This window comes from Pseudomonas sp. CLCA07 (assembly GCF_053615335.1).
Genome location: NZ_CM132131.1, coordinates 4864840 through 4977951, shown reverse-complemented (window position 1 = coordinate 4977951; position 113112 = coordinate 4864840). Strand labels below are relative to the sequence as shown.

The 113112-nt window shown below is 56.7% G+C and carries 109 protein-coding genes and 1 pseudogene (2 of these 110 cut by a window edge); 45 read left to right on the top strand and 65 right to left on the bottom strand.

Annotated elements, in window-relative coordinates:
- The 3 genes from ACWGZX_RS22945 to ACWGZX_RS22935 form a co-directional block, all read left to right on the top strand.
- Nucleotides 1-145, top strand: partial view of a hypothetical protein gene (locus ACWGZX_RS22945; RefSeq protein WP_452625536.1) — the 3' portion only. It extends 326 nt beyond the left edge of the window; only the last 145 of its 471 coding nucleotides appear in the window; its start codon lies beyond the left edge, outside the window; it ends in the stop codon at nucleotides 143-145.
- A gap of 411 nt (nucleotides 146-556) precedes the next feature.
- Entirely contained in the window at nucleotides 557-1450 is an 894-nt protein-coding gene (locus tag ACWGZX_RS22940) for a sensor histidine kinase (RefSeq protein ID WP_452629056.1), read from the top strand.
- The gene (locus tag ACWGZX_RS22935; RefSeq protein ID WP_452625535.1) at nucleotides 1447-2106 is read left to right on the top strand and encodes a response regulator; all 660 of its coding nucleotides are present in this window, start codon (nucleotides 1447-1449) and stop codon (nucleotides 2104-2106) included. Before ACWGZX_RS22940 ends, ACWGZX_RS22935 begins: the two co-directional genes overlap by 4 nt.
- Here the strand turns inward: ACWGZX_RS22935 and yegS are convergent.
- Entirely contained in the window at nucleotides 2090-3007 is a 918-nt protein-coding gene (gene yegS / locus ACWGZX_RS22930) for a lipid kinase YegS (RefSeq protein WP_452625534.1), read from the bottom strand. The genes ACWGZX_RS22935 and yegS overlap by 17 nt on opposite strands.
- Before the next feature lie 322 nt (nucleotides 3008-3329).
- Between yegS and ACWGZX_RS22925 the strand changes: the two genes are divergently transcribed.
- A complete protein-coding gene (locus tag ACWGZX_RS22925) occupies nucleotides 3330-3638 on the top strand; it encodes a hypothetical protein (RefSeq protein ID WP_223519253.1) in 309 nt (102 codons plus the stop codon).
- A 63-nt stretch (nucleotides 3639-3701) separates the two neighbouring features.
- Here ACWGZX_RS22925 and ACWGZX_RS22920 read toward each other — a convergent pair whose 3' ends face one another.
- Nucleotides 3702-4928 (bottom strand): molybdopterin molybdotransferase MoeA, encoded by a 1227-nt coding sequence (locus ACWGZX_RS22920; protein WP_452625533.1) that lies wholly within the window; start codon nucleotides 4926-4928, stop codon nucleotides 3702-3704.
- Nucleotides 4912-5451, bottom strand: coding sequence for a molybdenum cofactor biosynthesis protein B (gene moaB / locus ACWGZX_RS22915; RefSeq protein WP_223519249.1), 540 nt, complete (start codon nucleotides 5449-5451; stop codon nucleotides 4912-4914). The genes ACWGZX_RS22920 and moaB overlap by 17 nt, the downstream gene beginning before the upstream one ends.
- Before the next feature lie 81 nt (nucleotides 5452-5532).
- Here moaB and mobA point away from each other — a divergent pair, with 81 nt between their 5' ends.
- Nucleotides 5533-6138 (top strand): molybdenum cofactor guanylyltransferase MobA, encoded by a 606-nt coding sequence (mobA, locus tag ACWGZX_RS22910; RefSeq protein ID WP_452625532.1) that lies wholly within the window; start codon nucleotides 5533-5535, stop codon nucleotides 6136-6138.
- Between the two features lie 71 nt (nucleotides 6139-6209).
- Nucleotides 6210-6431 carry a YgdI/YgdR family lipoprotein gene (locus ACWGZX_RS22905; RefSeq protein ID WP_223519245.1) on the top strand — a complete coding sequence of 74 codons (222 nt, stop codon included), beginning with the start codon at nucleotides 6210-6212 and terminating at the stop codon, nucleotides 6429-6431.
- Nucleotides 6432-6497: 66 nt separating this feature from the next.
- On the opposite strand, the gene ACWGZX_RS22900 is transcribed toward ACWGZX_RS22905, so the two are convergent.
- The 3 genes from ACWGZX_RS22900 to ACWGZX_RS22890 form a co-directional block, all read right to left on the bottom strand.
- Entirely contained in the window at nucleotides 6498-7388 is an 891-nt protein-coding gene (locus ACWGZX_RS22900; RefSeq protein ID WP_452625531.1) for a pseudouridine synthase, read from the bottom strand.
- 71 nt (nucleotides 7389-7459) lie between these two features.
- Nucleotides 7460-7777: a transcriptional regulator gene (locus ACWGZX_RS22895; RefSeq protein ID WP_223519241.1), complete on the bottom strand. Its 318-nt coding sequence runs from the start codon at nucleotides 7775-7777 to the stop codon at nucleotides 7460-7462.
- 170 nt (nucleotides 7778-7947) lie between these two features.
- Nucleotides 7948-8184, bottom strand: coding sequence for a glutaredoxin family protein (locus ACWGZX_RS22890; protein ID WP_452625530.1), 237 nt, complete (start codon nucleotides 8182-8184; stop codon nucleotides 7948-7950).
- A 209-nt stretch (nucleotides 8185-8393) separates the two neighbouring features.
- Here ACWGZX_RS22890 and ACWGZX_RS22885 point away from each other — a divergent pair, with 209 nt between their 5' ends.
- Nucleotides 8394-10106 carry a cation:proton antiporter gene (locus ACWGZX_RS22885; RefSeq protein ID WP_452625529.1) on the top strand — a complete coding sequence of 571 codons (1713 nt, stop codon included), beginning with the start codon at nucleotides 8394-8396 and terminating at the stop codon, nucleotides 10104-10106.
- A gap of 1 nt (nucleotide 10107) precedes the next feature.
- Here the strand turns inward: ACWGZX_RS22885 and ACWGZX_RS22880 are convergent, their stop codons facing one another.
- Nucleotides 10108-11316 carry an ammonium transporter gene (locus tag ACWGZX_RS22880; RefSeq protein ID WP_223519235.1) on the bottom strand — a complete coding sequence of 403 codons (1209 nt, stop codon included), beginning with the start codon at nucleotides 11314-11316 and terminating at the stop codon, nucleotides 10108-10110.
- A gap of 304 nt (nucleotides 11317-11620) precedes the next feature.
- Between ACWGZX_RS22880 and ACWGZX_RS22875 the strand changes: the two genes are divergently transcribed.
- The 8 genes from ACWGZX_RS22875 to ACWGZX_RS22840 all read left to right on the top strand — a co-directional run bounded on the left by ACWGZX_RS22875 (nucleotide 11621) and on the right by ACWGZX_RS22840 (nucleotide 21904).
- A complete protein-coding gene (locus tag ACWGZX_RS22875; protein ID WP_140670943.1) occupies nucleotides 11621-11935 on the top strand; it encodes a DUF883 family protein in 315 nt (104 codons plus the stop codon).
- A gap of 1 nt (nucleotide 11936) precedes the next feature.
- On the top strand, nucleotides 11937-12326 hold the full coding sequence (locus tag ACWGZX_RS22870; protein WP_452625528.1) for a phage holin family protein: 390 nt from the start codon (nucleotides 11937-11939) through the stop codon (nucleotides 12324-12326).
- Nucleotides 12323-12664 (top strand): hypothetical protein, encoded by a 342-nt coding sequence (locus ACWGZX_RS22865; protein ID WP_452625527.1) that lies wholly within the window; start codon nucleotides 12323-12325, stop codon nucleotides 12662-12664. Before ACWGZX_RS22870 ends, ACWGZX_RS22865 begins: the two co-directional genes overlap by 4 nt.
- Nucleotides 12665-12885: 221 nt before the next feature.
- The gene (locus tag ACWGZX_RS22860; RefSeq protein WP_452625526.1) at nucleotides 12886-14217 is read left to right on the top strand and encodes a deoxyguanosinetriphosphate triphosphohydrolase; all 1332 of its coding nucleotides are present in this window, start codon (nucleotides 12886-12888) and stop codon (nucleotides 14215-14217) included.
- A gap of 161 nt (nucleotides 14218-14378) precedes the next feature.
- Nucleotides 14379-14783, top strand: coding sequence for a response regulator (locus ACWGZX_RS22855; RefSeq protein WP_452625525.1), 405 nt, complete (start codon nucleotides 14379-14381; stop codon nucleotides 14781-14783).
- A gap of 245 nt (nucleotides 14784-15028) precedes the next feature.
- Entirely contained in the window at nucleotides 15029-15655 is a 627-nt protein-coding gene (locus ACWGZX_RS22850) for a response regulator transcription factor (RefSeq protein WP_223519226.1), read from the top strand.
- Nucleotides 15656-15663: 8 nt separating this feature from the next.
- Nucleotides 15664-18906 (top strand): transporter substrate-binding domain-containing protein, encoded by a 3243-nt coding sequence (locus tag ACWGZX_RS22845; protein ID WP_452625524.1) that lies wholly within the window; start codon nucleotides 15664-15666, stop codon nucleotides 18904-18906.
- Nucleotides 18907-18955: 49 nt separating this feature from the next.
- Nucleotides 18956-21904: an HD domain-containing phosphohydrolase gene (locus tag ACWGZX_RS22840; RefSeq protein ID WP_452625523.1), complete on the top strand. Its 2949-nt coding sequence runs from the start codon at nucleotides 18956-18958 to the stop codon at nucleotides 21902-21904.
- On the opposite strand, the gene ACWGZX_RS22835 is transcribed toward ACWGZX_RS22840, so the two are convergent.
- Both ACWGZX_RS22835 and ACWGZX_RS22830 read right to left on the bottom strand, forming a co-directional pair.
- Nucleotides 21905-22387: a GAF domain-containing protein gene (locus tag ACWGZX_RS22835; RefSeq protein ID WP_452625522.1), complete on the bottom strand. Its 483-nt coding sequence runs from the start codon at nucleotides 22385-22387 to the stop codon at nucleotides 21905-21907.
- Nucleotides 22384-23274, bottom strand: coding sequence for an ATP-binding protein (locus ACWGZX_RS22830; protein WP_452629055.1), 891 nt, complete (start codon nucleotides 23272-23274; stop codon nucleotides 22384-22386). Before ACWGZX_RS22830 ends, ACWGZX_RS22835 begins: the two co-directional genes overlap by 4 nt.
- Nucleotides 23275-23440: 166 nt before the next feature.
- On the opposite strand from ACWGZX_RS22830, the gene ACWGZX_RS22825 reads away from it, so the two are divergent.
- Nucleotides 23441-25762 carry a response regulator gene (locus ACWGZX_RS22825; RefSeq protein ID WP_452625521.1) on the top strand — a complete coding sequence of 774 codons (2322 nt, stop codon included), beginning with the start codon at nucleotides 23441-23443 and terminating at the stop codon, nucleotides 25760-25762.
- Here ACWGZX_RS22825 and ACWGZX_RS22820 read toward each other — a convergent pair.
- The 3 genes from ACWGZX_RS22820 to msrB form a co-directional block, all read right to left on the bottom strand.
- The gene (locus tag ACWGZX_RS22820; RefSeq protein WP_452625520.1) at nucleotides 25746-26207 is read right to left on the bottom strand and encodes a MarR family winged helix-turn-helix transcriptional regulator; all 462 of its coding nucleotides are present in this window, start codon (nucleotides 26205-26207) and stop codon (nucleotides 25746-25748) included. The genes ACWGZX_RS22825 and ACWGZX_RS22820 overlap by 17 nt on opposite strands.
- Nucleotides 26204-26689: a glutathione peroxidase gene (locus ACWGZX_RS22815; RefSeq protein ID WP_452625519.1), complete on the bottom strand. Its 486-nt coding sequence runs from the start codon at nucleotides 26687-26689 to the stop codon at nucleotides 26204-26206. Before ACWGZX_RS22815 ends, ACWGZX_RS22820 begins: the two co-directional genes overlap by 4 nt.
- A 179-nt stretch (nucleotides 26690-26868) precedes the next feature.
- A complete protein-coding gene (msrB, locus tag ACWGZX_RS22810; protein ID WP_223519212.1) occupies nucleotides 26869-27264 on the bottom strand; it encodes a peptide-methionine (R)-S-oxide reductase MsrB in 396 nt (131 codons plus the stop codon).
- Between the two features lie 226 nt (nucleotides 27265-27490).
- Between msrB and ACWGZX_RS22805 the strand changes: the two genes are divergently transcribed.
- Together ACWGZX_RS22805 and htpX are read left to right on the top strand one after the other, a co-directional pair.
- On the top strand, nucleotides 27491-28702 hold the full coding sequence (locus ACWGZX_RS22805) for a pyridoxal phosphate-dependent aminotransferase (protein ID WP_007943708.1): 1212 nt from the start codon (nucleotides 27491-27493) through the stop codon (nucleotides 28700-28702).
- 318 nt (nucleotides 28703-29020) lie between these two features.
- Nucleotides 29021-29911, top strand: coding sequence for a protease HtpX (htpX, locus tag ACWGZX_RS22800; RefSeq protein WP_027925729.1), 891 nt, complete (start codon nucleotides 29021-29023; stop codon nucleotides 29909-29911).
- Between the two features lie 184 nt (nucleotides 29912-30095).
- Here the strand turns inward: htpX and ACWGZX_RS22795 are convergent, their stop codons facing one another.
- Complete coding sequence (locus ACWGZX_RS22795) at nucleotides 30096-30752, bottom strand: thiopurine S-methyltransferase (protein ID WP_452625518.1); 657 nt, start codon at nucleotides 30750-30752, stop codon at nucleotides 30096-30098.
- Between the two features lie 103 nt (nucleotides 30753-30855).
- Here ACWGZX_RS22795 and ACWGZX_RS22790 point away from each other — a divergent pair, with 103 nt between their 5' ends.
- Entirely contained in the window at nucleotides 30856-31623 is a 768-nt protein-coding gene (locus ACWGZX_RS22790; RefSeq protein ID WP_452625517.1) for a DODA-type extradiol aromatic ring-opening family dioxygenase, read from the top strand.
- Between the two features lie 187 nt (nucleotides 31624-31810).
- Here ACWGZX_RS22790 and ACWGZX_RS22785 read toward each other — a convergent pair whose 3' ends face one another.
- Nucleotides 31811-33484 (bottom strand): DEAD/DEAH box helicase, encoded by a 1674-nt coding sequence (locus tag ACWGZX_RS22785; RefSeq protein WP_247291554.1) that lies wholly within the window; start codon nucleotides 33482-33484, stop codon nucleotides 31811-31813.
- Nucleotides 33485-33905: 421 nt separating this feature from the next.
- Between ACWGZX_RS22785 and ACWGZX_RS22780 the strand changes: the two genes are divergently transcribed.
- Nucleotides 33906-34697: a crotonase/enoyl-CoA hydratase family protein gene (locus tag ACWGZX_RS22780; protein WP_452625516.1), complete on the top strand. Its 792-nt coding sequence runs from the start codon at nucleotides 33906-33908 to the stop codon at nucleotides 34695-34697.
- Nucleotides 34698-34805: 108 nt separating this feature from the next.
- Here the strand turns inward: ACWGZX_RS22780 and ACWGZX_RS22775 are convergent, their stop codons facing one another.
- Complete coding sequence (locus tag ACWGZX_RS22775; RefSeq protein WP_123432631.1) at nucleotides 34806-35561, bottom strand: spermidine synthase; 756 nt, start codon at nucleotides 35559-35561, stop codon at nucleotides 34806-34808.
- A 166-nt stretch (nucleotides 35562-35727) separates the two neighbouring features.
- Here ACWGZX_RS22775 and ACWGZX_RS22770 point away from each other — a divergent pair, with 166 nt between their 5' ends.
- The gene (locus ACWGZX_RS22770; protein WP_452625515.1) at nucleotides 35728-37074 is read left to right on the top strand and encodes a class II 3-deoxy-7-phosphoheptulonate synthase; all 1347 of its coding nucleotides are present in this window, start codon (nucleotides 35728-35730) and stop codon (nucleotides 37072-37074) included.
- A gap of 104 nt (nucleotides 37075-37178) precedes the next feature.
- Here ACWGZX_RS22770 and ACWGZX_RS22765 read toward each other — a convergent pair whose 3' ends face one another.
- Nucleotides 37179-38408: a winged helix-turn-helix domain-containing protein gene (locus ACWGZX_RS22765; RefSeq protein ID WP_452625514.1), complete on the bottom strand. Its 1230-nt coding sequence runs from the start codon at nucleotides 38406-38408 to the stop codon at nucleotides 37179-37181.
- Nucleotides 38409-38472: 64 nt separating this feature from the next.
- Entirely contained in the window at nucleotides 38473-38688 is a 216-nt protein-coding gene (locus ACWGZX_RS22760) for a DUF1127 domain-containing protein (protein ID WP_223519196.1), read from the bottom strand.
- 96 nt (nucleotides 38689-38784) lie between these two features.
- Here ACWGZX_RS22760 and ACWGZX_RS22755 point away from each other — a divergent pair, with 96 nt between their 5' ends.
- The gene (locus ACWGZX_RS22755; RefSeq protein WP_223519194.1) at nucleotides 38785-39639 is read left to right on the top strand and encodes a LysR substrate-binding domain-containing protein; all 855 of its coding nucleotides are present in this window, start codon (nucleotides 38785-38787) and stop codon (nucleotides 39637-39639) included.
- Here the strand turns inward: ACWGZX_RS22755 and ACWGZX_RS22750 are convergent.
- Nucleotides 39629-40378 (bottom strand): sulfite exporter TauE/SafE family protein, encoded by a 750-nt coding sequence (locus ACWGZX_RS22750; RefSeq protein WP_452625513.1) that lies wholly within the window; start codon nucleotides 40376-40378, stop codon nucleotides 39629-39631. The two genes, ACWGZX_RS22755 and ACWGZX_RS22750, sit on opposite strands and share 11 nt — an antisense overlap.
- Nucleotides 40379-40487: 109 nt before the next feature.
- Between ACWGZX_RS22750 and ACWGZX_RS22745 the strand changes: the two genes are divergently transcribed.
- The 4 genes from ACWGZX_RS22745 (at nucleotide 40488) to ACWGZX_RS22730 (ending at nucleotide 43744) form a co-directional block, all read left to right on the top strand.
- A complete protein-coding gene (locus ACWGZX_RS22745; protein WP_452625512.1) occupies nucleotides 40488-41444 on the top strand; it encodes a LysR family transcriptional regulator in 957 nt (318 codons plus the stop codon).
- A 69-nt stretch (nucleotides 41445-41513) separates the two neighbouring features.
- Complete coding sequence (locus tag ACWGZX_RS22740; protein ID WP_452625511.1) at nucleotides 41514-41975, top strand: MarR family winged helix-turn-helix transcriptional regulator; 462 nt, start codon at nucleotides 41514-41516, stop codon at nucleotides 41973-41975.
- A gap of 302 nt (nucleotides 41976-42277) precedes the next feature.
- Nucleotides 42278-42697, top strand: coding sequence for an organic hydroperoxide resistance protein (locus tag ACWGZX_RS22735; protein WP_452625510.1), 420 nt, complete (start codon nucleotides 42278-42280; stop codon nucleotides 42695-42697).
- 33 nt (nucleotides 42698-42730) lie between these two features.
- Nucleotides 42731-43744: an alpha/beta hydrolase gene (locus ACWGZX_RS22730; protein ID WP_452625509.1), complete on the top strand. Its 1014-nt coding sequence runs from the start codon at nucleotides 42731-42733 to the stop codon at nucleotides 43742-43744.
- A gap of 153 nt (nucleotides 43745-43897) precedes the next feature.
- Here the strand turns inward: ACWGZX_RS22730 and ACWGZX_RS22725 are convergent, their stop codons facing one another.
- Both ACWGZX_RS22725 and earP read right to left on the bottom strand, forming a co-directional pair.
- Nucleotides 43898-44467, bottom strand: coding sequence for an elongation factor P (locus ACWGZX_RS22725; protein ID WP_007943632.1), 570 nt, complete (start codon nucleotides 44465-44467; stop codon nucleotides 43898-43900).
- Nucleotides 44468-44515: 48 nt separating this feature from the next.
- Entirely contained in the window at nucleotides 44516-45658 is a 1143-nt protein-coding gene (gene earP, locus ACWGZX_RS22720) for an elongation factor P maturation arginine rhamnosyltransferase EarP (RefSeq protein WP_452625508.1), read from the bottom strand.
- Nucleotides 45659-45782: 124 nt separating this feature from the next.
- Between earP and ACWGZX_RS22715 the strand changes: the two genes are divergently transcribed.
- Nucleotides 45783-46196 carry a hypothetical protein gene (locus ACWGZX_RS22715; protein ID WP_452625507.1) on the top strand — a complete coding sequence of 138 codons (414 nt, stop codon included), beginning with the start codon at nucleotides 45783-45785 and terminating at the stop codon, nucleotides 46194-46196.
- Nucleotides 46197-46198: 2 nt separating this feature from the next.
- A complete protein-coding gene (locus tag ACWGZX_RS22710; protein ID WP_452625506.1) occupies nucleotides 46199-46681 on the top strand; it encodes a GreA/GreB family elongation factor in 483 nt (160 codons plus the stop codon).
- A gap of 166 nt (nucleotides 46682-46847) precedes the next feature.
- Here the strand turns inward: ACWGZX_RS22710 and cysB are convergent, their stop codons facing one another.
- The 5 genes from cysB to ACWGZX_RS22685 form a co-directional block, all read right to left on the bottom strand.
- Entirely contained in the window at nucleotides 46848-47822 is a 975-nt protein-coding gene (gene cysB / locus ACWGZX_RS22705) for an HTH-type transcriptional regulator CysB (protein WP_007943628.1), read from the bottom strand.
- Nucleotides 47823-47935: 113 nt separating this feature from the next.
- The gene (locus ACWGZX_RS22700; protein WP_223519180.1) at nucleotides 47936-48439 is read right to left on the bottom strand and encodes a universal stress protein; all 504 of its coding nucleotides are present in this window, start codon (nucleotides 48437-48439) and stop codon (nucleotides 47936-47938) included.
- Nucleotides 48440-48534: 95 nt separating this feature from the next.
- Nucleotides 48535-49440, bottom strand: a complete 906-nt coding sequence (locus tag ACWGZX_RS22695) for a 5'-nucleotidase (RefSeq protein ID WP_452625505.1) — start codon at nucleotides 49438-49440, stop codon at nucleotides 48535-48537.
- Between the two features lie 25 nt (nucleotides 49441-49465).
- On the bottom strand, nucleotides 49466-50422 hold the full coding sequence (locus ACWGZX_RS22690; protein ID WP_452625504.1) for a putative 2-dehydropantoate 2-reductase: 957 nt from the start codon (nucleotides 50420-50422) through the stop codon (nucleotides 49466-49468).
- Nucleotides 50419-50805 (bottom strand): thioredoxin family protein, encoded by a 387-nt coding sequence (locus ACWGZX_RS22685; RefSeq protein WP_452625503.1) that lies wholly within the window; start codon nucleotides 50803-50805, stop codon nucleotides 50419-50421. Before ACWGZX_RS22685 ends, ACWGZX_RS22690 begins: the two co-directional genes overlap by 4 nt.
- Here ACWGZX_RS22685 and ACWGZX_RS22680 point away from each other — a divergent pair.
- The gene (locus ACWGZX_RS22680) at nucleotides 50804-51247 is read left to right on the top strand and encodes a PilZ domain-containing protein (RefSeq protein ID WP_452625502.1); all 444 of its coding nucleotides are present in this window, start codon (nucleotides 50804-50806) and stop codon (nucleotides 51245-51247) included. The two genes, ACWGZX_RS22685 and ACWGZX_RS22680, sit on opposite strands and share 2 nt — an antisense overlap.
- 118 nt (nucleotides 51248-51365) lie before the next feature.
- Entirely contained in the window at nucleotides 51366-52442 is a 1077-nt protein-coding gene (locus ACWGZX_RS22675; RefSeq protein ID WP_452625501.1) for a 3-deoxy-7-phosphoheptulonate synthase, read from the top strand.
- A gap of 65 nt (nucleotides 52443-52507) precedes the next feature.
- On the opposite strand, the gene ACWGZX_RS22670 is transcribed toward ACWGZX_RS22675, so the two are convergent.
- Nucleotides 52508-52789 carry a GNAT family N-acetyltransferase gene (locus ACWGZX_RS22670; RefSeq protein ID WP_223519168.1) on the bottom strand — a complete coding sequence of 94 codons (282 nt, stop codon included), beginning with the start codon at nucleotides 52787-52789 and terminating at the stop codon, nucleotides 52508-52510.
- 640 nt (nucleotides 52790-53429) lie between these two features.
- Here ACWGZX_RS22670 and oprI point away from each other — a divergent pair.
- Nucleotides 53430-53681: an outer membrane lipoprotei OprI gene (gene oprI, locus ACWGZX_RS22665; RefSeq protein ID WP_007943620.1), complete on the top strand. Its 252-nt coding sequence runs from the start codon at nucleotides 53430-53432 to the stop codon at nucleotides 53679-53681.
- Between the two features lie 125 nt (nucleotides 53682-53806).
- Here the strand turns inward: oprI and ACWGZX_RS22660 are convergent, their stop codons facing one another.
- The 3 genes from ACWGZX_RS22660 to ACWGZX_RS22650 all read right to left on the bottom strand — a co-directional run bounded on the left by ACWGZX_RS22660 (nucleotide 53807) and on the right by ACWGZX_RS22650 (nucleotide 55833).
- Nucleotides 53807-54778 carry a L,D-transpeptidase family protein gene (locus ACWGZX_RS22660; RefSeq protein WP_223519166.1) on the bottom strand — a complete coding sequence of 324 codons (972 nt, stop codon included), beginning with the start codon at nucleotides 54776-54778 and terminating at the stop codon, nucleotides 53807-53809.
- 99 nt (nucleotides 54779-54877) lie between these two features.
- Nucleotides 54878-55171 (bottom strand): hypothetical protein, encoded by a 294-nt coding sequence (locus ACWGZX_RS22655; protein WP_003226812.1) that lies wholly within the window; start codon nucleotides 55169-55171, stop codon nucleotides 54878-54880.
- A gap of 56 nt (nucleotides 55172-55227) precedes the next feature.
- Nucleotides 55228-55833 carry an arylesterase gene (locus tag ACWGZX_RS22650; protein ID WP_452625500.1) on the bottom strand — a complete coding sequence of 202 codons (606 nt, stop codon included), beginning with the start codon at nucleotides 55831-55833 and terminating at the stop codon, nucleotides 55228-55230.
- 10 nt (nucleotides 55834-55843) lie between these two features.
- Between ACWGZX_RS22650 and ACWGZX_RS22645 the strand changes: the two genes are divergently transcribed.
- From ACWGZX_RS22645 to greB, 3 genes are read left to right on the top strand one after another with little or no spacing between them, the layout of a single operon-like run.
- Nucleotides 55844-56527, top strand: a complete 684-nt coding sequence (locus tag ACWGZX_RS22645; RefSeq protein WP_007943616.1) for an ABC transporter ATP-binding protein — start codon at nucleotides 55844-55846, stop codon at nucleotides 56525-56527.
- On the top strand, nucleotides 56527-59031 hold the full coding sequence (locus ACWGZX_RS22640; protein WP_452625499.1) for an ABC transporter permease: 2505 nt from the start codon (nucleotides 56527-56529) through the stop codon (nucleotides 59029-59031). The genes ACWGZX_RS22645 and ACWGZX_RS22640 overlap by 1 nt, the downstream gene beginning before the upstream one ends.
- Nucleotides 59032-59065: 34 nt before the next feature.
- Nucleotides 59066-59563 carry a transcription elongation factor GreB gene (gene greB, locus ACWGZX_RS22635; protein ID WP_033057207.1) on the top strand — a complete coding sequence of 166 codons (498 nt, stop codon included), beginning with the start codon at nucleotides 59066-59068 and terminating at the stop codon, nucleotides 59561-59563.
- Nucleotides 59564-59566: 3 nt separating this feature from the next.
- Here the strand turns inward: greB and ACWGZX_RS22630 are convergent, their stop codons facing one another.
- The 3 genes from ACWGZX_RS22630 to ACWGZX_RS22620 form a co-directional block, all read right to left on the bottom strand.
- Entirely contained in the window at nucleotides 59567-59875 is a 309-nt protein-coding gene (locus ACWGZX_RS22630; RefSeq protein ID WP_007943613.1) for a hypothetical protein, read from the bottom strand.
- Nucleotides 59876-60122: 247 nt separating this feature from the next.
- Complete coding sequence (locus tag ACWGZX_RS22625) at nucleotides 60123-60557, bottom strand: DoxX family protein (protein WP_452625498.1); 435 nt, start codon at nucleotides 60555-60557, stop codon at nucleotides 60123-60125.
- A 103-nt stretch (nucleotides 60558-60660) separates the two neighbouring features.
- Nucleotides 60661-62082 (bottom strand): transglycosylase SLT domain-containing protein, encoded by a 1422-nt coding sequence (locus ACWGZX_RS22620; RefSeq protein ID WP_452625497.1) that lies wholly within the window; start codon nucleotides 62080-62082, stop codon nucleotides 60661-60663.
- A gap of 234 nt (nucleotides 62083-62316) precedes the next feature.
- Between ACWGZX_RS22620 and ACWGZX_RS22615 the strand changes: the two genes are divergently transcribed.
- From ACWGZX_RS22615 to ACWGZX_RS22605, 3 genes are all read left to right on the top strand, one after another.
- Entirely contained in the window at nucleotides 62317-63126 is an 810-nt protein-coding gene (locus ACWGZX_RS22615) for a TatD family hydrolase (RefSeq protein WP_452625496.1), read from the top strand.
- Nucleotides 63127-63300: 174 nt separating this feature from the next.
- Nucleotides 63301-64782: a methyl-accepting chemotaxis protein gene (locus ACWGZX_RS22610; RefSeq protein ID WP_452625495.1), complete on the top strand. Its 1482-nt coding sequence runs from the start codon at nucleotides 63301-63303 to the stop codon at nucleotides 64780-64782.
- Between the two features lie 312 nt (nucleotides 64783-65094).
- Entirely contained in the window at nucleotides 65095-65460 is a 366-nt protein-coding gene (locus ACWGZX_RS22605; RefSeq protein ID WP_452625494.1) for a terminase, read from the top strand.
- Here the strand turns inward: ACWGZX_RS22605 and ACWGZX_RS22600 are convergent, their stop codons facing one another.
- From ACWGZX_RS22600 to ACWGZX_RS22590, 3 genes are all read right to left on the bottom strand, one after another.
- Nucleotides 65461-66258, bottom strand: coding sequence for an acyl-CoA thioesterase (locus ACWGZX_RS22600; protein ID WP_452625493.1), 798 nt, complete (start codon nucleotides 66256-66258; stop codon nucleotides 65461-65463).
- A gap of 246 nt (nucleotides 66259-66504) precedes the next feature.
- A complete protein-coding gene (locus ACWGZX_RS22595) occupies nucleotides 66505-67272 on the bottom strand; it encodes a CHAD domain-containing protein (RefSeq protein WP_452625492.1) in 768 nt (255 codons plus the stop codon).
- Between the two features lie 45 nt (nucleotides 67273-67317).
- Complete coding sequence (locus ACWGZX_RS22590) at nucleotides 67318-67596, bottom strand: hypothetical protein (RefSeq protein WP_223519144.1); 279 nt, start codon at nucleotides 67594-67596, stop codon at nucleotides 67318-67320.
- A 225-nt stretch (nucleotides 67597-67821) separates the two neighbouring features.
- Between ACWGZX_RS22590 and ACWGZX_RS22585 the strand changes: the two genes are divergently transcribed.
- Nucleotides 67822-68862 carry a patatin-like phospholipase family protein gene (locus ACWGZX_RS22585; RefSeq protein ID WP_452625491.1) on the top strand — a complete coding sequence of 347 codons (1041 nt, stop codon included), beginning with the start codon at nucleotides 67822-67824 and terminating at the stop codon, nucleotides 68860-68862.
- A gap of 131 nt (nucleotides 68863-68993) precedes the next feature.
- Here ACWGZX_RS22585 and ACWGZX_RS22580 read toward each other — a convergent pair whose 3' ends face one another.
- The 6 genes from ACWGZX_RS22580 to kdpF all read right to left on the bottom strand — a co-directional run bounded on the left by ACWGZX_RS22580 (nucleotide 68994) and on the right by kdpF (nucleotide 77093).
- A complete protein-coding gene (locus ACWGZX_RS22580) occupies nucleotides 68994-69692 on the bottom strand; it encodes a response regulator (RefSeq protein WP_452629054.1) in 699 nt (232 codons plus the stop codon).
- Nucleotides 69693-69728: 36 nt separating this feature from the next.
- Nucleotides 69729-72380, bottom strand: a complete 2652-nt coding sequence (locus ACWGZX_RS22575) for a DUF4118 domain-containing protein (protein WP_452625490.1) — start codon at nucleotides 72378-72380, stop codon at nucleotides 69729-69731.
- Nucleotides 72381-72521: 141 nt separating this feature from the next.
- Nucleotides 72522-73067 (bottom strand): potassium-transporting ATPase subunit KdpC, encoded by a 546-nt coding sequence (gene kdpC / locus ACWGZX_RS22570; RefSeq protein ID WP_452625489.1) that lies wholly within the window; start codon nucleotides 73065-73067, stop codon nucleotides 72522-72524.
- Nucleotides 73068-73232: 165 nt separating this feature from the next.
- Nucleotides 73233-75290, bottom strand: a complete 2058-nt coding sequence (gene kdpB / locus ACWGZX_RS22565; protein ID WP_452625488.1) for a potassium-transporting ATPase subunit KdpB — start codon at nucleotides 75288-75290, stop codon at nucleotides 73233-73235.
- A 10-nt stretch (nucleotides 75291-75300) separates the two neighbouring features.
- Nucleotides 75301-76995 (bottom strand): potassium-transporting ATPase subunit KdpA, encoded by a 1695-nt coding sequence (gene kdpA / locus ACWGZX_RS22560; protein ID WP_452625487.1) that lies wholly within the window; start codon nucleotides 76993-76995, stop codon nucleotides 75301-75303.
- 8 nt (nucleotides 76996-77003) lie between these two features.
- Entirely contained in the window at nucleotides 77004-77093 is a 90-nt protein-coding gene (gene kdpF / locus ACWGZX_RS22555) for a K(+)-transporting ATPase subunit F (protein ID WP_007899818.1), read from the bottom strand.
- A gap of 419 nt (nucleotides 77094-77512) precedes the next feature.
- Here kdpF and eat point away from each other — a divergent pair, with 419 nt between their 5' ends.
- The 3 genes from eat (at nucleotide 77513) to ACWGZX_RS22540 (ending at nucleotide 80035) form a co-directional block, all read left to right on the top strand.
- Nucleotides 77513-78877 carry an ethanolamine permease gene (gene eat, locus ACWGZX_RS22550; RefSeq protein ID WP_452625486.1) on the top strand — a complete coding sequence of 455 codons (1365 nt, stop codon included), beginning with the start codon at nucleotides 77513-77515 and terminating at the stop codon, nucleotides 78875-78877.
- Between the two features lie 124 nt (nucleotides 78878-79001).
- Complete coding sequence (locus tag ACWGZX_RS22545) at nucleotides 79002-79169, top strand: DUF2897 family protein (protein WP_008017828.1); 168 nt, start codon at nucleotides 79002-79004, stop codon at nucleotides 79167-79169.
- Nucleotides 79170-79462: 293 nt separating this feature from the next.
- Nucleotides 79463-80035, top strand: a complete 573-nt coding sequence (locus tag ACWGZX_RS22540; RefSeq protein WP_452625485.1) for a TetR/AcrR family transcriptional regulator — start codon at nucleotides 79463-79465, stop codon at nucleotides 80033-80035.
- On the opposite strand, the gene fabF is transcribed toward ACWGZX_RS22540, so the two are convergent.
- The 3 genes from fabF to ACWGZX_RS22525 all read right to left on the bottom strand — a co-directional run bounded on the left by fabF (nucleotide 80016) and on the right by ACWGZX_RS22525 (nucleotide 82658).
- A complete protein-coding gene (gene fabF / locus ACWGZX_RS22535; RefSeq protein ID WP_452625484.1) occupies nucleotides 80016-81290 on the bottom strand; it encodes a beta-ketoacyl-ACP synthase II in 1275 nt (424 codons plus the stop codon). The two genes, ACWGZX_RS22540 and fabF, sit on opposite strands and share 20 nt — an antisense overlap.
- A gap of 32 nt (nucleotides 81291-81322) precedes the next feature.
- The gene (locus ACWGZX_RS22530; protein ID WP_452625483.1) at nucleotides 81323-82117 is read right to left on the bottom strand and encodes an SDR family NAD(P)-dependent oxidoreductase; all 795 of its coding nucleotides are present in this window, start codon (nucleotides 82115-82117) and stop codon (nucleotides 81323-81325) included.
- Between the two features lie 205 nt (nucleotides 82118-82322).
- Nucleotides 82323-82658 (bottom strand): ComEA family DNA-binding protein, encoded by a 336-nt coding sequence (locus ACWGZX_RS22525; RefSeq protein ID WP_223519124.1) that lies wholly within the window; start codon nucleotides 82656-82658, stop codon nucleotides 82323-82325.
- Between the two features lie 181 nt (nucleotides 82659-82839).
- Between ACWGZX_RS22525 and ACWGZX_RS22520 the strand changes: the two are divergent.
- From ACWGZX_RS22520 to ACWGZX_RS22505, 4 genes and pseudogenes are all read left to right on the top strand, one after another.
- Nucleotides 82840-82947 (top strand): annotated as a pseudogene (locus ACWGZX_RS22520) (transposase); the annotation flags it as partial.
- Nucleotides 82948-83125: 178 nt separating this feature from the next.
- A complete protein-coding gene (locus ACWGZX_RS22515) occupies nucleotides 83126-84541 on the top strand; it encodes a lipopolysaccharide biosynthesis protein (RefSeq protein WP_223519122.1) in 1416 nt (471 codons plus the stop codon).
- On the top strand, nucleotides 84531-85442 hold the full coding sequence (locus ACWGZX_RS22510) for a glycosyltransferase (protein WP_452625482.1): 912 nt from the start codon (nucleotides 84531-84533) through the stop codon (nucleotides 85440-85442). Before ACWGZX_RS22515 ends, ACWGZX_RS22510 begins: the two co-directional genes overlap by 11 nt.
- Nucleotides 85439-87109, top strand: coding sequence for a hypothetical protein (locus ACWGZX_RS22505; RefSeq protein ID WP_452625481.1), 1671 nt, complete (start codon nucleotides 85439-85441; stop codon nucleotides 87107-87109). Before ACWGZX_RS22510 ends, ACWGZX_RS22505 begins: the two co-directional genes overlap by 4 nt.
- On the opposite strand, the gene ACWGZX_RS22500 is transcribed toward ACWGZX_RS22505, so the two are convergent.
- The 21 genes from ACWGZX_RS22500 to mtnA form a co-directional block, all read right to left on the bottom strand.
- Nucleotides 87096-88238 (bottom strand): glycosyltransferase, encoded by a 1143-nt coding sequence (locus ACWGZX_RS22500; protein WP_452625480.1) that lies wholly within the window; start codon nucleotides 88236-88238, stop codon nucleotides 87096-87098. The genes ACWGZX_RS22505 and ACWGZX_RS22500 overlap by 14 nt on opposite strands.
- Nucleotides 88235-89209, bottom strand: a complete 975-nt coding sequence (locus ACWGZX_RS22495) for an NAD-dependent epimerase/dehydratase family protein (protein ID WP_452625479.1) — start codon at nucleotides 89207-89209, stop codon at nucleotides 88235-88237. The genes ACWGZX_RS22500 and ACWGZX_RS22495 overlap by 4 nt, the downstream gene beginning before the upstream one ends.
- A gap of 2 nt (nucleotides 89210-89211) precedes the next feature.
- Entirely contained in the window at nucleotides 89212-90303 is a 1092-nt protein-coding gene (locus tag ACWGZX_RS22490; RefSeq protein ID WP_452625478.1) for an acyltransferase family protein, read from the bottom strand.
- 240 nt (nucleotides 90304-90543) lie between these two features.
- Nucleotides 90544-92538 carry a polysaccharide biosynthesis protein gene (locus ACWGZX_RS22485; protein ID WP_452625477.1) on the bottom strand — a complete coding sequence of 665 codons (1995 nt, stop codon included), beginning with the start codon at nucleotides 92536-92538 and terminating at the stop codon, nucleotides 90544-90546.
- Between the two features lie 90 nt (nucleotides 92539-92628).
- Entirely contained in the window at nucleotides 92629-93660 is a 1032-nt protein-coding gene (locus ACWGZX_RS22480) for an MraY family glycosyltransferase (protein WP_223519108.1), read from the bottom strand.
- On the bottom strand, nucleotides 93657-94619 hold the full coding sequence (locus ACWGZX_RS22475; protein ID WP_452625476.1) for a UDP-glucose 4-epimerase family protein: 963 nt from the start codon (nucleotides 94617-94619) through the stop codon (nucleotides 93657-93659). The genes ACWGZX_RS22480 and ACWGZX_RS22475 overlap by 4 nt, the downstream gene beginning before the upstream one ends.
- 12 nt (nucleotides 94620-94631) lie before the next feature.
- On the bottom strand, nucleotides 94632-95759 hold the full coding sequence (gene wecB, locus ACWGZX_RS22470; RefSeq protein WP_223519104.1) for a non-hydrolyzing UDP-N-acetylglucosamine 2-epimerase: 1128 nt from the start codon (nucleotides 95757-95759) through the stop codon (nucleotides 94632-94634).
- A complete protein-coding gene (locus ACWGZX_RS22465) occupies nucleotides 95752-96762 on the bottom strand; it encodes a nucleoside-diphosphate sugar epimerase/dehydratase (protein ID WP_223519102.1) in 1011 nt (336 codons plus the stop codon). Before ACWGZX_RS22465 ends, wecB begins: the two co-directional genes overlap by 8 nt.
- A gap of 30 nt (nucleotides 96763-96792) precedes the next feature.
- Complete coding sequence (locus ACWGZX_RS22460) at nucleotides 96793-97650, bottom strand: dTDP-4-dehydrorhamnose reductase family protein (RefSeq protein ID WP_452625475.1); 858 nt, start codon at nucleotides 97648-97650, stop codon at nucleotides 96793-96795.
- Between the two features lie 8 nt (nucleotides 97651-97658).
- Nucleotides 97659-98888 (bottom strand): glycosyltransferase family 4 protein, encoded by a 1230-nt coding sequence (locus ACWGZX_RS22455; protein ID WP_452625474.1) that lies wholly within the window; start codon nucleotides 98886-98888, stop codon nucleotides 97659-97661.
- A 636-nt stretch (nucleotides 98889-99524) separates the two neighbouring features.
- Entirely contained in the window at nucleotides 99525-99764 is a 240-nt protein-coding gene (locus tag ACWGZX_RS22450) for a lipopolysaccharide assembly protein LapA domain-containing protein (RefSeq protein WP_452625473.1), read from the bottom strand.
- A 27-nt stretch (nucleotides 99765-99791) separates the two neighbouring features.
- Complete coding sequence (gene ihfB / locus ACWGZX_RS22445) at nucleotides 99792-100088, bottom strand: integration host factor subunit beta (protein WP_003369729.1); 297 nt, start codon at nucleotides 100086-100088, stop codon at nucleotides 99792-99794.
- A gap of 141 nt (nucleotides 100089-100229) precedes the next feature.
- Nucleotides 100230-100508, bottom strand: coding sequence for a hypothetical protein (locus ACWGZX_RS22440; RefSeq protein ID WP_452625472.1), 279 nt, complete (start codon nucleotides 100506-100508; stop codon nucleotides 100230-100232).
- Nucleotides 100509-100726: 218 nt separating this feature from the next.
- Nucleotides 100727-102418, bottom strand: coding sequence for a 30S ribosomal protein S1 (rpsA, locus tag ACWGZX_RS22435; protein WP_046031753.1), 1692 nt, complete (start codon nucleotides 102416-102418; stop codon nucleotides 100727-100729).
- 121 nt (nucleotides 102419-102539) lie between these two features.
- Nucleotides 102540-103229: a (d)CMP kinase gene (gene cmk / locus ACWGZX_RS22430; protein ID WP_223519092.1), complete on the bottom strand. Its 690-nt coding sequence runs from the start codon at nucleotides 103227-103229 to the stop codon at nucleotides 102540-102542.
- Nucleotides 103226-105433: a bifunctional prephenate dehydrogenase/3-phosphoshikimate 1-carboxyvinyltransferase gene (locus ACWGZX_RS22425; RefSeq protein WP_452629053.1), complete on the bottom strand. Its 2208-nt coding sequence runs from the start codon at nucleotides 105431-105433 to the stop codon at nucleotides 103226-103228. Before ACWGZX_RS22425 ends, cmk begins: the two co-directional genes overlap by 4 nt.
- A 28-nt stretch (nucleotides 105434-105461) precedes the next feature.
- Nucleotides 105462-106574, bottom strand: a complete 1113-nt coding sequence (gene hisC, locus ACWGZX_RS22420; protein WP_452625471.1) for a histidinol-phosphate transaminase — start codon at nucleotides 106572-106574, stop codon at nucleotides 105462-105464.
- A gap of 10 nt (nucleotides 106575-106584) precedes the next feature.
- A complete protein-coding gene (pheA, locus tag ACWGZX_RS22415) occupies nucleotides 106585-107679 on the bottom strand; it encodes a prephenate dehydratase (RefSeq protein ID WP_033055815.1) in 1095 nt (364 codons plus the stop codon).
- Nucleotides 107679-108764, bottom strand: a complete 1086-nt coding sequence (gene serC / locus ACWGZX_RS22410; RefSeq protein ID WP_452625470.1) for a 3-phosphoserine/phosphohydroxythreonine transaminase — start codon at nucleotides 108762-108764, stop codon at nucleotides 107679-107681. Before serC ends, pheA begins: the two co-directional genes overlap by 1 nt.
- 269 nt (nucleotides 108765-109033) lie before the next feature.
- On the bottom strand, nucleotides 109034-111688 hold the full coding sequence (gene gyrA, locus ACWGZX_RS22405; RefSeq protein WP_007945812.1) for a DNA gyrase subunit A: 2655 nt from the start codon (nucleotides 111686-111688) through the stop codon (nucleotides 109034-109036).
- A 460-nt stretch (nucleotides 111689-112148) separates the two neighbouring features.
- Nucleotides 112149-113112: the 3' portion of an S-methyl-5-thioribose-1-phosphate isomerase gene (gene mtnA / locus ACWGZX_RS22400; protein ID WP_452625469.1), read on the bottom strand. The gene runs 113 nt beyond the window's last position; the window shows 964 of its 1077 coding nt (coding positions 114-1077); its start codon lies beyond the right edge, outside the window — the gene reads right to left on this strand; the stop codon is at nucleotides 112149-112151.

Genomic DNA, 113112 nt, shown 5'->3' with positions numbered 1-113112 from the left:
AACCACCGGTCAACTCAGCCTGGATGACACTGAGCAGACTTCCTTGATCGAAGCCTTTGCGTTCCAGGTCGGACTCAGTCCATTTCAGTTACCGGTTAACTCCAAACCGTTTACGCTCGCTTCCTATTCGGAACGGCAGGCTTAAATAAGTTAGACAACTACGCTGTGCGAAGTCTTATTGCCATGACGGCGCTCTATAACTGAGCGCGTTCATGTCGCAATTGAACACCTCATATCTGTCAACGACAGTTCGATGCTAATCATTTCCCTCCGTAATGCTTTTCCATCATGGACTAGCGTCCAACCGCTTTATTTCCTGACTGCATGGTCCTATATACCAAACGCGACCAACGGTATCTTAAGTGGTATTATGCCGCCCATTAGTTGACGCCAATTATTGGCCAAGTGTGATCGGATGAAAGCAGACAGACAATGGCTGTAGTTTCACCACTGCACCGTACTCTGCTCAAGACGAGCCACTATAAATTTTCAGACAGAGACCCGTCAGCCCTATGGCCGGTCTGCCCGCAGCGAACATTCATTGGCTCCATCCGCTATGTACGCCAGCCTCAAGTCAGTCATCCTATGGCCACCTTCCCAGAAAAACGCGCGACGTTTCACGTTGTTACTGTGCACCTGTTCGGCCCTTGGCAGCCTATTGGTCTTCTGTCTGTCCGCTCCCCTTCCGCTGAGCGTGCTGGTGCTCAATATCGCGGCGTTGGCCTGCGTCTGGGTGCAACATCGTCTCTCGAGTACGTCAATAAGATTTGAGCCGCAGGAGCTGGCGGACCGACTGTTGGAAGTTCAGGAAAATGAACGCCATCGGCTCAGTAGAGAATTGCACGACGATATTGGCCAGTTGCTGACAGCCGCAAAACTTCAAAGTGAATGGCTCAAACGGCGGATGCCTGAAGAAATGCAAGGCCAGTACTCAGTGCTCTGCGACACACTGGAAGAAACCCTGACCAAGGTTCGTGACGTCTCGGCCATCCTTAATCCCAGGCAATTGGCGAGCCTCGGACTGGAAGCCAGTCTGCGTGCGCATCTGCTCAAGACCCTGGCCAATACATCAATGCACTGGAGCCTGGAATGCCATCAACGCTTGACCGGCATACCGGAGGAAATGGCGGTGGCAGCGTTTCGAATTACCCAGGAAGCAGTGACCAACATTCTGCGTCACGCCGAAGCGAAAAATCTGCTGGTCCGCCTGCAACGTACACCCCAAGGCCTGGCACTATCGATCAACGACGACGGCCTGGGTTTCGCACCCGCGGCTGACCCCGGTCGAGAAGGACAGCGGGGGATGGCCGGGATGCGGGAACGGATCGATCAGTTGGGCGGGACCTTGGCCGTGACCAGCGAACCGGGCAAAGGCACTCAAATCGAAGCACTCTTCCCCTGGGCGCCGCGTGCGCTTGAGCGGGCCAGTACGAATAAGGTTTTACATTGACTTGTAACTTACTTCTGGTGGATGACCACTCACTGATCAGGGCTGGCGTGCGCGCTTTGGTGCTGGATATTCCCGGCTACGCGGTCATTGGCGAGGCCGATGACGGCTCGCATTTACTCGAGATGGTCGAGAAGCTTTCGCCTGACATTATTTTGCTGGATATCTCCATGAAGGTGACCGGCGGCATTGAAGCCATGCAGCGACTCAAGCGGGTGCGCCCGCAAAGCAAGGTGCTGATCCTGTCGATGCACACCGATCCCGTACTCATCATGCAAGCGCTTGAGTCCGGCGCCCATGGTTATTTGCTCAAAGACACCACGGCCACCGAGCTGAAACATGCCCTGGATGCCTTGCGCAATAACGAACGCTACTTGAGCCCTGCCATCGCCCACACAGTCATCAATCAGGCATTGATCCGCAACCAGAAACAGCAGCCGGAAACGTCCGACTCACATAACCTGACGGCACGGCAACTGGAAATCCTGCGACTGATTGTTCGTGGAAAATCCACCCGGGAAATCGCCAATGGCCTGGGCCTTAGCATCAAGACCGTTGAAACCCACCGCTCGCAGATCATGAAACGCCTGCAGATCTACGACGTGGCCGGTCTGGTCCTGTTTGCCGTACGCGAACAAATCATCAGTCTGGACGATTAACTGACAGCGCTGCACTCAACAGCGGTGAGTTCTCCGGCAAATGCACACGCAATGCCGCGGCACGCGCAGAAAAACGCAGGCTATCGCCCTCCAGAGGCTCGCCATCAAGGTTGATGTGCAGACCTTCCGAGACCTTGATTTCGACCCAGGGCAAACGGGCGCGCACAAACATGTTGTCGATGCCAAAACCATCGGCAAGCAGGGTTTTCAAGGTTCCGACCACTTCCTGAGGGGCCGGTAAAATACTGATGTCCAGCAGACCATCGTCAATCAGCGCCTCCGGGCATAGCACATGCCCACCTCCCGCCTGCCGACCATTGCCGATACCAAGTGCCAATAGCTCGCCGCGCCAATAAAAGTCGGGCCCATGCAACTCGCCATATGCCGCGTGCAACTCGCTGAAACGTGACAGACCAGTAAACAGATACGCGGCACCGCCAAGGATTTTTTTCAAGTCTTCCGACGTATTGGCTGTGACCTGACTGCCGAAACCGCCAGTGGCCATATTCAGAAAGACCTGCCCTCCAACGTCCCCCAGATCGATAGCGTGCGGCGCAGCCTCCAGAAGGTCCAGGGCCAGAGCCGGTATTAGAGGCACACCCGCTGCGCGAGCAAAATCATTGGCAGTGCCCAATGGCATCAAGACCAGGCTGGCCTGATTCGGGTGCGCGGCTATGGCCTCGGCAATATCGCGTAATGTGCCATCACCGCCGCCGGCAATCAGTTGCGTATAGCCTGCGCTCAACGCTTCTCCCACCCACCGCCGCGCGTCCCCCGCCTCCCAAGTCAGTCGGACCGCCAGATCCCAACCCTGCTTGCGCTTACCTTCGATGGCCGCGCGGACCTCCTCGTTGAGTGCCTGCTTGCCATGCAGAATCAACAGCGCCTTGCGCTCACTCATTGTCGTAGCTCCTGATTGGAATTCATTCAGGAGATGTTGACCTCACTGCCCCCTATAAAGGTCGCAAGGCGTTGAGATTTTTCGAGGCGTGCAGGTTTGCGGTCCTACAGGGTGGGAAGTTTTCTTACGATATGTGAGGAATCGGCTCAATTGACCAACCGGGGCGATTGGTACACCTTGATGTCAGCGGTTATCTGTCATCAACAGCAAAGACACAGGGATGTGCAAGCAATGAGTAAACCCCGTTCAAGGGCTACAAAAAACGCACGCAATACGAGTTTCGGCTACCCAAACGGCATTGACGCAAGGAGCGGTTTTCTCCATGCAAACTCATGACATCAAGTTGCCGCTCAGCCCGGTAACGCCGTTCGCAGAAAGTCGCGCCAATCATCAGGCTGAATTCAACAACAACGCAAAACCCGCTTCAGGAGTTGATATGGAACCTCGCGTCATTGAACTGGAGACCCATCTGAAATACATCCGAAGAGACATGGATGAAGTGCGCAATGACGTCAAGTCCATCAAGCACAGACTGGCCTACTCGGCGGGCGGAACCGCTGTAGTCCTCGGGCTGTTGGGCTGGGTTGCCAATAGCCGCTTCGACCAGGTCGTGACACTTCTGCTTCGTTAGCGTTAGTCATACACGCAAGACCCGGCAAATTTACCGGGCTTGCGGCAAAGAGACATGGCGAGGTCAGCTCAAGACTTCGCTCAGAGGAATGAAAACTACATATTCACCCTCGATCAACGTGCGACCTTCCAACACCTCTACCAGGCCATCAGCCCAGGCGGCACTGCGAAGTACCCCTGAGCTCTGATTCTTGTAAATGATCGCCCGGCCATTCTCCAGGCGACCACGCAAGTACTCTCGTCGGTTACCAGCCTTAGGCCAGACGAACCCGGCCGGCACCTGAAACTTCAGCGGCTCGACCTCTTTTACACCTTGACGGCGCAGGAGATAGGGCTTTGCCAACAAAGCAAAAGTGACCAGTGTCGACGCCGGGTTGCCGGGCAATCCAATCACAGGTACGCCACGAAAATGCCCGAATGTCAGCGGCTTGCCCGGTTTGATTGCGAGTTTCCACAGCGTGAGCTCGCCCTCTTCGCGCAAGGCCATGCCCAGGAAATCGGCCTCTCCTACAGACACCCCACCCGTGGAGAGGATCAGATCAACATCCTTCAACTCGCCGAGGCGGGCACGAGTGGTCACCAAATCATCAGGAAGAATACCGGCATCGATGACTTCACAGCCCAGGCGTTGCAACCAACTGCACAGCAACACACGATTGCTGTTGTAGATCTGTCCTGGGCCCAAGGCCTGGCCCGGTTCAACTAATTCATCTCCGGTTGAGAGAACCGCAACACGAACCTTGCGAATCACGTTCAGCTCAGCGCATCCCAGCGATGCCGCCAAGCCCTGCTCAATAGGCCCAAGCCGTGTGCCGGCCGACAAGACAAGCTCGCCAACCGTGGTTTCCTGACCTTGTGGCCGGATGTTTTGACCCGGGTTCATGGATTCGAGGAACCGTACTCGCTCATCCGCCTGAACCTCGGCATTTTCCTGCATCTCGACACAGTCGGCGCCTGCTGGCACAGGCGCACCGGTAAATATTCGGGCACAGGTACCGGGCTTTAACGGTTCGGGCGCCTGACCGGCAAATATCTTCTGACTGACCACCAACGGTTCTCCCGTCCAGTCAGCGACACGCAAGGCGTAGCCGTCCATGGCACTGTTCGGCCAAGGTGGCAGATCAAGGGTCGAAACCAAGTCATCGGCGAGCACGCGCCCCTGAACCTGCGCTACCGGCAAGCGTTCACGCTCGCGGATGGGCGAGGCTTCTGCCATGTCCAGCAGACGCGCCAGCGCCACCTCGACAGGCATCAGGCTTCCGGTTTTACCCGGCTTACCCGCGGGATTCACAGGGTGCCGCCTGCTTCAGGTGAGCCACGAAATTGCAAGGACGATGTCGCGCATCCAGTTGTTCGGCAAGAATGCCGTCCCAGCCGGTGCGCACAGCGTTGGTCGAACCCGGCAAGCAACAGACCAGCGTACCGTTGGCCAAACCGGCCAGCGCCCGGGACTGCACGGTCGAAGTGCCAATATCGGCAACAGAAATCTGCCGGAACAACTCACCAAAACCATCAACTTGTTTGTCCAGCAGGCAACTTACCGCCTCTGGCGTGCTGTCCCGTCCGGTGAACCCGGTACCGCCAGTGATCAGCACCACCTGCACCACCTCATCGGCAATCCAGTTGGCGACTTGCGCGCGAATTTTGTAGAGATCATCTTTAAGCAAAACCCGAGCGGCCAGGTTGTGACCGGCGGCGCTCAAACCGTCGACAAAAACCTGTCCTGACGTATCGGTTTCCAGGGTTCGGGTATCGCTGACCGTCAGCACCGCGATATTAAGCGGCGCGAAAGGTACATCAGCCTTGGCTTTCATAGGCTCGTCCAGTTGTAGGAAAAACAGCTCGGTGTTATATCACAGCGCTTCACTTTTTCAGCGCCCCCATGGAGACCTGCCATGCCCCCTGACTCACCATTGCCGCCCTGCTCCATTTTGCTCCTGGCTGGCGGTCGTGGCCAACGCATGGGCGGTCAGGACAAGGGTTTGCTGGAATGGCACGGCGAGCCGCTGATCGCGCACCTGTATCGCAAGACCCGCGATCTGAGCGATGACCTGATTATTTCGTGCAACAGGAACCTGGACAAATACGCGCCTTACGCCGATCAAATGGTCCATGACGACGAAGGCGATTTCCCTGGACCCTTGGCGGGTATTCGCGCCGGCCTCAAGGCGGCCCGCCATCCTCTTCTGCTGGTGCTGCCCTGCGACGTACCTCGCATCAATGCCGCCCTGCTCCACAGCATGCGCGAAACCGCCAGCCAGCATCCGGACAAACCGTTGATGCTGCGCCAGGGCGCACACTGGGAACCGTTGCTGTGCATTATCCCTGTCGCACTCTGCTCGGCGTTCGACACGGCATGGAATGAAGGTGAACGCAGCCCGGGACGCCTCATGCGCAAACTGGAGGCCACCGCACTACAATGTGTAGACAACGACCCGCGACTGGCCAACCTCAATACCCCGGAATTGTTAAGCGCACACTCCGAGTCAGAACGACACTAGGCAAGGAACTTGCGTGCGTTGTATACGTCTCAAGCCCAGCAACCAAAGAATTCTTATTCGGAGACACGCTCATGACTCAACGGACCCTCGCCACTTTTATGCTCGCAGTGGGCCTAGCGACCTTGGCGGGCTGTGCATCGCCGTCAGTGATCACCTTGAATGACGGTCGCGAAATCCAGGCCATCGACACGCCATCGTATGATGAAAAGTCGGGCTTCTACGAATTCGAACAGCTGGATGGCAAGGAAACTCGCATCAACAAGGATCAGGTTCGCACCGTTAAAGAATTGTAATCTTTACTGCACCTGCCAGATGCGAAAAAGCCCGCTTGATGCGGGCTTTTTCGTGACCGAGATTTTTCACCACTGCAAGGTGATGGTGCTTTCAAACACCCTTTCCTGGCCGGTGACCGGATCCACAAACCGCAAGCCCTGAGCGAGCAGTTTCAGCGGGTTGGCGTAGTCATCTTCAACGTCCTTGAGCACCTGCGGGTAGAACGGATCATTGCAGATACTCGCGCCCAGCGCTGTCATGTGCACCCGTAATTGATGTTTCTTGCCCGTCACCGGGAAAAGCGCATATCGCCAGAGGTCTCCGTTCTTTTCCCGAACCTCGACTGCTGTCTCGGTATTGCTGACACCCGGACCTTCCTGCATGCGGAAAAACGGTTCGCCATTGATGAGCCGGCTTTTATGCACCAATGGAAAGGCCCGTTCAGGCAACGCAGCGGCGATTGCCTCGTAGCGCTTTTCAATCTGTCGTGTCGGAAATAACGACTGATACGCTGAACGGCTCTGCGGGTTGGCTGAAAACAGCACCAACCCTGCCGTATGCCGGTCAATGCGATGCAGCGGCACCAGATGTGGGTTATCCAGTCGACGGATCAACCTTCGTAGCAGCGTTTGTTCCACGTACTCGCCTGCCGGCGTCACCGGCAGAAAATGCGGCTTGTCTGCAACCACCAGATGCTCGTCGGCATAGAGGATCGACTCGACTACCGGGATCGGCTTTTCGTCCGGCACCTCACGGAAATAATGAATCCGCAGGCCTTCCTTGTAAGGCAGATCGACCGCGATCGGCATTCCGTGCCCGTCGAGCACCCGACCGCGAGCCACTCTGTCCAGCCATTGTTCACGACCAATAGCGCTGAAGTGTTCACACAGGCAATCGATAACGGTCTGCCACGAACCTGGCGGCAAGTAGAGCGTGCTGGCCTGGTTGTGTGCAGCGGAAAAAGATGAAGTCGACATACGAAAGTTCTGACCCTCAATACAGGTCGGCATTATCCAACAGTGGCCGAGTCGAACCTAGCAGAGAATACTCATGCCGGAATCTGTGTGCGCGCCGCCGCGTCAGTGAACTCCTTGAGCCAGCGCAGTACATCGACGGCTTCCCAGCGAGCGGGATCGTAAAGCGCGTACAACAACCCCTGATAGCCCACGACATCGAGTTGCCGGTGGTAACCCGCCCGCTGGAACAACGCTTCGATTTCGGCGAAACAGGTATTGAAATGCAGTTTGTTGAAGGGTGTTTTTCCCTCCGTCACCAGACCGTCCAGACGTAACTCGAGGACAGCCTCGCGCACAACATCGATCGACATCCGGTTCACGCTGTTTTTCAATTGTTCGACATTGACCACGATTCATCCCTCTCACGCCCGGAACTGCCTGCGCAAACCCGAAAATCCGGGACGGCGAGGCTGCACTACGAATAACTGTATGCGCATACAGTATCCGAAGAGCATCGGTTAAGCCAAGGGGATCAATCGCAAAGTTCGACAGGCGGCATCACCGCCACCAGAAAAACCGCTTAACGCAAGAACGCCACCACCTCGTCGGAATCGAACGGCCAACCCAGCTCAGCGCCGGTATCTATTCTTCGCAAGACCGGAATGCGCAGACTGTAGGCTGCGAACCAGGTTTCATCGTCAGCGATATCTACCAGCTCGACCAGCAGACCGTGTTCGACAAAGGGCATCAGCATGGCTTCGGCCACTTCACAGAGGTGGCACCCCAGGGTGCCAAACAGCTGACATTCAGGAAGCATGAGCGCTCAACCGTAAAAAATTAAGTGACCATTCTAGGCCTGCCCCGAAAAGCCGTCGAGCCATTGCATCTTCTGCCCTGGAGCATGAATCGCAAGGGCGGGCGGTATAACCCTGATGCAAATCAGTCGCCACTTGTGCCATTTAAGCAATGCTCACGTTTTTTTTGCTTCTACGCTTGAGTAGCCAGCGTCTATCAGCGGAGTGTTTTGTGTTTGCCAATCTCTTGATTATTCTCGTTTCTTCACTGGTGGTCATCGCGCTGTTCCAGCGTCTGCGATTGCCCCCGGTCCTGGGCTATCTGTGCGTGGGGCTGATGGTTGGCCCGACCGCCTTCAACTGGGTGAAACAAAGCGAAGGGCTGCCCTACCTTGCCGAGTTAGGCGTGGTGTTCCTGCTGTTCTCGCTCGGTCTTGAGTTCTCCCTGACGAAAATGATCGCACTACGCCGGGTAGTGTTTGGTCTTGGCAGTTTGCAAGTGCTTGCAAGCGGACTGCTGCTGGGTGCTTTGCTGATGATGTTCGGGATGCCGGTGACCGCCGCGCTGTTACTGGGTGCGGGACTGGCGCTGTCATCCACCGCCATTGTCAGCAAGGAGCTGACCAGCCTTGGCGAAATTTTCAGCAGTCATGGCCAGAATGCCATCGCCGTATTGCTGTTTCAGGACGTAGTGGCTGTATTGCTGTTGACCCTGGTGCCCGTATTCGCCGGCAACAGTGATCAGGCCTGGTATTGGGCGCTGCCTCTGACACTGGTGAAGACCGTGGTGTTGTTCGTCGGTCTGCTGCTGGTCAGCCGCTGGCTATTACCAAGATTGTTCCATGAAGTCGCCGCCGCCCGCTCTGCCGAACTGTTCGTACTGCTGGCTCTGGTGATTGTTTTGCTGACGGCCTGGCTGACTCACCTACTGGGTCTTTCCCCCGCCTTGGGCGCGTTTCTCGCTGGCATGCTCTTGGGCGAAAGTCATTACCGGCATCAGGTCGAGGCCGATATCCGCCCGTTTCGCGACATTCTGCTCGGGGTGTTCTTCGTCAGCATCGGCATGCTGATCGACTTGAATTTGTTCGCCAGCCACGCCCTGCTGATCCTTGGCCTGACGCTGGGATTGCTACTGATCAAGGGCACCGTGGTGGCGCTGCTGGTCAAATGGCGTGGCAGCGATGGCGAAACCGCCTGGCGCAGCGGCCTCGCACTGGCCCAGGGGGGTGAGTTCTGCTTTGCACTGATAGCGCAGATGCAACAAAGCGATCTGATACCCGCGCAACTCGGCAGCCTGCTGCTGGCCGCTACGTTCTGTTCGATGCTGGTCACGCCACTGATGCTGCGCGCAGCCCCGTCTATCGCAAAGCACCTGCATCGCAAGTCCAACAAGGAAGCACAACTCGAAGAAATCAGCGCGCTTAACGCGGATCTCGACAAGCATGTCGTCATCTGTGGTTACGGGCGCGTTGGTCAGTCCATCGGGCGCTGTCTGCGCCAACAGCAGCAACCTTACATTGCACTGGACCACGATTCGGTAAGAGTCGAGGAAGCGGCCGCCAGCGAAAGCTGCGTACATTACGGAGACTCGCGTCGAGGTGAATTACTGGTTGCCGTAGGACTGGCCCGCGCCAAACTGTTGGTGATCGCAGTGGACCAGACCGACATCGCGCTGGAGATACTCAAGGAGGCACGCAGGGTCAATTCGCGTGTGCCGATTCTGGTCCGTACCCGGGACGACAGCCAGTTAACCGAATTGAAAGAGGCCGGCGCCAGCGAAGTCGTACCGGAACTGCTGGAGTCCAGCCTGATGCTCGCCTCCCATGCACTGATCATGCTGGGACTGCCCGCCCATCAGGTACAGGAGCGGGCTGATCAGATACGACATGATCGCTACCGGATGTTGCACGATTTTTATCCCGGGGCCGAAGATGCAGAGAAGTGATTCAGTCCTGACTGACGGCGCCGATCTTGTGTACCGACAAGTCCGCGCCGTAATACTCCTCTTCCTGACTCAGGCGCAGCCCATGGAACGCCTTGATCGCTCCATACACCGCAAAACCACCGGCCAGCGCCACAACCACCCCCAGAGAAGTGCCAATCAACTGACTGACCAAACTCACCCCACCCAAGCCGCCCAAGGCCGTCTGGCCAAAAATCCCGCAGGCAATTCCGCCCCACACGCCACACAGACCGTGCAAAGGCCACACACCCAGCACATCGTCGATATGCCATTTGCCCTGCGCCGCGGTAAAGCACCAGACGAAAAGTGCCCCGGCAATGGCACCGGTCAGCAGTGCGCCCACGGGGTGCATCAGGTCGGAACCGGCGCAGATGGCCACAAGTCCGGCCAGTGGGCCGTTGTGCAAAAAGCCTGGGTCATTGCGCCCGACGATAAGCGCCGCCATGGTTCCACCGACCATGGCCATCAGCGAGTTCACCGCCACCAACCCGCTCACGCCTTGCAAGGTCTGGGCACTCATGACGTTGAAGCCAAACCAGCCCACGATCAGAATCCACGAGCCCAACGCGAGAAAGGGAATGCTCGATGGTGCAAATGCCACCAGGCGACCGTCGCGATAGCGCCCTTGTCGTGGACCGAGCAACAATACCGCCGCGAGTGCCAACCAGCCGCCCATGGCATGGACCACTACCGAGCCTGCAAAATCATGGAAGCTGGCACCGAATCGCGCCAGCAACCACGCTTGCAAACCATAATTGCCGTTCCAGATCATCCCTTCGAAAAAGGGATAGATGAACGCCACGATCAGCGCGGTCGCGCACAACTGCGGGACAAATCTGGCGCGCTCGGCGATGCCGCCGGAAATGATCGCCGGAATGGCCGCTGCAAAGGTCAGCAGAAAGAAGAACTTCACCAACCCGTAACCATGGTCGGCGTTGATCACCGCCGCCGGTTGCAGAAAGGTGACCCCATAGGAAATCCAATAGCCTATAAAGAAGTAGGCCAAGGTCGAAATGGCGAAGTCGCTGAGAATCTTCGACAAGGCGTTAACCTGGTTCTTTTGCCGAACCGTGCCGACCTCAAGAAAAGCGAAACCGGCGTGCATGGCCAACACCATGACTGCACCAATAAGGATGAACAGTGTGTTGGAGCTGTGGACCAGACTGTCCACAGCACTTTGCAGATTTTCCATGGATTGGCAGACCTTAAGGCTGAAAAAGCACCAAAGCGGTTCGCGCAGGCGATGTACGCACCAAGTTGCGGCTTATCCGGATCGAACCGTTGATCCCCGTGAACCGCTTTGGCGCAAAAGATCGAAACCTTCGCGCGAGTTTTAATTGTTTGAGAAGCGGTTTTCCTGATTTCATGCCCGGCAACAGCGCAGCGCGCGCCGGGAACGCACCACGACATAGCAAAAGTTGTACCAGTCATTTGTACTGAACCTTCACGCAAGGCTCATACTCGAACCCATCAGAAGCCACTACGGAGATCCACCCATGGCCAGCATCAAGGCAAAGACTGCTCAAGAAATACTGATGAACGACTTTCAAACACTGGTCAGCGACACCGAACGGTTGCTGGAACACACCGCTACCCTGGCCGGCGATCAGGCTGATGAGCTGCGCAACCAGATCCACGACAGCCTGTTGCGTGCCCGGGAAACCTTGAAGCTGACCGAAGACTCGTTACGCGAGCGAGGTCAGGCCGCCGTTACCGCTACCGAGGATTACGTTCAGGCCAACCCATGGCAATCGGTCGGGATTGCCGCCGGGGTGGGTTTCCTCATTGGCCTGCTAGCTTCTCGGCGCTGATATGTCTATCGGCGAATCCAGCTCGTCTGCGACGGGCACAAGCGCTTCATCGCGGCGCTTGGGGGCCGCTTTTCTCGGACTGTTGCACAGCCATGTCGAGCTGTTCGGCATCGAGTTGCAGGAACAAAAAGCGCGCACCGTAAGCCTGCTGTTATTTGCAGGACTGGCGCTGGTCTTTGCATTGCTGCTATTGGTGGGGTTGTCGGCTCTGGTGATGATTGTGTTTTGGGACACCTATCGCCTGCCCACCATCATCGGGCTCTGCGTGTTCTATGCCCTTGCCTCCATATTCTGTGCATTCCGTTTGAAAGCGGCGATCTTCGATGAGTCCTCGCCCTTCCATGGCACTCTGGAAGAATTGGCCAATGATCGGGAGCGCCTGCTGCCATGAGCCTGCCTGAACTGCCGCACAACAGCTCGCGCACAGAAATGCGCAAGGCGCTGATTCGCCTGCGCATGGAAATGCACCGTCAGGAAATTCGCCACGAATCCAGGGAACTGCTGCTGCCCTTGCAGCGAATACGCGGGATGTCGCAAGACCTCCAGAGCAGTTTTGGCATCAAGCATGCCCCGCTCTGGGGCGTGGCGGCGGTTACCTTGCTGGGATTTTTGACCGGGAAAAGTACCAGGAACGGTGGCGTCAGCAGCCTCACTCGCCTGGTTCGTCTGGGCACCAGCCTCGGGCCCCTGATCAAGCTGGTCCTGCAAAGCAATTCGCGTAAAGACTAAATAGCCAGTCTCTGGCTGCATTCTAGCCACACCACCGGGATGAACCTCTTTTATCGAGGGGTTCAATCCTGTGTGCCCACCCGGTGACCAGGCGAGTCCAAAAACAAGACTTGTCTCACCGCCGGGCAATTTTTCGTCAATGGTGAGCGACTGCTACTCATCGACATCAACGCCGCCGGGCTCTAGGCTAAGGGATCAGTCACCTGACGGAGAGACCCGCCTTGGATTGGCAAACCCTGCTTACCCGCGAACGCCTCGGAAAACCTCTGCACAGCCCGGAAGAACTCGGTCGCAGTCCTTTCCATAAAGACCATGACCGCATTATTTTCTCAGGCGCTTTTCGCCGGCTGGGACGCAAGACCCAAGTCCATCCGGTCACCAGCAACGATCACATCCACACGCGCCTGACCCACTCGCTGGAAGTCAGCTGTGTCGGCCGCTCGTTGGGCATGCGTGTCGGTGAAACCATTCGCAGCGCCCTGCCCGAATGGTGCGATCCGAGTGATCTGGGGATGGTGGTGCAGTCCGCCTGCCTGGCCCATGACATCGGCAATCCACCCTTCGGTCACTCCGGCGAAGACGCCATCCGTCACTGGTTCCAGCAGGCGGCGGGCCGTGGCTGGCTGGACGACATGAGCGAAACCGAACGCAATGACTTCCTGAACTTCGAAGGCAACGCCCAAGGTTTCCGCGTCCTCACTCAGCTTGAATACCATCAGTTCGACGGTGGCACGCGGTTGACGTACGCCACACTGGGTACGTATCTGAAGTATCCCTGGACGGCAAAACACGCTGACTCACTGGGCTACAAGAAGCACAAGTTCGGCTGTTATCAGAGCGAACTGCCGTTGCTGGAGCAGATCGCCCATAAACTCGGCCTGCCACAGCTCGAGGAGCAGCGCTGGGCACGTCATCCCTTGGTGTATCTGATGGAAGCCGCCGATGACATCTGCTACGCGCTGATCGACCTAGAAGACGGCCTGGAAATGGAGTTGCTGGAGTACGCCGAAGTCGAGTCTTTGCTGCTCAACCTTGTGGGCGACGATCTTCCGCAAACCTATCGCCAACTGGGCCCATTGGATTCGCGTCGACGCAAGCTGGCAATTCTGCGAGGAAAAGCCATCGAGCATCTGACCAATGCCGCTGCTCGCGCCTTCGTAGAACAACAGGATGCCTTGCTGGCCGGCACGCTACCCGGCGATTTGGTGGAGCACATGCATGGCCCGGCCAAGCGCTGCGTCTTGAACGCCAAAGACATGGCCAGAAAAAAAATCTTCCAGGACAAACGCAAGACGCTGCATGAAATCGGCGCCTACACCACGCTGGAGATTCTTCTGAACGCATTCTGCGGGGCCGCACTGGAACAACACAACGGTCGAACGCCGTCGTTCAAAAGTCGCCGCATCCTCGACCTGTTGGGCAACAATGCGCCCGATCCTCTTGGCCCATTGCACACTTCATTTCTGCGCATGATCGACTTCATCGCCGGCATGACCGACAGCTACGCCAGTGAAATGGCCCTGGAAATGACCGGTCGTTCAAACCGCGGATAAATGCCCATCGACCCGCTGTTCAGATCGTCTGAGGAGCGGGTCGATATTCATTCGCACTTCAGCACCAACAGAATCGCCCTACACCTTGTGCAGAGCCGACTGATCGATTGCTCTCCCTGCTCGCGCAATAATCACCTTCCACTCTGATCGACAGATCAAGCATGAAAAATGTCAGGTCCAAACACAATTGGCGCATCTTGCTGGTGGAAGATCATCCCTTTCAGCTGAAAGCGACCCAATACCTGCTTGAGAGTTATGGCTTCACCCAACTCACCGCTACGGACAGTGCAAAGAGCGCTTTGCACCAGATGCTTGAGTCTTCGCACCCGTTCGACATTCTCCTGTGTGATCAATGTCTGCCTGACCTCACAGGCCTCGACTTGATCGAACTCGCCAGCCGCCGGGGAATGATCAAGCAGGCAATACTCCTGAGTAGCCTGACACCCGGCGAACTAGACAAACTTAAAAAAACGGCCGATGAGTACAATCTACCTTTGCTGGGCTACTTGATGAAACCCTTGAAACAATCAGACTTTAGAAACCTGTTGACCCGGGCTTCGCTATAAAAACCCACTACTAAAAATACACTTGATACACAAACAACCCATTTAAAATAAACACCACAACCACCCCAGCACTTAATACAACATTTTTATTGATCCTCATTCAAAACCTAGTTGGACCGTAGTCCGATTCCTCTTCGACTGTAGGACTTTTCCTATATCACTGCTATCTGCCTGTCGGTTCATGCGCCCCCTCAACTATCTGAGCTATGGTGCGCGCTTTATTTGAGCTCGCATGGGATCTGATTATGAACTCCGTTTTTATTGTCGACGATCACCCCGTTATCCGTCTTGCCGTCCGAATGTTGCTCGAACATGAGGGTTATAAAGTCGTCGGCGAAACTGATAATGGGGTCGACGCCATGCAGATGGTTCGAGAATGCATGCCGGACCTGGTCATTCTCGACATCAGCATTCCCAAACTGGACGGACTGGAAGTTCTCTCCCGTTTCAACGCCATGTGTACCCCGTTAAAAACCCTGGTATTAACGGCTCAGTGCCCGACATTGTTCGGTATTCGCTGCATGCAGTCCGGCGCGTCGGGCTATGTATGCAAACAGGAAGACCTCAGTGAACTGGTGAGTGCCATCAAGGCGGTGCTCTCAGGCTACAACTACTTCCCCAGTCAGGCGTTGAATCCTGTCCGTAGCGATGACACGCGATACGCCGACCTGGAGCTCTTCAAAGCAGTCAACGACCGGGAGTTGATGGTATTGCAACTGTTTGCACAAGGCCGTACCAACAAGGAAATTGCCAAGGGCATGTTCCTCAGCAACAAGACAGTCAGCACCTATAAAAAGCGCTTGATGCAAAAACTCAAAGCCAAATCACTGGTTGAACTCATCGATATGGCAAAACGTAACGCCTTAGTGTGAGAGCCCGGATGCCCAGTCGTATAAAGGATTATCTAATACTGATAACTGCAGGCTTATGTCTGAGCACCTCAGTGTCTGCGACACACTCCGCCAGCGAGCATTACACCCTGCTCAGTCGCTCAATGGTCGGTCACATGGAAGTCCAACTGGATAAATCACAACGGCAATGGCTCAACAACAAACGTGAACTGACTCTGGGCACTTCAGCCCCCGATTACCCGCCTTTCGACCTGACCAACAGCGGCAGCGACTATGAAGGTTTCACTGCCGATTACGCGGGCATCCTTGGCAAGGTCACCGGCCTGCCCATCAAGGTTCAGCGCTACGCGTCCCGAGAAAACGCGATCGAAGCGCTGGAAAACGGTGAGGTCGATATGCTTGGCAGTGCCAATGGGTTTGAGGCACGCAACGCCGACATTGTGCTTTCCACACCTTACGCCGCGGACCAACCGGTTCTGGTGACACGAGAAGGAGAAAACCGATCCCTGACCGATGGACTGGCCGGGTTGCGGTTGAGCATGGTGTACCACTATTTGCCGATGGAAGAAGTCAAATCCCTGTATCCAAAGGCAATTATCTCAACCTTCCCCTCTTACCAGAATGCAATCAACGCTGTCGCGTTCGACCAGGCTGATGTCTTTCTCGGTGACACCATTTCAACCCATTACCTGATTAACAAGGGTTACTTGAACAACGTCCGGATGGCCAACTTCGGTAAACACGAAATCCACGGATTCAGTTTTGCCGTGCACCAGAACAACCCGGAACTACTTGGGATAATCAACGCGATACTGAATGCCACTCCCACCAGCGAGCGAGAAAACATCGCCAAACGCTGGAGTGCAGGCAGTGACATCCTGCTCACCGACCACAAGCTGCAACTTACCGGTCGCGAAGAACGCTGGCTGGCGCAACATCCAGTGGTTCGCGTGGTGGTCAATGAGGCGTTTGCACCGCTGACGTTTTTCGACGATGAAGGCAACTTTCGCGGTGTTACCGCCGACCTGCTCGAATTGATCAGGTTGCGCACCGGCTTGCGCTTCGAGATCCATCGCAGCCGAAGCGATGACGAGATGATCGAGCGAATCAGTCATCATCAGGCCGACTTGATTGCCGCCCTGCTGCCCAGCGCACTACGTGAAACGATGCTGAACTTCAGCCGCCCCTACCTGGAAAACTCCTTTGTCCTGCTGACACGCAAAGTGGCCGACACCCCGACCGACCTCACGCAATTTTCGGGCAAGCGCCTGACGATTGCCCAAGGCAATCCGATGGTGGATTACCTGCGTCGCGAGTTCCCACACGTCAATCTGATCGAAACCCCAGACACCTTCAGTGCCGTGCAGTCAGTTGCAGAGGGTCAGGCTGAAGGCGCCGTAAACTCGCTGGTGATCGCCAACTACTTCATCTCATCCAGAATCTTCGAGCAGCCCCTTCAGATCAGCTCCACCCTTGGCACGCAGCAGGCTGCATTCTCTCTGGCAACAGGGCGTGATGCCAAAGAACTGAGCGCCATCCTCGACAAGGCATTGCTGAGCATTACCCCGCAGGAGCTGGGCATTATCAACAGCCGCTGGCGGGGATACTCGTCTGCTACGCAAAACACCTGGCGCAGCTATCACCGGATGTTCTATCAGGTGGTGATTGGTGTTGGTGTGCTACTGCTGATTTCTGTTGCCTGGAACGCTTACATGCGTCGTCAGATAAAACAGCGTCAGGCGGCCAAGGAACGCGCCGATGAAGCGAACAGAGCCAAAAGCACTTTTCTGGCGACCATGAGCCATGAGATCCGCACCCCGATGAATGCAATCATCGGCATGCTGGAACTGACCCTCAAACGTATCGAGCCAGCTCATCCGGACCGCCCCGCCATTGACGTCGCATACAACTCGGCGAAAGACCTGCTGGAACTGATCGGGGACATTCTCGATATTGCGCGCATCGAGTCCGGGCATCTGAGCCTGAACCCGGAGCGCGTCAACCTGAGTGAAACGGTGGCATCGGTGGTCAGAATTTTCGACGGGCTCGCCCGGCAGAAAAACCTGCGCCTGTTGCTGGACTTCAGTCCTGCACATCCGCCAACCGATGTCCTGTTAGACCCGATGCGCTTCAAACAGGTGTTGTCCAATCTGGTCAGCAACGCCATCAAGTTTACCGAACAGGGTCAGGTCCGGATTGTGGTTGAGCTACAGGCCTCTGACGAGCCCGAGCGGGTCTTGCTGCGCGTGCAGGTCAAGGACAGCGGAATGGGGATCAGCGAGCAGGATCAACAGCGTTTGTTCGAGCCATTCGCTCAGGCGACCCATAGCGCTCAGTCGACCCGAAGGGGCGCGGGGCTGGGTCTGGTGATCAGTCGCACGCTGTGCGAGATGATGGGCGGCAGCCTGCAATTGCGTAGCCAGCCCGGTGCCGGCACTCAAGTCGAAATATTGCTGCATCTGGCGACATTGCCGCCAGAGCTGATGCCGAAAACCGTCGAAGCGTCTATTCAGACTACCTCAACCCCGTTGAACGTCCTGGTGGTCGACGATCATCCGGCCAATCGCTTGCTCATGTGTCAGCAACTGGAGTTTTTGGGGCATCGCTATAGCGCAGCAGCAGAGGGCGAGGCCGGATTCGCGGCATGGAAGCACGGACAGTTCGATCTGGTCATTGTTGATTGCAACATGCCGATCATGAACGGCTACGAATTGGCCCGGCTAATTCGTCAATACGAACAGCAACAGCCGCGCGCGGTCTGCACCCTGTTGGGTTTTACCGCCAATGCACAGTCGGAAGAAATACAACGCTGCAAACAAGCAGGGATGGACGACTGCCTGTTCAAACCCCTCAGCTTGACGGCCTTGAGGCAGTGGATTGAACGTATCAAGCCGATCACCCGCGACCCGGCGTTCAGCCTCGAAGGGCTGCAACTGCTGACCGGCGGTAATCCGAAGCTGGATCACCGCTTACTGTCCGAACTGCTGAACAGCAATCGTCTGGACCGTGAGCAATTGCGGGCGCTGTCCCAGTGCAAAGACCGCCAGTCTTTCCTCGACTTCGCTCACAAAATCAAGGGGGCGGCCCGAATCGCCCACGCGTATCGATTGATCGACAGCTGTGAAGCGCTCGAAATCGCCTGCCATGAAGTGTTCCACCCCGAAACCGTAGCCAACTGCACTAAAGCCATCGAACGCGCCATGCTCGAACTGGAGCAAGCCTTGCAACAACAAATAGGGCATAACGACAAAAGCAGAACGATGGAGCATTAACTATCCTTGAGCGTTGAGCAGTGTGTTTACCCTCATGGAGAGACCCGTAATGCCAAGCTCACTGCGCTCCGATCAACGCCGATTTCCTTTACACGTCCATATCAGCGTGATGTTTACCTTCCTGCTGCTGCTAACGGGCGTGGTGTTGGGCATTTTCAATTACCGGCAAACCACGCAGATCATCCTGTCCAGCAGCGAAAAACTCTTCAACCGGATCGAGCAGGATGTCCGGCTGGATCTGCAAGCCACCTATGTACCGATCCGCCACCTGTTGAGCTTGCTAGTGGACAACCCGGCGACCGAAGCGTCGGCGCTGGAGCAACGGCTCGCGCTGCTGAAACCCTTTAGCCAATCGCTCAAAGACAATCCCAACCTGGCCTCGCTGTATCTGGGTTACAGCAATGGCGACTTTTTCATGGTGCGTCCTCTGCGCATCCCGGCCGTGAAAGCTCTCACCAATGCCCCGGACACGGCGGCCTATCAAGTCTGGAGCATCGAACACCCGGCCGGCGGTGGAAAGGTGCGATCGCAGTCTTTGTTTTTTGATCAGAACCTGACCCTCATCGACCGCCAGGATACCCCCGACGAAACCTTCGATCCGCGCACACGCGCCTGGTTTAGCAGCGCTCGTAGCGATAAGGACCAGATCACCACCGAACCCTATGTATTTTTCTCCACTCACGATGTTGGCACCACCCTGGCCCGGCGTAGCGGTGCGAACGCAGTGATGGGTGCCGACCTCACCCTCGCCGAACTGTCGGCGACGCTGGCCAAACATGTGGTGACCCCGCACACAGAAATCGTGCTGTTCGATGGCGAGGGCAATGCCGTTGCCTATCCCGACAGCAACAGGCTGATCGTCGACGACCAGACCGTACGCTTGATCAAGGCAGCCGATTTGAATCCGGCACTCGGTGCCCTGCTCACCCGTCCGCCCGAAGGTAATCGCCTGGACGCCGCGGGTCGCCAATGGATTGTGGCCCGCAGCAGCATGAAGGAAGGCGGGCCTGAAGGATTGCAGCTGGCGCTGTTGGTGCCGGAAGATGAATTGCTCGTCGATGCCTATCGCATGCGCTGGCAAGGCGCAGTGATCACTCTGGCAACGTTGCTGCTGTGCCTGCCGCTGGGGTGGCTCACCTCCAGAGTTCTGGTCAAACCCCTGCGCACACTGGTGCAGGAAGCCGATGCGATCCGCAGTTTCAATTTCAACTTTCCTGTCAGCCGACGCTCACCCGTGCTGGAAGTCGACCAACTGAGCGTGTCGATGGCGCGCATGAAGGACACCCTGGCGAGCTTTTTCCAGATCACTGACAGCCTGAGTGCCGAGACCCGTTTTGCACCGTTACTGCAACGGGTGTTATTCGAAACCGTGAAAATCGGGCAGGCCCAGGCGGGTCTGATTTACCTGCGCGAACAGGATAGCGACCGCATGGAGCCTCACGGACTGGTTATCAACGAGACCGCCCAGGCACTACCTGCATTTGGGATTCTCGGCCACGAACTCCAGAACCCGCAGAGCCCTCAGTGGATGCAGCAGTTGTCGAACGCCGACAATGTCGTCACCAATCTGAGCTCCGAAAACGCCGCCGACCTGCAAAAGGTGATGCTTGCACTGGAAAGCCCACGGGTTCATTTGATCGGTATCCGGTTACACAACCGGCATAACGAAACCGTCGGCCTGCTGATCCTCTTGCTAGCCGACAGCGGCACACAACACGACCTGGAAAAGCTTCGCCCGGACCGCATTGCGTTTCTCCAGGCGGTGTCAGGCGCGGCGGCGGTGAGTATTGAAAGCCAGCGCCTGCAAGCCAGACAGAAACAGTTGCTGGACTCTTTCATACAACTGCTGGCTGGGGCGATCGATGCCAAAAGTCCTTACACCGGCGGGCATTGTCAGCGGGTGCCGGCGTTGACGCTGATGCTCGCACAGGCTGCCGCCGCCAGTCAGGAGCCGGCCTTCAGCGGCTATCAGCCTACGGAAGACGAGTGGGAAGCCCTGCACATCGCAGCATGGCTGCACGACTGTGGCAAGGTCACCACCCCTGAGTATGTGGTCGACAAGGCCACCAAACTTGAAACCCTGAACGACCGCATCCACGAAATCCGCATGCGTTTCGAAGTGCTCAAGCGCGATGCCTGGATCAATTATTGGCAGGCCATTGCCCAAGGGGGTGACGAGCATCACCTAGCCGAATTGCGCAATGCCATTCTGGCGGGACTGGACGATGATTTCGCGTTCATCGCCCACTGCAATCTGGGCGGTGAAGCCATGGCCGAAGCCGACCTGCAACGTTTGCGCGGCATTGCTCAACGTACCTGGACCCGAACCCTGGATGATCGGCTCGGGGTTTCATGGGAGGAGAACCGCCGCCAGGAACGAACGCCGGCGCCGACGCTGCCCATCAGCGAGCCGTTGCTCGCGGACAAACCCGAGCACCTGTTCGAACGTGCCGAAAGCGAACTGATCCCGGCTGACAATCCGTGGGGTTTCAAGCTCGATGTACCGCATTACAAGTACAACCGGGGCGAGCTCTACAACCTGAGCATTACCCGAGGCACGCTGACTCGCGAAGAGCGTTACATCATCAATCACCACATGGTGCAGACGATCCTGATGCTCAGCCGCCTGCCCTTTCCCGAGCACCTCAACAACGTCGCGGAAATCGCCGGCGGCCATCACGAGAAAATGGACGGCACCGGTTATCCCAAACAGTTGAAGCGCGAAGACATGAGCCTGCCGGCGCGCATGATGGCGATTGCCGATATTTTCGAAGCGCTGACCGCTGCCGATCGTCCCTACAAGAAAGCCAAAACCTTGAGCGAGGCCTTGGGCATCATGGCCAACATGTGCCGTGACGCCCACATCGACCCGGAGTTGTTCGGGCTGTTCATCAACGCACACATTTATTTGCAGTACGCAGAACGATTCCTCGATCCTCGGCAGATTGACGCTGTTGACCGGTCAAGCCTTCTGGTCAAGGCAGGCTTGAGTGCATGATCAGCAATCGGTCAGGCGCAGAAAAATCGCCGCCAGCTGCTCGATACCGGCCTGATCTTCAGCGCTAAAACGCGCCAGTTTTGGGCTGTCGAGGTCCAGCACACCGACCAATCGACCGTCCTTGACCAACGGAACAACCAGTTCGCTGTTCGATGCGCTGTCGCAGGCGATATGCCCGGGAAATGCATGCACGTCTTCAACCAATTGAGTCTGCAAGGTCGACGCAGCCGTCCCGCACACGCCGCGACCAAATGGAATCCGCACGCAGGCGATTTGCCCCTGGAAAGGACCGAGCACCAGTTCTTCGTTACGATTGAGGTAGAAACCGGCCCAGTTCAGGTCATCGAGCTGGTTGAACAGGAATGCCGAGAACTGTGCAGCATTGGCGATAAAATCACGCTCATCCGCCAGCAACGACTCCAGCTGCGCCCACAACATGCCGTAACCATCCAGGCCTTGGCCGCTCTTCTGTAAATCAATCATGCTTTGTGCTCCAACAGCTTGAGCCCGACCCAATAGCGGGCAAATTGATAGGCGCAACGGCCATTACGATTGCCTCGGCCCGTGGCCCAACGCACCGCGAGGATGTCCAACTCTTCGTTACGCTGCCACTCAAGCCCGGCTTTATCGGCCAGTTGACCGATCCAGTGTTCGACTACGTTGAGGAAATGTTCCTGAGTAAACGGATAAAACGACAGCCACAAACCAAAGCGGTCCGACAGCGCGATCTTGTCTTCCACCGCCTCGCTGGGGTGCAGTTCGCCGTCGACTCTTTTCCAGTTTTCGTTATCGCTTTCCTTTTCCGGCACCAGGTGACGACGGTTGGAGGTAGCGTAAAGCAGAACGTTATCCGGTGCCTGTTCAAGGGAGCCATCGAGCACGCTCTTGAGTACGCGATAATCGCCCTCGCCCGACTCGAACGACAGGTCATCGCAGAACAACACGAAGCGCTGCGGCAACTTGCCGATTTGCTCGACCACTCGCGGCAGGTCCGCCAGGTGATCGCGCTCAATTTCGATCAGGCGCAAACCGGCGTGGGCATGTTCGGCGAGCAAGGCACGCACCAGCGATGATTTACCGGTACCGCGCGAGCCCCAGAGCAAAGCGTGGTTGGCCGGCATGCCGTCGATGAACTGTTGGGTATTTCGCCCCAACTGCTCCAGTTGCCGGTCGACACCGATCAGGTCGGACAGACGCATGTCGAGGCTGACGTGCAGGGGCAACAGAAAACCGCTGCGCCCCTCGCGCTGCCAGCGCGCGGCCAGGCATTGGTTCCAGTCGATGGTTTGTCGAGATGCGGGCAGCAGCGGCTCGATACGGGCCAAAACAGCATCGGCGCGTTCAAGAAAAGCATTCAATCGAGCGTCCACGTCTTCTCCTCGGGCACGTTCACAGTGATGATGGCGATACAGCGACGAATACACAGCGTTCGGTGCCCGGCTCAACCCTTGCTCAAGGGTTCGCGAGAACATCGGTATCCCTGCATGATCGACTATGCTTGAGCAGCGAAAGAAAACGGAAGTGGTTCAACACCCCATGGATATCAAATTCACCCACCGGCTGTCATACAAGCAAGCCAAGCTGACTGTGCTGGTCGGTTTCATTCTGGGCACGCTGCTCAGCCTGCTGCAAATAAGCATCGATTATGCCAGCGAAGACGCCTCCATCAACCGCGAAATACGGTCTTTGCTGGAAATCAGTCATAATCCCGCCTCGCGCATCGCCTACAACATCGACGCCGAACTCGCCCAGGAACTGACCCTGGGCCTGCTGCGCTCACCGGCGATCATCAGCGCGAAACTGACCGATAACCGTAATACCGTGCTGGCCAGCGTCAAGCGTTCAGGTACGCAAAGCGGTTATCGAGTGATCAGCGACTTTCTGTTCGGCGCCCATCGGCACTTCGAAGACCGCCTCTTTCTCGATCACCTGCCAAACGAATCCCTCGGGACCTTGCAACTGGAAGTCGATACCTACGCCTTCGGTAGCCGCTTCCTGCGCCGGGCCGAAGTGACGCTGCTCAACGGCTTCGCTCGAAGCCTGATCCTGACAGGCATTCTGCTCGTGCTGTTCTACGTGATGCTGACCAAACCCTTGGTGCGGGTCATTCGCGAACTCAGTGGCCGCGATCCGCGTAGCGTGGAGCCACCCAGGGTTGAATGCCCGCCGGGGCATGAAAACGATGAAATCGGCGTGCTGGTCAAAGCCGCCAACGAACAATTCGAAAACACCGCCACCGAAATCCATCAACGACGCAACGCCGAAAACCGCCTGACCGACAACCTCAACCAACTGGAAAGCATCGTCTCGACGCGTACCGCTGAGCTCAAGGCAACCAATGCCAGGCTCAGCCAATCCAATCAGGAGCTGGAAATCGCACGTACCACCGCCATCGATATGGCCGAAGCACGCTCGGTGTTTGTGGCCAACATGAGCCATGAAATACGCACGCCCCTCAACGGCCTGTTAGGGATGATCGCGCTGTCACTGGACGGCCCGCTCACTGCCGAGCAGCAGCAACAGCTGTCGATCGCTCATGACTCAGGCAAAGTGCTGGTCGAACTGCTCAACGATATTCTCGACCTGTCGAAATTCGATGCCGGTCAGCTTGAACTCGAGCACATTCCCTTCGACCTTGGCTCGTTGGTCGAAGACACCGCCAACCTGTTGTCCCAGAATGCGGCGCCGAGCGTGGAGCTGACGTGCCTGATCGATCCGCAATTTCCGGCGCTGGTGCTGGGGGACCCGACCCGAGTGCGGCAGATCGTCAGTAATCTGTTGTCCAATGCGCTCAAATTCACCCGCTTCGGTCGGGTTGACTTACGTCTGTCTACGTTCGCAGAGGGCGTCAGAATCGAGGTCTGCGATACCGGTATCGGGATCGCCCAGGATGCCCAGGTCAAGATCTTCCAGCCGTTTACCCAGGCCGGTGCCGGTATTACCCGGCAGTTTGGCGGTACGGGGCTGGGCCTGGCCCTCACCTATAACCTCTGCGAAGCCATGCAGGGACGTCTGACGATCAGCTCGCAAGCCGGTTTCGGCAGCCAGTTCTGCGCCGACCTGCCGCTGCCCGCCCACACCTGCGCCATGTCCCCGGCACCGCTGTCCGGCAAGGTCGTTGCGATAACCGCCGCCAGTAGCGGGCTTGCAGAACTGTTGAAAACCCTGTTACCCGCGTGGGGGCTCGACTATCAACAGCGCTCCATGGATGACTCGTTGATTGGCCTTGAGCCTGATGTCTTGATCACCGACTGCCCCGAATGCCTGTTTGGTCTGCGCCCCACCCTCGCCGCACCGATTCTGTTGGTAACCGCTTATGGCAACTTCATGCCCAGCGAACAGGTGAGCGCCCTCGCGCCCTTGCAGCAACAGGCACGACCGCTGGCGCGCAATGCGCTGTACCAGAACTTGCGGCGAGTCTTGCAGCCGGAAACCACAATGATCAACGGAGCGCGGGTCGAGGTCGTGCCTCACCAGCGGCGTGGCCGCGTATTGCTGGTCGAGGACAACCCGGTCAATCAAATGGTGGCCAAGGGCATGCTGGGAAAACTCGGCTGTGAAGTCATCGTCGCCGCCCACGGTGCCGAAGCGCTGGATCAGCTTGAGTACACTGACTTCGATCTGGTGTTGATGGACTGCAACATGCCGGTAATGGACGGCTACGAAGCGAGTCGGCAAATTCGTCGCAGCGGGCGCTGGCCGCAGCTACCCATCGTCGCGCTGACCGCCAACGCGATGTCCGAGGAACGCGAACGCTGCCGCGCGGCGGGCATGAACGACTACTTGGTCAAGCCCTTGCGCCGCGAAGAACTGGCCGCCCTGCTTGACGTGTGGGTTGCGACTACGACAGCGCTTTGATCTGCCCTAACAAATGATCAAGCCCATCGCGCAGATCATTCAGACGATCCAGATCCACCCCGCTGTCGCACAACAGCCGAGTCTTGAGCGGGCCGACCTGATCACGCAACGCCTTACCGGACGGTGACAGGCTAAGGTGCACTTCACGCTCATCGCGAGCCGAACGCTGACGCTGCACCAGCTGCAATTGCTCAAGTCGCTTGAGCAATGGCGTCAAGGTGCCGGAATCCAGCGCCAGGCGTTCGCCCAACGCCTTGACCGTTGGCTGCTCGGGGGCCGCCTCCTGCCATTCCCACAACACCAGCATGGCAAGGTATTGCGGGTAGGTCAGGCCGAGTTGGTCGAGCATCGGTTTGTAGGCACGAATCACTGCCCGGGAAGCGGCGTACAGCTTGAAGCAGAGCTGACTGTCAAGCTTCAGGGAATCGACGGACATGGTGTTCATTTGAGCAGGGCTTCGATCTCGCGGCTCAGGTCCTGAGGCTTGGTCGCCGGGGCGAAGCGCTTGACCAACTGACCGTCCTTGCCAATCAGGAACTTGGTGAAGTTCCACTTGATGCCCTGCGAACCCAGTACACCCGGTGCGCGTTTTTTCAACTGAACGAACAATGGATGGGCGTCGGCACCGTTGACTTCGATCTTCTTGAACAGCGGGAAGCTGACACCGAAGTTCAATTCGCAGAATTCGGAAATGGCGTCTTCGTTGCCGGGTTCCTGTTTACCGAACTGATTGCACGGAAAGCCGAGGACCACCAGCCCTTGGTCCTTGTAGGTTTGCCACAACTCTTCCAGACCCTTGTATTGCGGGGTGAAGCCGCACTCGCTCGCGGTATTGACCACCAACACGGCTTTGCCGGCGTAATCGGCCAAGGTCTTTTGTTCACCCTTGATGGTGGTACACGGGATGCTCAGCAGATTGTCGCTCATGGCTTGGACTCTTGATGAAAGGAGATAAGGCAAACATAGCGAGCAATTGAATTGCGTGCAATTTAATAAATCAATCTGACTGATCAGGGGCACGACAATCCCTGTAGGAGCACGGCTTGCCGGCGATGGCGTCCTTTAGATCGACATCGCAGGCAAGCCGTGCTCCTACAGGGCTCACATTATTCGCGCGGCACCAGATCCAGACACACCGAGTTGATGCAATAACGCAGACCGGTGGGTGGCGGGCCATCCGGGAACACGTGCCCAAGGTGTGCATCACATTTAGCGCAGACCACTTCAGTGCGGATCATGCCGTGGCTGACGTCACGGATCTCGACCATCGCACTGTCGCCGATCGGTGCGTAGAAGCTCGGCCAGCCGCAGCCGGAGTCAAATTTGGTTTTTGAATCGAACAGCGGCTCGTTGCAGCAGATGCAATGGTAAACACCGTCAGTCTTGGTGCCGTTGTATTTACCGGAAAACGGTCGCTCGGTGCCTTTGAGGCGGCACACGTTGTACTGCTCCGGGTCGAGCATCGCCTTCCATTCTTCCAGGGTTTTTTCCAACTTTTCCATCATCACACCTCAGCAGCTGAAAAAGCCCGATCTGTACCTTTTCCACGGATCGGGCGGCACGTATGATTGCGCCTCGTCAAACGCCAGTCTGGCAGCCAGACCACGCGCATTCAAACGGATTTATGGGTGCTGCATTTCAAGGCGTCAGGCCTGTGTGAATACGCAGGATTCCCAGTACGGTAGTTCATACACCGCCTGGATCGTTCATTTTCGGGATCACATCGCCATGCAGGTCAGCAAATCGAACAAGCTCGCCAACGTCTGCTACGACATTCGCGGCCCAGTGCTCAAGCACGCCAAACGCCTGGAAGAGGAAGGCCATCGCATCCTCAAGCTGAACATCGGCAACCCGGCGCCTTTTGGTTTCGAAGCGCCGGACGAAATCCTCCAGGACGTGATCCGCAATTTGCCGACCGCCCAGGGCTATAGCGATTCCAAAGGCCTGTTCAGCGCGCGCAAGGCCGTGATGCAGTACTACCAGCAGAAGCAGGTTGAAGGCGTCGGCATCGAAGACATCTACCTGGGTAACGGCGTTTCCGAGCTGATCGTGATGTCGATGCAGGCCCTGCTCAACAACGGCGACGAAGTGCTGGTGCCGGCCCCGGACTATCCGCTGTGGACGGCCGCAGTCAGCCTGTCGGGCGGCAACCCGGTTCATTACCTGTGCGATGAGCAAGCCAACTGGTGGCCGGACCTGGCCGATATCAAGGCCAAGATCACCCCGAACACCAAGGCACTGGTGATCATCAACCCGAACAACCCGACCGGCGCGGTGTATTCGAAGGAAGTGTTGCTGGGCATGCTGGAACTGGCCCGTCAGCACAACCTGGTGGTGTTCTCCGACGAGATCTACGACAAGATCCTGTACGACGACGCCGTGCACATCTGCACCGCTTCACTGGCCCCGGACCTGCTGTGCCTGACCTTCAACGGTCTGTCCAAGTCCTATCGCGTGGCGGGCTTCCGTTCCGGCTGGATCGCCATCTCCGGCCCGAAACATCACGCGCAGAGCTACATCGAAGGCATCGACATGCTGGCCAACATGCGCCTGTGTGCCAACGTGCCGAGCCAGCACGCGATCCAGACCGCACTGGGCGGCTATCAGAGCATCAATGACCTGGTCCTGCCCCAAGGCCGCTTGCTGGAACAGCGCAATCGCACCTGGGAACTGCTCAACGACATTCCGGGTGTGAGCTGCGTCAAGCCGATGGGCGCACTGTATGCGTTCCCGCGAATCGACCCGAAAGTCTGCCCGATCCACAACGATGAAAAGTTCGTGCTCGACCTGCTGCTATCCGAGAAGCTGCTGGTTGTTCAGGGCACCGCCTTCAACTGGCCTTGGCCGGACCACTTCCGCGTGGTGACCCTGCCGCGCGTGGATGATCTGGAAATGGCCGTTGGCCGGATCGGCAACTTCCTCAAGTCCTACCGCCAGTAAGGGGTCTGTCGCCGTGCGACTTTATGAGAAAGTCGCACGGCGATTAATTCAGCAACATATCTTTGCGTCCTGCCGTACACCCTTGTTTCACGCCATGCCTGATCACTTGTTGGGTGCTCGCGCCTAACAACCACAGGGGCTTGCCCAGCGCTGTGCCTGTCAAACACGTCCCATGCCAGCGTCGGAAATGCCCTGCAAGCGACTACACTGTTGCCGTAGGAAACAGTTTGAAATAGTCACCCGGTTGAATAGCCCGATACATCACCTTATATACCCCGCAGTACGCTACATCTTTAGCAAAAGGAGATTTCTACAACCATGATGCGCATCCTGCTGTTTTTGGCCACTAACCTGGCGGTCGTGCTGATTGCCAGCATCACCCTGAGCCTTTTCGGCTTCAACGGGTTCATGGCGGCCAACGGGGTTGATCTGAACCTCAATCAGCTGCTGATTTTCTGTGCGGTCTTTGGTTTTGCCGGTTCGCTGTTCTCGCTGTTCATCTCCAAGTGGATGGCGAAGATGAGCACCAGCACCCAGATCATCACCCAGCCGCGTACCCGTCACGAGCAATGGCTGCTGCAAACCGTCGAGCAATTGTCCCGGGAAGCAGGGATCAAGATGCCTGAAGTCGGGATCTTCCCGGCCTACGAGGCGAACGCGTTCGCCACAGGCTGGAACAAGAACGACGCACTGGTCGCGGTCAGCCAGGGCTTGCTGGAGCGTTTCTCGCCAGATGAAGTGAAAGCCGTTTTGGCTCACGAAATTGGCCACGTGGCCAATGGTGACATGGTCACCCTGGCGTTGATTCAAGGCGTGGTGAACACCTTTGTGATGTTCTTCGCACGGATCATCGGCAACTTTGTCGACAAGGTGATCTTCAAGAACGAAGAAGGCCAGGGTATTGCCTACTACGTGGCAACCATCTTCGCCGAACTGGTCCTGGGCATTCTGGCCAGCTCCATCGTCATGTGGTTCTCGCGCAAGCGTGAATTCCGGGCCGACGAAGCCGGTGCACGCCTGGCCGGTACTGCCGCGATGATCGGCGCATTGCAACGCCTGCGTGCCGAACAGGGCCTGCCGGTGCACATGCCGGACACCCTGAACGCCTTTGGCATCAACGGTGGCATCAAGCAAGGGTTCGCCCGGATGTTCATGAGCCACCCACCGCTGGAAGAGCGTATCAACGCGCTGCATCGACTTCAGCGCTGATTGTTCAGCACCCAAAAAGAAGGCCCGCAGTGATGCGGGCCTTTTTTTGTTTGCTGCATTGATTCAGTATTCTTCCGGCCCTCATCGTCGGAACGCCGCCCGGAGCCGGCTCGCTCCCACAGGGGAATGCATTCCAATGTGGGAGCGAGCCTGCTCGCGAAGGGGCCAGCAAATTCAGCGCAATTTAACGGCTGGAAACCCGATACACCCGCTCTTCAAGCCGAGTAACGCCCGCTTCCAGGAATTTTCCGCTCGCACTTAGAATGTCCTGATCTTCCAGGATCTTCAGTGCCCACGATCCACCGAACAACCGTTGCACTTCACCATCCAGCACAGCAAACGGAGGGCCGTCCATTTGCGTCTGGTCGTAGTCCAGGGTAATCAACAACCCCAGCGACTCCTTCGGCAAAATCCGCGTCAGGTGCGCGGCGTACTGCTCACGCATTTTCGGTGGCAAGGCAATCAACGCGGCGCGGTCGTACAGTGCGCTGCAGTCGGCGACATCACCGGCCGTCAATTCGAAAAAATCACCACACCACAACTCGATAGAACCCGCGCGGTAAACCTTGAAAGGCCCTTGCTCACTGACGTCAGGATCAAACTGATGCTCATTGAAGAAATCCTCAATGGCCTTTTCCGAGAGCTCAACGCCCAATACCTCATGGCCTTCGCGTGCAAGCCACAACAAATCCAGACTCTTCCCACACAGCGGCACCAGTACGCGCGCGCCGTCTTCCAGACCCAATTGTGGCCAGAAACGCTGCAGATGAGGATTCACCTCCGGCAGATGAAAGCCGATCTGATTCGACGCCCATCGTTTGTGCCAAAACTCCGGCTGCATAATTAATCCCGAAAATTCGATCAAAAGACCCTAAAACTTATATTAGATTTAGATCAATGATCTGACTGAAGATGACGCCATCTTACCCCTCAGGAGCTCTTTCATGTTCCCCAGCCTGTACATATCCCATGGCTCGCCCATGTTGGCACTGGAACCGGGGGCCAGCGGGCCGGCTCTCGCTCGATTGGCCGCCGAACTGCCGAAACCAAAAGCCATCGTGATTGTATCTGCGCATTGGGAAAGCAATGAGCTGCTGGTCAGCGGCAATCCCCAGCCGGAAACCTGGCACGACTTCGGTGGCTTTCCACAGGCGCTGTTCGACGTTCAATACCCGGCACCCGGCAATCCCCAATTGGCGGCGGAGGTTGTCGAATTACTGAAGGCCGCCGATCTGCCAGCACGCATCGATGCCAAGCGCCCGTTCGACCACGGTGTCTGGGTGCCTTTGACGTTGATGTATCCGCAAGCCGATATCCCCGTTGTGCAAGTCTCGCTGCCCACGCGTGGCGGCCCTGCCCTGCAAACCCGCGTCGGCCATGCCTTGGCCAGCCTGCGTGAGCACGGCGTGCTGTTGATCGGCTCTGGCAGCATCACGCACAACCTGCGTGAACTGGATTGGCACGCGGGCCCGGAAAGCGTCGAACCATGGGCCAAATCCTTCCGCGACTGGATTATCGAGAAACTCGCGGCCAACGACGAAGCGGCGCTGCACGATTATCGTCAGCAAGCGCCGAATGCCGTGCGCAATCACCCAAGTGATGAGCATTTGTTGCCGTTGTACTTTGCTCGCGGGGCTGGGGGTGAGTTCAGCATTGCCCACCAGGGTTTCACCATGGGTGCGCTGGGTATGGACATTTATCGCTTTGGCTGACCGGTAGACCGCGTCGCGCCCATCGCGAGCAGGCTCGCTCCCACAGGGAAATGCATTTCAAGGTGGGAGCGAGCCTGCTCGCGATGGGCGCGACTCCGCTCGAAAGCCCAGCACCAATAAGCAGGCAAAAAAAATCCCCGAACCAGTCGGGGATTTTTTATGTGCGATCAATCAGCTCAAGAGCGGATTAATCTTCGCGATAGCGACGCAGCTTCAACTGCTTACCGGCAACGCGAGTGTCCTTCAGTTTGGTCAGGAGCTTCTCCAGACCATCTTCCGGCAGCTCGACGAGGCTGAAGCTGTCGCGTACCTGGATGCGACCGATGGCTTCACGAGCCAGACCACCTTCGTTCAGGATGGCGCCCAGCAGGTTCTTGGCAGCGATACCATCACGCGCACCCAGCGCGGTACGGCAACGAGCACGACCTTCGGCCAATGGAACCGGAGCACGACGCTCACGATCACCACGGTCCGGACGATCACCGGTACGCTCCGGACGATCGCCACGCGGTGCGTTGTTCGGCACCAGTGGACGTTCTTTCTCGATCGCGGCCAGGGTCAGCGCCTGAGCGTTGGTTGCCTTGCGCAGCAGAGCAGCGGCCAGTGCACGCGGGGTGCAACCGATGTCGGCAGTCAGACGATCCAGCAGATCACCGTGAGTCGATTCGGCATCGGCAACCAGCGGCGACAAGCTGTTGGTCAGTTTCTTGATGCGGGCATCGAGAACGGCCTGAGCGTCCGGCAGGCGAACTTCGGCAACTTTTTGACCGGTTACACGCTCGATCACTTGCAGCATGCGGCGCTCACGTGGAGTGACCAGCAGCAATGCACGACCTTCGCGACCGGCACGGCCGGTACGGCCGATACGGTGAACGTAGGATTCCGGATCGTACGGCATGTCAACGTTGAACACGTGAGTGATGCGCGGAACGTCCAGGCCACGAGCAGCAACGTCAGTCGCCACAACGATGTCCAGACGACCATCCTTGAGGGAGTCGATCACGCGCTCACGCTGGTTCTGGGCAATGTCACCGTTCAGCGCAGCGGCTTTGTAGCCTTTGGCTTCCAGGGCACTGGCCAGGTCCAGGGTCGCTTGCTTGGTGCGCACGAACATGATCAGGGCGTCGAAATCTTCCACTTCCAGCAGGCTCAATACAGCCGAGGTCTTCTGGTCAGCGTGAACCAACAGGTGAGCCTGTTCGATCGCGGTAACGGTCTGAGTCTTGGTCTGGATCTTCACGTGTTGCGGATCACGCAGATGGCGTTCGGCAATGGCACGGATCGACTGCGGCAGGGTGGCCGAGAACAATACGGTCTGACGGGTTGCAGGCAAGGCCTTGAAGATAACTTCGAGGTCGTCCATGAAACCCAGTTTGAGCATTTCGTCAGCTTCGTCGAGGACCAGGTGGTTCACGGTCGACAGGACTTTTTCGTCACGACGCAGGTGGTCGCACAGACGGCCCGGAGTGGCGACAACGATCTGTGCGCCATTACGGATTGCTTTCAGTTGTGGACCCATAGGGGCGCCGCCGTAAACGGCCACAACGGTAACGCCCGGCATTTGCTTGGCGTAGGTTTCGAAAGCGGTTGCTACTTGCAGCGCCAACTCACGGGTTGGCGCCAGGATCAGGGCTTGCGGCTCGCGCTTGGCAGGATCGATGCAATGCAGGATAGGCAAGGCGAACGCGGCGGTTTTACCGGTACCGGTTTGCGCCTGGCCAATCATGTCGTGGCCGGCCATGATGATCGGGATCGATTGCTGCTGAATAGCCGAAGGCTCTTCGTAGCCAGTCGCAATGACGGCTGCAAGGATATTCGGATTAAGATTAAAAGCGGCGAAGCCGCCGGTTTCCTGGGTCATGGGTCTGCCTCTAAGTGCATCCGCAAAGACCCATGCTCCAAAGCTGCGCATGCCGTGTAAGACTCAAGAGTCGCCCTGGCTGCTTTGTCGGCGGGGATTTGCGAAAACGAATGAATGAAAAAGATTCGTCAAGGGAGAGTCCGCTGTGCGGACGTGCAGCCGAAGCTGACTTCGGGGAATTGCGCTACCTAAACGCGGCCCGGTTAAAGGCCGGCGCGCACTATACCGGAATTCGCCCAAAAAGGGAGCATTATTTGTCGGAAAACTGACGGATACACCGTTATGTCACAGGCTTTGCGGATAATCGTGCAACGGTCTATTTTTCAAAGGCCCGGCCCTGCTGGCGATGGCGCTAAAACGGTTCATCGTTATCAGGTAGTCCTGCGGTCTGACACCCCCTTCCCGTCCGAGGAATTGCCCCATGAATCAGCCCGCTTGCAGTCGTGTCACCCGCGAACGACACGGTCATGTCCTGATGATCGGCCTGGACCGGGTGGCCAAGCGCAATGCCTTCGACCTTGAGCTGCTCAACGAACTGAGTCTGGCCTATGGCGAGTTCGAGGCTGACATCGACGCGCGGGTCGCAGTGGTGTTCGGCCATGGCGAACATTTCACCGCTGGGCTCGACCTGGTCAGCGCCAGCGCGGCATTGGCCGAAGGCTGGCAAGCACCGCCAGGGGGCTGCGATCCGTGGGGTGTTTTTGCCGGTCCCCGAGTCAGTAAACCGGTGATTGTGGCCGCGCAAGGCTACTGCCTGACCATCGGCATCGAGTTGATGTTGGCCGCTGACATCAACTTGTGCGCCAGCAACACCCGATTCGCCCAGAAAGAAGTGCAGCGCGGTATTTTCCCGTTTGGCGGCGCGACATTGCGTCTGCACCAAGTGGCTGGCTGGGGCAATGCGATGCGTTGGCTGCTGACCGGTGACGAGTTCGATGCGCATGATGCGTTGCATCTGGGATTGGTGCAGGAAGTCATGGCCAGCGAGGATCTGCTGCCACGGGCAATTGAATTGGCCGAACGGATTGCCAGCCAGGCGCCGCTTGGCGTGCAGGCGACGCTGATGTCTGCGCGTCAGGCACGTTATGAAGGGGAAACCGCAGCGGCGCAGGCGTTGCCGCCACTGGTGAAGAAGTTGATGGCGAGTGAGGATGCCAAGGAGGGGGTGCGGTCGATGGTCGAAAAACGGCCGGGCATCTTCAAAGGGCTTTAGTTTTGTGTTGGCTTTGAGGACCTCTTCGCGGGCAAGCCTTGCTCCTACAGGTTGTGCGTAACCCTTGTAGGAGCAAGGCTTGCCCGCGATGGGGCCCTCATAGACAACTCAGGTCGCCGGCCGAATCGCCTTGATCAACGACTGCAACGAATACCCCAATCGCGGCGCCAGCCCTTCAGCCCGAGCAACAAGCCCGTCCATATCCAGCTCCTGATCCAGCTCCGACGGCACGATCAGAATCACATTGCCCTCCTTCACCGGCAACTCCCAGTAATGCCGGTGATAAAGCCCACGCAACAACGCGGCACCCAATGGTTTGCCATCATCGGTGGCCCATTGGTTGATCACCAGCCAGCCACCCGGATTCAGGCGTTTCTGACAGTTTTCCAGAAAGCTCCAGGCCAGATGCCCGACACCCGGCCCGACATCGGTATAAAGGTCGACGAAGATCAGGTCCGCCGGCTCAGCGGTATCGAGTAGCTCCAGCGCATCACCGACGCGGATGTACAGCCGAGGATCGTCATCCAGCCCGAGGTATTCAATGGCCAGACGCGGTACGTCGGGGCGCAATTCAATCGCTTCGACGTCTTCCAGCGGCAGGAATTTAAGGCAAGCCTGGGTCAGCGTTCCCGCGCCAAGCCCCAGAAACAGCGCGCTTTCCGGCTGCTCGTGACACAGCGCACCGATCAGCATCGCCCGGGTATAGTCGTACTCGAGCCAGCTCGGATCAGCGGTAAAGACGCAGCTTTGCTCGATGGCATCGCCGAACTCCAGAAAACGGTAATCGGCCACTTCCAGCACGCGTATCACGCCGAACTCATCCTGTACCTCGGCGAGCAGATGCTCGACGCGCTCCTCAGTCATTTCGTCTCCTGATCGTTGCCGCGCCGGCATGTGATAAATAAACAGCAGCGCAATAAAACCGCGAGCGGGCGCGGCAAAGGCGCGATTGTCCGCGAAGCGACGGGAACAGGTCACGCACTAATTGCTGATAACATAACCGTCCGAGCGTAAAACACTAGAGAACGTGATGAGCCAACCCTGGAGCCCTGACAGCTGGCGCGCCCTGCCGATCCAGCAACAACCCCACTACCCCGACGCCGCGCATTTGCAGCAGGTCGAGCAAACCCTGGCCAGTTATCCGCCGTTGGTGTTTGCCGGTGAGGCCCGGGAGTTGCGCCGTCAGTTTGCCGAAGTGACCCAAGGGCGCGCGTTTCTGTTGCAAGGTGGCGATTGCGCCGAGAGCTTTGCCGAGTTCTCCGCCGCGAAAATTCGTGACACGTTTAAAGTCCTGCTGCAAATGGCCATCGTCATGACATTCGCCGCCGGTTGCCCGGTGGTCAAGGTCGGGCGCATGGCCGGTCAGTTCGCCAAACCGCGCTCAGCCAATGACGAAACCATCGACGGCGTGACCCTGCCCGCCTACCGCGGCGACATCGTCAACGGCATCGGTTTCGACGAAAAAAGCCGCGTGCCGGACCCGGAGCGCCTGCTGCAGTCCTACCACCAGTCCACCGCGACCCTGAACTTACTGCGCGCATTCGCTCAAGGCGGGTTTGCCGATCTGCATCAAGTGCACAAATGGAACCTGGATTTCATCGCCAACTCGGCACTGGCAGAAAAATACAGCCACCTGGCCAACCGCATCGATGAAACCCTGGCGTTCATGCGCGCCTGCGGCATGGACAGCTCGCCGCAACTGCGCGAGACCAGCTTCTTCACCGCCCACGAAGCACTGCTGCTGAACTACGAAGAAGCCTTCGTGCGGCGCGACAGCCTGACCAACGATTACTACGATTGCTCGGCGCACATGCTGTGGATCGGCGACCGCACCCGTCAACTCGATGGCGCACACGTCGAATTCCTGCGCGGGGTGAATAACCCGATCGGGGTCAAGGTCGGCCCGAGCATGAACCCTGAAGACTTGATTCGTCTGATCGACGTGCTGAACCCGGACAACGATCCGGGTCGCCTGAACCTGATCGCGCGGATGGGCGCCAACAAGGTCGGCGATCACCTGCCGGCATTGATTCGCGCCGTGCAGCGCGAAGGCAAGCAAGTGCTCTGGAGTTCCGACCCGATGCACGGCAATACCATCAAGGCCAGCAGCGGCTACAAGACCCGCGACTTCGCGCAGATCCTTGGCGAGGTGAAGCAGTTCTTCCAGGTCCACCAGGCGGAAGGCAGTTATGCCGGCGGTATCCATATCGAGATGACCGGGCAGAATGTGACCGAATGCATTGGTGGGGCGCGGCCGATTACCGAGGATGGTTTGTCGGACCGGTATCACACCCATTGCGATCCGCGGATGAATGCTGATCAGTCGCTGGAATTGGCTTTCCTTATTGCTGAGACATTGAAGCAAGTTCGACGCTAAATCGCGTCGCTACCTTCGCGAGCAGGCTCGCTCCCACAGTTGACCGAGTTGTCCAGACGGACGCCGTCCAATGTGGGAGCGAGCCTGCTCGCGAAGGGGCCAACTCAGACACCACCAATCTGCGCCAATGCCACCCGCAATCTCGCCGCACTCGCTCTCGGGCAATTCAACTGCACCTGCTCAAGCCCCAACCAATCCGCCATCCGCCGCAAATTGACCGCCAACGCCTGCATCCCTTCGTCATCCAGACCCGGCTCTTCCTCATGTACCGCGTGCACCGCCAACCGCCCCAACGCCCGCTCCGCCCGCAGATCCACCCGCGCGGCAATCCGTTCATTGTGTAAAAACGGCAACACGTAATAGCCGAAAACCCGCTTGTCCTGCGGTGTGTAAATCTCCAGCCGATAGCGGAAATCGAACAGGCGCTCGGTACGACTGCGTTCCCACACCAGCGAATCAAACGGTGAAAGCAACGCACTGGCCTCGACCTTGCGCAGTACTTTCGGCTCGGGCAGGCAATAAGCCTGTTGCCGCCAGTCTTGCACTTCGCAGGTCAGCAACTCCCCCGCCTCGACCAGTTCAGCCAGACGCGGACGACTGTCTGCCGGGCTCAAGCGAAAATAGTCCCGCAAATCCTTTTCCGTGCCGACACCCAACGCCATCGCCGCGTGCAATAACAACCCGCGTTGTGCCTCGGCCTCACTGAGCAAGGGTTGCTGCAAAATGGCCGAAGGAATTACCCGCTCCGGCAAATCATAAAGTCGTTCGAACCCCCTGCGCCCCGCCACCGTCACTTCACCGGCGGCAAACAACCATTCCAAAGCATGCTTTTCCGCGCTCCAGTCCCACCACGGCCCGGCCCGCTCCTCACGGGTCGATAGACTCCCGGCACCCAGCGCGCCGAGTTCTTCGACCGACGCCAGCACCCGGCGAATCGTGTCCTGCTGTTCGCGTCCGAAACGCGCCAGTTGCTGATAGATGTCTTCGCCGCGACTCGCGCGCTGCATGCGCCAGCGCATCAGGGGATACATCGACAACGGCAGCAACGACGCTTCGTGCCCCCAATATTCAAACAGAGTGCGACGCCGGCCCTGACTCCAGGCGGCCTGGTCGAGCAAATCAGAGGAGTAGTTACCGAGGCGGGAAAACAAGGGAAGGTAGTGCGAACGCACCAACGCATTGACCGAATCGATCTGCAAAATGCCCAGCCGCTCGATCAACCTGTTGAGCTGAACCGGTTTGATCGCCGCTGGCGACTGGCGCCCGTTGAACCCTTGGGCAGCCAGTGCCAGACGTCGAGCCTGTTTGTTGGAAAAGGACAACGTTGCGGGCATGAATACCTCCGTGTCTGCTCGCAACCTACCTCACCAAAGAGGGGTTTGTGTAGCAATGGCCTCATCATTTATGCATCGGATCATCCCAGAATGGTCTGACCGATTCATGTTCAACATCGGCGCGACTCATGCCGATGTCCTTCAGTGCTTCATCGCTCAAACTCGCCAACAGCTCGCGCTCACGATGAAGTTCGTACCAGCGACTAAACTTGTGCAGCAGATCGGATACCACGTGGGTAGAGAATTTTTGTTCCGTTACATGCTCGTTATGACCTTTCATCTTGTTGTCCTCCGTTGGGGATGGCCCAAGTCTCGCCCCAGCGATAAGATCAATCCAACGAATGTTTCTGATGGTAACCATCTCGGAGATTGATGGATGTCGGCTTTCCCTAGTATCGATACGGATGTGCTGCGTACCTTTGTCGCCATCGCCGACCAGGGTGGTTTTACCCGTGCCGGTGAATTGGTCAACCGCACGCAGTCGGCGGTGAGCATGCAGATGAAGCGTCTGGAAGAGGACGTGTTGCAGCGCCAACTGTTCGAACGCGATGGGCGACAGGTCAAACTGACCGCCGAAGGCCAGGTTTTACTGGGGTATGCGCGGCGCATCCTCAAACTCCACAGCGAAGTCTTCAACACACTGCGTGAGCCGCACATGGTCGGCACCGTGCGCATCGGTACGCCGGACGATTACGTGATGCGTTTTCTGCCGGGGATTTTGTCGCGCTTCGCCAAGAGCTATCCGCTGATCCAGATCGAGGTTCACTGCGAATCATCAAAACAATTGCTGCAACGTCAGGATCTCGACCTGTCCATCGTCACCCGCGAACCCGGCACCGAGATTGGCCAGTTGCTGCGCAAGGAACGTTTCGTCTGGGCCGAGGCGCAATGCTACAGCGCCCATGAGCAGACGCCACTGCCACTGGCGATGTTCAACAGTGATTGTTTCTGCCGGTTGTGGGCGTGCAATGCGCTGGATGCGCTGGGCCGCGATTACCGCATTGCCTACAACAGTTCGAGCCTGTCGGCGTTGATGGCCGTGGTCAGCGCCGGGTTGGCGGTGACCGCGCAACTGGAAAGCCTGATCACCCCGGACATGCGCATCCTCGGTGACGCCGAAGGCCTGCCGCAGTTGCCGGAAGCCTGCATCATGCTCGTGCGCAACCTGCACAACCCATCACCGATCACCGAGTGCCTGGCCGAGCACATTGTCGAAGGCTTCAAACTTTAAACGCGAGCATCACCGCGCAGCACACCAGAAAGCCGCAGAAAAACCCGCGCAGCAGTCGCTCCGGTAGGGCGTGGGCGATCTTCACCCCCCAACTGATGCTCATCAACCCGCCAATGGCCAATGGCACTCCAATCAGCCAGTCCACCTGATGGTGCACCGCGTAAGTCACCAGGGTGACGCCCGTGCTGGGTAACGCCAGCGCCAGCGACAACCCTTGGGCCACCACTTGGCTGGTGCCAAACACACTGGTCAACACCGGCGTCGCCACCACGGCCCCGCCCACGCCAAACAAACCGCCCATGGTCCCGGAGGCCGCTCCGAGCACACCCAGCCATGGCCATGCGTAATGCATCTGCGCAGAGGCCGGTGTGTTGGCGACAAACATGCGCGCCAGGTTGTAGGCCGACAGGGCCACCAGAAACGCGACAAAGCCGATTCGCATGGTTTGCGCGTCGATGCCGACCGCCCAGATCGATCCGATCCAGGCAAAACAAAAGCCCATCGACGACAAGGGCAACGCGTGGCGCAACTCAATGCGATTGCGCTGGTGATAGCGCCACAGCGCCAGCATGACGTTGGGCACCACCATCACCAGCGCCGTACCTTGGGCGATTTGCTGATCGAGCCCGAACAGAACGCCCAGCAGCGGGATCGCGATCAAGCCACCGCCGATGCCGAACAACCCGCCCAGGGTGCCCAGGGCCGCGCCAAAAACCAGATACATCACGAACTCGATCACAGGCGATTTCCCTTTTGTCAGGGAGTTCATCCTACGCAGTCGGCGATGGCGCGGAAACGCACAGCAACGCACAATGGCTGTGCCAACTTCGCATAGCCGTTGAAAAATCATGAACCCCAATCTTTTGACCGAACAACTGGGGCTGTTCCTTGATGTGCTGGAATCCGGGAGCTTTTCCGCCGCCTCCCGCCGCCATCCCCTGACCCCGTCGGCCGTGGCGCGGCGCATCGATAGCCTGGAAAAGGCCGTGGGCAGCCAGCTATTCATCCGCAGCACCCATGCCGTGATGGCGACTCCGGCAGGCCTGGCCTTTGCCGAGCGGGCACGACGAATTGTCGCCGAGCTTCGGCTGGCCCGGGCCGAAGCGGTGTCCTTGAGCAGCGCGCCGGAAGGCTTGATTCGGGTGGATGCACCCGCAGCGTTCGGACGACGGCATCTGGCCCCGGTGATTGCCGATTTCCTGATGCTGTACCCCGGCCTCGACGTGCAACTGCACCTGATCGACAGCTTTGTCGACATGCAAGGCTTGAACCTGGGCAAGGTCGATCTGGTACTGCGCGCCGGACAAATGGCCGACACCCGACTAGTGGCCACGCCACTGGCGAGCATGGTGCGCATTGCCTGCGCCAGCCCGGACTATTTGCAACGCCGCGGCGTACCGACCGAGCCGGCGCAGCTAGTCGATCACGACGGCCTCGATTGGGATGGCCTGGCCCCACCCTTCGCCTGGCGTTTCGAACGCGATGGGCAAATGCATTTGCACCGTCCGGCGCGGATCCGCATGAGCGCCAACAATGCCGAAGCGCTGGTCTGTGGCGCTTTGGCCGGGTTGGGCATCGCCCACCTGCCGACCTGGCTGGCGAGCGAATACCTTTTGCGGGGTGAACTGCTGCCGCTGTTTTGCGACAACGGCCTGCCAACACCGGAAACCGCCGGCATCTATGCCTTGCGACTGGCACAACAGCCCAACTCGCGCAGCCGCTTGTTGCTGGAATACCTGAAGACACGCTTCAGCCCCGTCCGGCCGTGGGATCTGGCGCTGCAAAACACCCTGGATCGCCACTAGTCCAGAATTATCTGGCGCATTAAAGATTCGCCCGCTAGATTCTGAGGATTACCGATCAAGGCTTTTGAAATGACCACCGAACGCGACACCCTGGATAACTGCGAACACCTGCTGCTGGATAATCAGGCCTGCTTCGCCCTGCACTCGACTTCGCTGCTGATGACCAAGGTCTATAAACCACTGCTGCAAGCGCTGGGCCTGACCTATCCGCAATACCTGGCGATGATGGTGCTGTGGGAGCGCGATGGTCTGACCGTCGGTGAAATCAGCACGCGACTGCTGACCGATCCCGGCTCACTGACCCCGCTGCTCAAACGCCTGGAAGTCGAAGGTCTGCTCAGCCGCACCCGCAGCCGCGAAGACGAACGGGTGGTGATCGTCGAACTTACCGAACAGGGCCGCGCCTTGCGGGACAAGGCACGCAGCATTCCGCAGTGCATCCTCGGCGCCAGCGGGATGACGGTGGAGCGATTGAACAAACTGCAAGCGGAGCTGCAAGTGCTGCGCAGCAATCTGCAAGATAGTCTCTGATCTTCAAATCAACCTAGATCACCTGTGGGAGCGAGCAGGTCGAATCGTCGCACCGTCGCTCCCACATTTGTTTTGCAGTGTTCTTTCGACCTCGTTCAGCCCGTCCTCAAAAAATTTTCAGACCTGAAAATCCTCCTCGACAGCTCTAGCTCGGCCCTTCGCATAGCCCGCCCCAACCCTGACCAAAATTTTTTCAAAAATTTATATTGCGCGCTAAATATTGGCGCGATACATTCATTTCGCACTTACTTAGCGCGCAAATATTTAGCGCAAAATACCAAAACCCGAACGAGGCTCACACCATGCAAACTCTCTACACCGCAATCGCAACGTCCACTGGCGGCCGTGATGGTCGTGCCGTTTCCAGTGACAAAATCCTCGACGTAAAACTCGCCACCCCGAAAGAACTCGGTGGTGCGGGCGGTGCAGCGACCAACCCAGAGCAGCTGTTCGCAGCCGGCTACTCTGCCTGCTTCATCGGCGCCCTGAAATTCGTCGCCAGCCAGACCAAACGCACCATCCCCAACGACGCCTCGATCACCGCTCATGTCGGCATCGGCCAAATCCCTGGCGGCTTCGGTCTGGACATCGACCTGCACATCAGCCTGCCTGGTCTTGAACAAGCCGACGCGCAATCCCTGGTCGACGCTGCCCACCAGGTCTGCCCGTACTCCAACGCCACCCGTGGCAACGTCGATGTGCGCCTGCACGTCACCGTCTAACCGCTGATCCCAAGGCCCGAACAGGAAACGAACATGAACACTTTCAGCAAAGTCTTGACCGGCACCCTTCTCGCCCTGTCCATCGGCAACGCGTTCGCAGGCGACGGTGTTGAACACAACACTCAGGCATTCCTCGACGTATTGAATGCCGGCACCGGCAAGCCGTTGGAACAGCTTTCCCCGAAAGACGCCCGCGCCGTACTGGTGGGTGCGCAAGCCGGGGTGAAACTGACACTGCCAAAAGCCGATGTCAGCGAGAAGACCATTCAAGTCGACGGCCAACCGCTTAGCCTGACCATCGTCCGGCCGGCCGGGGTCAAAGGCGAGCTGCCAGTGTTCATGTTCTTCCATGGAGGTGGCTGGGTATTGGGCGACTTCCCGACCCACGAGCGGTTGGTTCGTGACCTGGTAACGGGTTCGGGAGCGGCGGCTGTGTTCGTCAATTACACCCCGTCGCCGGAAGCGCATTACCCGGTGGCGATCAACCAGGCTTATGCGGCGACCCAATGGGTGGCCGAGCACGGTAAAGAGATCAACGTTGACGGCAAACGACTGGCCGTGGCCGGCAACAGCGTCGGTGGCAACATGGCGGCAGTCGTTGCGCTGATGGCCAAAGACAAGGGCACGCCGGCGATCAAGTTCCAGCTGCTGTTGTGGCCGGTGGCGGACGCCAACTTCGATACCGCGTCTTACAACCAGTTTGCCGAGGGGTACTTCCTCACCAAAAACGCAATGAAATGGTACTGGGAGAACTACACCACCGACGCCAACCAGCGAAACGAGATCTACGCCTCGCCGTTGCGGGCGACCACCGCCCAACTGAAAGGCTTGCCACCCGCGCTGGTGCAGACGGCGGGCGCTGACGTTTTGCGTGATGAGGGTGAAGCCTATGCGCGCAAGCTCGATGAGGCCGGGGTGCCGGTGACGGCGGTTCGCTACAACGGCATGATCCACGACTACGGTTTGCTCAATGTAGTCAGCCAGGTGCCAGCGGTGCGCTCGGCGATGCTGCAAGCATCGCAAGAGCTCAAAGAACACCTGAAGTAACACCGCCCACTGTAGGAGCCCGGCTTGCCGGCGATAGCGGCCTCGGATACGCCATCGCCGGCAAGCCGTGCTCCTACAGAGTTCGTGTACATTTTTTGCAGGCACAAAAAAGCCCGACTCAATGGTCGGGCTTTTTCATTCCTCAAGCAGTGCTTATTTAGCACGGCCTTTGTAGGAACCGCCTTCGCGGGTATCGATCTCGATCATGTCGCCGATTTCGATGAAGTCAGCAACCGACAGTTCGGTACCGTTCTTCAGTTTGGCAGGCTTCATCACCTTGCCGGAAGTGTCGCCGCGAGCGGAACCTTCGGTGTAGTCAACCTGACGCACGATGGTGGTCGGCAGTTCTACGGATACCAGACGCTCTTCGAAGAAGATCGCTTCGCAAACATCGGTCATGCCTTCTTCAACGAAAGGCAGAACAGCTTCGATGTCTTCAGCGTTCAGCTCGTACATGGTGTAGTCAGTGGTGTCCATGAACGTGTAGGTGTCGCCGCTGATGAAGGACAGGGTCGCTTCTTTGCGGTCGAGGATTACGTCGTCCAGTTTGTCGTCGGCGCTGTAAACGATCTCGGTCTTGTAACCGGTCAGCAGGTTTTTCAGCTTGGTCTTCATGATCGCGCTGTTACGACCCGACTTGGTGAATTCAGCTTTCTGAACCAGCCAAGGATCGTTTTCGAGACGGATCACGGTCCCGGGTTTCAGTTCTTTACCAGTTTTCATTGCGAATATCCGAATTTGGATGGGATTTACAAAAATCTAGGCCGCGTATCATATCCAATTTACATAAAACTGTACCAGCGCCGCGGCAAGATCAGCCTGCAAGGCTTGTTCCAGACACCACGCCTCGGCGTGTTTTTGCAGCTCTGGCCAGTGTTTGCGGGCCATGCGCCAGTGGTCAGACATATCATGACCCGCATTCCACGCGCGCCAAAGACCGTTGATCGCCTCGCTGGCAGGTTCGGACAGGCCTTTTGTGTACAGCGCGAGGAACGCATCGAGCTTGTCCAGATGGATGTCATCCTCCTGCTGATAGATGTGCCAGAGCATTGGCCGGCCTGCCCATTGGGCGCGAACAAATGAATCTTCACCACGCACGGCGTTGAAATCGCAGCACCAGAGCAATTGATCGAATTGATCCTGTCGGACGAACGGCAGCACCTGGACGGTCAAGCCGTCGCGGACATGCAGGGCACCCGCGGCTAATCCTTCAATACCGAGCCAGCGCTCGACATCGCCGAGAATCCGCCCTTCGGGCACCAGTAAATGCGTAGGCGTTGAATCGGCGGCCAGCACATCCAGCCAACTCGACAACCCGGCATTCTCATAGGCAAACAGCGAGATCAATTGCGCATTCGCGGCACGATCAATGCCCAATCCTTGAAGGAACGCTCGTTGTGCCTCGGGACTTTGCTGAAACTGCCGACGGCGTTCAAGCAATCCACTTTCACGCATCAGACCTCCGGTGCCCGGCTGGAATCCCGGGAAGAAGAAATACTTCTGCACCGTTTTGTATTTGACCGACGGCAAACCGTGGCAACCGATTACCCAGTCCTCGGCGCTCAGGTAATCGAGGTTCATCCACAGCGGCGGCTTTACCCGCCCGGCCATGGCGTCCATGTAGGCACTCGGCAACTGACAGGCGAACGCGGCAATGACCACATCCGCCGCGTCGGTGGCCAACCACTCGACTGGCCATTGGCGCACTTCAACGCCGGCATGCCATTGCTGCGCGGCATGGATATCGATCTCGGGACACAGACGCTCGAAGGCGCGCAGGTCATCGACCCATAAACGTACGTCGATGGCGTGCTCGGCCACCAGTTGTCGAGCCAGGCGCCAGGTCACGCCGATGTCGCCAAAGTTGTCGACCACGGTGCAAAAAATATCCCAGCGGGTTTTCAGTTCAGGCATTCCAGGTTCCCGTTGGCAAAGGCGCCGATTGTCCGCATAAATTACCTCGTGCAGAAGAGCCGACGGCGATTAATCTTCGTGCGACAATCGCCATTCGCCCGTGACCATCCGCCAGGAGGCAGCCATGCCCTACCGTCCCAACCCGCGCCGCTCGTTGCCGATCCAGCTCAATGCCCTGCAACTGACCGGCAGCATTGTCCTCGGTTTATGGCTGGGATTTCTCGCTATCGCGCTGACCTGCTGGCTCGCCTCTGCGCTGTTTTTCAAAGAGCAATTGGCACCGGTGGCGGCCGCCGTGGAGCAACTGGCCAAGCCGCCGGTGGTGGTTGAACAGCCTCGGCCGGATATTCCAGCGCAGAGCCCGATATTCGAACAGTACGAAGAGAACCTGCGCAAGAACGAGCAGCAGGTACGAATGGATCAGGCCCGTAGCAGCAGCCGCAATCTGTCCAATCCAAAATGCCAGTTCTGGCTGCAGCAGGACCAAACGGCGCCGAGCGAAAAAAGCCGCGCCAATGTCCTGCAATTCTGCGATTGATCATGAACAAACAGACCGTCCACCAATTGATCCTCGACAGGCTGCGGGTCGATCTCGACATCGCCGAGCGTGCCGCGCAAACCGCTTACGAAACCGCGACCCACGAAGAGAACATCGCCGAAAACAAGTACGACACCCTGGGGCTGGAGGCCTCCTATCTGGCGGCCGGACAGGCCAGGCGGCTGGAAGAGATCAGGCAGTCACTGACGCTGTGCCAGAATCTGACTTTGCGTCCTTATGACGATCAACGCGGCATCGAAGTCGGTGCGTTGCTCGGTCTGGAAGACGAAAAGGGCCGCGAGCAATGGCTGTTTCTGGCCCCCGATGCAGCCGGCCTGAAGGTCGATCTGGTGGGGCAATGGATTACTGTCATCACCCCCCGCTCGCCGCTGGGCAAAAGCCTGCTGGGCAAGTTCGAAGGGGATGAAGTGGAGATTCTGGTGGCGGGCGCTCGGCAACAGTTTTCTGTTACCGAGGTGGTCTAGAACAAGGTGTCCTGCCTCGCGAATACGTTCCTCTTTTGACGAGTGGCTGTTGTCGTCAGGCAAGGCGCCGCGACGAGTCATAGCCCGCTATGGCTGAAGCGGCAACGCAGCATGACGGCAACAGACGCCGTCAAAAAGGAACAGTATTTGCGAGGCAGGACACCCATTAGTGCACCGGCAGTTCGACGCCGTCGAACAGCTCTTCCAGTTCCTGCTTGTTGTGGCACTGAATGGCTTTGGCCATGACTTCGCGGGTCAGGTGCGGGGCAAACTTCTCGATGAAGTCGCACATGAAACCACGCAGGAAGGTGCCGCGACGGAAACCGATTTTAGTAATGCTGGACTCGAACAACTCGCTGGCATCGAGCACCACCAGGTCGCTATCGAGTTTGGCGTCGACCGCCATTTTCGCCACGATGCCCACACCCAGGCCCAGACGAACGTAGGTTTTGATCACGTCGGCGTCGGCGGCGGTGAATACCACTTTGGGCGTCAGGCCGCGATGGCTGAACGCTTCGTCGAGCTTCGAACGGCCGGTGAAACCGAACACATAAGTCACGATCGGGTATTCGGCCAGGGCTTCGAGGGTCAGCGTCGACAGTTTGGTCAGCGGATGGCCTTGAGGCACGACTACGCAGCGGTTCCAGCGGTAGCACGGCATCATCACCAAGTCGCCGAACAACTCCAGCGCTTCAGTGGCAATGGCGAAATCCACGGTGCCGTCAGCGGCCATTTCAGCGATCTGCATCGGCGAGCCCTGATGCATGTGCAGGGCAACGTCCGGGTATTGCTTGATGAAATTGCTGATCACCGGTGGCAACGCATAACGTGCCTGGGTATGCGTGGTGGCGATCGACAGGGTGCCTTTTTTCTCGTTGGAGAATTCCTGGGCGATCTGCTTGATGCTTTCAACCTTGCGCAGAATCTCGCCGGCGGTGGTGATGATACGCTCGCCGGCCGGGGTGACGCGGGTCAGGTGCTTGCCGCTGCGGGCGAAAACCTCGACCCCCAATTCGTCTTCCAGCAGACGGATCTGCTTACTGATACCCGGTTGCGAGGTGTAAAGGCTTTGGGCAGTAGCGGAAACGTTGAGGTCGTGGTGCGCCACTTCCCAGATGTAGCGCAATTGTTGAAGCTTCATATGAATCCCTCAAAGCAGGTAGACGCCACGGGCATCAGCGACGGTATATAACTATATTAATGGTTTGAAGAATAAATCTAGAACTTTTTTGTCGAATTGCCAGTATTCGTTTTCTAGCGATCACCCTGCCGGCGCCGCTCTACCAGCGGCACCAGATAGACCGGCACCCGAGACAGCTGCAACACGCGTGCTGCGGTCCTGCCCAGAGGCGTTTCCGCGCCAGCACCGTGGCTATGACTCCCTACGATCAGCAAATCGACAGAGAGTTTCTCCGCCTGGTCGAGAATCACCTGCGACGGATCGCCCTGAAGCACCCTCACCGCTTGAATCCGCGCCAGGTCCTGCTCCCCTTCATCCCCCAACTCTTCACGAAAGCTGTCGAGCACCCGCTGCTCGATATTGGCAATCACCGTGCTCAGGCCTTGACTGTGAAACTCGTTCAACGCCTGCTCATCCAGGTAGCTCTGAAGCACCGATTCGGCAAACAACCCCATGGGCTCAACCGCGTGCACTACATACAAGTCGGCATTGAATGTCCGCGCCAGGGCCAAGGCGTGCTGCATCACCAACGGTGCATATAGGCCAAGGTCAGTGGCATACAGCATCGACTGAATCATAGGATCTCCTCGCAAGCCAACATGGCGGAGATTTGATTCAGCTTAGCAGTGCCTTGGCGAGTACGACGCTTTGCGTAACGTATTGAACCGCTGGCTTAAACCTTTTGCTCGTTGCTTATGCCGTGCGGTACGTGGCCGGTGGCGACGACTTCGCGGGCCAACTCGCAATGGCCGGCCTGATCGTCGAAAAATACGTCGGCGGCAAACGCTTCGAGAAATGCGGATTTGGTCAGGCCACCGAGAAACAGCGATTCGTCCAGACGAATATCCCATTCGCGCAACGTACGAATCACTCGCTCATGGGCCGGTGCTGAACGCGCCGTCACCAACGCTGTGCGGATAGGGCAGTCGTCGTCGGGAAACTCACGCTGCAACAGGTTGAGGGCGGCCAGGAAGCCCTTGAACGGCCCTCCGCGCAGCGGTTCGCGGGCGGCCTCACGCTCGCTGGCCTGAAACGCTTCCAGGCCACCGGACTGGTAGACCCGCTCCGATTCGTCGGAAAACAACACCGCATCACCGTCGAAGGCAATCCGCAATTCATCACTGGCCGCGCGACTGGCACCGCCCGACAAAATGGTCGCCGCCGCGAAACCGGCGTCCAGTGCACTGCGCACATCGTCGGCATGCGTCGACAAAAACAGGTCACAGCCAAAGGCCTTGAGATACGGATAGGGGCTGCGTCCGCCGACAAACGCCGCGCGGGAAATCGCCAGCCCATAGTGGTGAATCGAGTTAAACACCCGCAGGCCGGTGTCGGCGCTGTTGCGCGACACCAGGATCACCTCGACCCGCGCTCGACCGAGGCGGGTGTTGAGGTTCAGGAGTTTCTGCACCAGCGGGAAGGCATCACCGGGTTCGAGGATTTCGTCCTCGTGCTCAATCTGATATTGCCGGTAGGCTTCGACGCCGCTCGACAGGTATACCTTGTGGCTTTCGCTCAGGTCGAACAGTGCTCGCGAAGAAATCGCCAGCACCAGTTTGTCGTCGATAGTCTTTGCCATGCCCTTCCCCCTCAGGTAGATCGGCTCACCTGTTGCGTCGATCGATGAACCCCAAACTGCGATACAACGCTTCAATCAGCGGCAATTCGCACCCCGCCGCTTTGGCCGCCGCCAAGGGCCGCGCATAAATCGCGGCCAGTTCCAGCGGTCGCTTGTGCAGGAAATCGTGGTACATGCTCGGCCAGTAGTCCGGCATTCTTTCGGTCACCATGAACAGATGATCGGCATAACCGGCCGGTATGTCGTGACCACAGGCGATAGCCCCCTGAACCACTTCGGCCATCAAGGCCTTGATCAGTTCCCGGCTGTCAGCATCGGCCATCAATGGTGTGGTGCTTGCTCCCAGCAGAACCGACAAACCGTTGTAAGGGATATTCCAGACCAGTTTTTGCCAGCGCGCCTGATGCAGGTCAGCCATGGCCTGGGAATCGATGCCGGCAGTGCGGAACAGGCCAACACCCGCCTCGACAATCGCGGTGCGCGTTGACTCATCGGTGGCAGGGCCACTGTGGTAACCGATATGCACCGCGCCGAGGGCCTGATGGGTAATGACGCCTGGGCCCTCACGGTGTACGCAGATGTAACAGAGCCCACCGAGCACGTGCAGCGAATCGGGAAGCAACTCGCGCAGGCTGTCTTCGACATCCAGACCGTTTTGCAACATCAACACCTTGGCATCGGGTGCTGCAGCTTGAAGGATCGCCGGTGCCAGATCCGCGTTACTGGTGGTTTTGGCGCCCACCAACAACCAGTCGCAGGGCGGCATGTCTTCGGCCGACGAATAGGCCTGAACCGGATTCAACGTCAGCGCACCATGCACCGCGCTGTCGAGTTGCAACCCGCGCTCGGCCACCGCTGAAAACTCACTGCGCAGCAAGAAGTGCACATCGAAGCCGGCACGCGCCAGCATCATCCCGTAGAACCCGCCGATAGCGCCGGTTCCAATTACACCGATTGTCGGCTTGGTGACTGCCCCCATCATGGCAACTCCTCTGCTGTTCTCATCAGCGCCCGACCGACCGCATCATTGAGTTCGGTGCCGGTCAGACGCGATTGTAGTACCCCGAAAAACTCACCGTCGCGCACCACAAACAGCGCCGGCAAATGAAAAACCTGATAACGCTCGACCACCCCGCCATTGCTCCCGGCATCGATCCAGCACAGTCGATCAACCGTCAGATCGAGCCTGGGCAATTGTTCACGGGCAAATCGGCAACTGGCACAGCCGACACTGGTGAAAATCACCAGGGATACGCCGCTCATTGCCAGTAGCCGTTGGTCGGCATCGAAGTCGGTCAGTTCCAATTCGACCACTATACTTCGGGAAACAATGTCAGATGGCCGACACAGGGAGTCCGTGTTCATGGGACGTTTTATTCCTCATCCTGATGATGTGCCCGTCGAAATGACGTTACTCAAACATGAGTGCATTTCGCGCCAGCGCTTGCACACTATCAGCCTCGGGGGCATGGCTTGCAATTATCACCGGGCCTGGCGCCATGGTACGGCGCTGGAAGTGCGCATGCCGACCTTGAACCCCGACATGCGTTATCTGGGCTATGTGGCCTGGTGCCTGCGGCGTAAGCGCGGCTACCTGGTGGGCATTGCCTTTGTGGACGAGCAGATGCTGTTCAGTGCCCGGATGGGCGAGCAGGTGTGCCAGATCGAACGCTACTGTCGCCTGCATGACGCGCACGAAGACTTGCAGGATATTCAGGCACTGGCCCTCGAATGGGTCCAGGAGCATGCCGACGAGTTCTCTCAAGACACCGTTGATAAGGCATTTGCACAGCCGGTGCTGGATTAAACCCATTGTCGAGCAGGCGGATAACGCGCTAAGGTTCGGCTCCCCGACGCGCTTAATTTGCTGTGCTCCGCCGCGCGGGTTCGCTGGCGGCCGGCACCCGTGACCTGACGAGTAAACGATGGCTGATTTACCGATCAACGACCTAAACGTCGCCTCCAACGAGACACTGATCACTCCTGATCAGCTCAAGCGTGATATCCCTCTGAGTGACGCCGCCCTGCGCACCGTCACCAAAGGCCGCGAAGTCATTCGCAATATCCTGGATGGCACCGACCACCGCCTGTTCGTCGTCATCGGGCCTTGCTCGATCCACGACATCAAGGCTGCCCACGAATACGCCGATCGCCTGAAGGTACTCGCCGCCGAAGTGTCCGATACCCTGTATCTGGTCATGCGCGTGTATTTCGAGAAGCCACGCACCACCGTCGGCTGGAAAGGCTTGATCAACGACCCGTACCTGGACGACTCGTTCAAGATCCAGGATGGTCTGCACATTGGTCGTCAATTGTTGCTCGACCTGGCCGAAATGGGCCTGCCGACCGCGACCGAAGCCCTCGACCCGATCTCCCCGCAGTATCTGCAGGACCTGATCAGCTGGTCGGCCATCGGTGCGCGTACCACAGAGTCCCAGACTCACCGCGAAATGGCTTCTGGCCTGTCCTCGGCAGTCGGTTTCAAGAACGGCACCGATGGCGGTCTGACAGTGGCGATCAACGCCCTGCAATCGGTTTCCAGCCCGCACCGTTTCCTGGGTATCAACCAGGAAGGTGGCGTGTCGATCGTCACCACCAAGGGCAACGCCTACGGCCACGTGGTGCTGCGCGGTGGCAACGGCAAGCCGAACTATGACTCGGTCAGCGTCGCGCTCTGCGAGCAAGCGCTGAACAAGGCGAAGATCAAGCCGAACATCATGGTCGATTGCAGCCACGCCAACTCCAACAAGGACCCGGCCCTGCAACCGCTGGTGATGGAGAATGTGGCCAACCAGATTCTCGAAGGCAACCAGTCGATCATCGGCTTGATGGTCGAGAGTCACCTGAACTGGGGCTGCCAGGCCATCCCGAAAGACCTCGCCGACTTGCAATACGGCGTGTCGATCACCGACGCCTGCATCGATTGGTCTGCCACCGAAAACACCTTGCGCAGCATGCATGCCAAGCTCAAGGACGTGCTGCCTAAACGCGATCGCACTTGATCACCGTTTAGCGCACACAAAAACGCCAGGCTTAAACCTGGCGTTTTTTTATGCGTTCGTTTTGGTCACAGCTTGGCGGCGTGCCGCTGGTGACGTTCCATGTAGCGCTCGACGTAAGAGCACGATGGGATCACGGTGTAACCCATTTCGTCTGCGTACGAAAGCGCCTTCTCGGTCAAGGCTGCGGCAATGCCGCGACCACGCAATGCGTTGGGCACAAAGGTGCGATAGATATCCAGGGTCTGTTTTCCCAGATCCATATAGGTCAGGTAGGCACGATGACCGTCCACAGTGGTCTCGAACTGATGACCAGCCTGGTCATGGTGGATGGACAACGCCTCGCTCATCACTACTCCTCGCGGGTCTTGAAATCTGACCCCTACCTTACCGATGTTTTTCCGGCGAAGGAACATCTACGCCACCCCGTGCCTGAATGGACACCGAGAAGAACTGCACCGATCTCGAGCAACTGAACACGTAACAAATAGTAGGCACCATTGGCAGAAATGCTCAAGGTGCGCTCGTCATCATGCTTAGCCAGCGGGTGCTGCTCCAGGGTACGCAGGGACGGCTCGACCGACGGTCTTTGCGGGTCGATAGCCTGAACATTGCCGGATGTTGAGACATAAGACGAACCCGTTCTCTTAAAGTCACCTCTACATGGATAAAGATTATGAGAGCCGCTGTGCAAAATTCGAACAAAAGTATGGACGAATTCATCTAGCCAGACTTTAGCCAAGACTGAAAAAACGCCGTGAGTGCGCGGAACTTTTCCTTGGCGGCTCGCTCATCTCGGGCCTCGTAGCTGGATATTTTTTAAACAATGCAGTTAAAAGTTGCTCGAAAAAGAATCAACGCCTACAATTTTTTTTGCTTCTTGCTTTACGTCAGTTTACTTACGAGTAGTAATGGGTAGTATGTACGCCGGCTATTTCCTCACTCTGAGGAGACAGCTAAATTAATAGAAAGTCCTTGAAGGGGAACACGATGAACAACGTTCTGAAATTCTCTGCTCTGGCTCTGGCCGCAGTTCTGGCCACCGGTTGCAGCAGCACATCGAAAGAAACCGAAGCACGTCTGACCGCTACTGAAGACGCAGCTGCTCGCTCCCAGGCTCGTGCAGACGAAGCTTACCGTAAAGCTGATGAAGCTCTGGCTGCTGCTCAAAAAGCACAACAGACTGCTGACGAAGCTAACGAGCGTGCTCTGCGCATGCTGGACAAAGCTAGCCGCAAGTAATAGTCCCTCGGGATTATTATCAAGCCGACCCATTTTATGGGTCGGCTTTTTATTGCCTGATGCTTTCCTTCCGGCAATAAAAAAACCCGCCGACGCGGCCTGCGTCGGCGGGTTTCTTTCAAGCCTTACTGCAATGGATCGAGCGGCGCACTCGACATCATCGGCGCGGCATTGTTCGGCACGGCGATTTCAACTGGCAAGCCATCTTCAGCGGCGACCACGTCGCGCACCACATCCCAATTCATGCGCAGGTTGTTGGTGATGTCCTCACGCTTGAGCATCGCATTGATAACCGCGGTGTGCTTGTCGACCACCGAAGGGTTGCCCTTGTCATCCAGTGGCGTGTGCGCTTCCAGGTAAACCTTGCCGGCACTTATACCGAACTTGTACGGGTCGTTGATAATGCGCACCGACGTTCCGACCGGCACCATGCCAGCCATTTCCAGCACGTTGTTGTTGAACATGCGGAAGCAACCGTGACTGGTGCGCATGCCGATGCCGAACTTCTTGTTGGAACCGTGGATCAGGTAGCCCGGCGTGCCCAATGTGAACTTGAACGGCCCCAGCGGGTTGTCAGGGCCTGCCGGCACCACGTTAGGCAGCGGATCCCCGTCGGCGGCGTGCTCGGCCTTGATCGACGCTGGAGGGGTCCAGGTCGGGTTCGGCGTCTTCGCGGTGATGTTGGTGTGGGCAATTGGCGAGCCCCAGCCTTCACGACCGATACCCAGCGGGAATGTGTAAACCACATTCTTGCCTTTGGGGTAGTAGTAGAGGCGGTACTCGGCCAGGTTGATCACGATGCCTTCACGCGGTCCCGGCGGCAGGATGAAACGTGTCGGCAGAATGATTTCGGTACCGGCGCCCGGCAACCATGCATCGACTCCCGGGTTGGCCGCGAGCATTTCCGTGTAGCCCAAGTCGTAAGCGGTACCAATGTCAGCGAAGGTATCTTCGTACTTGGCCTTGATCACCTGCACCTGACCGATGATGTCTTCACCGGGAGGTGGCAGGGGAAACTCCAATGCTGCAACTGGACCAGCCACACAAAGGGCGGCAAGAGACAGGAAGCGGGTGACGGCAGGAAAACGCGGCAACATCCGGAAAGTCCTTCGCAGATCGACAAGGGTAAGAGCGGGATTGTACACCGGCGCCCTTGAATTCGGGGAGTCGGCCGATAGCACGCTACCTTTTATGCGCTAGAGCTCGAACCGTAGCTCGGGCCAGATCGGCGAGGTACCGCGTTTTTGCGATTCCAAAATGGCCCGGCACAGCGAGCATAGACGCTGGTCCTGGAACACCCGACGATCGACACTCGACCAACGCGGCTGCGCTGGCAACAGACTGCCGCACAAGGTTCGGTCCGCCGAGCCGCCCAGCTCCAGCTGACGGGTTACCAGATGTACCCGCACTTCCTGGCAGGCGAACAGATCCAGCTGTTCGTCAGGCTCGATCAGTTGATAGGCGAAAAGTGACCAGGCAGGACGCGGCATCGGGGGCTCCAAATCGGGGGCGCCACCTTAGCCGAAAGCCTGCGCCTAGAAAAGCGTCATAACAGCGGTTTTAGCGTAGGCCAGACATTTTCCAGCAACTTGTCCTGAGCCCCGGCCGCCGGGTGTATGCCGTCCGCCTGCATCAAGTCCGGATGGCCGCCCACGCCGTTGAGAAAAAACGGCACCAGCGCAATGTTTTTCTCGTTGGCCAGCGTGCTGTAGACCTTGGCAAAGGCCTCGGTGTAACGAACGCCATAATTGGGTGGCAATTGCATGCCCAGCAGGAGGACCTTGGCACCGCTGTCGCGGGAGCTGTCGATCATCGAAGCAAGGTTTTGTTGCAAATTAGCCGGGGGCATTCCACGCAGTCCGTCATTGCCACCCAACTCGAGGATGACCAGTTCCGGCTTATGCTCTGCAAGCAGCGCAGGCAGGCGTGCCTGGCCTCCGGCGCTGGTGTCGCCGCTGATGGAGGCATTGACCACCTTATCGTCGAAACCTTCGTTCTTGAGCCGTTTTTCGAGCAGCGAGACCCACCCCAACCGGGTATCCAGTCCGAAACCCGCGCTGATACTATCGCCAACGATCAGGACAGTACCCGCCGCTGCGTTCTGGGCCATGCACATCAAGGCCAGGCCAGCACTCAAAAACCACACACGCATCGGATTCTCCATGGGCGCAAGCATTCTCACCGCGAAGAACCTCAGCAAAGTGGTTCCCAGCGCGGAAGGTGAACTGACTATCCTGCACGAACTCAGCCTGGAACTGAACAAGGGCGACAGCCTGGCCATCGTCGGCGCCTCCGGTTCCGGCAAGTCCACCCTCCTCGGTCTGCTTGCCGGGCTCGACCTGCCTAGCAGCGGCGAAGTCACGCTGGCCGGGCAAGGGCTGAGCACGCTCGATGAAGATCAACGCGCACGCATTCGGGCCGAGCATGTCGGTTTTGTGTTCCAGTCCTTTCAGTTGCTCGACAGCCTCAATGCCCTGGAAAACGTCATGCTGCCCCTGGAACTCGATGGCCGCAAAGATGCCCGCGAGCGTGCCACCGAGTTGCTACAACGGGTCGGCCTGGGCCAACGCCTGACGCATTCACCGCGCCAGCTCTCCGGTGGAGAACAGCAGCGCGTGGCAATTGCCCGGGCGTTTGCCGCCGAACCCGATGTGCTGTTCGCCGATGAACCCACCGGCAACCTCGACAGCCACACCGGCGAGCGCATCAGTGATCTGTTGTTCGAACTCAACCAGGAACGCGGCACGACGCTGGTGCTGGTGACTCACGACGAACGCCTGGCACATCGCTGCCGGCGCCTGATCCGCCTTGAAGCCGGCCTGCTGGTCGCACCTCTGGAGCCTTGATGGCACGCCTGCCGCTGTTGCGTCTGTTCAGTCTTGCCATCCGCCAACTGCTGCGCGATGCCCGTGCCGGCGAATTGCGCGTGTTGTTCTTCGCCTTGTTGGTAGCCGTGGCGGCGAGTACCGCCATCGGCTACTTCGGCGCCCGCCTGAATGGCGCCATGATGTTGCGCGCCACCGAATTTCTGGGTGCCGACCTGTTGCTCGAAGGCAGCTCACCGGCACGGCCCGAACAGATCAAAAGTGGTGTAGAGCTGGGGCTCCAGCATGCTCAAGTGGTGGAGTTCTCCAGTGTCATCGCCACTGACAACGGCATTCAGCTGTCCAGCATCAAAGCTGCAGATGACGTCTACCCACTGCGCGGCGAACTGAAAAGTGCCCCGGCGCCCTTCGCCCCGGAAGTACCCGGAGGCGGACCGAAACCCGGTGAGGCCTGGGTTGAGGCGCGACTGCTGACGGCGCTGGATTTGAAGATCGGCGACAGCATCGACGTCGGCATGAAAACCCTGAAACTGGCACGCGTGCTGACCTACGAACCCGACCGGGCCGGCAATTTCTACAGCCTCACGCCACGCGTGCTGATCAATCTCAACGACCTTACCGCCACCGGTGTAGTGCAACCCGGAAGTAGAGTCAGTTACCGCGAGCTCTGGCGTGGCAAAGCCGAAGCGCTGGAAACCTATCGCCAACTGATCAAGCCTGGTCTGGCTGCGAACCAGCGCCTGCAGGATGCCCGCGACGGCAACCGACAAATTGGCGGTGCGTTGGGCAAGGCCGAGCGTTACCTCAACATGGCGAGCCTGGTGGCGGTTCTGCTGTCCGGTGTGGCAGTAGCACTGTCGGCCACGCGCTTCGCCACGCGCCGTTTCGATGCCAGTGCCTTGCTGCGCTGCCTGGGCCTGTCACGCCGGGAAACCATGGTGCTGTTCAGTTTGCAGCTGACGGTACTCGGGCTGCTCGCCAGCCTCAGTGGCGCCCTTATCGGCTGGCTGGCACAGCTGGGGCTGTTTGCGTTGCTGCATGATTTATTGCCGACCGATGTGCCGCCGGGTGGTTTGCTGCCGGCCATAGCAGGGATCGGCACCGGGCTGGTTGCACTGGCTGGATTCGCCCTGCCACCGCTGGCCGCACTCGGTCGCGTGCCGCCGCTGCGGGTGTTGCGTCGAGACATGCTGCCGATTCCGTCCAGCACCTGGATGGTCTATGGCGCCGCCTTGGGCGCCCTTGGCCTGATCATGTGGCGCCTGAGCCTCGACCTGGTGCTGACCTTCGCCCTGCTCGGCGGTGGCGTGATCGCCGCGCTGGTACTCGGCGGCTTGCTCTTGCTGCTGCTCAAAAGCCTGCGTCGGATGCTGGCCCGCGCTTCGCTGCCCTGGCGCCTCGGGTTGGGCCAGCTGCTGCGTCATCCGTTGGCGGCAGCGGGACAAGCCCTGGCCTTCGGCCTGATTCTTCTGTCCATGGCGCTGATCGCGCTGCTGAGGGGTGAGCTGCTGGACACCTGGCAGAACCAGCTACCGAAAAACGCCCCGAATTACTTTGCGCTGAACATCCTGCCGGCGGACAAACAGGCCTTTACGGATCGCCTGATCCAACTGTCAGCGCAGTCCGCACCACTTTACCCGGTGGTGCCGGGTCGACTGATCAGCATCAACGGCGAGCCGGTACAGGACATCGTCAGCAAGGATTCGGCAGGTGATCGAGCGATCCAGCGCGACCTGAGCCTGACCTGGGCGGCGGACTTGCCGGCGGGCAACAAGATCACGGCGGGTAACTGGTGGACCGAACAGACACCCGAGGAGGTTCCCGGTGTTTCGGTTGAAGGCAAAGTGGCCGAAAGCCTGAAGCTCAAGCTCGGCGATCACATGGTGTTTACCGTGGGCGGGGTCAATCGTGAAGCGAAAGTCACCAGCTTGCGAGAGATCAACTGGGACAACTTCCAGCCGAACTTCTTCATGATCTTCCAGCCAGGCACCTTGAAGGATTTGCCAGCGACTTACCTGACCAGTTTCTATTTGGCGGCCGGTCATGATCAGCAGATTGTCGACCTGTCGCGAAGCTTCCCGGCGGTGACCATTCTGCAAGTCGAAGCCTTGCTGGAGCAGCTGCGCAGCATCCTCGCCCAGGTCACGCTGGCGGTGGAATATGTGTTGTTGTTTGTCTTGGCGGCGGGGATGGCGGTATTGTTTTCCGGCTTGCAGGCGACGCTCGATGAGCGCATCCGACAAGGCGCCCTGTTGCGAGCACTGGGGGCCGAACGGCAATTGCTGGTGAAGGCCCGAAGGATCGAGTTCGGTTTACTCGGCGCGGTCAGCGGCTTGTTGGCGGCACTGGGCTCGGAACTGGTGAGCCTGGTGCTCTACCGCTACGCATTTGACCTGCCGTGGCATCCGCATCCGTGGTTACTGGTCTTGCCATTGATCGGCGCAGTACTGATTGGCGGTGCCGGAGTGTTCGGTACCCGTCGTGCGTTGAACGCCAGCCCCCTGACAGTGTTGCGCGAGGGTTGATAGACTCGAACCTTCTCCCTCACAAGAAATTGCCATGAGCCGTTATCGCCCTCCCCGCACCGCTGGCACCGCGCTGATCACCCCCGAAGGTGAAGCGCGGATGCGGGCCGAGTTTCATGAGCTTTGGCATGTACGGCGACCGCAAGTGACGCAGTCGGTGAGCGAGGCCGCGGCTCAGGGTGATCGTTCCGAGAACGCGGAATACACTTACGGCAAAAAGATGCTGCGCGAGATCGACAGCCGCGTGCGCTTTCTTACCAAGCGGCTGGAAGCGCTCAAGGTAGTCAGCGAAAAACCCAGCGATCCGAACAAGGTCTATTTTGGCGCCTGGGTCACGATCGAAGACGAGGACGGCAAAGAGTCGCGCTACCGCATTGTCGGGCCGGATGAGCTGGACCTGAAACTGGGGCTGATCAGCATCGACTCACCACTCGCCCGCGCGCTGATTGGCAAGGCGCTGGACGCCGAAGTTCGCGTCCAGACACCGACCGGTGAGCAATGCGTGTATATCGTGGCGATTGAGTACCTTTGAACCTCAGCGGCGGGTGATCAGGCCTTGTCGGGCAACGCGGGTCAACTGCCGGATCATTTCCGGGGCGTCTTCAAGGCTGGGTGATTGAATCACCGCCAGGTCAAAACTGTCGCTGGCAAATCGAGCCAGCGATTCGCCGTCTTCGACAAACTGGATCAGGAACGCAGCAGGCCCGCCGGTACGACGTGGCCAGCCATCGAGATAACGCAGAAGTGTCGGCTGATGTTGACCGCCAAGCAGGATCTTTGGATTGCGCTGGGTGAGATGTGCCGTGATCGGCGCGGGACGTACTGTAGGGCTAAGTGCGTTCATCGAGTCGTGTCTCTGCCTCAAAAGTCTGCATGGCAGGTGAGAGGCAACACCGAACCAGCGCTTTAGCGGTATTTCGAAGCCTGTTTCAAGCTTCTATCGGCAACTGATTGAGTCACCTGGCGCCCCGCAAGTAGCTGTTTAAATCGGCGCATGGGCAACATCCTAGAGAAGCTGACCGGACAGTGTCAAGAATGACGCACACAAAAAAGGCCTGCGCAATGCAGGCCTTTTCGTTGAGCCAGAGCGGTCAGTCGCTGATGACGCGGTCTGCCGACAGCTTGCCGGCACCTTCGATCAATACCGCGACGCTGCCACCGAGCAGGGCCAGGGCGAATTCATAACCGTTGTTGGTCATGAACAGGCCGTTATGAATATGCACCGAGAAAATGGCAACCAGGGAGAGGAAGGTCAGCCCCAGTGCAGCAGGACGAGTCAACAGGCCGATGATCAGGGCCAGGCCGCCGAAGAACTCGGTACCACCGGCCAGGATCGCCATCAGATGACCGGGCGCCAGGCCCAGGCTTTCCATGTACTGGGCAGTGCCGGCAATGCCGTACCCCCCAAACATGCCGAAGAGTTTCTGCGCGCCGTGAGCTGCGAAGATGATCCCGACGACAATCCGTATGGCGGTCAAGCCGAAACCGGCGCGGGTAAACAGTACCTTGTTGATCAGTGTGCTCATGCTGTGTCATCCATTGTGAGGGTGTGTTCGTTGGGCGCCATGTTAATCGACAAAAGAAATGTTAAAAGCGCAATAACTGCGACATAACAATCAAATTAGCTGATCATTTTAGAGAGACAACTTTTTGTCCCGGCGGCTCCAGCGACTCCCTCTCACGATCAAATGCCAGGTAATACTTGTTCACGCTATTAACATAGCTGACGGGGCCCATGCCCACCTGCTCCATGGCAATGCGCTCGACCTGGAAGAACCACTGATTGGGGTTCAGGCCACGCCGCCGGGCTTCGGCGCGCATGCCTTGAACCCGCTCCGGCCCAATGTTGTAGGCGGCCAGCACAAACGCCATGCGCTCACGCTCGTTGAGTTTGGGGCTGGCGAAGAACTTGCGGCGGATCATGGCCAGGTACTTGGCCCCGGCCTGGACATTGGCGTCGAGGTCCTGAATGTTGTTGACCCCCACTCGCTGGGCGGCAGACGGGGTGATTTGCATCAAGCCCGTGGGGCCGCCACTGTTGCGGGCATTGGGCTGCAGTCCCGACTCCTTGAACGCCAGCGCCGCCAGGTTCAACCAGTCCATGCCTTGGGCATCGGCATGCTTTTGCAGTACCGGACGCAGTTTCTCCAGGCGCTGGCGGTCGGCCTTGGCCAGTGGATTGTGCACTTGGTACAGCCGCCGATAGATCCGCAGAAACGCCACGTCCTGGTCCGACGGTTTCTTGTACGTCGTCAAAAAACGATCAATGCTCGCCCGTAGCATCGACGCATCGCGGCGCACAAACCAGAACTCTTCGCCCGGTTCGCTGATCTGCACCTGCTTGTCGAAACGCAATTTGGGCAAGATCTTGCCCCAGCGCTCGGCAATCGGTTGCTCAACAATGGTCAAGTGAAAGATCCCGCCCTGAACCATTTCCAGCACGTCTTCGACGGCGAGGCTGGGATCAACCCACTCGATCGTTATCGGTGCCAACTTGTGCAGCGCCAGTTTGGAATTGATCTGGCTCACCGCGTCCCCGGCTGCACTGCCGTTGGGCAGTGCCAGGGTTTTGCCCGAGAGTTGTTCAACACGGGTGTAACGACGCTCGCCTTTGATCCCCACCAGCACCAACGGGATATTGCTGGCGAGCGGCTCACTGCTGCTGACCGCGTAGCCTGGCTGCAAATCGAGCAACTCCCCGGGTGCGACCAGATCACCCTCCCCGCGTTGCAAGGCGCCGAGCAGTTGATCTTTGGCTTTGGGGATGATCTTGAGGTTGATTTCCTGACCATCACGGGCGTGGCCGTTGAGGTATTGCTCGAAGGCGTGCAAGCGGTGGTATTCGACACCGATGGCCTGGCCCTGGACTTCGCCGGAGCTGTTGCGGCTCTGGTTGACCAGCACCCGCAATACCCGGCTGCTGCGAATCTCCGCCAGGTCGCGCACCTTGGCCGCCGGTACGGCTTGCAGCGGCCCGGCCAGACGCGCGACCGCCGGCATCGGCAGCAGCAACGAACAACACAGCAGTAGCAAAACCGAGGGACGTATCATCCACTCTCCGGAAAGAATACTGGCCGATTTCCAAAAAAATCATGAAATCGAACGTCAGAAACAGAGCGCCATGAGCGCTGGCAAAGTGCGAAAGACTGGCACAGTGATAGCACCTTGGCCACCCTGCCCTGTCTCGCGGCATCAAGAGACAGCTTTAACTCGTTGTAGTTCTTGGCTTTTCTTATAAATCTACAGCTCTGATATGCTTTCCGGCCTTTGGTCCGAGGTAGCACCATGCAACTCATCGATATCGGCGTCAACCTGACCAACCCCAGTTTTGCCGACAAACACCAGGCCGTACTCGACCGCGCGTATGCCGCGGGGGTCTGCCAATTGGTCCTGACCGGCACGAATGTCGAGGGCAGTGAACAGGCTCTTGAACTGTGCCAGCAACTGGACGAAACAGCTCAACGGCTGTTTGCCACGGCCGGTATTCACCCGCATGCGGCGACCGACTGGAACGCTGACAGCGCGCAGCGTTTACGCAGTTTGCTCAGGGAGCCAAACGTGGTGGCCGTGGGCGAATGCGGGCTGGATTTCAATCGCGACTTCTCGCCGCGCCCACAGCAGGAAAAGGTCCTCGAAGAGCATCTGGCGATGGCGGTCGAGTTGCAGTTGCCGGTGTTCCTGCATGAACGCGATGCCAGTCAGCGACTGCTGGAAATCCTGCGTGATTACCGAGATAAATTGCCGGCCGCCGTCGTGCATTGCTTCACCGGCGAAAAGAAAGCCCTGTTCAGCTACCTCGATCTGGATCTGCACATCGGCATTACCGGCTGGATTTGCGACGAGCGCCGGGGCACGCACCTGCATCCGTTGGTGAAGGAAATCAAACGGGGCCGGTTGATGCTGGAAAGCGATGCGCCGTATCTGCTGCCACGCAGCTTGCGGCCCAAACCGAAAAACGGTCGCAACGAGCCGGCGTATTTGACTGAAGTGTTGCGGGAGGTGGCGTTGCATCGTGGCGAAACGGCGGAGGATGTGGCTGATCACACAACTGCCTGCGCACGGACATTCTTCGGCCTGCCTGCAATCCCCCAGTAACCACATATCCCCTGCTCGCGAAAGCATTGTGTCAGTCGACATCAATGTTGAATGTCACATCGCTTTCGCGAGCAGGCTCGCTCCCACATTGACCCATATCAAATTCAGAATCTTCGATAGCGGCACAATGCTGGCACCTTGCCAATGCTGTTTCCGCTATCAGAGAAGACCTCCATGGGTGCCTGGCTTAGCAACATCTCGCTGAAATACAAATTCTGGGCGGTCAATGCGGTCGCCTTCTTCACGACGCTGTTGCTGGTGTTGTACGCCGTACAACTCGAACAACAGGCCCGCAGTCATGCCGCGCAGGCAAGCGCTCAGGCGCAGGCGCGATTGCTCGGCGCGTGGCCACTCGGCCAACCGCTGCCCAAGGCCGACAACCTGCTGACCTTCGGTCGCGGACAAGCGCCGTTGCTGAACGATCAGCCGCTACTGGAACTGACGGATAGCCACGGCTGGGTCGAGATCAACTCAATGCCGCTGTTCGGCAATAACCCGCTAATGGGTGCCGAGGTGTTCACGCGTCCTGACGACCAGTACGTCGCGGTGATCGCCTTTGGCCCGAGCCTGAGCCAAGTCTTCAATGAGCGTTTCGCCGCCTACGCAGTGGCCGTTTTTATTCTGATGCTGGCAATGCTGGGCGCTTCGCAACTATTGATCCGCTTCCTGCTGAGTCAGCTCAACACCCTGAAAGACGTGATGCTCCACGTCGAGAAAACCGGCGACCTGTCCGCCCGTGTGCCGCTGGCCTGCAAGGATGAAGTCGGGCAGATGGCCAACGCCTTCAACGCGATGCAGGCCGGCTACCAGCGGGTGGTCAACACGGTCGCCAACACTGCGCGGCAACTGGATATCGGCGCCGCACGCTTGGCTTCGAGCATGAACGAAGTGCGCCAGGGCATGCTCGGCCAGCAAAGCGAAACCGATCAGGCGGCCACGGCGATCAATGAAATGACCGCCACCGTTTACCACATCGCCCAACACGCTGGCGCCACCCGCGACCTCTCGCAAACCGCAGACTCGCTGGCGGGCAGTGGGCAGCAGGTGGTCAGTCGAGTGCAGATGTCGATTGCCGGGTTGTCCAGCGGTGTGCAGCAGACGGCCGAGATGATTCAGCGCCTGGCCGAGGACAGTCAGAAAATCAACGGTGTGGTCAGCGTGATTCACAGCATTGCCGAGCAAACCAATTTGCTGGCCCTGAACGCCGCCATCGAAGCGGCACGCGCCGGTGAAATGGGTCGAGGCTTTGCGGTTGTCGCCGATGAAGTGCGCAATTTGGCCAAACGTGTACAGACCTCCACCGACGAGATCACCCTGATGGTGTCCGCCTTGCAGGCTGGGACTCGAGACGCTGTGGACTTCATGCAGGACAGCTCATTCAAGGCCGACGACTGCGTAAAACAGGCTCAAGAGGCCGGTGCCGCGCTGGCAGAGATTACCAGCGCCGTGGCGCAGATGCGTGAAAGCAATACGCAAATTGCGGTGGCGGCCGAAGAGCAAAGCCAGGTGGCGGAAGAGATGAATCGGGCGGTGGTGAGTATTCGGGATGTGACTGAAAATACCGTGCAGCAGACCATCAACTCAGCGACCACCAGTCATGAACTAGCGGCGCTGGCCGGGGAGTTGAGTAAGGCAATCGGGCAGCTCAAGCTCTGAGGGGCCCTTCGCGAGCAAGTCGAATCGTCGCACCGCCGCTCCCACATTTAATCGCATTCACCTGTAAGAACTCGGTCCACCTGTAGGAGCTGGCTTGCCAGCGAAGGCGGCCTGTCAGCCGACCAATCTCCCTCAGATGTACACCGTCCAATTGTGGGAGCGAGCCGGCTCCGGGCGGCGTTCCGACGAAGGCGTCAGCCCGGTCAACATCAATCCCGACCTATCACCTTAATAGCCAACCTCGATTCGCCGCCTGCCCTCACCCCGCCTATTCTTCAATCATAAGGTCACCCCGGATTGAGGAGTTTCAACATGGGCAAACGTCACCCCAACCTACCCACCTGGCAATGGCGAGCGTACCCGAACAATCATCAGCACCCGACCAACCTGGTGCTGCACCTGATAGCCGTGCCGCTGTTTATCGTCGCGTTCCTGCTGATTGTTTCCGGGGTGTTCAGCCTGAGCCTGGTGAACATCACCATCGGTGTGGTCGGCCTGCTCGCTGCGCTGGGTCTGCAACGTCACGGTCACAGCCTGGAGGTGCAAGCCTCCGAGCCGTTCAGTGATCGCAAAGATGCGGTGTCACGCTTGCTGGTCGAGCAGTTCCTGACGTTCCCACGGTTTTTCCTGAGCGGCGGCTGGTGGCGCGCCTGGCGTGAGCGCCACCGTCGACACTGATCAGGCGAAAATCGTTACCGTCTGCCGGCTGATGGCGATCAGCTGTCCGTCCGCGCTCCACAATTTCGCGGCCGCATGACCGTAGCCGTCTGCCGCATGCTCGGTTTCCACCAGGTATTTGCACCAGTCCAGCGTGCTTAACTCCAGCAACGGCTGGACGAATTCGATAGTCCAGGTCAGCGTGCTGCCCATCGCCGTTTTTTTCAGGTGCGGTAACAAGGACGGCGGCCAGGCGTCCACCAGCGCGAGGATATGCGACTCGGTGACGGCCTCTTCCTTCACGTCCCCGCGCAAACGCACCCAACCGCCCATCTCGCGAGAGTTGTTGCCGGTAAACGGCATGCCACCGACAGCCCAACGCATCGCCAGATGCTGCATGAATTCCGGAATCACACCCGGGATGAAGGGCAACTCCTGGCACTCCTCCCAGTGCTTCATGTCGGGTGCTGGCTCGGCCGTCACCGACACCTCCGAGGGGCGTGACGCACCGAAGCTTCCCTGGATCAACGTCACCACTTGTCCTTTCTGCATTGCCCGACCCAGCACCTGGCTGACGGCTTTGCCTTCGCGCAGCACATCGACTTCAAAGCTGACAGGCACTTCAGGCTCGACCGGCCCGACAAAGGTGATCGCCAGCGAACGCACCGGCCGGTCTGCCGGGACTCTTGCGCGCATGGCTTCGTATTGCAACGCTGCCACCAAGCCACCGAAACTGGCACGTCCCTGCGCCCATCCAGCCGGAATAGACAGCTCTAGCGGTTGCCGGCGGACGGCGTCGAGCAAATCGCAAAAACGCATGAAAACCTCAGAAACGGGAAAAAGTAGAGGGGATCTTAACCAGCCAGCGACGTTGATACAGCACTTATTCCGGCCAAAAGCACTGACAGAAGAGCCGCGCCCGCGTTGGAATACGAATCTTCATCCAACACCAACCCCATGTGGGAGCGAGCCTGCTCGCGAATGCGATGTGCCAGCCTACAGAGATGTCGACTGATACGACGCCTTCGCGAGCAAGCTCGCTCCTACATTTGATCTATGGTGATTTCAGGATTTGAAGCAAGTAACGCTGAGTTTGTCGAGAACGCGGTCAGCGCGGCTTTCAGCATCGGCCAACGTGGTTTTCCAGACGGCGACACAAGGCAATAAATCTGGCTCTTCAACAGCCCTGGCCAGCCATTGCCAACTGTCGTGCCAATCACCCAAAGCGCTCTGAGCCGCTTTCAATCGGGCCAAGGCGGCCTTCGGCAAACGGTCCAGTTCGGGATAGGCTTCGATTCCATAGCGCACACGCTTGATCAACAAGCGCAAACGGTGTCGGTCGTGGGCCGGATCGTGCAGGGCAACGTCCAGTTTCTTCCACTGTTTGCCCAGGCGTTTTTCAATTCGCTTGCGCAAGCCCTTGAGCAACCTCTGTCGTTGGGAGGCGCGCAAGAAACGCGGAAAGGCATCTAAAATCATCATCAACTGCGCCAGCTCAGGACTCGCCGCCACCACCGGATACGCCTGCACCATCTGCGCCATGCGCCAATGCGCGGCTTCGGGCTGACCGTGCTCGAGCAAATACGCCGCCAGCACTTCGCGATCACGCAGCGGCGTGGTCAGCTCGCCGACCCGGGCCGCCGCCACTTCGACCTGCTCGACGCCGGGCAGGCCGCGCAAGGGTCGCAACAGACTGCGCAAACGGCGAACCGTGGTGCGCAGCTCGTGCAACGCTTCAGGGTCAGTGTGGGCACTCAAACGTGCCTGACAGGCCAATAAGCGGACTTCAAGGCCCAGAACATGAGCCACCAACCGACCAACCAAATCAGACATCGCTTGCTCCCAGAATCGAGTGTCCCTTATTGCCTACATTCTGCTTCAACGGCCGGCACGAGACTCACGAATATAGAAGCGCGCTTTCTCGGCCTTGCTGGTACAGCCTTCGTAAGCTTCGAATTGTTGCTGGGTCTTGGCGCCAGTCAGCAACGACAAGGCCTTGGAGTAGCTGACAGTCCCGGCGAAACCTTCGGCCTTGGCCAAGTCTAGCTCACGCCACGCGGCGTCAATCTGGCTACCGCAGCTCTCGCGGTAGGCCGTTTTGCCGGCACAACCGGCGAGCGCCAGAGCAATCAAAGGTACGCAAATCCAGGCTTTCATCAATACCACCTCAAGTTAGGTCAACAATTGTGCAGGTAAGACGGCCCGGCAGGTGAAAAGTGCCTTGGCCGCACTAAGCAAAATCACTATAGCGTGCGCAAGAATAGCCATCTGCCGCCATGGAGTGTCGAAAAAACGACGCACCCGGCCCATTGAGCGAACTTGGTGATTGAAGCACGCCCCTCGATGGGTGCATTGTTGAACCTTGTCAGACGAGGGCGATTCATGAAAAAGCGTGTCGCACTGGTACTGGGCTCAGGTGGAGCCCGAGGTTATGCCCATATCGGTGTCATTGAAGAGCTCGAACGGCGTGGCTACGACATCGCCTGCATCGCCGGTTGTTCCATGGGGGCGGTGGTCGGCGGGATTTATGCCGCCGGCAAACTCGACGAGTATCGCGACTGGATCGAGAGCCTGGATTACCTCGATGTGTTGCGCCTGGTGGACGTCAGCTTTCGGCTTGGCGCCATTCGCGGTGAAAAGGTTTTCGGGCAGATCCGCAAGATCGTCGGCGAGATCAATATTGAAGACCTGCGCATTCCCTACACGGCCGTGGCCACGGACCTGACCAACCAGCAGGAAATCTGGTTCCAGGAAGGTTGCCTGCACCAGGCCATGCGCGCCTCGGCGGCGATCCCAAGCCTCTTCACTCCGGTGATGCAAGGCAACCGGATGTTGGTGGATGGCGGCATCCTCAACCCTTTGCCGATCGTGCCGGTGGTGTCGAGTCACTGCGACCTGATCATCGCGGTCAACCTTAACTCTACCAACCAGCGCCACTATCAAATGCCGGTTATCCAGCGCCCGGCGGCCTTCAAGAGCCGTTTCGACAACTTGATCAATTCACTGGGTTCGAAGATGCCGTTCCGACGCAATCAGGCGGAAAAATTGCTACTGCTGGAAAAGGAAGCATTGATGGCGGAAGCGGCCGACATCAACCCTTGGGTCGAATCTGCCGACCCCGAAGCCCAGCAACCGGCCGCCGCCCCTGAACGCGACGGAGCGCCGAAGTCGGCCACGGGATCATTCATCATAGATAACGTTGGGCCGGCGTCTTTGCTGGACCTGATCAACCAGAGTTTCGAGGTGATGCAAACCTCGTTGGCGCAGTACAAGATCGCCGGGTATCCACCGGATATTTTGATCAACGTGCCGAAGCGGGTGTGCCGGTTTTTCGAGTTCTACAAGGCACCTGAGTTGATCGCGCTGGGTCGGGAGATTGCGCGGGATACGTTGGATCGGTATGAGAATGAGCGGGAGTCCTGAAGTTCTCGAGTGAATCGAAAGGCCTCTTCGCGAGCAGGCTCGCTCCCACAGGGGAATGCGTTCCAAATGTAGGAGCGGCGGTGCGACGATTCGACTTGCCCGCGAAGGGGCCGGATCATTCAACCGGAAAACTAAAGACTGCCCTCACTCAACAACCGATACCCAACCCCCGCCTCGGTCACGATAAACCGAGGCTGAGTCGGATCATCCGCCAGTTTCTGACGCAAATGCCCCACCACAATCCGCAGGTAATGACTGTCCTCGGTATGGGTCGGCCCCCAGATATCCTTGAGCAGTTGCTGCTGGGTAATGACCCGCCCCGGATGCCGTGCCAGTTGCGCCAACACTGCGTACTCCTTGCGCGTCAGAGCCACTTCGATGCCATCGAGCAGCACCCGCCGATACGCCAGGTCCACGGTCAACGGGCCGAACGTCAGCGCCGCCTGCTGAGCTTCCCCCATTGGCGCCTGCCGCAACAAGGCGCGCACCCGCGCCAGAAACTCCTGAATGCCAAAGGGCTTGGTCACGTAGTCATTGGCGCCGCCATCCAGTGCTTCGACTTTCTGTCCTTCGCTCGCGCGCACCGACAGCACCAGCACCGGCACCGTCGACCATTCGCGAAACTCGCGCAGCACTTGCTGGCCGTCCATGTCGGGTAAACCGAGGTCGAGCACCAGCAAATCCGGTTTGTTCAGCGCTGCTTGCGCGAGGCCTTCGGTGCCGGTGCCGGCCTCCAGCACTTTGTAGCCTTGGGAGACCAGGCTGATGCGCAGGAATTTGCGGATTTGCGGTTCGTCGTCGATGACCAAAACGGTCGCGGTCTGGCTCATGATTTCTGATCGCGGCATGGAAAGATCCAAAGGGTATCAGGCTTCACTTTCAAAGGCAGGTTGCTCCTGCAGGGGTAAGTGAAGAGTGATGCAGGTCCCACGCCCTTCAATGCCGTCGGCGACGCTGATCCGCCCGCCGTGCGCACCGACCATGCCCTGGCAAATCGCCAACCCCAGTCCGGTGCCCTGCCCGCCCCGATCACCGCGCGCGGCGGTGTAGAACATGTCGAAAATCTTCGCCCGCTCCTCCTGCGGAATGCCCGGCCCTTCATCGCTCACCGAAAAAAACAGCTCGCGGTCATCGGCCCCGGCGCACAATTGCAGCCGCCCATGAGCTGGTGAAAATCGCGCGGCGTTTTCCAGCACGTTGACCAGCGCCTGTTCGATCAGCGCCGCGTGGACAAACAGCAGCGGTAACTCCGACGGCACATCAGTGCTGACCTGCAACGGCGCCAACACGGCGCGCAGTCGGTTGAGTGAACTGCCAACAATGTCGGCCGGCGACACCCAATCACGCGCCAGCTTCAACGCGCCGTGGCCCAGGCGGGTCATGTCCAACAGGTTCTGGATGTAGCGATCCAGGCGCTCGGCTTCGTCACGAGTACCTTCGAGCAGCTCGCGGCGATCCTCCAGCGGAATGGCTTCACCGAGGGCCAACAGGCTGTCGATGCTGCCGCGCATCGACGTCAGCGGTGTACGCAAGTCATGGGACACCGAGGCTAACAGCGCGCTGCGCAGTTGCTCGGTTTCACCGTGCAGTCGCGCCGCTTCAAGGTCTTCGGCCAGTTGTGCACGGGCCAGCGCCTGGGCCAGCGGCTGGCTCAACGCGGTCAACAGACGCCGACGCTGGCCGCTTAACGTCTGGCCTTCTTTAGCGCACACGCCGAGCAATGCCAGTGGCCCGTCTTCCACCGATAACGGCCACCACCACCAACGCCCCAACGGCAGCGTATCGGTGCCCGCCCCCGCCGGTTGGTCGTGTTGCCAGGCCCAATCGGCGGCCGCCCGTTCGGCTTCGGAAAACTCCAGCGGGCCGCCGGTTTCGACCTTCCAGCCACCCTGCCCGTCTTGATTGAGCAGGCACAGTTGCAAGTCACTCCAGCCATTGAGGTGCTGGGCGGCGGCACTGACCACGGCTTGACGGTCGGTGGCTGCTGTCAGTTTGCGCGAAAGGTCGAGCAGTTCGCTGGTCTCTTCCTGAGTGTCACGTAGCGCCTGTAACTGCCGCCTTTGCCGGGCCGCGAGGTTGCCGGTGAGTGCCGCCATCAGCAAGAAGAACAGCAGGGTCAGCACGTCTTCTTCGCGCTGGATGGCGAAGGAAAAATTCGGCGGAATGAACAGGAAGTCATAGGTCAGAAACGACAGCGCCGCACAGGCCAGTGCCGGGCCAAGACTGCTGCGTACCGCCACCAGCAACACGGCGGCGAGGAACACCAACGAGATGTTGGGCAGCGGCAAAATACTCGCCACGCCCCAGGCCAAGGCACTGGCCAACACCGTCGCCACTGCCGCCAGCACGTAATCGAACCACACTAGCGACTGTGTCGAACGCTGGCGTGGTTGATGCGGCAGGTGATCGCTGTCGAGGACGTTGATTTCCAGCCCGCGCGCATCACGCAGCAGGCGTGATGCCAATCCACCGCCGAACAAGCGCCGACGCAGACGCTGCCGGGACTGGCCAACCAGCACAAGACTGGCGCGGCGTTCGGCGGCGTGCTGGATCAGTGTTTTCGCCACTTCGCCAGCGCGCAACAACACCACTTCGCCACCGAGGCGTTCGGCCAATTGTTGGGCACTTTGCAGGCGCAGGCGCGATTGCTCGTCACGCACGCTGCCGTTATCGACATGCACCAGGCTCCAGGGCAAATGCCGACGCTGGGCGACGCGACTGGCGTGACGCACCAGACGCTCGGCTTGAGCATCGCCATCGACACCGACCAGCAGGCGACCGCGCACCGCTGGCGCCGCTTGACCGAGTTGGCGATAACCCTGGGCCAGGTCATTGTCGACTTGAGCGGCGGCGGTTTGCATCGCCATCTCGCGCAGGGCGGTCAGATTGGTCTGGGTGAAAAACGCGTCGATGGCCGCCCGCGCCTGCTCCGGCACGTAGACCTTGCCGTCGCGCAAACGCTCAAGCAGTTCGCGCGGTGGCAGGTCGATCAGCAGCAGTTCGTAAGCTTCTTGCAGCACCCAGTCCGGCAGGGTTTCCCGAACCTGCACACCCGTGATGCCGCGCACTTGATCATTGAGACTTTCCAGGTGCTGGACGTTGACCGTGGTGAAGACGTCGATGCCGGCGGCGAGCAATTCCTGGATGTCTTGCCAGCGCTTGGCGTGGCGACTGCCGGGGGCGTTGCTGTGGGCCAGTTCGTCCACCAGCACCAGTTTCGGTTTGGCTGCCAGCAAGCCATCGAGGTCCATTTCTTCGAGCATCACGCCACGGTATTCCGAGCGCACCAATGGCTGTTGCGGCAAGCCACCGAGCAGCGCTTCGGTTTCGGCGCGGCCATGGGTTTCGACCACACCGGCGATGACTTTCACGCCCTGGCGCAGTTGAGTGTGAGCGGCTTGCAACATGGCGTAGGTTTTGCCGACACCGGGCGCTGCGCCGAGGAAAACCTTGAGCCGGCCACGACCATCGCGGGGCAGGTCTGCTAACAGCGCGTCGGCGCGGCCGGAGTCACTCATGTCTGGGAATCTCTTTATTCAGATGTTGATGTGGTGACTGCTATGCCGCCTTCGCGAGCAAGCTCGCTCCTACAGGGGATCTTCAGCGTACACAGATCCAATGCAGGAGCGGGCTTGCCCGCGATTGGCGACACCACCGATCTACAGGTTTTCCAGCGCGATATTCAGCGCCAGCACATTCACCACCGGCGGCCCCACCAACGGCTGCTCGATATGCGCATCCAGCAATTGCTGAAGGGTCGCCACCGGCAGATTACGCACGGCGGCCACTCGCGCCAGTTGATAGGCAATCGCGGCCGGTGGCAAGTGCGGATCGAGCCCGCTACCTGAGGTGGTCACCATGGCAAGTGGCACTGGCCCTTGCCCCGGCACCAGCAATTTGTTGGCATCATCGATTACCCGAGTGGCCAGCGCCGGGTTGCTCGGCGACAGGTTGCTCGCGCTGCTCGACACGGTGGCAAAAGCACCGGCCGATGGTCGTGGATGGAACCAGGCGTCACCGACGAAATCCTGGGCAATCAGCGACGAACCACGGACCTTGCCGTCGGCATCACGCACCAGACTGCCATTGGCTTGATCCGGGAACGCGACCTGGGCGACACCGGTGACGACCAAGGGGTAGGCGACGCCGGTGATCAGGGTCATCAGGACCAGCAGGCTCAAGGCCGGACGTATCATTGTGGACATTTCAAAATCCTCGAATTTGGATAACAAACATCTGGTGCATCGTGTTGGATTCATCGCGAGCAAGCTTTGCTCCTACGGGTTGGCGTCGTACACAGGCCTGGGGAGCACCTCAAACCCTGTAGGAGCAAGGCTTGCCCGCGATCGAGCGCGAAGCGCTCGCCAGGGTCAAACCAGATGCAGCGCCGTTAGCAGCATGTCGATTGCCTTGATGCCCACGAACGGCACCACAATTCCGCCCAATCCATAGATGAGCAGATTGCGTCGCAGCAACGCCGCCGCACTCGCGGCCTGTACTCGCACGCCGCGCAAGGCCAGTGGAATCAGCACCACGATAATCAAGGCGTTGAAGACGATGGCCGACAAAATCGCGCTCTGCGGACTGGTCAGGTGCATGACGTTCAGCACGCCCAGTTGCGGGTAGATCGAAGCGAAAAGCGCCGGCAAAATCGCAAAGTATTTGGCCACGTCGTTGGCGATGGAAAAGGTCGTCAACGCACCTCGCGTCACCAGCAACTCCTTGCCGATCTGCACCACGTCCAACAGCTTGGTCGGGTCGCTGTCGAGGTCGACCATGTTCGCCGCTTCCCGCGCCGCTTGCGTACCGTCGTTCATCGCCATGCCGACGTCCGCCTGGGCCAGCGCCGGGGCGTCGTTGGCGCCGTCGCCGCACATAGCGACCAGGCGCCCGTCGTTTTGCTCGTGACGGATGCGCGCCAGTTTTTTCTCTGGTGTGGCTTCGGCCAGCACGTCATCGACGCCCGCTTCGGCGGCAATCGCGGCGGCGGTCAGCGGGTTGTCGCCGGTCACCATGACCGTGCGAATCCCCAGTTTGCGCAGCTCGGCGAAACGTTCACGGATGCCGGGTTTGACCACGTCCTTGAGGTGAATAACGCCGAGCAATTTGCCGTCGGCGCAGACCAGCAACGGGGTGCCGCCACTCTGAGCAATTTTGTCGATTTCCCGGGACAGCGGCGCGGCCAGGTCGGCGCGTTTCAGGCCGACGAAGGCCAGCAAAGAATCCACCGCACCTTTGCGATACACGCGACCCTGGTAGTCGACACCGGACAGACGGGTTTCAGCACTGAACGGTACCGCCGTCAGCAACTCGGTGGCGGGCTCAGGTTGTGGTTGAGTCCCACGCAGGTACTCGACGATGGATTTACCTTCAGCCGTGTCATCAGCCAGCGAGGCGAACAAGGCACCCTCGGCCAGTTCCCTGGCGGTGACGCCCGGTGCCGCATGAACTGCGGTGCAACGACGGTTACCGAAGGTTATGGTGCCAGTCTTGTCCAGCAGCAGAACATGCACGTCCCCCGCCGCTTCCACGGCACGACCGGACTTGGCGATCACGTTCAACCGCACCAGACGGTCCATCCCGGCGATCCCGATGGCGGACAACAAACCGCCAATGGTGGTCGGAATCAACGTGACCAGTAACGCCACCAGGAACACCAGTGGCAGGCTGCCGTTGGCGAAGTGAGCGAACGGTTGCAGGGTGACGACCACCAGCAAAAAGATCAGGGTCAAGCCGATCAGCAGGATGTCGAGCGCGACTTCGTTCGGGGTTTTCTGGCGCTTGGCGCCTTCGACCAAGGCGATCATGCGGTCCAGTGTCGACTCGCCCGGGTTGGCAGTGATCTTCACCAGCAGCCAGTCGGAGACCAATCGCGTGTTGCCGGTGACGGCCGAACGGTCGCCCCCGGATTCACGAATCACCGGCGCGGATTCACCGGTAATCGCCGCTTCATTGACCGCTGCGATGCCCTCAATCACCTCGCCGTCACCGGGGATCATTTCCCCTGCTTCGACGCGGACCACATCGCCCTTACGCAGGGTGGTGGCCGGCACCAACTGGAACGTGCCGCTGGTGGTTTGGCGACGGGCGCTCAAGCCTTCACTGCCAGCCTTGAGGCTGTCGGCACGAGCCTTGCCGCGACCTTCGGCCAAGGCTTCGGCGAAGTTGGCGAACAGCACGGTGAACCACAGCCACAAAGCGATTTGCGCGGCGACAAAAGTCGGTACGGCGCTGTCGGGAATGAAGCACAGCACGGTGGTCAGGATCGCGGTCAGTTCAACCACCAGCATCACCGGCGCACGCTGCAATTGCCGAGGGTCGAGCTTGACGAAGGCTTGCACCAGCGCTGGGCGCCAGAGGGCCGAGATCGCGGTTTTCGGTTGTTCCGGCGCCTTCACGGTGACCGGTTTAGTTGCGGGCATATTCATCATCTAATCCTCAGAAGCCCATACTCAAGTGTTCAGCAATCGGACCCAGCGCCAGTGTCGGCAAGAAGGTCAAACCACCCACGAGCAAAATGGTCACGGTCAGCAAAGTCACAAACAGCAGGCCGTGGGTCGGGAAGCTGTTCTGGCCGATAGGTGCAGTTTTCTTCATCGCCAGGCTGCCGGCCAACGCCAGTACCGGGAGGATGTAACCGAAGCGACCGATCAACATGCCAAGCCCCAGCATCAGGTTGTGGAACGGCGTGTTTGCACTGAAGCCACCGAACGCAGAACCGTTGTTGGCACTGGCCGAGGTATAGGCGTAGAGCAGTTGGCTGAAGCCATGCGGTCCAGGGTTGCTGACTGACGCCACCGGCCCGGGCAGGACCGAAGCAATCGCGCCGAGCACCAGCACGCCGACCGGCATCACCAGCAGGGTCACCACCAGCAACTGCACTTCTTTGGCTTGCAGTTTCTTGCCGAGGTATTCCGGGGTTCGACCAATCATCAGGCCGGCGAGGAACACCGCGATCAACACGTTCAGCAACATGCCGTAGAGCCCGGCACCGACGCCGCCGAAGATCACTTCGCCGACCATCATGTTGACCAGCGCGACCATGCCGCTCAGTGGGTTGAGGCTGTCATGCATGCCGTTGACCGAACCGTTGGACGCGGCGGTGGTGGTCACCGACCAGAGCACGGTGGCGGTGGTGCCGAAGCGCGCTTCCTTGCCTTCCAGCGGCGCGGTCTGTTCGACGGCAACGTTGTTCAGGGCCGGGTTCGGTTGATACTCGGCCCACAGCGAGGTCGCGCCGCCGATCAGGAACAGCGCCAGCATGCAGGCGATGATCGCCCGGCTCTGACGCAGGTCTTTCACGTAATGGCCGAAGGTGAACACCAGGGCGACCGGGATCAGAATGATCGAGGCCATCTCGAACAGGTTGCTCCACGCCGTCGGGTTCTCAAACGGGTGCGCCGAGTTGACGCCGAAGAAACCGCCTCCGTTGGTGCCCAGTTGCTTGATCGCAATCTGGCTGGCGGCCGGACCGAGCGGGATTACCTGATCGACGCCCTGCATCGTCACGGCATTTACGTATTGAGCGAAGGTTTGTGGCACGCCCTGCCAGACCAGATACAGCGCCAGCAGCAGACACAGTGGCAGCAGGCCGTAGAGGGTGGCGCGGGTCATGTCGACCCAGAAATTGCCGAGGGTCTTGGTCGACTTGCGACCGATACCGCGACACAGCGCAACCAATACCGCCAGGCCAGTGGCGGCGCTGACGAAATTTTGCACGGTGAGGCCGACCATTTGACTCAAGTAGCTCAGGGACGCTTCACCGCTATACGCCTGCCAGTTGGTGTTGGTCATGAAACTGATGGCGGTGTTAAACGCCAGCGTCCACTCCTGACCCGGCAGGTTTTGCGGGTTCAGCGGCAAGTGGTCCTGGAACAGCAGGATCGCGAACAACAGCAAGAAGCCCGCAAGGTTGAAGGCGAGCAACGCCAATGCGTATTTCTGCCAGCTCTGTTCGGCTTGTGGATCGACGCCGGCCACGCGATAACAGCCGCGCTCCACCGGTCCGAGAATCGGTGTCAGCCAAGTGCGCTGACCTTCCATTACCTTGTAGTAGAAGCGCCCGAGAAACGGCGCCGGGACCAATACCACCGCGAAAAACGCGAGGATCAGCCAATAGTCATAGCTGTGCATAGCCGCTCCTAGTTCCGGTCCGCGCGCAACAGCGCAACCAACAGATAAATGAACAGCCCCACTGCCAGTAGCAGTGACACTCCGTCCAGAACGCTCATGGAAGTTCTCCGTGTTACGGCGTATTGCCGCGTGTGGAGTCATTGTCGGCAGGGAGGCTGTAAAGGAACGAGATCGAGGGTGCGGGCGGGGCATAAAGAAAGCGTAAAGAGTGGGTTTATGGCGGCGTTACAACCTGTTTTTTGTGCCGTCCTGGCAGGCCTCTTCGCGGGCAAGCCCACTCCCACAGGGGATAGGTGTCGTCTGAATAAATGCATTCCAAATGTGGGAGCAGGCTTGCCCGCGAAGGCGGCATTACTGGCACCTATGCCCCCTGCTGAAGCACCAAAATGCATGTATCCAGCACCGAACATCCCCGATACGACGTGTTTTTACGCTTTACGACTGCTATCACAACACTGGCACGCCCACTGCACACGCCCTCCTCCCGAGCATTCCAAACCGTTCAGGGAGCAACTGCATGAACACACAACTCAAACCCACACTTGGCACGTTGCACCTGTGGGGCATTGCCGTTGGGTTAGTGATTTCCGGTGAGTATTTCGGCTGGAGTTACGGCTGGGGCGTCGCGGGCACATTGGGCTTTCTGGTGACCTCGTTTATGGTCGCCACCATGTACACCTGCTTCATCTTCAGCTTCACCGAACTGACCACGGCGATTCCCCATGCCGGCGGTCCCTTTGCCTACAGTCGTCGCGCGTTTGGCGAAAAAGGCGGGCTGATCGCCGGGTTGGCGACACTGATCGAATTCGTCTTCGCGCCGCCAGCGATTGCCCTGGCGATTGGTGCCTACCTGAACGTGCAGTTTCCCGCTCTCGATCCAAAACACGCGGCGGTCGGTGCCTACATCGTGTTCATGGGCCTGAACATTCTCGGGGTGAAACTCGCAGCGACGTTCGAATTGGTAGTTTGCGTACTGGCCGTGGCCGAACTGTTGGTGTTCATGGGCGTGGTTGCACCCGCGTTCAGCTTCAGCAACTTCGCATTGAATGGTTGGGCCGGCTCCGATGTATTCGGTGCACCGGCGGTCGCCGGGATGTTCGCGGCCATTCCGTTCGCCATCTGGTTCTTCCTCGCCATCGAAGGGGCCGCCATGGCCGCCGAAGAAGCCAAGGACCCGAAACGGACGATTCCCAAAGCGTACATCAGCGGGATTCTGACTCTGGTATTGCTGGCCATGGGCGTGATGTTCTTTGCCGGCGGCGTGGGCGACTGGCGCACCCTGTCGAACATCAACGACCCACTGCCCCAAGCGATGAAAACCGTGGTCGGCGAAAGCTCCGGGTGGCTGCACATGCTGGTGTGGATCGGCCTGTTCGGCCTGGTAGCCAGTTTCCACGGGATTATTCTCGGCTACTCGCGGCAGTTCTTTGCGCTGGCCCGGGCCGGTTATCTGCCGGCCTCCCTGGCCAAACTGTCGCGCTTCCAGACGCCGCACCGGGCAATCATCGTTGGCGGTGTGATCGGTATCGCGGCGATTTACAGTGACAGCTTGATCAACCTCGGCGGTATGACGTTGACAGCGGCAATGATCACCATGGCGGTTTTCGGCGCGATCGTGATGTACATCATGAGCATGCTCAGCCTGTTCAAACTGCGTAAAACCGAACCGAACCTGGAGCGTACGTTCCGTGCGCCATGCTACCCGCTTGTGCCGATGATCGCGTTGCTGCTCGCAGTGGTCTGCCTGGTGGCGATGGCCTGGTTCAACACCTTGATCGGGCTGATCTTCCTTGGCTTCGTGGCAGTGGGTTTCGTGTACTTCCTGCTGACCGCGCAGTTGCGCGCGGATGCGCCGGCGGACGCGATGTTGACCGGGCTATAAACAGCTCAGGTGCGTTTGGCCTATCAGGCATAGAATGGAACCACTGCGAAAATCCATCGCTCAAAGTGGTATGCACGATCGATTGGCAAACTCCGTCAATCGGCCTGCCCTCAAGGAGAGCCCTATGCCCTGGTATGCCTGGTTGATTCTGGTCGTTGCAATCGGCTCGATTGTTGGCGGTTTGATGATGTTGCGCGACACCGCCAACAAGGTCGAACTGACCGATGAGCAACGTAAACGCGTCGCTGAACGCAATGCGGAAATGGATGCCAAGGAAGCGAAGGACCGCTAACCCGACAACCCTGTCATTCTCGGTGAATGACAGGGTTATGTGTGTCTAGCGTTGTAGGCAACCACCAGATTCTTTTCCACCAACGTCATGTCGGCCAGGGACTTTTCGTTGCTGATGCGCTTCGCCTTATCATTGCTCAATAATCTTTTGATAAAGGAGCTGTCATTATTTGTGACAAGTCTTTGACGTTTTTACAACAGAGTTGGACGCATCTGCATGCTTTTTAGAAGTAGAAGTACAATCACCATCCTATTTTCATTGGTTAAGATGGCGCATTGTTGCGGAGATTTCAGATGCGTTACTCGCAGGACCATAAAGCCCAGACCCATAAGCGCATCATCAAGGAAGCTTCAGCGCGATTCCGTCGGGACGGTATTGGGGCGACTGGCTTGCAACCGCTGATGAAAGCGCTGGGGTTGACCCACGGAGGCTTTTACTCACACTTCAAGTCCAAAGACGAACTGGTTGAAAAGGCGTTGCAAGCGGCTGGCGATCAGGTCGAAGCGGTGTGTGCCGAGCTGTTCGCCCAGGATCGCCCACTGGATGCCTTCATCGACGCTTATTTGTCCGAATGGCACCAGACCTCACCTCATGAAGGTTGCCCGTTGCCAACCATGTCATCAGAACTTGGTTTGCGCGGGCAGCCAAGTCCAACCTCGGACGCAGTGTTGAACGCACGGCTCCAACAAATAGAAGACACCCTTGCAGACGAGGATGCCGCGGACCAGAGCATCGTCATCATGTCCGCACTGGTCGGCGCATTGCTGCTCTCGCGCAGTGTCGAGAATCCCGAACTGGCCCAGCGGATTCTCGACGTGACACGCGCCTTTCTTAAACAACCCCGGACTAATCCTGCCAACGCTTGAACAACACGCTGGCATTGACACCGCCAAACCCAAAGCCGTTGGACAGCGCATACTCGATAGCCATTGGCCGCGCCTGACCGTGGACGATGTCCACGCCTTGCGCCGCCGGGTCCGGACTATCGAAATTCAGTGTGGCAGGCACGATCTGATCACGAATCGCCAACAACGTGAAGATCGCCTCAATCCCGCCAGCTGCTCCGAGCAGATGCCCTGTCGCCGATTTAGTCGACGTCACCGCCACCTTGTTGTCTGTACCGAACAACGACTTGATAGCGGCCAACTCGCCGAGGTCGCCAACCGGAGTCGACGTAGCGTGCGCATTGAGATGTTGTACCTGAGCCGCTGAAATACCAGCCTGCGCCAATGCCAACGACATCGCCCGGCGCGCACCGCTGCCATCTTCGGGGCCCGCGGTCAGGTGAAAGGCGTCAGCACTGGTGCCATAGCCGACCAGTTCGGCTAAAGGTTGAGCCCCGCGCGCCAAGGCATGCTCCAGTGATTCAATCACCAGAAGTCCCGCGCCCTCCCCCATCACAAAGCCGTCGCGATCACTGTCAAACGGCCGAGAAGCCCGCTCAGGGGTTTCGTTGTAACCACTGGACAAGGCACGCGCAGCCGCGAACCCAGCCAGGCTGACCCGATCGATCGCTGCCTCAGCGCCGCCACACACGGCAATATCCGCTTCGCCGCAACGAATCAGCCGCGCCGCATCACCAATCGCTTGCACCCCGGCCGCACACGCTGTAACCGGAGCGCCCAACGGGCCCTTGAATCCGTGCCGGATCGACACATGACCCGCCGCGAGATTGACCAGGAACGACGGAATAGTGAAGGGCGACAGTCGCCGAGGTCCACGGCTGTCGGTGGTGCGTACCGCATCGGCAATCGCGCCGAACCCACCGACACCAGAACCGATAATGGTTGCCGTGCGTTCCTGGGCTTGCGGGTCCAGTGCTTGCCAACCGGCCTGCTCCAACGCCTGCCGCGCGGCCTCCATGGCAAACAGAATGAAGCGGTCCATCTTCTTCTGCTCTTTGGGTGGCGTTGCTCGATCCGGGTCAAAACCCGCCTCGGGATCTTCCGCCACGGAGAGTACAGCGCCGCCAACCTTGGCCGGCAGATCCGCGACCACCTCTTCAGGTAAATTACGCAACCCGGAACGCCCGGCCAGCAAACGCTCCCAGACAGCTTCAACACCGCTACCCAGCGGAGACACCAGGCCCATGCCGGTGACAACTACTCGACGATCACTCATGTCGCAAATACCTCAAGCCGATGGATGGCGCCTCATTTGTAACGTGCGGCGGCCGTACTCTTGGAAAGATTCGGCGCCATTACCAGGCGGGCTTTTACAAAGTCGTCCCACTCGGAGGCGTTTGGCAACGATGGAATGGTGATCAGCTCACCTTGGTCCAGACCGGATAACGCTGCATCAACCATTTCACCTGCTTCCATGACCATGTCCGCCGGAATCTGGCTAGCGTCGATACCGGAGCGCTCCCAGATTTCGGTGCGCGTCACGCCTGGCAACACGGCTTGAACCTTGACCCCGGTGCCGTCCAGTTCGGCATTCAAGGACTGCGTCAGGCTTAACACATACGCTTTACTAGCGCTGTAAGTCGCATTGAAGCGCTCGGGAAACAACGCCACCACCGACGCTATATTGATGATAGAACCCCGGCCTGCCTTGGCAAAACTGGCGGCTGCCGCCGATGCCAGGCGTGTGACCGTGGTGACGTTCAGTTGAATCAACTTTTCCAGCTGCTCCATGTCGGCATTCGCCAGCAGGCCATCCGCCGCGACACCAGCGTTGTTCAGCAGCAGACTGATACTCGAATCGCTGCGAACACGCTGTTCGATCTTCAGTACATCATCCTTTTGTGTCAGGTCTGCCTTGAGTACTTCCACCTGAACACCGTGCTCGGCGCGCAACTTGCTCGCAGCAGCCTCAAGCCGCTGCTCGTCACGAGCAACCAACAACAAATCAAAACCACGCGCTGCCAACCGCTCAGCGTAAATCGCACCGATACCGGAAGATGCACCGGTAACGAGGGCTGTACCTTGGGACTGGGTGGAAGTCATGACTGTGCTCCTGGGAGATGTTTAGGGGAAGCGAGCGCCTGAATGCCTGTACGCTTCAGCGAACGACAAATGAATTATAGGCATAATTTAAACCGTATATGATAGCCATAATTTTTTATTGACCGATGAAAGGCGCAGCACCGACCCTTTCGCCAGAAAGCAAAAAGGCCGGTCAATGACCGGCCCCTGACGTTGAGCTAAAAGCTTAGTTCACGTGGAGCTTCTCGCGATTCTTGTCCAGAATCGCTTTACCTATCCCCTTCACTTCCAGCAGTTCGTCTACGGATGAAAATGGCCCATTACTCTCACGATAGGCAACAATCGCCTTGGCTTTGGCCTCTCCGATACCGGTCAACTCGCGCTGCAGTGTCGGGGCATCGGCTGCATTGAGGTCGACTTTGCCAGACTGCGTCTTAGGGGAAACCTCCAGCACCAGAGGTGCGCTGCCTGATTCGGGTTTCGCCGCAGGTGCGGCAATTGTGGCAACAGAAGCGCTGGTGAGCAGGGCAAAAACCAAAGAGTAGAAATAGCCAGTACGCATAATTGAAGCTCCATGACATCGATTTAGAAAGCAGCTTTCCGAAGCTGCCTTCCAAACTTAGGCCATGGGATGGAACTGTCAAAAGTGTGTCCGTTACAGGATATGAATAAATAAAGACAGGGATGGATGCGATCGACAGCCTCATTGGGCGTAGTCATAAATTTTGTGCTCGGGCATGAACACACCGCAGACCTGCATCGTCCATCTGATCCGTAACAACATTGACTACGCCACTTGGGAAAAGCGGCGCGAGCCGAGCAAAGCGCTGAAGCCGATCTATCAGGCACTCACGCCGAGTAAGCGCTCGCCACCTATGAAGCCGGACCTGGGGCAAGCAATATCGCTGCAATTCGCTATCAGCACATCCTAAAAACGGAAAGCCCTGGCACCATCAGAAAAAATCAGGATCTGTTGTACATACCTGTGCCCTGAGCTACGGTGAGCGATAGACAGGGCATTGAAAAACCGTGAAAATCGCCGACCGCCTTCTGTCTTCCCTGCGAACTCATCACATGGCTGCAAAGAAATCTATCAGCGCGCTATCCTCTCCATTAGCGGCAAGTGCTGCAGCAATTATCGGCCGGTTTCTCTTGCTTGGCACAGGGGCCCTGACCGGAATTTTATTACCGCTCACCATGAAACAAGAGTCGGTTGGTTTATTTTTTCTTTGCCAATCCATAATAGCGGCGCTTGCAACATTGGGTCAGTTGGGTTTGAGTATTACGTCCCCAGCCATTATTTCGAGAGCGATGGGTGTTAAAGATAATGGCCGAATAAAGCAAACATTACTTCGGACCTTGTTAATTGGTGGTTTAGCCGCTTGCACTTTCGCCTTTAGCTTCTGGCTAACCCTTCACTTGCTGAATAATTTATTAGATTCAGAATTAGTGGGAGCACTTCAAACACTCGCACCTCTGATTTCAATCAGTATGGTACTGGCTGCCCTGGTAACCTTGCTATCTGAACAGCATCGAGTATTAGGACACTTCGTCCAAGCCAGTTTCCTGGTTGTGGGGGCAGGTGTCGCGAGCGCCGCTACCGTAATCATTGCCTGGCAGTCGAAATTGACGTTGCCGCTTGACGTGTTGCTTCTGGCAGGAATATCCGGTGTTTTATGTACCGCATTGCTTGGTGGTTACTCCTTGTGGCGCTGGTATAGAGCACATACTGGAGAAATCATCCAGCCTATCAGCTATACAGAGATACTCCGACAAACTTTACCTAACGTTACGACAACAAGTGTGCTGTTCATAGTTGCTCAAGCCGACTTGTGGATCATAGCGTATTTTGGCAGTACTGCAGACGTCGCAATTTACGGCTTAGCGTCACGACTTGCTGCATTGGTTTTGATACCGCTGGCCGTCATCAACACCGTCATCGCACCGTCAATCGGTCGTATATGGGTGCGCAACAAAAGACTCTACCTTCAAAAGGTAATGGGGATAGGCGCCGGAGCAGCGACAGGAATGGCGATCTTCGGCTACATACTATTCGCCGCTGCTGGCAAGTTCATCATTTCGAAAGCGTGGCCCGAAGAATACTCACAGGCTTACTATATATTCATTATTCTCGGTATCGCGCAAGTGGTTCAGACGTACGCTGGTACCGCTGGCATGGCATTGGTCATGCTACAAAAACAAAATATCGCGATGAAAATTTCTGTCGTAAGTGGTGTCCTGATGATTGTCGGCGGAAGTGTAGCAATCATTTTTTATGGAATTATAGGGCTGGCTATCGTCTATAGCGTTGGCAGCATCATCCAATCCACTCTGATGATTTACTACGTACGTCGGATATTCGGCCTGAAAACAACTGCCAACTACAAATCACTCACGCAATTCGCTCGCGTCTACTTTCGCAAAGAGATTTCGCATGAAAGATAAAACCCTGAACCTGCCAAAGGTCAGCATCGTCATACCGACATACAATACCGGCCGGTATGTATTGGATGCTATTGACAGCGTCAAAAAGCAGACCTATCAAAATGTCGAGCTGATTGTTGTGGATGATGGATCGACAGATGACACGTCCGACTTGCTGAAAAGTCTTCCGGACGAGTTTTTGCATTTTCGACAAGAGAATGCCGGTCAGAGCGCTGCGATGAACTTCGGATGGAAGCAAAGTACCGGTGATTTATTGGGTTACCTTAGCGCCGACGATAGATTGCACCCGACGGCCATCGAAAAAATCGTTTCGCTCATGCAGTCGTCGCCAGAAACAGTGTTGGCGTACCCTGATTTTTGCGTAATCGACGAACATTCGTCCTATGTCCGAACCATTAATGCTCCTGACTTTTCCAGCGAACTCCTTGTCGCAAATTTTCAGTGCTTACCTGGCCCAGGCGCATTGTTCAAACGATCGACATGGGAACAAGTGGGTGATTGGAACACCGCATTAAGGAGCATTCCGGATATGGATTTTTTCTTACGCCTTTGCCAGCGCGGCCCATTCATCAGGGTCCCTGAAGCTCTGGCAGACTTCCGTATTCATTCTGGCTCGACCACCTATAATCGATCCACGGCCCAGAGATCAGACGAGCCGGTCCAGGTGATTGAGAGCTTCTTTAACAGTGCTGATTTGCCGAAACCCTACTTGCACTGGAAGAAAAGAGCCACGGCGAACGCACTCATGCTCTCTGGATTCATGCACGCTTTTTCTGGTCGATACGCAGTCTCTTTTAAAAGAATGGCTCGCGCTGCTGCGCTGCACCCCTCATCGCTTTTTTCTCGCAAGATGATCAGCTACGTCATTGGAATCTATAAATCCAGATCGGTGAAAAAATGAAAGTAATCCCGGAAAGTTTTATGGTGCATAAACCAATCACATTATCGATCCTCGCCATGGTACTCATGGTCAGTATCAGCGCAACTTTTTATTATCCGGGAACAAAAATATTATTTATAGCGTATAGCGCTCTATCTATTGCGATAGTACATGCCACGCTTATCAATCGTGCAAAGAGTTATTTCAGTTTCTTTCTATTTTCTTTTCTGACACTCGGCTGCTGGGCAAAAATTGTCTTGCACTTATTCCTGGGTAACGACTTCAACGAACCGATTGGTGATTTCGATGAGTCCCCGGCAGCTTGGGACAAGGCTGTTACGGTACTGATCACGGCGTTCGGCGCCCTGCTCATTTGCTACTACTCTGTAGCATTCAAAGCCAAAGACCGAGTCGAACTCAAAAACAACATAGTAAACTCCAGGCTTTTACCTCCACTACTGGCATTAATGGTCCTATTCACCATAGGGCTTTTGACATTCAATTACTATTTTTCAATTTTGAAAATTGGTTACGAGCCAACTTTAAAATTAAATAGTTACATCTACGTGGTGGTGGCGTTCATGGTGGCCTGGGGCAATGTCATTGCTCTTTCAACGTTAGCCTACTGGATGGTCGCAAACGGCACATTTGCCCCACGCACACTTTTTTATATTGTTATTATTGAAGGTGCACTGACCGCTATTTCCATGGGTAGTCGGGCACAGATGATTCTTCATGTTGCGGTTCCATTCGTAATTTACCTGCTTCAAGGCAAACGCCTAGGCTGGCAGCTGTCGAAACGAGACTGGATAAAAGTAGTTTGTGCCACGGCACTTTTGTTCGTATTTTCGCTTCTTGCTGTTTCAACGGACCGATTGGCATCCTTTGCCAAAGCGGTACCCGTTACGGATGCAACGTTAATGAAGCAACAAGCAAATGTAGATAATGCAGAGAATGCAGATAATGCAGGTAATGCAGGTAATGCAGGTAATGCAGGTAATGCAGGTAATGCAGGTAATGCAGGTAATGCAGGTAATGCAGGTATTGCAGGTGACGCAGGTTTTGCAAGTAATGCAGATACCGCTTCCAAGGACACACTCAAACCTTCCGAAAAAGAATTGAAGCCTAGCGAGGCGGAAATACCATATGTCGCTCCGCCCCTAACCCCCGAACAGAAGATCAATCGGATAGCTAAGGAAATAAGCAAGTTAATAGTTGATCGCTGGATCGGTATCGAAGGCGTGCTAGCAGTGACGAGCGACCAAAGTCTAAGCATCCAGCTATTAACGGAAGGGCTAAAGGAAGATCCGGCAAAGGGTACTAAGGCAATCTTCCAGCGTATATCCGATGCGAAGTATGCAGACTATGAGAATTTCACTTTTATGACAATTCCAGGCCCTATCGCGGTCCTATTTTATAGCGGTAGCCACCTTGTACTTTTTGCCGGAATTATGTTTCTTTTCTTCCTCGGTTACAGCATCGAACTTGCCACAAGAAAGTTGCTAAACAATGCCATGACCAATGCAACAGTAGGCATTGCATTAGCTTACCTCATCGTTCAGATGAATTTTCCGATCGCTTTCTGGTTCTTTATTTTAGAACTTTCAGCATTCCTGGTTGGTTTACTCGTGCTTAAATTTATACTTGACAAGACAACCATGAGAACTTCTAAGGCTACGGCTTCGTAGTTCGCACCTTATCCACTCCTATACGGCCCTCAAAATACTCGATCATTCCAGTGGCAATAACCTGCCAACTGTAGTGATCGATGATGTACGTTTTGAGACGATTGCCTTTATTAGCCAGATCGTCAACATCAGAAAGCATGAGTTCGAGCCCCTGACTGATTCCGACGACAGTGGGCTCGACCACGTATCCCCCATCAATCGCTTGTACCTCGTCGAACCCGCAGGTATCAGTCAGCAGCAACGGCAAGCCAACAATACCCGCCTCGAGGGCAACGAGGGACATTGCTTCTGATCTGGACGGGATAACCAACATCAACGCGTGTTGATAAGCTTCGTTACGCTGGGCCTCATTCAGGAAACCAATAAAATGAATCTTATTCGCGAGCGCGCTATCTGCGAGTAATAACTGTAATTCACTCTGCATGCCAAAATCAGGTCCAGCGAGAACTAATGGATAAGCTTGCGCAGCAGGAGTAGCGAGATAGGCTTGAAGCAGAAGATCAGGTCCTTTTACAGGCGCTAGTCTTCCCATGAATAGGATGTAGGGCTCGAGAGGGAGACTTGCTTGGGTACGATTCGGAAGCAACGCCGGCTCCGATACTGCATTTGAAAATACGGGTATACCGTCTTCTGGCAGGCGGGAGATTTCCGCAATGAGCGCCCGTTCAAGTTGAGTAATCGCAATAAAGCCCGCAGCGCCTTTGATCAATGACTTGCCAAGGAGAGTATGAAAAATCCTCATGATCGGTCGTGGCTTTCCGACAGACGCAAACTCACCAGCCGGGCACAATACGTAAGGCGTTTTTGCCAGCCTGGCCAAGAATCCGATAAACACGCTGAGTAAATTCCAGTAACCCATGATATGTATAACGTCAGCGGACTTAATTGCCTTCCACGCCCGCAATGGATTGAGCAATGGGACTGGTAAACGGTGGCCAATCCTTCCCGTGATGTATGTCTCTATACCATTGGCATCGAACTCTGACTGCCAAGAGTCGCCGGCCATAGCAATGACTTCACAAGGACAGCCTGTCTTCTCGGACAAAGCCTTGGCCAAATGCCGAGTACGCTCAGCCGTACCTCCACCTCGCTGAGCATCCAGCGAAATGTTAACCAATAGGATCTTCATGCATTCGCCCTCAAATATTTAACGTAACTATCAAGGCGAGTCGTAAATTGCGCACAATCCAAAAAACCCAGTTCGGACAAACGAGTATCACGAAAACGTCGCATTGGATCAGAATTACTAACCTTGCGCACATCCAAAACGTAACGAAGGATACTGGGAGGAAGACAAGGTATACGAGAAAAAACCGGTCGACCGAATGCTTTCATCAGGCAGTCCTGAAGGTAAGCAAAATTATTATCGGGCGCAGAATCTTCGGTGACGACAATGATTTCACCCTGGACAATTGTTTCTACGGTAGTGATAAAAAGTAATACTTCGACTACTTTTTCAACGCTAACGAGATGCATACGACGGGCACCATACAACGATCGACGTAGTGCGAGCTTCCAATGGGGAGCACTCGAAACCTCTTTTACGAACGATACGATATTCAGCCCTCCCACACCAAACACCGCTCCCAACCGTAAAACCAACACCTCAAAATGTTCGGCCACTTCAGCACGTACGAGCGCTTCCGCAGCTGCATGCTCTCGTTCATAAGGTGTCATGGGGACTATCGGAGAAGCAGATGTACAGACACTGTCCTGACTTGCTCCAAATACATCGATACTTGAAACATGGATGTAGCGCTTAACGCAAGCGGTGCGGCAAGCCCGCAGCACGCTCTCAATCGCCGGCAAGAACCAACCAGCTCCGTCTGGGCGGAGTAAATTCAATACAATACAGCCTGGGGTCAATATCACCGCCAGCGAAGCGCTATTCTCTACATCGAAGCGCTGAACGTGTATCGATGAGTCAGCCAACCAAGCCGGTTCGTTCCGATGCACCGCAAAAATAATCTCGAAAGCGTTGCTGGTATCCGACAATGCCTTGAGAAGATGATGGCCTACGAAACCAGTACCGCCAATCACCACAAGACGCTGCATTACGCCGTTCACCCCGGGGCCACTGTCATTCTTTACACTGTTCAAGACTATTCCTCCCTATAACTGGCGACTAGATTACGTCCGTACAATCGACAAGGTTGCTCTACCAACCGGTACGAAAATTCTACCATCAACCCCAATAGAACTGCGGCGACTATAAGCATCAAAGCGATGTGTACCTGCGTAGGTTCACCTCCCGCCCCTAGCCTGATAAATATTTCGCGCGTCAGATAATACGCGATAGTATGGATCAAGTAGATAGAGTAAGATCGCGCGCCAAAAAAGCATGAAATCCGGCGCCCTCGCTCCGAACTCACGATATAGTTTTTGTTGAAGGAAGCGAGTACAACTAGAGAAAATGCTGCCAGAACAACATAACTGTGAAATAAAGAAAACCAGTCTCGTCGAGCGAGCAACACTGTCGCCGCCAACAACGACACGACACAGGCAACTCTAATTACATTATTATTGTCGAACAAACGGATATTTTTTAAATAGACGCTTTGTTTCAATACAGCAAGAAGCACTCCGAGCAATAGCGCATCAGTGCGAAAAAACCATAGCGGTGTCCCCCACGGCCTGACGATGGCGAGTTGCAAAAGCACCATTATGAGTAACGCAGGGACCAAGTATCGCACTCGAACAAAAAACAACAGAAAGGGGAATACAAAATAAAACTGTTCTTCTAGCGACAACGACCAATAGACCCAATAGTTTGGACTGATCGCGCAAGGTAACCATTGAAAATACACGCAACCTACAAGATAGCCGTTCTCAAACTGCAACATACTAAAAAGCGCATTAGTCAGGCTGTCATTAAAGGAACCAAAAACTCCATCTTTGAAAAAAAAGGCACACCAGAGCGAGAACACGCTCCAGAACATCGCGGCAGGCCATAGCCTGGATACTCGCTTGACCCAAAATACTTTTGCGACATCACCAAACGTTGAATCACGTTGTTGAAGAAGAATCTGGCAGATTAGAAATCCAGAGATGCAGAAGAATAGATCTACACCACTACCCAACCAAAATACCGATAAAGATGACGTCCAAGCGGGTATCAACTCACCTAAATGGGCGATCACCGTCATACCGACCGCGTAAGTTCTTAGGGCTTCGATATCGATATTTTTTTGCATTCTGATCGTCGCTTGGAGTAATGGCACTGTTAGCCTACTACCCCACTCCGGTGAGCTAATGGCACTTCACTAAGCGTTACGAGGCGCGCCCCCATTTATGGCACTCCTACTGCCAGACATGCCTCACGTTTCCGCGTAATGTCTGGCGAGCAGTTGCGAATATGGGATTCACGACGCAGTTTCTCAGCACCTACGTAGAAGCCCTTCCGATGCTGACTATCCTACTCCCCTATGTTGTGATCAGGGCTCAAGTCGACGTTGCTGGTAGATCCAGTCAACAATTTCGCCGTCCGGCGTATAACCCTGGACAGTCTCACGCAGCAATTGACGGACACGGGAGTAGTCATCCTGCTCGACCGCAGCCAACAGTTCGGTAAGCCTGGCCTTGAGCACATCCCAATCCAGATGATCCTCGTTTGCAGTCATGATCATCGGATGCTGAGTTGCAGCTACGTTATCCCCAATCAGCAACTCTTCGTAAAGCTTCTCTCCTGGGCGCAGACCAGTGAACTCAATAGCGATATCGCCATGGGCATTTTTGTCTGAGCGGACACTTAAACCGGACAGATGAATCATTTTTTCCGCCAGTTCGACGATTTTTACTGGCTCGCCCATGTCTAACACGAATACGTCGCCGCCCTGCCCCATAGAGCCGGCTTGAATGACCAATTGTGCGGCCTCGGGAATAGTCATGAAGTAACGAGTAATCTTCGGGTGCGTAACTGTTATCGGACCACCCGACTTGATTTGCTTATGGAATAAAGGGATAACCGAACCTGAGGACCCCAGAACATTACCAAACCGGACCATCGTAAATCGAGTTTTATTAACCGTAGAGACACTAGTCCTATTGCCAAATAACACCGGCCCGGCCTCTTTACTTAATGCCTGAAGAGTCAGTTCAGCGAGCCGCTTGGTACTGCCCATTACGTTGGTGGGCCGAACCGCCTTGTCGGTGGAGATCAGCACAAAGTTCGAGACGCCCGCCTGCAAAGCAGCTTGGGCTGTATTAAGAGTGCCAATCACGTTATTTAGCACACCCTCAGCAATATTGTGTTCAACCATAGGGACATGTTTATAAGCCGCGGCATGATAAACAGTGTCTACATGCCAAGATTTCATCACATCCAGAAGTTGATGCTGGTTTCGAACCGACCCTAAAATTGGCAGCAGTTTTACCGACAAGGATTCACGATTAATTCGCTGTTCAAGCTCAGAAAGAATACTGTAGAGATTAAATTCGCTGTGTTCGAACAACAAAAGGGCAGTCGGACGAAGTGCCAGAATTTGTCGGCACAGTTCGGAGCCTATGGAGCCGCCTGCACCAGTGACAAGGACCACCTGCTCCTTGATGCAATGCTCAAGCAACTCCTCTTGAGCAGGCACTGCATCGCGCCCCAACAAATCGGCAATATCCACCTCTTGGATATCATCGACCTTAACCCGCCCGCTTGCCAAGTCCATGAACCCAGGCACACTACGGACATGAAGCGGGTAACTCTCAAGCAAACCGAGGATCTCACGACGACGACCACGAGATGATGAAGGAATCGCCAGTAGAATTTCTTGCGCGCCAGTCACGTCAATCATCTGCTGAATATGCTTGGGTTTGTAGACTTGCAGTCCGGAGATAATACGACTGGCAATACTGCTATCGTCATCGATAAAGGCAACAGGACGCATGATACGCCCCATTCGCAACGCTGCGACGAGCTGATTTCCGGCAGCTCCAGCCCCGTAGATAGCTACTTTCGGCAAACCGTCATCACGATTGGTGAAAGGGACATGTTGAGCCGCAGAAAACCAATCTCCAAGGAAAAACTGACGCATTGCCAGCCGCAAACCACCAATCATGATCAAATTCAACCACCAGTAGTTGAAAATGATTGACCGAGGTACGACATTTTGATGATTACTGTACCAATAGACGACAACGCCGAGAATTAAGGATGACAGGCTGACTGCCTTAATGATTGCGATAAGAGCGTCATTCCCGAAGTAGCGCATAACAGCGCGATACATGCCAAAGCGGATAAAGAGCGGAATGGCTACCACTGGGGCACTTAGGAAGAGCCAAAGGTGTTGAGTAAAAGGATTGATCAAATCATCAACCCCCAAGCGAACAACAAATGCCATCCAGAGGGCTAGCCAGACAAGGACGATGTCTACCGTCACCTGAATAAGTCGTTTACTTCGGCGCGGAAGACCTAATAGCAAAGCTCGGAACTTATCCATACCCCTACGAACACCTCTCACCACACTTTTATTAGTCAGACACTTTGAGTGCCACATTCGCATACAATCAATACTTTACAACATCAAGCCTCAAACACCTGAAGATGGCGTCTTTTCTAACTCCCCTGCGTGAAACATTATCGCCAGGACGATTAGAGGCAAGTAGGCGATCATCAGCCCGAGCGCTCCATCAAGCCCAAACTTTGTTACGCAGATTCCGATAGGTAACAACCAAAACAGGTTGATGCCTCCCACCGCAAGCGTGATTGGCAAGTGCTTTCCAGCCATTCGCGAAGCGTACTGATAAGCATGGCTTCGGTGAGCTTCGTAAACCTTGTCTCCTCGAACCAACCGACGTAGCAGTGTAAATGTCGCATCGACAATAAACACGCCCAAGAGGATTAGCCATCCCCAAAGTAGCTGCGATGAAACCCAAGCAGCCTGTAACGAAATCATTCCCAGGGCGATACCCAAAAACCCGCTTCCTGCGTCCCCCATAAAAATACGTGCAGGAGGAAAATTCCAATAGAGAAACCCGGCAACGGCCATTGCCAGTATCAAAGGAGTCCATAAAAGCTCAGTAAACCCGCCAAGCCAGTAAAGTAAACAGGCCCCGAGGCAAGCACACAAAGCCTCAATACTAGCAATACCGTCAATTCCATCCATGAAATTGTAAAGATTTAGCATCCAGACCAAGTAAATGACCCCAAGAAGGTGTCCGACCCAACCGAGATCAACTGTCCAACCAATAACAGTGACAGAAGGAAGCCCGCCAAACCAGAACAACGCCCAAGCACCAGCACTGAAATGGCCAAGTAGGCGCCATCGAGCGGCTATATGGCCGTGATCATCCATAAAACCGATGACCGCAACCAATCCTCCAGCACCGCCTAAAGCCACCAGGGCTTCCCAGGGAACTAAATTTGCCCAACCCAATAATGGTAGTGAGAGCAGGAAAGCTACAACGATTGCAACCCCTCCACCCCGAGGAGTAGGAACCGAATGAGAACTACGAGCGTTGGGAATATCAATAATACTTAACGCAAGCGCATAGCGACGTAATCCCGCAGTAAGACATAACGAAGCAATGGCCACAGCAGGAATTAACCACCAGTAAATCATTGTTTGCGACTCTCTTGAAAGTGTATAGCCGCCTCCTTCAAGGCGGAATCCACCGAAACTAATGGTTTCCAGCCTAAAACTTCGCGAGTCTTGCTTATATCTACCTGCAGCGATCCACATAGCCGTTGCGACAGATCTGACTTCCCAAGAAGGCGAGCGCCTAAGCGAAGTATCCATACTGGCACAGGAAGTAGGCGCGCGGGCTTGTCCAACGCACGCGCCATTCTCCGCAATAGTTCAGAAGTCGACAGGTCTTCACCGTCACTTACCATGAAGGTTTGATTGGCAGCCGCAGGGTGTTCCATACATAAAACAATAAGGTCAACCAAGTTATCTAACGCAACAAGGCTTCGACTATTTCGAATCGCGCCAAATGGTAAAGGAACGCCTTTATCAAGCCATTGCATCATCTTCAGAAAATTCGCCTTAACACCAGGCCCATAAACCAACACAGGTCTGATTATTACAACCTCCATCCCTGTCCTTTCTGCAATAGCTTTCAGCCCTAATTCTGCTTCCATTTTGGAAACACCATACGGATCTAAAGGTGCAGGTGCTGTCTCAGGTGAGTAAGCATCACTCTTTGTCGTGCTCTCTCCATTGACCTTTATAGAGCTTATAAAAACGAAACGACGAACACCAGCTGAGGCCGCCTGCTCAGCAAGCTTTAGCGTCCCTTTAACATTAACCGCTCTAAACGCCTCGAGAGGATCTAATGCTTGATCGTTCATAACATGAACTCGAGCCGCCGTATGGACGATAACGTCCATACCAATCAAATTTGGCGTCCAATCCACAGAAGAGGAAAGTTCAAAATTTTTTAGCATGCGCACCGTATCAGGACAATCGATAGACTCACGACGCGCGGCTGCAAAAACCTCAACATTTTTTTTGTTTGCTAAAACCTTAAGCAGCCTACTGCCAACAAATCCAGACGATCCCGTCACCAATACGCGCATGCGTCCACCCTTTTATGCCTTAGACCATACGGTACGATTAATATAGTCCGTATAACTATAAATAACTCGTGCTATCTGTTTTGAGACTGGGCCGCCAAGATAGTCCTTTACAACAGGAATGACACGAGCCCCACGGTGATGCTGACTTGTCACAACCCGCACTGCATCCAGCACCCGGTCAACTTTAAGCCCACACATGATGAGCGTTCCCTCATCCATTCCTTCGGGGCGCTCATGAGCATTACGAATTGTAACCGCCGGGAGGTTCAACAAAGAGGCCTCCTCGGTAATGGTTCCGCTGTCAGACAGGACACAAAACGAACCCATCTGCAGCTTGATATAATCTAGCAAACCAAAAGGCTTGACAAACCGAATCAATGGATGCTCAAGGGACTCACCCAATGCTTCAAGACGTTTACGCGTGCGTGGATGCGTAGAGACAATAACTGGAAATCCATAATTATCGGCCAATGCACGAAGCGACCCTAGGAGATCGATCAAGTTTTCAGGTGTATCGACATTTTCCTCGCGGTGAGCACTAACTACAAAAAATTTGCCATCCTCAAGTTGCTCTCGCTCCAAGATATTAGACGCCAAAATTTTCGGCATATAATGATCAAGAACTTCCTCCATGTGCGACCCGGTTTTAATGATCGTTTCAGGCCTAATGCCTTCATCTAAGAGATACCGACGAGCATGCTCAGTCAAAACCAGGTTAATATCACTCAGATGGTCAAGAACCTTACGATTCAACTCTTCGGGCACTCGCTGATCAAAACAACGATTGCCTGCTTCCATATGAAAAACCGGAATTTTTCGACGCTTAGCCGCGATCACAGCCAAACAGGTATTGGTATCTCCATACAACAAAAGCGCGTCAGGCTTTTCCAGTTCGAATATCGCGTCTGACTTCGAGATAACTTCAGCAATAGTCTGTGCTGCTGTCTCACCCACAGCACCAAGAAAATGGTCAGGCTTTCGAATTTCAAGATCATCAAAAAAAACCTGATTCAACTCATAGTCATAGTTTTGACCAGAGTGAACGAGAACATGATCAGTCTGCTTATCCAATTCTGCAATAACGCGACTCATCTTAATAAGTTCGGGCCGTGTTCCCACCAGCGTCATTACCTTAAGCATCTAATTGCTCCTTAATGAAGTCCAACTTCAACAAAAGCTCTTTAATGCCAGGAACATCCAAACGCTCGGTATTATGCGAAGTATAGTCATCCAACTCGGAAATATTTTGCTCGCCTTCGACAAAGTATTTCTTGTAATTAAGATCCCTATTATCGGCGGGAATACGATAATACCGCCCCATATCCTCGGCTTTAGCCATTTCTTCACGTGAAATTAGTGATTCGTACAATTTTTCGCCGTGACGAGTACCGATGACTTTGATTGCGTTATCGCCCAAGAAAAGCTCTTTAAGCGCCTGAGCCAAATCAGCAACAGTGGATGCCGGTGCTTTTTGAACAAAAATGTCGCCTTGCTCGGCATGCTCAAATGCGTGAAGAACCAAATCTACAGAGTCATCAAGTGACATCAGGAAACGCGTCATACTTGGATCTGTAACAGTCAGTTCATCACCGTCCTTAAGCTGTTTGACAAAAAGAGGAATTACCGACCCTCGAGATGCCATAACATTTCCATAACGGGTAGAACAGATGACAGGTCCGGTTTCGGGAATGATCCGGGACTTGGCAACTACAAGCTTCTCAGCCATAGCCTTGGAGATACCCATTGCGTTAATGGGGTATACGGCTTTGTCAGTACTAAGTACAACGACTCGACTGACATTATTGGCAATAGCCGCATTGAGTACGTTTTCAGTACCAATTACGTTGGTTTTAACGGCCTCCATCGGGTAAAACTCACAAGATGGAACTTGTTTAAGCGCCGCGGCGTGAAATATGTAGTCCACACCGACCATCGCTTGGGAAACACTAGCGTAGTCCCTGACATCGCCGATATAAAATTTGACTTTGTCATTACCTAACGCTATACGCATGTCTTCCTGTTTTTTTTCATCACGACTAAAAACACGAATCTCCTTGACGTTTGTATCGAGAAAACGCTTGAGAACAGTGTTTCCAAACGAACCAGTACCGCCCGTTATCATCAGAATCTTATCGTCGAACATATTGATCACCAAAATTTAAAAAATGGAAGTCTAACGGTTAGCGCGCATAGCTTCAATTAGATCAGGCCACTGTGGAGGCGCATATCCTGTAGCCGTTCGGAACCGAGACGAATCTAATGACCGATCAATTTGTAGCTGCTCATCCGGGTCAATGCTGATTTCTTTTTGATAAATCTTGGCGACATGGCGCAACAACGTCAGCTTATCGATTGGCTCTGCAGAGACATGGTATAACCCTTGGAGGGCGGGCTGCGGGATTACAAAATCTAGAATGACGCGAGCCAGTTCAACTGTTGGTAACCCGGAAAAAACAGCTTTTGAAAACCCTTTGACAGAGCCGGATTGCGAAAGAAACCAGTCAATGAGCGATGATTGACTATTCAGTTCATGCCCGATAATTGAAGTACGAAGAGTAACAACATGCGATTGGTCAACAATTTCTCCGATATACTTAGATTTTCCATACAAATCTTCAGCATCAGAAACATCGTTTTCTTTATACATACCCTTTCGACCGGAAAAAACACAGTCAGTACTAATATGTACTAAGCGGCTCCCGACCAAAGCACACAGTTTGGCCAGCCGATGGGGCAACATTGCGTTAATGGGTAATACAGACAAAGGATCTTTAGCAGAGCTTAATTGCTTAATCAGCCCAATACAGTTAATTACAACATCAGGCTTAGAGCGCTCAAAGACATCGACTAAAGAGTCTTGATCAAGAACATCAACGCCCGAGATCAAATTACCTTTAACTTTGCTATCAAAACTATCAATTGCTTTAGCATTACGAACCGTTCCAATAACACTCAATGCAGACGAACTGCTGAGCACTTTGAAAACAGCATTACCCAGCATACCTGTTGCACCCAAGACCAATACACGCATTCCAGCACCTATTTTCTGTTGAGACGCGCAGTCAAGATATCAATCAATCGACCGCATTGAAAATCCATATCAAAATTTTCATTAAAATATTTCAATCCTGCCAGCCCCATTTTATCACGCTCAACGCTTGAGCTCTCTTTCAATGCTAAAATGGTTGCAGCCAACAACTGACCACTTGCAGGGGGGCACACCAATCCGGCGCCTGACTCACTGATCACCCGAGCCCCCTCCCCCCTTAAGGCCGCAATAATCGGGCGACCGGCGGCAAGATAAGCCTGAATTTTGCTAGGAATAGTATAAGAGAAAATTTCCTCATCATTCAGAGAAACCAACAACGCAGCAGCACATTCAAATAATTCAGGCATGGCATCCGCCGGAAAGCGACCAGGCAACACCAGGTTATCCAGATGAAGTGATTTTTTTTGGCTTGCCACCCATTCGAGCATGCTGCCACTGCCGACAATGAATATCCTCACCCCTGCTTCTTGCTTTAATAACGACGCGGCCTCAACAATACTTTCCACTGACTGAGCCGTACCAATGTTACCCGCAAACACCACGCTGAAATGGCTTTCGAGCTCACTTTTCAGAGTTTCGGGAATGACATTCCCTATAACTGAAAAATTTTTGCTATCTATTGAATTTGGAAAATAAACCAATTTTTCCGAACCAGCATACTTTTTTGTCGGCTCAAAAAAAGCCCGAGACTGCAGCAACAGAGTATCACAACACTTATAAATACCACGAACCATATACCCCACTGACTTGAGCACCCACGACTTCTTAACAAACCCGGTCGCAGAAAGACTTTCCGGCCATAAGTCCTGCACCCAGACAGCTAAGTGTGCGCGCTTGGCCCACTTTAAGAGTATCGCGGGTATTACCTGGACAATAGGCGAAGGGGCAAAAACTATAATCGCATCGATTTTTTTCCCCTTAAGGAGTTTAGGGAAATACCAAAGCCCCATCACAACAAATGACAAGTAATTCAATACCAGTTTTTTAGCCCCTCCCTTGCCACGAGGATAAACTGGCACACGAACCACATCGATCAGCGAGGAATAGCGCTCGCACTGCACTCCCTTGGCACTGTAACCGTCATAAATATCCCCATCGGGATAATTGGGCTTCCCTGTGGCAACGGTAACTTCATGCCCCTTACTGGCAAGCTTGATCGCCAAATCATTTATTACAAATGATTCCGGCCAAAAATACTGGGACATCAGCAAAATACGCATATACGCTAATCAAACCTGTTAAATAATCGCGCTATTAGTAATAACTTCATTCCGCGAAAACCTTCGAAAATTTAAAAAAATAGCCAACTAGTAAACATAAAAAAACACTGCATAAGTAGCAGAGCTATACCTCTGCAAAACTCCAACAACTCTCGACAAATCGACACGTAAACACCCAATCAGCGAGAATTGGAGACCCAAGGGAAATAACTGACGAATAGACGCCACAAGACAATAAAGCCCCTCCAAAACATAACGAGGCTTCTGGCTAACGTCGACCGGCGCTTCAAGACTGCCTGCGAAAGCAAGCTTATCGGCGTTAACTACCGAGTCGCTCTTACTGGGGATGATATGACGAATGAATACCGAACTGATAAATCCAGCGACGCAGGTTACGAGCGTTTTCATGCAAAACTATACCCTTGAGTTCCCGACAGCCATCGATCTACCACTGCCCAATCCATGAATGCAAAGCCATCCGTGCTAACTGAGGCCTCTGACAGAGCTAACCTCAACTGGAGTGGCCATATACCACCACTCGGAAAAACACACTATTTTACAGCTTAGTGCTGGTTTTACTAATAGTTACAGACAATCTGCGACACAAATACGACGTGCTCCTCGTGCCCGTCTCAATCAGACAAGGCGCTTGCGAGAAGCCCTAGACGTACGCCCCAGCAGCCAACCGAGAACCGGGCCTATAACCATGCCGATTAGCAAAGCAAGAATTATCACCAGCGATACCGGCAGTTGCGGCCCCGCCCAACCAAGAAACAACAAGGAAACCGATTGCTGATTCTCGAGAATAAAAGCCAGAATCGCCAAAATCATCAACAAAGCGAACAATGCCATTAGTACGCGCTTGAGATTATGCATGAGCGCCTCCCAGGATTTCGGCCACTGTCAAAGCCCTTCCTCCTCGTCCTCGTTCACACGATCACGCAGTTCTTTCCCCGGCTTGAAATGCGGGACAAACTTTCCATCCAGGCTAACCGACTGACCGGTTTTCGGATTACGCCCAACCCGCGGCGCCCGATAGTGCAAAGAGAAACTGCCAAACCCACGGATCTCAATACGATCCCCTGTGGCCAGGCATTGTGACATTTGCTCAAGCATGGTCTTGATGGCCAACTCCACATCCTTGGACGAGAGCAGCCCTTGATGGGTGACAATTCGTTCTATCAACTCCGACTTCGTCATATTTTTCCCTTCTTTTTCAAGCAGCTAGGAAAAGCGCTTCAAAGGTTTTAGCATGCCAGGAAGAATTTGAACAGCCTGAGCGCTGACATATCTTTACCAAGGAAGCCAGCCAATCTCAAACAGCTACAACACAGATCAACCTCAACGACAGACCACCAGCATGGTCCGTGTCAGATATCCTGCAGGATTGAAACCAAAAGGAAATACATCTTCTTCCTTCACATCATCGGACCTTGCCAAGATTTTATACCCCGACGCCTTACACTCCTTTTCCGCACGCTTGCGGCATTTTTCCCACCCGGAGCCCAGCCCCGAACAATCAATCTCGATTCCACTGACCCCACGTACGACGTGAGTCTTGGCATTAGTAGTACAACCCGCCAATGTCAGTACTGCTATTGCGACAATGAGCTTGTTCATTCACTTCCTTATGCCAGAAACCCCACCCGACTGCCGCTCACTTCAGGCCAAAGGTTAGCTGCAAACAAACGATTGATCCGGTTAAAGAAAGAGACAGCGCATCGCAGATATTGGCTTCACAAACAACGTCTGCAGCCGCAAGCACCAACGATGCCCATCAAATCGCAGGCACAAAAAAGGGCGACCGAAGTCGCCCTTTTTCTATGGTCTGACAGAACTTAGTTCTGTTTTTCCATTTGTGCACGCAACAGGTCGCCCAGAGTGGTAGGACCAGCAGCGACGTCAGCAGCAGGCTTGTCTTTCAAGCTCTGGATTGCTTCTTTCTCGTCTTCAACGTCTTTCGACTTGATCGACAGCTGGATTACACGGCTCTTACGGTCAACGCTGATGATCTTGGCTTCTACTTCTTCGCCTTCTTTCAGAACGTTACGCGCGTCTTCAACGCGGTCACGGCTGATTTCGGAGGCTTTCAGAGTCGCTTCGATATCGTCGGCCAGAGTGATGATGGCGCCTTTAGCGTCAACTTCTTTCACGATGCCTTTAACGATTGCGCCTTTGTCGTTCTCTTGAACGTACTCGGAGAACGGATCGCTTTCCAGTTGCTTGATACCCAGGGAGATGCGCTCGCGCTCTGGGTCAACCGACAGGATAACGGTGTCCAGTTCGTCGCCCTTCTTGAAGCGGCGAACGGCTTCTTCGCCCACTTCGTTCCAGGAGATGTCGGACAGGTGAACCAGACCGTCGATGCCGCCGTCCAGACCAATGAAGATACCGAAATCGGTGATCGACTTGATGGTGCCGGAGATTTTATCGCCCTTGTTGAACTGGCCAGAGAAATCTTCCCATGGGTTAGATTTGCACTGCTTGATGCCGAGAGAGATACGACGACGCTCTTCGTCGATGTCCAGAACCATAACTTCCACTTCGTCGCCGACTTGTACGACTTTCGAAGGGTGGATGTTCTTGTTGGTCCAGTCCATTTCGGAAACGTGTACCAGACCTTCAACGCCTTCTTCCAGCTCAGCGAAGCAGCCGTAGTCGGTCAGGTTGGTTACACGAGCGGTAACGCGAGTGCTTTCTGGGTAACGGGCTTTGATAGCAACCCATGGATCTTCGCCCAGTTGCTTGAGGCCCAGGGAAACACGATTGCGTTCGCGATCGTACTTCAGAACCTTGACATCGATCTCGTCGCCAACGTTGACGATTTCGGAAGGATGCTTGATACGCTTCCAAGCCATGTCGGTAATGTGCAGCAGGCCATCGACGCCACCCAGATCGACGAATGCGCCGTAATCGGTGAGGTTTTTGACGATACCTTTGACTTGTTGACCTTCCTGCAGGGATTCCAGCAGAGCTTCACGCTCGGCGGAGTTCTCGGCTTCGAGGACGCTGCGACGGGAAACGACAACGTTGTTGCGTTTCTGGTCGAGTTTGATGACCTTGAATTCCAGCTCTTTGCCTTCCAGATGCGTAGTATCGCGCACAGGACGGACGTCAACCAGAGAACCTGGCAGGAACGCACGGATGCCGTTAACGTCGACAGTGAAGCCGCCTTTAACCTTACCGTTGATAACGCCCTTGACCACTTCTTCGGCTGCGAAGGCTGCTTCCAGAACAATCCAGCATTCAGCGCGCTTGGCTTTTTCACGGGACAGCTTGGTTTCACCAAAGCCATCTTCAACCGAGTCCAGAGCAACGTGAACTTCGTCACCGACGTTGATGTTCAGTTCGCCAGCGTCGTTGTAGAACTGCTCAAGCGGGATGAGTGCTTCAGACTTCAGGCCAGCGTGAACGGTTACCCAGCGAGCTTGGTAATCGATATCAACGATAACACCGGTGATGATGGAGCCTGCCTGAAGGTTCAGGGTTTTTAGGCTTTCTTCAAAGAGTTCCGCAAAGCTTTCGCTCATTTTAATTCCTGTTGAATAAGGGCGAAGGATACGCCCATCTCCACATCCCAGACGACGTGGGTTATGTTCATTAGAAGAAGCACCCGCAAGACTATGACTGGTCCCCTGCGAGGCTTCTTGGTCACCCGGCGATATCGCGAATGGCGATCTCGCTCATGATGCGTTCCAGCACCTGATCGATGGATAATTCCGTGGAATCCAGCTGTATGGCGTCAGCCGCCGGTTTGAGCGGGGCTACCGCTCGCTGGGTGTCACGCTCATCGCGGACACGTATCTCATCTAGCAGACTCGACAGACTAACACCATCGACTTTGCCCTTCAACTGCAAGTATCGACGGCGCGCACGCTCCTCGGCACTGGCAGTGAGGAAAATCTTCAGCGGTGCGTCCGGAAAAACCACTGTGCCCATATCTCGGCCATCGGCTACCAGTCCCGGCATTTCCTGAAAAGCACGCTGACGCTGCAGTAGCGCCTCGCGTACTGCGGGCAATGCAGCGATTTGGGACGCGCCAGCGCCAACACTTTCCGTACGAATCACATCGCTGACTTCGTCGCCTTCTAGAATGATTCGCTGCAGTTGACCGTCCGTCGCACCGATGAATTGCACGTCCAAATGCGCTGCAAGCGCCTTCAGCAACTCTTCATTGGTCAGATCAACACCATGATTGTGCGCGGCGAACGCCAGCAAACGGTACAGCGCACCGGAATCCAGAAGGTTCCATCCTAGACGCTTCGCCAGTATCCCGGCGATCGTACCTTTACCGGAACCGCTCGGGCCATCAATGGTAATGACTGGCGACTTGTTGATCACGACTGAGCCTCTTCAGCAACCCGGATACCGACCTGCGCGCACAGCGCGAGGAAGTTCGGGAACGACGTCGCGACGTTGGCGCAATCATGGATGCGGATCGGTGCAGTAGCGCGCAGCGATGCAACGCTGAATGCCATGGCAATCCGGTGGTCGCCATGACCATGCACTTCGCCGCCGCCGATCTGGCCGCCGTCGATAATGATGCCATCCGGGGTCGGTTCGCATTTGACGCCCAGCGCCAGCAAGCCATCAGCCATGACCTGAATCCGGTCCGACTCTTTGACCCGCAACTCTTCAGCACCACGTAGCACCGTGCGCCCCTCGGCACAGGCCGCAGCCACGAACAGCACCGGGAATTCGTCGATGGCCAGTGGAACCAGCGCCTCGGGAATCTCGATACCTTTGAGTTTAGCTGCACGTACGCGCAAGTCCGCGACGGGCTCGCCGCCGACTTCACGCTGGTTTTCCAGGGTGATATCGCCGCCCATCAGACGCAGGATGTCGATCACGCCAGTACGGGTCGGATTGATGCCGACGTGCTCCAACACCAGCTCCGAACCTTCGGCGATCGATGCGGCCACCAGGAAGAACGCAGAAGACGAGATATCGCCCGGCACTTCAATGTGGGTCGCAGTCAGTTTGTGCCCGGACTCGACCGACGCAGTCGCGCCATTGACGGTGACCGGGTAGCCAAAGCCTTGCAGCATGCGTTCGGTATGGTCGCGCGTCGGTGCAGGCTCGGTAACGGTGGTCTTGCCTTCGGCGTACAAACCGGCCAGCAACAGACAGGATTTCACCTGAGCACTGGCCATCGGCATGGTGTAGGTCAGGCCTTTGAGCGTGCTGCCGCCACGAATGGTCATTGGCGGACGACCTTCAGCGGCAGTCTCGATCACGGCGCCCATTTCACGCAGCGGATTGGCCACGCGATTCATCGGACGCTTGGACAGCGAAGCGTCGCCGGTCAGGGTGCTGTCGAAGTTCTGCGCAGCCAACAGGCCAGACAGCAGGCGCATCGAGGTGCCGGAGTTGCCCAGATAGATTGGGCCCGGCGCTGGCTTCAGGCCATGCAGGCCGACACCGTGAATGGTCACGCGACCATGGTGCGGACCTTCGATCACAACACCCATGTCACGGAAGGCTTGCAGGGTCGCCAGAGCGTCTTCGCCCTCCAGGAAGCCTTCGACTTCGGTGACGCCTTCGGCCAGGGAACCGAGCATGATCGAACGGTGGGAAATCGATTTATCGCCCGGTACACGAATCCGCCCAGTCAGGCGGCCACCAGGTTGTGCCAGGAAAATCAGGTCGTTGGAGTTCATAGCGTCCACATAGGCCCGGCGGGCCAGGATTTTACTGAAATGCTCGCGGGCAACCCGGGCGCGAGTGAACACGCCCAACAATTGGTGCCCATCCCCTGCATCGACCGCGTCGCGCAAAGCGTCGAGGTCGCTGCGAAATGTATCAAGTGTGCGCAGGACAGCTTCGCGGTTGGCGAGGAAGATGTCGTGCCACATGACCGGGTCGCTTCCCGCGATTCTTGTGAAATCGCGAAAACCGCCGGCAGCGTAACGGAAGATCTCTAGGTTTTCATTGCGCTTGGCCAACGAATCGACCAAACCGAACGCCAACAGGTGCGGCAAATGGCTGGTCGCCGCCAACACTTCATCGTGGCGCTCGACCTGCATGTGCTCGACATCGGCGCCCAATTCGCGCCACAAACGGTCGACCACTGCCAACGCGGCCGGATCGGTTTGATCCAGCGGCGTCAGAATCACTTTATGACGACGGAACAGTTCGGCGTTGGAGGCTTCCACCCCGCTCTGCTCGGAACCGGCTATCGGATGCCCCGGCACAAAACGCGACGGAATCCCGCCAAAGGCTTCGGTCGCCGCACGGACGACATTACCTTTGGCGCTGCCGACGTCGGTCAGAATGGCCGAACCGAGATCCATTGCAGCCAGGCGCACCAACATTTTTTCCATGGCAAGGATCGGCACGGCCAACTGGATCACGTCGGCGCCCTGACAAGCTATCGCCAGGTCTTCTTCGCAGCGATCCACCACGCCCAACTCGACTGCCAGCTTGCGCGACTGCGGATCGAGATCGACCCCAACCACTTCGCGGCACAGACCACTTTCACGCAAGCCTTTGGCGAACGAACCGCCGATCAATCCCAGACCGACCACCACCAGGCGACCGATCATAGGCGCAGCAGATTGCAGTGCAGTGACATCAACCACGAGCCAGAACCTTGGTCAGTGCCTCAAGGAAGCGGCTGTTTTCAGCCGGCAAACCAATGGTGATGCGCAGGTGGTTCGGCATGCCGTAGTTGGCCACCGGACGCACGATCACGCCTTCGCGCAACAAGCCCTGAAACACCGGCGCAGCAACGCGACCGAGGTCGACGCAAATGAAGTTGCCTTTGGACGGAATCCAGCTCAACCCCAACTCACGGAAACCGGCTTCCAGTTGCAGCATGCCGGACTCGTTCAGGCGACGGCTTTCAGTCAGATATTCGCTGTCTTGCAGCGCAGCGCAGGCAGCGGCCAGTGCCAGACTATTAACGTTGAACGGCTGACGCACGCGATTCAGCACGTCCGCGACTACGGCGGTGGACAATCCATAACCGACTCGCAACGCCGCCAGGCCGTAAGCCTTGGAGAACGTGCGTGAAACCAGCAGGTTCGGATAAGCCGCCAGATAGTCCAGACCGTCCGGCAAATCGCTGCCCTCGGCGTATTCGATGTAGGCCTCGTCCAGCACCACCAGCACATGCGCCGGAACATCCTGGAGGAATTCATCCAGTGCCTCGGCATCGAACCAGGTCCCGGTCGGGTTGTTCGGGTTGGCAATGAAGACTACGCGAGTGTCAGCATCGATTGCCGCCAGCATGGCCGACAGGTCATGCCCCCAGTCTTTGGCGGGAATCACTTTGGCCTGAGCACCAACGGCCTGGGTCACAATCGGGTAGACCGCAAATGCGTGTTCGCTGAACACAGCGTTGAGGCCCGGCGCCAGATAGGCACGTGCGACCAGCTCCAGAATGTCGTTGGAGCCATTGCCCAGCGTCACTTGATTCAGTTCGACGCGGCACTGCTCGGCCAACAGGGTCTTGAGTGCAAAACCATTACCGTCCGGATACCGGGTCAGCTCGGCCAGAGCATCCTGAATCGCCGCCAGCGCTTTGGGACTCGCGCCCAACGGGTTTTCATTGCTAGCCAGTTTGACGATGCTTGCCGGATCAAGGTCCAGCTCGCGCGCCAGTTCGTCCACAGGCTTCCCTGGGACGTAAGGCGAAAGTTGTTGCACGCCCGGCTGTGCCAGAGCGAGGAAGTCATCACTCATTTGCTACCCCTTAGAGAACTGCTTTCGGGTAGGAACCCAGCACTTTGAGTGCCACTGCTTCCTGACTGATCTTTTCCAGCACACCTTTGATCAATGGATCGCGATGGTGGCCGACGAAGTCGATGAAGAACACGTAGGTCCATTTACCGCTGCGCGATGGACGCGTCTCGATGCGCGTCAGGTCGATGCCATTGTCGTGGAACGGCACCAGTAATTCGTGAAGCGCGCCGGGCTTGTTGCTCATGGAGACGATGATCGAGGTTTTATCGTCGCCCGTTGGCGGCACTTCCTGGCTGCCGATCATCAGGAATCGCGTGGAGTTATCCGGACGATCCTCGATCTTCTCTGCCAGTCGGGTCAGCCCGTACAGGCCTGCGGCCATGTCGCCGGCAATGGCCGCCGAGTTCCACTCACCTTTAACCCGCTTGGCCGCTTCTGCGTTGCTGGACACCGCCACGCGCTCGACATTCGGGTAATGGGCGTCCAGCCACTTGCGGCACTGGGCCAGCGACTGGGCATGGGAATAGATACGGCTGATGCTGTCAGTCTTGGTGTTTTCACCGACCAACAGGTGGTGGTGAATCCGCAACTCGACTTCGCCACAGATGACCATGTCGTGTTCGAGGAAACTGTCTAGGGTGTGGTTGACCGCGCCTTCAGTGGAGTTTTCCACCGGAACCACGCCAAAGTTCACCGCACCGGCTGCCACTTCGCGGAACACTTCGTCGATCGCCGCCATCGGCTTGCTGATCACAGCGTGGCCGAAGTGTTTCATGGCCGCCGCCTGCGTGAACGTGCCTTCAGGACCGAGGTAAGCCACTTTCAACGGCTGCTCGAGCGCCAGGCACGAGGACATGATTTCGCGGAACAACCGCGCCATCTCTTCGTTACCCAGCGGCCCTTTATTACGCTCCATCACACGCTTGAGCACCTGAGCTTCGCGCTCAGGACGATAGAACACCGGCACTTCGCCTTCGGCCAGCGAGGCCATCTTTACTCGCGCAACTTCCTGGGCGCAGCGTGCGCGCTCACTGATCAGCTCCAGGACTTTCTCGTCCAGGGCATCAATGCGCAGGCGCAGTGCCTTGAGTTCTTGCTCAGACATTAGCCGTGTTCCTTCTCGAACTCTGCCATGTACGAAATCAAAGCGTTGACCGCAACGATGTCGACGGCGTTATAGATGGAGGCGCGCATGCCGCCCACGGAACGGTGACCTTTGAGGTTCAACAGGCCACGCTCGTCGGCACCGGCCAAAAACGGCTTGTCCAGACGGTCGTCAGCCAGACGGAACGGCACGTTCATCCACGAGCGATCCGATTTGTTGATCGGGTTGCTGTACAAGCCGCTGGCGTCAATGAAGTTATACAACGTGCGCTGTTTCACTTCATTGAGCTTGCCGATGGCTTCAACACCACCCTGCTCTTTCAGCCACTCGAACACCAGACCGGACAAGTACCAGGCCAGGGTCGGCGGGGTGTTGTACATCGAACCATTATCGGCCGCGACCTTGTAATTGAGCATGGTCGGGCACATGGAACGGGCGTGACCCAGCAGGTCTTCGCGAACGATGTTGACCACGACGCCGCTCGGGCCGATGTTTTTCTGGGCGCCGGCGTAGATCATGCCAAAGCGCGAAACATCGATCGGGCGCGACAGAATGTCCGAAGACATGTCGGCCACCAGCGGAACATCACCGGTTTCGGGGATCCACTGGAATTCCAGACCACCGATGGTTTCGTTCGGCGCGTAGTGAACGTAGGCCGCGTCTTTCGACAGGTTCCATTCGTTCTGACCGGGAATAGCGAAATAGTCGTAAGGCTTGGCGGTCGCGGCAACATTCACGTTGCCGTAGCGCGAAGCTTCTTCGATGGCTTTCTGCGACCAGATACCGGTATCGATATAGTCGGCAGTGCCGTTTTCCGGCAACAGGTTCAGAGGAATCTGAGCAAATTGCTGGCTGGCGCCGCCTTGCAGAAACAGCACTTTATAGTTCGAGGGGATATTCAGCAGATCACGCAGATCCTGCTCGGCCTTGGTGGCGATGGACACGAACTCATCACTGCGATGGCTCATTTCCATGACCGACAGGCCCTTGCCGTGCCAATCAAGGAGTTCACCCTGGGCGCGCTGCAGGACAGCTTCGGGAAGTGCCGCAGGACCGGCACAGAAGTTATAGGCTCTCTTGCTCACATCCAATCTCGCTCTGATTTGGTGGTAATCACGCAATACATCACAACATCAATCGACACAGAGTCCCTGCCGAAGCAGAAAACCTGTGGGAGCGAGCCTGCTCGCGAATGCATCACCGCGGTACTGGAGGTGCACTGCGGCGCCTGCAATCGCGGGCAAGCCCGGCTCCTACAAAAAGCCCCTTCACACAGGACCCTCGTGGGTGTCGATATTTTCGTACAGGACAAACAACAAGGGGGCGAATTCTCATCCGCCCCCTGTTTGTTCGCTTACTCTTGTGGCTCTTCGTCGGCAGCGGCATCGAGTTGCTGATCGTCAACAACGTCGTCGATCACGACTTCGCCAACGAACTCTGCACCCTCTTCACCTTCCAGCTCTTCACCTTCGACTTCCGACGGCTCCTGAACCCGCTCCAGACCGACCAGTGTTTCATCACTGGCCAGCTTGATCAGGGTCACACCCTGAGTGTTACGACCCAGGCTGGAAACTTCGTCGACACGGGTACGAACCAACGTGCCCTGGTCAGAAATCAGCATGATTTCCTCGCCATCGAGCACCTGGACCGCGCCAACCAGACGACCGTTACGGTCGTTGCTGACCATGGCGATAACGCCTTGACCGCCACGCTTGTACTCAGGGAACTCGGTGATCGCCGTGCGCTTGCCGAAACCACGCGCCGAAGCGGTGAGGATCTGGCTGCCTTCTTCCGGGATCAGCATGGAAATCAGCTTCTGGCCTTCCGGCAGACGCATGCCGCGAACACCACGAGCGGTACGGCCCATGGCGCGAACGTCGGTTTCCTTGAAGCGAGTGACCTTGCCGCCGTCGGAGAACAGCATGACTTCGCGCTCGCCATCGGTAATGGCGGCAGAGATCAGTACGTCACCTTCGTCCAGCTCCAGCGCGATCAGACCGACGCTGCGTTGACGGCTGAAGGATTCCAGCGGGGTCTTCTTCACAGTGCCTTTAGCAGTCGCCATGAAGATGAAGTGACCTTCGGTGTATTCCTCGACCGGCAGCATGGTGGTGATGTATTCATCACTGTCCAGCGGCAGCAGGTTGACCAGCGGACGACCACGGGCAGCGCGGGACGCTTCCGGAATTTCGTAGGTTTTCAGCCAGTACACTTTGCCTTTGCTGGAGAACAGCAGCAGCGTGGTGTGGCTGTTGGCAACCAACAGGTGAGCAATGTAATCCTCATCCTTGACGCCAGTCGCCGATTTACCTTTACCGCCACGACGTTGAGCCTGGTACGCAGCCAATGGCTGGGTCTTGGCGTAGCCACCGTGGGAAATGGTCACGACGCGCTCTTCTTCCGGGATCATGTCACCCAGGGTCAGGTCGAGACGGGCATCGAGGATCTCGGTGCGACGCACATCGCCGTACTCGGCGCGGATCACTTCCAGCTCTTCGCGGATCACTTCCATCAGGCGCGTGGCGCTGCTGAGGATGCGGATCAGTTCGCCGATCTGGTTGAGGATCTCTTGATACTCGGCCAGCAGCTTTTCGTGTTCCAGACCGGTCAGACGGTGCAGACGCAGTTCCAGAATGGCTTGCGCCTGTTCTGGCGACAGGAAGTACTTGCCGTCGCGCAGGCCGTATTGCGGGTCCAGAGTCTCTGGACGGCAAGAATCGGCACCCGCGCGCTCGACCATGGCCACCACGGCAGAGGATTCCCAGGCGGTGCTGATCAGCGCTTCCTTGGCTTCCGACGGCGTTGGCGAGGCCTTGATCAGGGCGATGACCGGGTCGATGTTCGACAGGGCAACCGCTTGACCTTCCAGAATGTGGCCACGTTCGCGGGCTTTACGCAGTTCGAACACGGTACGGCGGGTTACGACTTCGCGACGGTGACGAACGAAAGCTTCCAGCAGGTCCTTGAGGTTCAGGATCCGTGGACGGCCGTCGATCAGCGCAACGATGTTGATACCGAACACCGCTTGCAACTGGGTCTGGGCGTAGAGGTTGTTGAGGATCACCTCAGGCACTTCGCCGCGACGCAGTTCGATCACGACGCGCATACCGTCCTTGTCGGACTCGTCGCGCAGCTCGGTGATGCCTTCAAGCTTCTTCTCTTTAACCAGCTCGGCGATCTTCTCGATCAGACGGGCCTTGTTGAGCTGGTAAGGGAGTTCGGTAATGACAATCTGCTGACGGCCACCGACCTTGTCGATGTCTTCGATCGTCGAGCGGGCGCGCATGTAAATGCGGCCACGACCCGTGCGGTAGGCTTCGATGATGCCAGCGCGACCGTTGATGATCGCGGCGGTCGGGAAGTCCGGACCGGGGATGTATTGCATCAGCTCATCGATGGTCAACTCGGGGTTGTCGATGAGGGCCAGGCAACCGTCGATGACTTCACCGAGGTTGTGCGGCGGAATGTTGGTCGCCATGCCCACGGCGATACCGCTGGAGCCGTTGACGAGCAAGTTGGGAATACGGGTCGGCATGACCGCCGGGATCATTTCGGTGCCGTCGTAGTTCGGCACCCAGTCCACGGTTTCTTTGTGCAGGTCAGCCAGCAGTTCGTGCGCCAGCTTGGTCATGCGTACTTCGGTGTATCGCATGGCCGCGGCGTTGTCGCCGTCCACCGAACCGAAGTTGCCTTGACCGTCTACCAGCAGGTAGCGCAGCGAAAACGGCTGCGCCATGCGGACGATGGTGTCGTACACCGCCGTATCACCGTGCGGGTGATACTTACCGATTACGTCACCGACAACACGGGCAGATTTCTTGTACGGCTTGTTGAAGTCGTTGCCCAGCTCGCTCATCGCGAACAGCACACGCCGGTGCACGGGCTTCAAGCCATCGCGCGCATCCGGCAGGGCCCGCCCGACAATTACGCTCATTGCGTAGTCGAGGTAGGACTGCTTCAGCTCGTCTTCGATATTGACCGGGAGGATTTCTTTGGCCAGTTCGCCCATGAGAAGCTCGATTCCTTTTTCTGGTGAAACTTCGTCACATCCATATGGGACGAACGAAGCTCGCCGCTGCAGGCTGAGTGCCATACACCGACTTACGACAAATCAACAAGAAGAACCATGGATTTGCGCAGTAAAGACAACCCCGTGGGGCTGCCTCGGAAAACGCCGGATGTTATCACAAGAGCCGCCACGCACCTATCCCCCAGACGCGCATGGAGCATAGTTAGTTGACCGATGACAGGCTTGAGGGAGACGAGAGAGGCTTAGAGCTGAGTTGAATGGAGAATTCGGGGCTGATTAAGACTGATTCATTGACTTTCAGGGCCTCTTCGCGGGCAAGCCCGCTCCTACTGGGGTCACTGCAAGCCCGCGACTCTCCGAACGACGCAGAAACTTGTGGGAGCGGCGGTGCGGCGATCCGACTTGCCCGCGAAAGCGATCTTTCAGGCACCAGAAATTATTAATGCAAACGCTTGCGGCACATCAACTGCGCCATTTTCGCGGTGTCCGGCCGCTCGACGATGCCTTTTTCGGTGACGATCACGTCGATCAGGTCCGCGGGCGTCACATCGAACACCGGGTTGAACGCATCGACATCCGCCCCGACCCGCTTGCCGCCGATCTCCAGCAACTCACGGCCGTCACGCTCTTCGATAGGAACTTCGTCGCCACTGGCCATGTTCAGGTCGATGGTCGAACTTGGTGCAACCACCATGAAGCGCACGCCATGGTGCATGGCGTTGACCGCCAGTTGATAGGTGCCAATCTTGTTCGCCACATCGCCATTGGCGGTGATTCGGTCCGCACCGACGATCACCCAGGTCACGCCTTTGGTTTTCATGATGTGCGCGGCGGCGGAGTCGGCATTCAGGGTCACGGGAATGCCTTCATTGGCCAGTTCCCATGCGGTCAAACGCGAACCTTGCAGCCACGGCCGGGTTTCGTTGGCGTAAACGCGTTCAACCATGCCTTCGATAAAGGCCCCGCGAATCACGCCCAGCGCCGTGCCGAAGCCACCCGTGGCCAGCGCGCCGGTGTTGCAGTGGGTCAGGATCGCCTGGGCGTTACCCTGGTGCTTGCGGATCAAGTCCACACCCAGCTGGGCCATGGTCAGGTTGGCTTCGCGATCACTTTCATGAATGGCGATGGCCTCTGCCTCCAGCGCCACCAGAGGGTCTGCGTCTCCCTTGAGACGATCCAGGCGGTCACGCATGCGACTCAAGGCCCAGAACAGATTCACCGCTGTTGGACGGGAATCGGCCAGTAACGCGTAATCCTCTTCCCACGCTGCCTGCCAGTCACCGCCCTCGGCAATTCGGGCGCGGGCTGACAGCACCATTCCATACGCCGCACTGATGCCAATCGCTGGCGCACCGCGCACCACCATCGAACGAATGGCCTCGGCCACACCGGCTGCACTGGTG

What these genes read in the sequence shown, in the direction of transcription:
- ACWGZX_RS22875 (WP_140670943.1), top strand. Translation starts at nt 11,621, where the DNA reads ATGGCCAGCATCAAGGCAAAGACTGCTCAAGAAATACTGATGAACGAC.
- ACWGZX_RS22475 (WP_452625476.1), bottom strand. Translation starts at nt 94,619, where the DNA reads ATGCGCGTATTGGTGACGGGATCGTCTGGATTTGTTGGCAGTAGGCTG.
- ACWGZX_RS22880 (WP_223519235.1), bottom strand. Translation starts at nt 11,316, where the DNA reads ATGGAAAATCTGCAAAGTGCTGTGGACAGTCTGGTCCACAGCTCCAAC.
- mobA (WP_452625532.1), top strand. Translation starts at nt 5,533, where the DNA reads ATGCCCCCTGACTCACCATTGCCGCCCTGCTCCATTTTGCTCCTGGCT.
- ACWGZX_RS22865 (WP_452625527.1), top strand. Translation starts at nt 12,323, where the DNA reads ATGAGCCTGCCTGAACTGCCGCACAACAGCTCGCGCACAGAAATGCGC.
- ACWGZX_RS22890 (WP_452625530.1), bottom strand. Translation starts at nt 8,184, where the DNA reads ATGCTTCCTGAATGTCAGCTGTTTGGCACCCTGGGGTGCCACCTCTGT.
- yegS (WP_452625534.1), bottom strand. Translation starts at nt 3,007, where the DNA reads ATGAGTGAGCGCAAGGCGCTGTTGATTCTGCATGGCAAGCAGGCACTC.
- ACWGZX_RS22700 (WP_223519180.1), bottom strand. Translation starts at nt 48,439, where the DNA reads ATGATTCAGTCGATGCTGTATGCCACTGACCTTGGCCTATATGCACCG.
- ACWGZX_RS22675 (WP_452625501.1), top strand. Translation starts at nt 51,366, where the DNA reads ATGGCTGATTTACCGATCAACGACCTAAACGTCGCCTCCAACGAGACA.
- ACWGZX_RS22855 (WP_452625525.1), top strand. Translation starts at nt 14,379, where the DNA reads ATGAAAAATGTCAGGTCCAAACACAATTGGCGCATCTTGCTGGTGGAA.
- ACWGZX_RS22680 (WP_452625502.1), top strand. Translation starts at nt 50,804, where the DNA reads ATGGGACGTTTTATTCCTCATCCTGATGATGTGCCCGTCGAAATGACG.
- ACWGZX_RS22585 (WP_452625491.1), top strand. Translation starts at nt 67,822, where the DNA reads ATGAAAAAGCGTGTCGCACTGGTACTGGGCTCAGGTGGAGCCCGAGGT.
- ACWGZX_RS22545 (WP_008017828.1), top strand. Translation starts at nt 79,002, where the DNA reads ATGCCCTGGTATGCCTGGTTGATTCTGGTCGTTGCAATCGGCTCGATT.
- ACWGZX_RS22655 (WP_003226812.1), bottom strand. Translation starts at nt 55,171, where the DNA reads ATGCCGCGTCCTGCCTGGTCACTTTTCGCCTATCAACTGATCGAGCCT.
- wecB (WP_223519104.1), bottom strand. Translation starts at nt 95,759, where the DNA reads ATGCTTAAGGTAATGACGCTGGTGGGAACACGGCCCGAACTTATTAAG.
- ACWGZX_RS22575 (WP_452625490.1), bottom strand. Translation starts at nt 72,380, where the DNA reads ATGAGTGACTCCGGCCGCGCCGACGCGCTGTTAGCAGACCTGCCCCGC.
- ACWGZX_RS22770 (WP_452625515.1), top strand. Translation starts at nt 35,728, where the DNA reads ATGAGCCAACCCTGGAGCCCTGACAGCTGGCGCGCCCTGCCGATCCAG.
- ACWGZX_RS22630 (WP_007943613.1), bottom strand. Translation starts at nt 59,875, where the DNA reads ATGAACGCACTTAGCCCTACAGTACGTCCCGCGCCGATCACGGCACAT.
- ACWGZX_RS22735 (WP_452625510.1), top strand. Translation starts at nt 42,278, where the DNA reads ATGCAAACTCTCTACACCGCAATCGCAACGTCCACTGGCGGCCGTGAT.
- fabF (WP_452625484.1), bottom strand. Translation starts at nt 81,290, where the DNA reads ATGAGTGATCGTCGAGTAGTTGTCACCGGCATGGGCCTGGTGTCTCCG.
- ACWGZX_RS22685 (WP_452625503.1), bottom strand. Translation starts at nt 50,805, where the DNA reads ATGAACACGGACTCCCTGTGTCGGCCATCTGACATTGTTTCCCGAAGT.
- ACWGZX_RS22620 (WP_452625497.1), bottom strand. Translation starts at nt 62,082, where the DNA reads ATGATACGTCCCTCGGTTTTGCTACTGCTGTGTTGTTCGTTGCTGCTG.
- ACWGZX_RS22850 (WP_223519226.1), top strand. Translation starts at nt 15,029, where the DNA reads ATGAACTCCGTTTTTATTGTCGACGATCACCCCGTTATCCGTCTTGCC.
- ACWGZX_RS22905 (WP_223519245.1), top strand. Translation starts at nt 6,210, where the DNA reads ATGACTCAACGGACCCTCGCCACTTTTATGCTCGCAGTGGGCCTAGCG.
- ACWGZX_RS22745 (WP_452625512.1), top strand. Translation starts at nt 40,488, where the DNA reads ATGAACCCCAATCTTTTGACCGAACAACTGGGGCTGTTCCTTGATGTG.
- kdpC (WP_452625489.1), bottom strand. Translation starts at nt 73,067, where the DNA reads ATGTCCACAATGATACGTCCGGCCTTGAGCCTGCTGGTCCTGATGACC.
- hisC (WP_452625471.1), bottom strand. Translation starts at nt 106,574, where the DNA reads ATGAGTGATGACTTCCTCGCTCTGGCACAGCCGGGCGTGCAACAACTT.
- kdpB (WP_452625488.1), bottom strand. Translation starts at nt 75,290, where the DNA reads ATGAATATGCCCGCAACTAAACCGGTCACCGTGAAGGCGCCGGAACAA.
- ACWGZX_RS22755 (WP_223519194.1), top strand. Translation starts at nt 38,785, where the DNA reads ATGTCGGCTTTCCCTAGTATCGATACGGATGTGCTGCGTACCTTTGTC.
- ACWGZX_RS22765 (WP_452625514.1), bottom strand. Translation starts at nt 38,408, where the DNA reads ATGCCCGCAACGTTGTCCTTTTCCAACAAACAGGCTCGACGTCTGGCA.
- ACWGZX_RS22500 (WP_452625480.1), bottom strand. Translation starts at nt 88,238, where the DNA reads ATGAAGATCCTATTGGTTAACATTTCGCTGGATGCTCAGCGAGGTGGA.
- ACWGZX_RS22645 (WP_007943616.1), top strand. Translation starts at nt 55,844, where the DNA reads ATGGGCGCAAGCATTCTCACCGCGAAGAACCTCAGCAAAGTGGTTCCC.
- ACWGZX_RS22695 (WP_452625505.1), bottom strand. Translation starts at nt 49,440, where the DNA reads ATGGCAAAGACTATCGACGACAAACTGGTGCTGGCGATTTCTTCGCGA.
- pheA (WP_033055815.1), bottom strand. Translation starts at nt 107,679, where the DNA reads ATGTCTGAGCAAGAACTCAAGGCACTGCGCCTGCGCATTGATGCCCTG.
- ACWGZX_RS22670 (WP_223519168.1), bottom strand. Translation starts at nt 52,789, where the DNA reads ATGAGCGAGGCGTTGTCCATCCACCATGACCAGGCTGGTCATCAGTTC.
- eat (WP_452625486.1), top strand. Translation starts at nt 77,513, where the DNA reads ATGAACACACAACTCAAACCCACACTTGGCACGTTGCACCTGTGGGGC.
- oprI (WP_007943620.1), top strand. Translation starts at nt 53,430, where the DNA reads ATGAACAACGTTCTGAAATTCTCTGCTCTGGCTCTGGCCGCAGTTCTG.
- ACWGZX_RS22775 (WP_123432631.1), bottom strand. Translation starts at nt 35,561, where the DNA reads ATGACTGAGGAGCGCGTCGAGCATCTGCTCGCCGAGGTACAGGATGAG.
- ACWGZX_RS22790 (WP_452625517.1), top strand. Translation starts at nt 30,856, where the DNA reads ATGTTCCCCAGCCTGTACATATCCCATGGCTCGCCCATGTTGGCACTG.
- ACWGZX_RS22740 (WP_452625511.1), top strand. Translation starts at nt 41,514, where the DNA reads ATGACCACCGAACGCGACACCCTGGATAACTGCGAACACCTGCTGCTG.
- ACWGZX_RS22710 (WP_452625506.1), top strand. Translation starts at nt 46,199, where the DNA reads ATGAACAAACAGACCGTCCACCAATTGATCCTCGACAGGCTGCGGGTC.
- ACWGZX_RS22580 (WP_452629054.1), bottom strand. Translation starts at nt 69,692, where the DNA reads ATGAGCCAGACCGCGACCGTTTTGGTCATCGACGACGAACCGCAAATC.
- kdpF (WP_007899818.1), bottom strand. Translation starts at nt 77,093, where the DNA reads ATGAGCGTTCTGGACGGAGTGTCACTGCTACTGGCAGTGGGGCTGTTC.
- ACWGZX_RS22845 (WP_452625524.1), top strand. Translation starts at nt 15,664, where the DNA reads ATGCCCAGTCGTATAAAGGATTATCTAATACTGATAACTGCAGGCTTA.
- ACWGZX_RS22815 (WP_452625519.1), bottom strand. Translation starts at nt 26,689, where the DNA reads ATGAGCGACAATCTGCTGAGCATCCCGTGTACCACCATCAAGGGTGAA.
- ACWGZX_RS22835 (WP_452625522.1), bottom strand. Translation starts at nt 22,387, where the DNA reads ATGATTGATTTACAGAAGAGCGGCCAAGGCCTGGATGGTTACGGCATG.
- ihfB (WP_003369729.1), bottom strand. Translation starts at nt 100,088, where the DNA reads ATGACGAAGTCGGAGTTGATAGAACGAATTGTCACCCATCAAGGGCTG.
- ACWGZX_RS22540 (WP_452625485.1), top strand. Translation starts at nt 79,463, where the DNA reads ATGCGTTACTCGCAGGACCATAAAGCCCAGACCCATAAGCGCATCATC.
- ACWGZX_RS22760 (WP_223519196.1), bottom strand. Translation starts at nt 38,688, where the DNA reads ATGAAAGGTCATAACGAGCATGTAACGGAACAAAAATTCTCTACCCAC.
- ACWGZX_RS22640 (WP_452625499.1), top strand. Translation starts at nt 56,527, where the DNA reads ATGGCACGCCTGCCGCTGTTGCGTCTGTTCAGTCTTGCCATCCGCCAA.
- ACWGZX_RS22605 (WP_452625494.1), top strand. Translation starts at nt 65,095, where the DNA reads ATGGGCAAACGTCACCCCAACCTACCCACCTGGCAATGGCGAGCGTAC.
- gyrA (WP_007945812.1), bottom strand. Translation starts at nt 111,688, where the DNA reads ATGGGCGAACTGGCCAAAGAAATCCTCCCGGTCAATATCGAAGACGAG.
- ACWGZX_RS22505 (WP_452625481.1), top strand. Translation starts at nt 85,439, where the DNA reads ATGAAAGTAATCCCGGAAAGTTTTATGGTGCATAAACCAATCACATTA.
- greB (WP_033057207.1), top strand. Translation starts at nt 59,066, where the DNA reads ATGAGCCGTTATCGCCCTCCCCGCACCGCTGGCACCGCGCTGATCACC.
- ACWGZX_RS22725 (WP_007943632.1), bottom strand. Translation starts at nt 44,467, where the DNA reads ATGAAAACTGGTAAAGAACTGAAACCCGGGACCGTGATCCGTCTCGAA.
- ACWGZX_RS22730 (WP_452625509.1), top strand. Translation starts at nt 42,731, where the DNA reads ATGAACACTTTCAGCAAAGTCTTGACCGGCACCCTTCTCGCCCTGTCC.
- ACWGZX_RS22455 (WP_452625474.1), bottom strand. Translation starts at nt 98,888, where the DNA reads ATGCGTATTTTGCTGATGTCCCAGTATTTTTGGCCGGAATCATTTGTA.
- ACWGZX_RS22460 (WP_452625475.1), bottom strand. Translation starts at nt 97,650, where the DNA reads ATGCGTGTATTGGTCTTGGGTGCAACAGGTATGCTGGGTAATGCTGTT.
- ACWGZX_RS22690 (WP_452625504.1), bottom strand. Translation starts at nt 50,422, where the DNA reads ATGATGGGGGCAGTCACCAAGCCGACAATCGGTGTAATTGGAACCGGC.
- ACWGZX_RS22615 (WP_452625496.1), top strand. Translation starts at nt 62,317, where the DNA reads ATGCAACTCATCGATATCGGCGTCAACCTGACCAACCCCAGTTTTGCC.
- ACWGZX_RS22425 (WP_452629053.1), bottom strand. Translation starts at nt 105,433, where the DNA reads ATGATCGGTCGCCTGGTGGTGGTCGGTCTGGGATTGATCGGCGGTTCG.
- ACWGZX_RS22925 (WP_223519253.1), top strand. Translation starts at nt 3,330, where the DNA reads ATGCAAACTCATGACATCAAGTTGCCGCTCAGCCCGGTAACGCCGTTC.
- ACWGZX_RS22465 (WP_223519102.1), bottom strand. Translation starts at nt 96,762, where the DNA reads ATGTTCGACGATAAGATTCTGATGATAACGGGCGGTACTGGTTCGTTT.
- earP (WP_452625508.1), bottom strand. Translation starts at nt 45,658, where the DNA reads ATGCCTGAACTGAAAACCCGCTGGGATATTTTTTGCACCGTGGTCGAC.
- ACWGZX_RS22840 (WP_452625523.1), top strand. Translation starts at nt 18,956, where the DNA reads ATGCCAAGCTCACTGCGCTCCGATCAACGCCGATTTCCTTTACACGTC.
- ACWGZX_RS22900 (WP_452625531.1), bottom strand. Translation starts at nt 7,388, where the DNA reads ATGTCGACTTCATCTTTTTCCGCTGCACACAACCAGGCCAGCACGCTC.
- ACWGZX_RS22490 (WP_452625478.1), bottom strand. Translation starts at nt 90,303, where the DNA reads ATGCAAAAAAATATCGATATCGAAGCCCTAAGAACTTACGCGGTCGGT.
- ACWGZX_RS22610 (WP_452625495.1), top strand. Translation starts at nt 63,301, where the DNA reads ATGGGTGCCTGGCTTAGCAACATCTCGCTGAAATACAAATTCTGGGCG.
- cysB (WP_007943628.1), bottom strand. Translation starts at nt 47,822, where the DNA reads ATGAAGCTTCAACAATTGCGCTACATCTGGGAAGTGGCGCACCACGAC.
- ACWGZX_RS22785 (WP_247291554.1), bottom strand. Translation starts at nt 33,484, where the DNA reads ATGACCCAGGAAACCGGCGGCTTCGCCGCTTTTAATCTTAATCCGAAT.
- ACWGZX_RS22590 (WP_223519144.1), bottom strand. Translation starts at nt 67,596, where the DNA reads ATGAAAGCCTGGATTTGCGTACCTTTGATTGCTCTGGCGCTCGCCGGT.
- ACWGZX_RS22525 (WP_223519124.1), bottom strand. Translation starts at nt 82,658, where the DNA reads ATGCGTACTGGCTATTTCTACTCTTTGGTTTTTGCCCTGCTCACCAGC.
- ACWGZX_RS22530 (WP_452625483.1), bottom strand. Translation starts at nt 82,117, where the DNA reads ATGACTTCCACCCAGTCCCAAGGTACAGCCCTCGTTACCGGTGCATCT.
- msrB (WP_223519212.1), bottom strand. Translation starts at nt 27,264, where the DNA reads ATGGAAAAGTTGGAAAAAACCCTGGAAGAATGGAAGGCGATGCTCGAC.
- kdpA (WP_452625487.1), bottom strand. Translation starts at nt 76,995, where the DNA reads ATGCACAGCTATGACTATTGGCTGATCCTCGCGTTTTTCGCGGTGGTA.
- ACWGZX_RS22450 (WP_452625473.1), bottom strand. Translation starts at nt 99,764, where the DNA reads ATGCATAATCTCAAGCGCGTACTAATGGCATTGTTCGCTTTGTTGATG.
- ACWGZX_RS22660 (WP_223519166.1), bottom strand. Translation starts at nt 54,778, where the DNA reads ATGTTGCCGCGTTTTCCTGCCGTCACCCGCTTCCTGTCTCTTGCCGCC.
- ACWGZX_RS22805 (WP_007943708.1), top strand. Translation starts at nt 27,491, where the DNA reads ATGCAGGTCAGCAAATCGAACAAGCTCGCCAACGTCTGCTACGACATT.
- ACWGZX_RS22825 (WP_452625521.1), top strand. Translation starts at nt 23,441, where the DNA reads ATGGATATCAAATTCACCCACCGGCTGTCATACAAGCAAGCCAAGCTG.
- ACWGZX_RS22480 (WP_223519108.1), bottom strand. Translation starts at nt 93,660, where the DNA reads ATGATTTACTGGTGGTTAATTCCTGCTGTGGCCATTGCTTCGTTATGT.
- htpX (WP_027925729.1), top strand. Translation starts at nt 29,021, where the DNA reads ATGATGCGCATCCTGCTGTTTTTGGCCACTAACCTGGCGGTCGTGCTG.
- ACWGZX_RS22600 (WP_452625493.1), bottom strand. Translation starts at nt 66,258, where the DNA reads ATGCGTTTTTGCGATTTGCTCGACGCCGTCCGCCGGCAACCGCTAGAG.
- ACWGZX_RS22940 (WP_452629056.1), top strand. Translation starts at nt 557, where the DNA reads ATGTACGCCAGCCTCAAGTCAGTCATCCTATGGCCACCTTCCCAGAAA.
- moaB (WP_223519249.1), bottom strand. Translation starts at nt 5,451, where the DNA reads ATGAAAGCCAAGGCTGATGTACCTTTCGCGCCGCTTAATATCGCGGTG.
- ACWGZX_RS22595 (WP_452625492.1), bottom strand. Translation starts at nt 67,272, where the DNA reads ATGTCTGATTTGGTTGGTCGGTTGGTGGCTCATGTTCTGGGCCTTGAA.
- ACWGZX_RS22440 (WP_452625472.1), bottom strand. Translation starts at nt 100,508, where the DNA reads ATGAACAAGCTCATTGTCGCAATAGCAGTACTGACATTGGCGGGTTGT.
- ACWGZX_RS22780 (WP_452625516.1), top strand. Translation starts at nt 33,906, where the DNA reads ATGAATCAGCCCGCTTGCAGTCGTGTCACCCGCGAACGACACGGTCAT.
- ACWGZX_RS22510 (WP_452625482.1), top strand. Translation starts at nt 84,531, where the DNA reads ATGAAAGATAAAACCCTGAACCTGCCAAAGGTCAGCATCGTCATACCG.
- ACWGZX_RS22715 (WP_452625507.1), top strand. Translation starts at nt 45,783, where the DNA reads ATGCCCTACCGTCCCAACCCGCGCCGCTCGTTGCCGATCCAGCTCAAT.
- ACWGZX_RS22625 (WP_452625498.1), bottom strand. Translation starts at nt 60,557, where the DNA reads ATGAGCACACTGATCAACAAGGTACTGTTTACCCGCGCCGGTTTCGGC.
- ACWGZX_RS22870 (WP_452625528.1), top strand. Translation starts at nt 11,937, where the DNA reads ATGTCTATCGGCGAATCCAGCTCGTCTGCGACGGGCACAAGCGCTTCA.
- rpsA (WP_046031753.1), bottom strand. Translation starts at nt 102,418, where the DNA reads ATGAGCGAAAGCTTTGCGGAACTCTTTGAAGAAAGCCTAAAAACCCTG.
- ACWGZX_RS22820 (WP_452625520.1), bottom strand. Translation starts at nt 26,207, where the DNA reads ATGAACACCATGTCCGTCGATTCCCTGAAGCTTGACAGTCAGCTCTGC.
- ACWGZX_RS22795 (WP_452625518.1), bottom strand. Translation starts at nt 30,752, where the DNA reads ATGCAGCCGGAGTTTTGGCACAAACGATGGGCGTCGAATCAGATCGGC.
- ACWGZX_RS22485 (WP_452625477.1), bottom strand. Translation starts at nt 92,538, where the DNA reads ATGGATAAGTTCCGAGCTTTGCTATTAGGTCTTCCGCGCCGAAGTAAA.
- ACWGZX_RS22650 (WP_452625500.1), bottom strand. Translation starts at nt 55,833, where the DNA reads ATGCGTGTGTGGTTTTTGAGTGCTGGCCTGGCCTTGATGTGCATGGCC.